This is a genomic window from Gammaproteobacteria bacterium (assembly GCA_041395725.1).
Taxonomy (GTDB): domain Bacteria; phylum Pseudomonadota; class Gammaproteobacteria; order Pseudomonadales; family Pseudohongiellaceae; genus NORP240.
The window spans coordinates 2,995,907-3,111,249 of the sequence record JAWKZW010000001.1 but is presented as its reverse complement, the minus strand read 5'-3'; the positions used below and the strand labels follow the sequence as shown (position 1 = coordinate 3,111,249).

The following is a 115,343-nucleotide window of genomic DNA, read 5'->3' as shown; positions in this document are numbered from 1 at the left end:
CCGTTTCACATCCGGGTGGTCGCTTGGGACGGCGCCTGCTACTCAAAGTGGTCGACATCATGCATGCGGGTGAAAACATTCCCAAGGTCTACATTCATACTGTATTAAGCGATGCCCTGTTAGAAATAACTCGCAAGGGTTTTGGCATGACTACCGTAGTTGATGATGACGGCAGTATTTGTGGCGTCTTTACAGACGGCGACCTGCGCCGGGCAATTGATTCCGGCAAGGATATAAAGCTGACTAAAATCGAATCCGTCATGTCAAAGAATTACAAGCACATTGGAGAAAACTCCCTCGCCGCAGAGGCCGCCAAACTTATGCAGGACAACCGTGTCTATGCACTGGTAGTCAAGAACGACGAGCAAGAACTCAGCGGCATCCTCAAGATGCATGATCTGTTGCAGGCTAACGTTGTATAGACAATTACCTGCGGAGAGAGTCCCATGATTTATCAGAGTGAGCAACAGCAACTAGACTCAAGAGCCCGGGAAATCAGGCTGCTGCTGCTGGATGTTGACGGCGTAATGACAGACGGAAGCCTCTATGTCGGCGACTCGGGTGAAGAGCTCAAGGTATTCAACAGCCTTGATGGCCACGGCATTAAACTCCTGCAACGGGCCGGTGTGAATGTGGGGATAATTTCCGGGCGGAACTCTCTGCCACTGTCCTGGCGGGCCAATGAACTTGGCATCCACCTGCTGTTCAAAGGGCGAGAAGACAAGCTTTGCGTCCTCGAGCAGATTGCAGAGGAACAATGCCTGCCGTACGAAGAAATTGCGTATGCCGGGGATGATCTGCCGGACCTGGCTGTCATTGATCGAGTCGGGCTGGGGATATCCGTTCCCAACGGTCACGCTGAAGTAAAGAAAAGAGCCGACCTGCTGACGGAGAAAGAAGGAGGCCGAGGCGCTGTGCGTGAAATCTGTGACTTCCTCCTGCAGGCACGAGGAGCCTACGATCGGTTAATCAAAGACAGCCTTGGTCGCTAGCGCTCTATTTTTGGCAGCATTAGGACCTCTGACGTCCTACTATCGAAAACCGCGCAGGTAAACTCTTACGTATGCAACGAATAAAGTTCATCCTGATCCCCGGTATTCTGGCGACTCTGATGTTTCTCGGAATCGACTTTTTCACGCAGAACCGAGAAGCCTCCAACACACCGGCCCCGACATCGACCATTAATTACGATGGCTATTCCGAGGGTATCAGCTCTGTCCACTTCGATGAACATGGCAGGATACGTTACACACTTCAGGCCAGCCGGCAGATCAGCTACGTGGAGGCGGAAACCGCGCTTGAAGAACCGTTTATTCAGCTCTACCGGGAAAATGATTCCCGCTGGAATATCGTTGCCAGATCGGGGAAAATCTTCACGGGGAATCAGGAAGGCGACGCCATCGAGCAAATCATACTCGATGGTGATGTAGAAGTTTACCAGCTGGACGATTCCGGCAATCGGACCGTACTGCTGACGCAAACACTCAGCGTGGATCCGACCCGGGACGTGCTGACGACTGAAGCCGATGTGAGCATGGTTGGTGAGGACTTCGAGCAATCCGCGACAGGCATGCGCGTAAATCTCGATACAGAGGAATACATTTTTCATCGCGACGTAAGAGGCAGGTATGCAGCTTCGCAACATTAAATTTACCCTCGCAGCGCTGTTCTGCTTCACGAGCGGATTCGGCGCCTCGAGCCTTGAATCTGACAAAGACCAGGACATCCTCTACAGTTCACTGGGAAGCTCGACCAGCCGTATGGAAGGTGGCGTTCGGATCATCACCCTCGAGCAGGATGTAAAAGTTACTCAGGGTACTATGGAAATCGGCGGAGACAGCGCAGTTTTCGAAAGCGAAGCAGGCTCCAGCGCCATAAATCGCGTTACTATGAACGGTGCCCCGGCCAGCTACCGACAGCAGTTGGACGATAACGGTACGTTCGTGGAAGGTCAAAGTGACTCCATCTATTATTACGTGGATGGTGAACCGATAGTGGAACTCGTCGGGTCTGCAATTCTGCGAAGTGCAAATGATGTGCTCAGCTGCGCGGCAATCAAGTACTACACGGACAGTCGCTTCACGGAGACTACCGGCCCTTGTGAGGGCATTTCTGGCCGCGCAACGCTTTCCGACTCCCCTTCCAACTGAAGCCGACCCATGGATAATCTGCACGCATCCCACCTGGCGAAAAGTTACAAGGGACGCAAAGTCGTCAGGGATGTTTCGCTTCAGGTTAAGCGTGGGGAAATAGTGGGTCTACTTGGCCCTAACGGAGCGGGCAAGACTACCTGTTTCTATATGATCGTGGGCCTGATTGGAGCCGACAGCGGCCACATTAAGATTAACGCTTCTGACCTTACATCCCTTCCGATGCATGAGCGGGCACGCCAAGGTCTGTCTTATCTGCCTCAGGACTCGTCGATTTTCCGCACACTTTCAGTTGAAGATAATATTCTGGCAATTCTTGAAACCCGGCCTGATCTTGACGCGAAAAGTCGTCATCAGAAGCTGGAAGCTCTGCTGCAGGAATTCCATATCACTCATATCCGCAAGAATCGGGGCCTCAGTCTGTCGGGCGGAGAGCGGCGCCGAACGGAAATAGCACGCACTCTCGCAACGGAGCCAAAATTCATCCTTCTGGATGAACCCTTTGCCGGGGTAGACCCCATCTCGGTCAACGACATCAAACAGATAATTCTGCATTTACGAGAACGCGGCATCGGCATTCTGCTCACTGACCACAACGTCCGGGAAACACTCGACATTTGCGAACGCGCCTATATCGTCAGCGAAGGCAGAATCATTGCCGAGGGAGACGAACAGGCAATCGTCAACAATCAGCAGGTAAGAGAAGTCTATCTCGGTGAGCAATTCCACATCTGACCTACCCCCCCCTGCCTTTCCGCCACTACCCTCGTGTCACGTCACAGGGCCTTAGCAGGCCTGTGATTCCGTAGACATTTAACTTATATAATGGCATGTATGGCAGGCACGAAACTTGCTATACTGGCCTCTCGTGAGTCCTGACAGTAAGCCGGTGCGAGGAAAATGGAAAGCTGTCTTACCGGAGGCATTACGACGAGAAACCTGTTAAGCCACTTTCAGAATATTTATTTTCAGCCACGTTCTGTAGATTATTGAAACATGAAACTATCGCTTCAGCTTAAGCTAGGTCAGCAATTGACCATGACCCCGCAGCTACAGCAGGCGATAAAACTTCTGCAGCTTTCCACCCTTGATTTGCAGCAGGAAATCCACCAGGTGCTGGAATCCAACCCCATGTTGGAAATGGTGGAAGACAGCGAAGACAGTAGCGCTGACGAGCGGGGAGCTAATGCGCAGCAGGAAGAGCCCGGGGTCCGCAGGGAAACCGACAACAGCGCATCCGAAACTGGTGAGGGCACAGACTCAGAATGGGCCGAAACTATCCCTGGCGACCTTTCTGTAGACACCAACTGGGACGACGTTTACCAGACCACTTATACCACTGGGGGTGGTTCTCAGGAATCCGAAGCGCCGGATTTTGACTCCCGCAACGCCGAGTCAGAGACTCTGCAGGATCATCTCCTCTGGCAGCTTAACCTGACCCCCATGTCTGACAAAGACAAGGAAATCGGTTACAGCATCATCGAGGCCATAGACGCCAATGGCATGTTGTCCTCGGATATCGAGTCCATCCACGCTGGCCTTCCTCCCGAACTGGAAGTGGACGAAGACGAAGTACTGGCTGTCCTGCACCGGATTCAGCAGTTTGATCCGGTAGGGGTCGGATACCGTGATTTGAGGGAATGTCTGCTTATACAGCTAAACCAGTTAGAAGATCGGCTGCTGAGTAGCGATATAAAAAATGCGAAGGTAATAGTTGCCAATCATCTCAGCCTGTTAGGCAATAGAGATTACGCTCAAATTATGCGACGTGCAAAGCTCAAAGAACCTGAGCTCAAGCGCGCCATAGCAATCATTGAAGGTCTCGATCCGCGCCCCGGCTCCGACATCGCTCCTCCTTCCACGTCATACGTGGTACCAGACGTGATCGTTACCAAGCAGCCGGAGTCCGGTAAATGGAGAGTCGAACTCAACCCTGATATCGCGCCAAGGCTGCGAATCAATGCAAATTACGCAGCATTGGTCAAGCGCGCTGACAGTAGCGATGTCAACAATTATTTACGGGACAACCTGCAGGAAGCGAGATGGTTTCTTAAAAGTCTGCAAAGCCGAAATGAAACACTCATGAAAGTGGCGACCCGAATCGTTGAGCATCAAAAAGATTTTCTGGAATACGGTGAAGAGGCAATGAAACCCCTGGTGCTGCACGATATCGCTGAGATGGTCGAAATGCATGAATCGACAATTTCCAGGGTCACCACCCAGAAATACATGCATACGCCGCGGGGTATTTTTGAGCTCAAGTACTTTTTTTCCAGCCATGTATCCACGGCAGGCGGTGGTGAGTGCTCGTCGACTGCCATACGCGCAATAATCAAAAAGCTGATAGCGGCGGAAAATGCAAGAAAACCATTAAGTGACAGCAAAATCACCAAGCTACTCGAAGAGCAAGGGATTAATGTTGCCAGACGCACAATCGCCAAATACCGTGAGTCACTGTCAATTCCGCCATCCAATGAGCGCAAGCGGCTGGTTGACTGACCGTCCAACAGGATCAGAAAGAGGAAAAGATAACTTAGAATGCAATTGGAAGATATTCTCACTCCTGAACGCTGTTATTGTGATCTACAAGGTGTCAGCAAGAAGCGCCTGCTGAAGACTGTCAGCGAAAAGATAGAAAAGAATGTCGATCACCTCGACGCCAACACCATCTTCGACGCACTTATGGCAAGAGAGAGATTGGGCAGTACAGGGCTGGGCAACGGAATTGCGATACCGCACTGCAAGATTCCGGAAAGCGAGGAAATTGTTGGAAGTATTGTTACCCTGGAAGAGCCGATCGACTTCGATTCCGTTGACTCCAAACCGGTCGACCTTCTTTTTATATTAATTGTTCCTGATGAGGAATCCGACACGCACGTTAAGCTGTTGGGACAGGTTGCCGAAATGTTCAGCGATGAAAACTTCTGCTTTATCTTGCGCAATACTCACGACGGCGACGACCTGTATAACGTCGCCATAACTTACTAACAGCCGGTAAAGAACTGTTAGCGGGTGTGTGATTCCAAACCAGTGAGCCTTGGATCACGTACCACAGCGCTCTGCGGACATCTGTTGGACGCTACTGCCAGGCGTCGTGCGCAGGGAATGGCCACTCCGTTGCCAGACACGACAACGACGCAGTGGCTCTCTGGAATCGTGTGATCGAGCGGTTTTACAGACAATCACTTTAACGCCACGTTGGCTGCGCAGGCCTTAGAGCTGATTTTACCCGACAGGAAGTCGTTCCGTATTATTATCAAGCAGGCATTATGAAATTACTAATCGTCAGCGGCAGGTCAGGGTCGGGCAAGAGCACCGTCCTCCATATTCTGGAGGACAGAGGCTACTACTGTATCGACAATCTGCCGGCCAGCCTGCTGCCCTCTCTGGCTGACCGGTTGACCACTGACACATCCGTAACGGCCAAAATAGCCGTCAGTATTGACGCCAGGAACATTTACACGGATCTGCAGAATGTGCCCGGTATTATCGAAGAGCTGAAGCAGAAAAATCTTACCATCGATGTGATATTTCTGGACGCAAACAGCCAGACCCTTCTGAGACGCTTCAGTGAAAGCCGACGCAAACACCCCCTTTCAAATGACAAAGTCGGTCTGCGTGAAGCAATCGATAAAGAAACCGAGCTGCTGGAAGCAATTTCCCTGATGGCAAGTCTGAGCATAGACACCAGCGCCATGTCACTGCATGAATTACGCGACGCGATCAAGAGTCGAATTGTCGAAGAGTCCGATGTGGGGCTCGCTTTGCTGTTTCAATCGTTCGGATTCAAGAACGGCATACCGGTAGACGCCGATATAGTTTATGACGTGAGGTGTTTGCCCAACCCGTATTGGGAAACCCCGCTACGCGCGCTGACCGGCCTCGATACAAAGGTCAAGGACTACCTGGACTCACAGCAGGAAGTTCAGTACATGCTGGACGATATAAAAGAGTTCCTGCAAAAATGGCTACCGCGATTTGAGGAAAACAACAGGTCTTATATCACCGTAGCAGTCGGTTGCACCGGCGGCCAGCATAGATCTGTCTACCTGTGCGAAAAGCTCGGGCAATACTTCAAGGATCACATCAGAAACGTACAGGTACGACATCGAGAATTACCCGGATAGTTGAACAATGATCAAGCAGACAGTTGAAATCACTAACAAGGCCGGGCTCCATGCTCGCGCCGCATCCAAGCTGGTTGCGCTGACTTCCGGCTTCAGCAGCAAGATTCAGATTGGCAGTGAAAAGATGGTAGACGGCAAGAGTATTCTTTCACTGATGATGCTGGCCGCCATAAAAGGCACCACTTTGCAGGTGATTGCCGATGGTGAGGACGAAGAGCAGGCGATGACTGCTATCCTTGACCTGATCAACGACAAATTCGGAGAAGGCCAATGATGGGCCCGGGAATCCAGTCGCCCTGCCTGGCTCTATGCCGCGCTTTCTCGTTTCTAAACCTGCCGATTTTAGAGTAGAATCTAACCCTGCCTGTTTCGGGGATTCACGCTCCGCGGCCTCCCCGAAAAACGATTCTTTATTCCCGAATACCTGCCAGCACTGAATGCGGGTTTCACCTATTCATAAGGTACCAGTACGGTGTCTGACAGCATTGAAAGCGTAGTGCACAAAGACCATGTCCTGGAGCTTACGAAAGCTCTAGACAGCGGCTCTGTGTTTCAGGTACGCCACATGCTGAACACACTGCCGCCAGCTGGTATTGCACACCTTCTGGAATCCACGCCACCCAAGGTACGGAATGTACTTTGGCAACTGGTGGACCCCCAGTCGGACGGCGAGGTACTGCAATACCTCAACGAAGACATTCAGAGTGAAATCCTCAAGGAACTGAATGCTGAGGAGGTTGCTGCCCTCACAGTAGGCCTGGAAACCGACGATCAGGTAGACATCCTGCAGCAGCTTCCTCAACAGATTACTGCAGAAGTCCTGCAATCCATGGACCAGCAGGACCGTCAGCGGCTTGAGCAGGTGCTCTCCTATCCGGAAGACACTGCTGGCGGATTGATGAACACGGACACCATAACCGTGCGGCCTCGACACACTATTGACGTGGTGCTTCGTTACCTGCGCAGACACGCACGGCTTCCGGAGATGACTGATAATTTACTGGTCGTTAATCGCGACGATGTGTTTGTGGGTATCCTTCCTCTGCGTAAGCTGCTGGTCTCCGGACCCGGCACGACCGTAAGGGAAGTGATGGATACCGATATTGAAGCCATCCCGGTCGACATGGAAGCCCCTCAGATTGCCGTACTGTTCGAACAGCACGACTGGGTTTCGGCCCCCGTTATAGATCACGAGGGAAAGCTTGTTGGAAGGATTACGATTGACGACATCGTCGATGTTATCAGAGACAGCGCTGAACACTCGCTGATGAGCATGGCAGGACTGGACGAGGAGGATGATACCTTTGCGCCCGTATTCAAGACTGCCCGGCGCAGAGCAGTCTGGCTGGGAGTAAATCTGATGACGGCGATTTACGCCTCGATAGTCATCTTCCTGTTTCAGGACACTCTCGATGCTGTGGTATATCTGGCGGTGCTGATGCCCATAGTCGCCAGCATGGGAGGCGTGGCCGGCAGCCAGACACTTACCCTGGTGGTAAGAAGCCTGGCTCTTGGGCATATCACCCAGGCTAATACCCGCTGGTTGTTAGGTAGGGAACTCGGGGTGGCCGCGCTGAATGGCGCACTGTGGGCAGTGGTGATTTCCACCGTCGTTTATATCTGGTATGGCGAAACGCTGCTCAGTCTCATCATCGCAGTGGCTCTGCTGCTAAACCTGCTGACAGCGGCACTGGCCGGCGCCTATCTGCCTTTGTTCATGAAGCGCATTAATATTGATCCAGCGCTGGCTGGATCGGTAGCATTGACAACAGTTACCGATTCGGTAGGTTTTTTTGCTTTCCTCGGTCTGGCTAACATTTTTTACATGTGACATGACGCTTTTCTGTCACGGGGTATTTGCCTCCTCCACCAGGCAGGTTTGAAGAATAATGGAATTTGATGACGACGGCTCGGAACTGACGAGCAAGACCAGACGCAAAAAGGAAATGCACGCGCTTCAGGCCGTGGGGACCCGTTTGGTGGAATTTCCGGAATCCCGTCTTGCGCAGCTTCCCCTCTCAGAAAAACTTCGTACGGCGATCAGGGAATACAAGCGGCTGCCCAACAGCCATGAAGCGCGACGCCGCCAGATACAATACATCGGCCGTCTGATGAGAGACCATGAGCTCGATCAGATCGAGCAGCAGATTGATCAGGCTCTGGCCCCTCCCAGAGAGACAGCCCGTCAGAAAAAACTGATTCAAAGCAGCTGCGATCAGGTGCTGATGGGCGGTGATCCGGCCATAACCCGGCTGATCGAACAGTACAATGATCTGGACCGGCAGACGCTGCGACGCTTTTACCTGGATTACCAGAAAGCAGAACGCTTAGCCGCCGAGCAGGAATCAGAGATACTGAGAAAAAAACTGGCCAACTACCTGAAAGACCGGTTGCTGTAAGCAACAGACACCCTCTTCTTTTACTGCCGATCCGCAGGGTTCACGTTACTGTACCTGCTGAATAGCAAGGGAATTCTGCTTAATGTACCAGAGTGCCTGGCCAGCGACCTCAACTGACGACTGAGTATTGCGGTATTTAATCAGAGGCTCCTTCAGTGGTACCATCGGTGGCCTGTACCGGAGGCGAGGTCTTACAAGGCGGAGTCAAGGTACCTACTACAAAAAATAATAACGAGGTTTACGATGTCTGACGATAGCGCCCACTCTTATTGGAGAGGAAATCTCAAGATCGTCCTTTCTCTCCTGGCGGTCTGGTTCTTTATCTCATTTGTGTGTGGAATCCTGTTAGTCGATGTACTCGACCAGTTTCGTATTGGTGGATTTAAACTTGGGTTCTGGATTGCCCAGCAGGGTTCGATTTACGTATTTGTCATTTTAATCTTCGTCTACATCCGACTGATGGATAAGCTGGACGCTAACTATAAAGACGCAAATACCCCCTCCTCGAGTGATGCAAAGGAGGAATCGGAATGAGCGTACAAATATGGACTTTTGTTTTCGTTATTCTCTCTTTCAGCCTCTATATAGGTATCGCTATAAGGTCCAGGGCATCATCCACCCATGATTTTTATGTGGCCGGCGGCGGCGTTCCTCCGCTTGCTAATGGCATGGCGACTGCCGCGGACTGGATGTCTGCCGCCTCGTTCATTTCAATGGCGGGCCTGATTTCATTCCTGGGGCGCGACGGCACTTTTTACCTTATGGGATGGACCGGCGGCTATGTACTGCTGGCCCTGCTGCTCGCTCCTTACCTGCGTAAATTTGGCAAGTTCACGGTTCCTGACTTTATCGGCGACCGCTATTATTCGCAGTCCGCCAGGTTGATCGCTGTATTCTGCGCAATTGTAATCTCGTTCGTCTATGTCTGTGGTCAGATGCAGGGTGCCGGTATTGTTTTTTCTCGATTTCTCGAAGTAGACCTGACGGTCGGCGTGATTATAGGCATGACAATAGTCTTTTTCTACGCAGTGCTGGGCGGCATGAAAGGCATCACCTATACTCAGGTGGCACAGTACTGCGTCCTCATCTTTGCGTTCATGGTTCCGGCCATTTTTATTTCGCTGTTGATGACCGACAATCCCATACCTCAACTCGGATTCGGGTCCCAGCTTACCGAAGCGTACGGCGGTGGTTATCTGCTTGACCGACTTGACGGCCTGAGCAGCGATCTCGGCTTTGCCGTCTACACCGAGGGTCAGAAATCCACTCAGGACGTTTTCTTTATTACCGCCGCCCTGATGTTTGGCACTGCCGGCCTTCCGCACGTAATCATTCGATTCTTTACCGTACCCAATGTGAGAGATGCGCGACGGTCCGCGGGTTACGCCCTGGTGTTTATTGCAATTCTCTACACAACAGCACCTGCTGTCGCCGCCTTCGCGCGAACCAACCTGATCGATACAGTCAACAACGTTGAGTACTCGGAAGTTCCGGAGTGGTTTTCCACCTGGGAGACGACTAACCTGATCTCCTTTACCGACAAGAACAATGACGGACGAATTCAGTATGTCGGTGACCCTGAGCGCAATGAACTGGAGGTCAATCGCGACATCATGGTACTGGCCAATCCTGAAATTGCCGGGCTGCCAAACTGGGTCGTCGCTCTGGTCGCAGCAGGCGGCCTCGCTGCCGCCCTGTCTACGGCAGCGGGTCTGCTGCTGGTGATTTCGACGGCAGTTTCTCACGACCTGCTCAAGTGCAGCCTGATGCCTGGCATCAGCGAAAAACAGGAATTGCTTTACGCCAGGATAGCGATTTTTGTCGCCGTGCTGATAGCTGGCTACTATGGCATTAATCCACCAGGCTACGTGGCTCAGGTAGTCGCCTTCGCGTTCGGTCTGGCCGCCGCCTCTTTCTTTCCCGCTATTGTATTGGGAATATTCCAAAAACGCATGAACAAGGAAGGCGCCATCTCTGGAATGATTTGCGGATTCGCATTCACTGCGGGATACATCATTTATTTCAAATTCATCAATCCCGGCATGGACAATGCCGACGGCTGGCTGTTCGGTCTGTCACCGGAAGGTATCGGGACATTAGGAACGATCATTAACCTGGTGGTAGCCCTGGCAGTTGCCAGAGTTACGGCTGAGCCGCCCGAAGACGTGCAAAGAATCGTCGAGACAATCCGTTTACCCGGTGAAGCAATGGAGCATTAAGGACCGGCTTTTAACTGCTCAGCCGTGGAAACGCTTCCAATAATCACTGGTGGTTTGTTTCATTTCCCGGCTGAGCAACAAAATGCCGATCAGGTTAGGCAATGTCATCAGCACGATTGTGATCAATGAAACATTCCAGACGATAGTAGTATCGGCAAACGCCGCATAGAAAAACCCCACCACATAGACTACTCGGTAGGGCAATACCGCCGATGGACCCAACAGATAGGTGATGGCCCGGTCGCCGTAATACGACCAGGCGATGGCGGTCGAAAAGGCAAATAGCAACAGACCGATTGAAACCACGTACTTGCCGTATTCGCCCAGTAGCCCTCGGGTAAAGGCTTCAGTGGTCAGCGGTACTGAATGCAGCAATGAGCGCCCCGTTACCTGAACCGCGACATCTTCCAGCTGACCGTCAATTACCGAGAGGCTGCCGGTCACCGGGGTTTCATCCCGCAGATAGACCACATCTTCGGCAATTGAGCGTGAGTTGATTAAGGTGAAGGATTGTGTATTTGTCGCGACGCCACCCTGTACCTGAATATCGCCATTGTAAATCCCTATCCCGGAATCATCGCCTCTCAGGTAGGAAAACAACCGCTCCACCTGCTGTGGGTCCGAATCTGTGTAGGCATCCGCAAGGAACATCATATCCGCCCGCTGAAATTCGTTCTGGTGCTTCTCCATCCAGACGCCGGAGGACAGGATAACCAGACCGGTGATAGTACAGATAATTATCGTATCGATAAAAGGTTCCAGTATTGAAACCATACCCTCATCCACAGATTCCTCTGTTCTGGCAGCCGCGTGGGCGATAGGCGCAGAGCCCTGACCTGCTTCATTTGAGAAGAGCCCGCGATTGACGCCACGGTTCAGCGCGAAGGCAAATGTCGCCCCAAGAAAGCCGCCTGTCGCAGCAGACCCTGTGAATGCATCAGAAAATATACTGATGAAAGAAGGGATGACATTGCCCATGTTTGGAATAATTACCGCTACAGCGCCAATCAGGTAGATAAAGGCCATGCTCGGTACCAGTGTAGAGGCTACCAGGGCGATGCGCCGGATTCCTCCGATAATCACAAGGCCCAGCAGCACTGAAAGAACAGCGCCGGTAACCACCGGATTGATGGAAAACGTACTCTCCAGACCGGCCGCAATACTGTTAATCTGCGGCAAACTGCCAGTGCCAAACGCACTGAGAACAGTAGCCAGTGCGAACAGCATGGCCAGCCACTTGGCATTAAGCCCCTTTTCCATGTAGTACATCGGACCACCCGCAATCGTGCCGTCCTCTGTGGTCTCCCGGTATTTGTGCGACAGGGTTACCTCGACAAACTTGGTGGTCATGCCAAAGAAGGCTGTCATCCACATCCAGAACAGCGCGGCCGGCCCCCCCAGGTGCAGGGCCAGGGCGACGCCGCCTATGTTGCCGGTGCCGACGGTGCCGGACAATGCCGTTGACAGTGCCTGAAAGTGTGTCGTATCACCGACAGCCTCATCCGTGTCGTATTTACCCCGTGTGACCCTGATTGCATGTTTGAAGTAACGGATCTGGGGGAAATTCAAGTAGAGTGTAAGAAAAATTCCCACCGCTAACAGAAAAAAAGGAAACCAGGTCGCACTGCCGAGGAAACCATCCAGAAACAGCAGAAATTCATTTATGGTATCCAAAACATTGCTCCTCGCCGCTTTATATGGGATGTGCTAAAAAAAGCCGTCAGTCATCAGTTACCGATATCCTGGGCTCCTGCTTCAGTTCAGAAATCTGTGCCAGGTGTTGCACCAGGCTATCGGCCAAAGCCAGATAGGCCGCTGCGACAGGACTGTCCGGCGCGGCAACTACGCTGGGTTTGCCGGCATCGGTATCCTGCCGGATCTGAATATCCAGCGGCAGCGAACCAATTACGTCCACGCCGTAATCTGCCGCCAGCCGTGCCCCGCCACCGGTACCGAAAATCGCCTCCTCGTGCCCACAGTTAGAGCAGACATGCATACTCATATTCTCGACAACCCCTAACACTGGTACTCCCACTTTACGAAACATTTCTATGCCCTTGCGTGCATCCAGCAAAGCAACGTCCTGAGGAGTTGTAACAATGAGAGCACCGGAAACCTTTACGCTTTGGGCCAGGCTGAGCTGGATATCCCCGGTCCCTGGTGGCATATCGACGATGAGATAATCAAGATCTGACCAGAGCGTGTCGCTCATAATCTGGTTGAAGGCAGAAATTATCATGGGAGCGCGCCACACCATGGGTGTCTTTTCATCCACCAGAAACCCCATGGAATTACATTCTATTCCGTGGGCCATGACCGGCTCCATGAATTTCCTGTCGCGGATCACTGGCTTTACATCACGGGAGACTCCCAACATCAGTGGCTGACTCGGGCCGTAAATATCAGCATCAAGAAGTCCGGTTTTAAATCCCCGTTGCTGTAATGCCAGAGCAAGATTGGCTGACGTCGTGGATTTACCGACGCCACCCTTACCGGAGGCAATGCAGACTATGTTTCTTACCTTGCTTAATCCAGACAATGTCAACCTTTAGCCTGTACTCAGATATCATGAATGGAAATTAACGCGTGCGGGGATTATCATTGATTACGGATTAAAAACCAAGCCAGCTCCCGTCCGTAAATTCCGGCGCCAGCCCTGTAACTCAGACAAGTACCCCGATGACGTCATCAGGACTTGAAAAGCTGATGAGGTTGATGTTCCATTATTACCACCCCATCCCGAGGTGATTCCGATTGAACCATAGGAACCTGGCTTTTCTCTTATTAGTGGCTCCACTGATCAGTATCGGTCAGACCGCAGAAGAAAGCCCTCTCAAGTTTGCCTTCTATTCTCCGTCCTGGGGCGGTCGTTCAGGCCTGAATCTGCTTGCCGGGCTTCGTTTGGTCGTGGACAATCAGACCTCCACACAGATCCGACTGGAATCCATCGAGTTCCAGGCTGATGTTGAAAACACTACACCTCGGCGAGTGGCGATCAATCTGGATGTCGAGGCCAGGAATCTGGCTGAGAAAGAGCTGACCTACACCGATCTGCTCTCTTTGAATCAATGCGTCACTCGAACCCTCGAGGGAAGCTGGCGTCTCGTGGAGATTTCCAACTACACGCTCAATCCTTCGGTCAGGCGCCTGATTATCGAGGACACCAGCGCATTCCGGATTTACCAGTGTGTATCAAGCGTCAGGACCAGTTGGGTCGATACGAGGACCGGACAAAGGACTGTCAGGGACGAATGGGTTCTTTATCACTTTGAAAGCAAACCCGACGGCTGATGACAGTTAGATACTGTTTACAAACTGTCCCTCAGTCAAAATATTCAGTGCCCTTACAACATACTCCTGATGCCGGGAGCCAAGCTAAAATTTACTGATCGCTCGCGGCCACGCCGCTGTCGAAATCCTGTCTGATGATTTTTAACCACATAAAAAAAGGGGGCTAATGCCCCCTTTTTGTTAAGCGCCAATGTATCTGCGCCTTGTATCAGCCAGACTAGCCCAGCAGTACGCCACCATACTGAACAAAGAACGGGGCGAAAACCAGGCTCAGAATTGCTGAGAGCTTGATAAGAATGTTCAACGATGGACCGGAAGTATCCTTGAGTGGGTCACCCACTGTATCGCCGACTACAGCCGCCTTGTGGACTTCCGAACCTTTGCCGCCAAGATTGCCGGCTTCGATGTATTTCTTGGCGTTGTCCCAGGCACCGCCGCTGTTGGAAGAGGCAATGGCAAGTACACCACCGGCCACCAATGAACCGGCCAGCACACCACCTACAGCCTCTACACCGAACAGGAAACCGACTACCAGGGGCGTACCCATAATCAGCACTCCGGGTGCGATCATCTCCCGCAGTGCCGCGCGAGTAGAGATAGCCACGCACTCGGCATAATCTGGCCGTCCCGTGCCCTCCATGATGCCCGGAATTGTCCGGAATTGACGGCGGACCTCTTCGATCATGTCAAACGCGGCTTTACCCACTGACTTCATGGTCATGGCAGTGAACAGAAACGGCAACACGGCTCCCACGAACACGCTGACGTAGACTACCGGATCCAGCAGGCTCATACCCAACGGCGCAGTCGCTCCGTTTTCTTCCAGCAGGTTTGAGGCAGTGGTAATGAAGGCAGCAAACAGCGCCAGTGAAGTCAGTATGGCCGCACCAATGGCAAAGCCTTTACCAATGGCTGCCGTAGTATTGCCGGCAGAGTCCAGGATGTCCGTGCGACGTCGCACTTCCTTTTCCAGGCCCACCATTTCAGCGATGCCGCCAGCGTTATCCGCCACTGGCCCGTAGGCATCGATAGTCAGCGCGATTACCAGCGTCCCAAGCATTCCCAGAGATGCAATGGCTACACCATACATGCCGGCCAGTTCCCAGGAGACAAAAATACTCACAGCGATACACAGATAAGGAAGTACGGTGCTCTTGTAGCCAAGCGCAAGACCGTAAATGATGTTGGTGGCAACTCCAGTCTCGCAAGACTTGGCCACTTCCTGTACCGGCGCGTAATTCTCTGACGTGTAATAACCGGTCAATAAACCAACTGCCAGACCGGCAACAAGCCCGGACAGAAAGCACCAGTAGACACCCATGGAGGAATACTGTTCACCATTGAGCTCGAATGCCTCGGGAATCAGCATAGTCGTGAAGAAAAACATCACCACAGCCATCAGGGCGCTGGAGATCACCAGCAGCTTCATCAGGGCCGGCGCTACGTCGTCTTCCGTTTTAACGGATACCAGCATCTTGGTAACCAGGCTGACCGGTATTCCGACCGCCGAAATGAGAATCGGGTAAAGCAGTGCATCGGGGTTGCCGGCAAACGCAACGGCACTGATAACCATGGCAGCACAGGTACTCTCGGCGCAGGATCCAAACAGATCGGCGCCCATACCGGCTACGTCACCCACGTTATCACCAACATTATCGGCGATAACCGCCGGGTTGCGCGGATCATCTTCCGGGATGCCCTGCTCAACCTTGCCCACCAGATCGGCACCAACGTCGGCAGCTTTGGTAAAGATTCCGCCACCTACGCGGGCAAACAGGGCGATAGTAGAACCGCCAAGCCCGAATCCGGCAATAACCTCCATGAGGACAATGCTGGGCAGGTCCGCTGGTAACAAAAATTTCATTACCACATAGATTACAACCAGCCCCAGAGTCGCTAGCCCAACAAGGGCGAAGCCCATCACTGCACCGGAATTGATTGCCACCTCGAAGGCACTGGAAATGTCTTTTTTAGCAGATACCGTAGTGCGGGCATTGCCCTGGGTAGCTACTTTCATTCCAATGTAACCTGAGGCTATGGAGATAGCTCCGCCGAATAGAAAAGCGAAGGCTGTATAGATTCCTTCTCTGACACCCGGTGTGTGCTGGTCGTCGATAAGAATCGCAATGACCAGCGCAAAGCACACCATGAAAACCGTCAGGAACTTGTATTCCTGTTTTAGAAATGCCATGGCGCCATCGGCGATTGCACCATGAATGTACTTCAGTCGTATGCTCTGCTCTTCCTCAAGACCCAGGTCAAGAGGTACCGCTTTAACCTTGTTCATATAGAAGAACGCGATACCCAAGCCGAGAAGCGACAGGATAGTTGTTAAGGTGATTGTTATGCCCGTCATCTACCTTTATCCCCCAGTGGATTGATTAAAATTAAAGGCGCGCACTTTACCACAACAAACAGGACAAACAAAGCACGTTGAGGAGGCCTGATGCATTGAATTTCAGTGAGTTAGGTGATCCCGGGGCGGACAGGCAGGCGGGCTGACAGGTTCTGATGGCGGGCCTTGGCCAGGCGGGCAGGCCTGACCGGCCAGGATTCGGATTCAGGGCGGGTTTTTCTGCCCGCCCCAGTGAACTCAGGGTCGATGATGACAGGTTACGGACCGTTGTGAGCCCACATATGGCGGGCTGGCCTGTCTGAGAATCAAGCAGCTCATTACTTTGCTTAAGAATGGAAAAATTACTGGGCCGCTTGCGCCTCTTCGACGAGGCTGGTCCTGCGTGCTTCCAGGTCAGCAATCAGACCCTGTGCCAGTGGCTCCAACAGGTTGCCTGCCGCGTCCACGTTTTCATATTTCGCCTGCTCTTCCGCCAGCACCTCTACCAGCTCTTCGGCCACCAGGATAGCCTCCCGGTATCTTTCATTGGCCGCCTCAGTGGTCGCAACTGCCTCCCGCATCTCGGCGATCTGTGCCTCCAACTCGGCGATTCGGGCAAGTTTCTCCTCACGCTCAGCTTCGGCACGGGCCACAGCTTCTATCTCTCGCTGTCGCTGTTGCTCGCGTCGATGGACTGCTTCGCGCTCCTGGCGTTCCTGCGCGGCACGGGCCTCTGCTTCCTCGCGGGCTATCTCAGCCTGCTGTCGTCGCTCCGCTTCGAGACGCTGCTGCTCCCTGACGCGCGCCTGCCGCTCCCGTTCCTCTGCCTCGGCCCGCTGCCGGGCTTCCTCGGCCGCAACTCGCGCGACCTCCTGCTCCACGGCAACCCGTTCCTGTTCGGCGGCGGCCCGCTCGGCTTCCAAGGCGGCTTGCGACGAACAGGCGCCCAAAACCAGCGCAGTGAACAATACCAGCCCTGTCCGAAATTGCTCGCGACTGATGCGCCTTAATAAGTCCATTGATCCGGTAACTATACTCATGTTGCTGTTCCTGCCCGATCGGCTTGACTTGGCCCTGCCCTCGCTGCCACCCTGGTCAGCAGGCTGTATCTGCTACAGCTGCCGTATCCAGAGGGCCAGACAAGAGCCCGGGTCATCTATGCTGATGTTAACTTCAGCCTTTTGATTAATAAACAGTTAGGTGCGATTTTGTGGTGCTTGTCATACTTTCTCGCGATAAATTTGCCAGGAACCAGTAAAATACGCACCCAACTTTGTTGACAGTTCAGATTGTAACCCCGCCAGCGTAATTTTTCCCGCACTGAACTGATCACCAATGCAATTTTATCGGCAGGGCAACCGGTTTAGCCTATGAGTATTCTAGCATTGCGATCAGCCAGAGTGGCGGGGTTTACACTGCTTGTCGTCCTGATTGTGGCCTTTTTGCTGTCGGCTGGAACGTTGCAACGCTCGGCCCTGATTTATTCAGAATCCTCAGTCAGCGATGCTGAAGTCTCCTCAGTCGAGCGTTTGCTGGTGGATTCAGCTCTTGGTGATATCCGCGACGCGGAGCAGCGCCGCCTGTCACTCTCTGATGACGAAATAAATCTGCTCCTGCGCTATGCGACGGAACTGGTCGGTGTAGAAGATGAAATCAGCAGCCGGGTTTACCTGCCGGGCGACACTCTGCTTGCGGAGGTGTCAGTCCGCCTGCTGGCCTCCCTCCCCCTGTTTCTGAACCTCCGGGCTGGTTTTACCAGCGACAATGCCCGCCTGCGGCTTAGTTCCTTGCAGATAGGACATCTTCGAATCCCATCCGGCCTGGTCAGCAGCCTGAGCGCTCAGGTACAACAGCGCTATCTGGAAAAGCAGGCAGCCTTCAGGGGGATCATGGACCTCATGCAGGGTGTTGAGCAGATCACCCTTGCACCGGACCGGCTGGAACTGGATTTCACGTGGGAACCGGGCCTCCTTAGCCTGGTGAGAACGCAGGCGCAAGCACTGTTTCTTACTGCATCCGACCAGCCCCTGATCGCCGCCCAGTACAGGCAGCTGGCCGAGACTGTCAGTGATGTTCCAGCTACTGTCCGCGCTATCCCTCTCAGCGCATTGCTGAAACCCCTGTTCGCCCAGGCATTGCGGCAATCGCAGTCGGGGGCTGACCCGGTGGCAGTAAACCGCGCACTGCTGGTAACCGTCGCCGCCTATGTTAACCAGGAAAGTATCGAGCAGTGGCTGGCTCCGGAGCTGGCCACAGCAGTGTCGCGCCCTCCTTTCATTGAGGTGAGAATTCAGCAACGCCAGGACCTGGCGCAGCACGTCGCCTCCAGCGCAGCAATTGCAGCGACCGCGGGTATAGACGTGGCCCGGATACTGTCCAGCGTGAAAGAGAACTACGATGCCCGCTACCGCTCCGGCTTCAGTTTTTCAGACCTGACCGCCAATCGGGCGGGCATGCTGCTCGGCGCCTTGGCCACCAGCTCCCCTGAAAACGCGCTGGTGCTCCAGCAACGCCTGGCCAGACTGACCGGCGATGGAGACTATCTACCTTTCTTAACCAACAATCGTGACGGCCTAACCGAGTCGGACTTCAGCGCACGTTACCGGCACGAAAACAGTGCCGATTATCAGGCGCGCCTGCAGGAAATTGACGCGCTTCTCTACCAGCTTCCCCTGTTCGACAATCTGTCCGTAAATTGACCACTGAGACTGACGCTGGCACGGCGGCCGACTTCCATTATCGCAACGCCTGTTGTATAAATCGCCCCTCGCGCAACCCCGTCCCAGGTTTTCCTCGCCATGAATAAAAAAGGCTTTACGACAACCAATCTCCACTCTGACCGCCGCGACAATCCGGAGCACGGCGTTTTACACAAGCCGATACATCCATCTGTGGCCTACGGCTACGAAGATGCACGACAACTGGCTGAAGTATTTCAAGGGAAGCGCGCCGGCTACAACTACGGCCGACAGCTGAACCCCACGGTCACCGCGCTTCAGGAGCGCGTGACCAAAATGGAAAATGGGCTCGCCAGCGTGGCCTTTGCGACCGGGATGGCAGCGATTGGTTCCACCTTGTTGAGCCTCCTGAAAGCGGGCGATCACATAGTGGCCAGCGCCTTTCTCTTTGGCAATACCAACAGCCTGTTCCTCACCCTGCAACGGCTGGGTATCGAAATCAGTTTTGTGGATGCCACTGATGCCGGAAACGTGGCGGATGCCCTGCAAGACACCACGCGGCTTGTATTCGTCGAGACTATTGCCAATCCCGTCACCCAGATAGCTGACCTGTCAGCCATCGGTGAGCTATGCCAGGAGCGCGGCCTGCTCTATGTTGTCGACAACACCATGACATCCCCGTACCTGTTCCGACCTCGAACCGTCAAAGCAGGCCTGGTGGTGAACGCTCTGACAAAATATATCGGCGGACACGGAAATGCTCTGGGCGGCTGTGTGACAGATACAGGGTTGTATGACTGGAAAGACTTTCCAAACCTGTATGACACCTACAAGACTGGAGATCCAGCGCTCTGGGGCATCACCCAGATCAAGAAAAAGGGCCTGCGCGATTTTGGTGCCAGCCTGGGGCCGGAAGCGGCCCATCACCTGGCAGTCGGCTCTGAAACGCTTGCCTTGCGCATGCAGAAGTCCTGCGATAACGCCCTAAAACTGGCGCAATATTGTAACGATCACCCAAATATCAAGAATGTCTATTATCCGGGCCTGCCTCATCACCCCCAGCATGGACGGGCGAAGGAATTATTCGCACATTTTGGTGCCATCTTCAGCCTCGACCTTGACACCCATGTAGATTGTTTTGATTTCCTGAACCGCCTCGACTGCGTCATAAGCTCCAGCAATCTCGGTGACGTAAGAACCCTGGCAATTCCAGTCGCCCATACCATTTACCATGAAATGGGCCCCGAACGCAGAGCGTCCATGGGCATCGCCGACTCGATGGTGCGGTTCTCCATAGGCATTGAGGACGTCGAGGACCTGCTGGAGGACTTCCGACAAGCACTCGAGGGTTTCTAGCGTCCTGTCCGGTTAATTCGTTGCATTTCAGCGAATTAACCGGACAGGACAATAGGAAAGTATTGATCATGGAAAACTAACAGGAAAACAGCATCATGGTTTGTGTAGGAAACAGTGCGGATATAGAAGAGGGACAGTCCAAGGGCCTCGAAACTGCAGGCGCCTACCTGTTTGCGGTCAAAAAAGACGATCAGATCTATCTGTACCGCAACAGTTGTCCCCACCTGGGTACCCCCCTGGAATGGGAAGAAGACACCTTCCTGGATCCGGACGGCGCGTTAATACAGTGTGCGACCCACGGCGCATTATTCGAAATTGAAACCGGACGCTGTATTTCCGGGCCTTGCCTGGGCCAGCACCTGCAGCGGATTCCACATTTCGTGGACAACGGCCTGATCATGGTGGACGAAGCCAATCTGGGCAAACGCAACACCTGAGCAACTGGGGAGTCGGACCAAGACCCGGTAACCGGGGGTGGTGGGTCAACGGCTCCTTAATTCAACAGGCAGGGGGCGCGACAGCGTGATTTCCCTGGCGGACAGGCTGGCACCATATGCCAGCAGCTCGACACCCGCCGCTGCGGCCTCACGCAGCAGAACACCATAGCCCGGGTCAATGCTGTCGGCTGGGGCCACCCGCTCAATCCCCGAGTGCTGCACACAGAAAAGCAGCACCGCGCGCTGCCCCGAACTCTTGACAGCAACCAGCTCCCTCAAGTGCTTCTGGCCTCTCACCGTGACAGCATCGGGAAATAACCCCAATCCCCCACCAACCCCGAGGCTGACATTTTTGACTTCCACGTAGCAGTCCGGGAGCCCCCGTCCAGCGTCGCCATTCAGCAGAAAATCGATGCGACTGCGCTCCTCACCAAACTTAACCTCTTTGCGGTACCCGGAGTAACCCTTCAATTCCGTCAACATTCCCGCCTCCAACGCCTCGTCAACCAGCTGATTGGCGCGACCCGTGTTGATTCCCACCAGGTCTCCCTTGGCGGTTTCGACAATTTCCCAGGTATGGGGATACTTGCGCCGGGGATTGTCCGAGGTCGAATACCAGAGCCTGCTGCCCGGATCCTGGCAATTGAGCATGGAACCGGTGTTAGGACAATGCATTGTAATCAGCGCGCCGCTTGAGGTTCTGACATCGGCCAGAAAGCGTTTGTAGCGCTTGACCAATTCACCCTGCTGCAATTCCGGTGCGAATTTCACGGCTCTATTTGATCAGCGCTGACGCTAATCGCTCCACTCCCAGTTTCAGGTTGCCCATGTCTGTTGTGAAGGCAAAGCGGACATAGCCTCGCGCCTGATAGTCGCCAAAATCTGTTCCGGGCGTAATGGCTACACCGTGCTCCTCTAGCATCTGCTGACAGAACGCCTCACTGTCCTCGGAAAATTTTTCAATACCGGCGTACAGGTAAAAAGCCCCTTCGCAGGGCTGGGAAATAGAGAATCCAATTTCTCTCAACGCCTGATAAAGAAAATCCCGCCGCTCCCTGAATGCGCGCCGCCGCGCTTCGAAAATATCTATAGCTGCAGGAGTGAAAGCTGCCAGCGCTGCATGCTGGGATATGGTGGAGGCGGCAATAAACAGGTTCTGAGCAAGAGTGTTGGCAACCTGAATACAGCCCTCCGGCACCACCACCCAGCCAATGCGCCAACCGGTCATCCCGAAGTATTTAGAGAAACTGTTCACTACGAAACCTTCATCTGTCATTTCCAGCAGACTGGGTAAATCATCCACGTACTGCAGGCCGTGATAAATTTCATCCATGACCACGTGCAGGCCTTGATCAGTCGCCCAATCAAGCAGGCTCCGCATCCGGCTACGCCCTACCACGGTGCCGCTGGGGTTGGCCGGTGAGGCCAGCCAAAGACCTGTGCTGCTGGCGTCGCGAGCCCGTTCCAGAAGCTCCACGGTGGGCTGAAATCCGCAATTGGCATCCACGGGAACCAATTGAGGCAGCCCGCCCATCAGGCGAACAAAATTTCGGTTGCAAGGGTACGTGGGATCAGCCAGCAGGATTCCGTCCCCGGCATTTATCAGCAGGTTTGCCAGCAGGTTTAGGCCACCGCTCGCGCCTGGAGTCACAAAGATTCGCTCGTAACCGACATCGAGACCATAACGATCCTTGTAGTAACCGGCAATCGCCTCGCGCAACGGGGTAATTCCCGCCGCATTCGAATACTGCGTATACCCACGGGCAAGCGCATCCGTCGCCGCCTCTATGATAGGTGTTGCTGTGCTGAAGTCCGGCTCGCCAACTTCCATGTGCACAATCTTTCTGCCCGCCGCCTCCAGTTCTCCGGCACGCTGCAGCACTTTCATGACCCTGAACGGACTGATCGTTGTGGTTTTGTCTGCGAAATTCACAAAGTTGACCCTACTATGCTGGCATTACTTTTGCTCTACAATTGCCCTTGCGGAAGCCGATTTTTTGCCCGGCAAGGCGCTCGTACCCGGTGATTGCGCCAACTATGCGGGTACAGCATCCTGTGGCATAACAATCCAGTCATGGTATTACAGGTTGCGTTTGACTGACCCGGGATATCCTGCAGCAGGGGCATCACAAGTTTCCCGAAGCAAGTCTACCAGCCACCGCTGAAGATCTTTATCCTGTTGATATCTATAACTATTCGATCCCACCCCGCGGCACAGCAGAGACTGAATATTTTTATGGAATCCGGGATGAGAATCTGGTAGTTTACGCAGCTTTCAAAAATTCGCCTGGTTTAACGGTGATTACGAGCAGGTACCAGCACCGTCATGCAGCAGATTTTTCTATTCTTGCCCGGATATAACGGCGACCAGGGTCGTCAAATGGGTGAATCAATGACCCCTGTGGTTTATGAGGCATCGTGAATTATGTCTAAAGCTCAAACTGGTGACACGAGTCCAGTATTAAAAAATTTCGTCCCGTACAAACCGAAGCGGGGCGAAGCCTACATGAATGAAAAACAGCGGGAACATTTCAAAAAAATCCTTCTTAACTGGCGTGAGCAGTTGATGCAGGAAGTTGACCGCACGGTACATCACCTGCAGGATGAGGCGGCGAATTACCCCGATCCGGCAGACCGCGCCACACAGGAAGAAGAGTTCAGCCTGGAACTTCGAACCCGCGACCGTGAACGCAAGTTGATCAAGAAAATTGACAATACTATCGAGGCGATTGCTCAGGATGATTACGGCTACTGCGAATCCTGTGGAATTGAAATCGGTATCCAAAGGCTTGAAGCCAGACCCACAGCAGACAAATGCATAGACTGCAAGACTCTGGACGAAATCAAGGAAAGGCAACTACGTACCTGATCCTGAGGCCGGCCGCCGGATCCGGGGCAGGGAAACCTGCCCGCCATGGGTTACACCGGGTTAAAATTCCTGCCCCGCTACTCTGAACAGGAGCGCGGATTCCCATGACAGACCCCGCCAGGCTTAGCGGATACACAGGGCGATTTGCCCCCTCACCCAGCGGCCCCCTGCACTTTGGTTCTCTGGTCGCAGCCGTTGCCAGCTACCTGGATGCACGGGCCAATCACGGCAACTGGCTGGTTCGCATGGAAGATCTCGATCCAGCCCGCGAGCCTCCAGACGCCGCCGACACCATCCTTCAGCAACTGGATGATTATGGTTTACAACCGGATCAGCCAGTGCTTTTTCAGAGTCATCGGCTAGCTGCCTACCAGGAGGCACTGGACGCTCTGCTGGAACAGGGGCTATGTTATCCCTGTACCTGCTCTCGCCAGAAAGTCAGACTTATGGGAGACCGCTACGACGGCAGCTGCCTTAGAAATCCACCCCCGGCAGGCTCCCGGCATGCTATACGCGTAAATGTGAGCGACCAGGCTATCGAATTTGAAGACCTGGTGCAGGGGCATCAATCACACAACCTTGCCAGGGAATCGGGCGACTTCATCATCAAGCGCAAAGACGGCCTGTTCGCCTACCAGCTGGCGGTCGCGGTCGATGATGCCCACCAGAAAATCTCTCATGTTATCCGCGGCCATGATCTGCTGGAGTCAACCCCAAGACAGATATTTCTGCAACAGAAACTGCGCTACCCGACACCCCGTTACGGACACGTTCCGGTCGCCACCAACGAGCTGGGCCAGAAGCTGAGCAAGCAGCATTTCGCCGAACCGCTCAGCAACACCGAAAGAAATTCCATTCTGCATGCGGCGATACGATTTCTTGGCTTGAGCCCCCCTCCGAAGCATCATCAGCTTAGCATAAGCGAGCAGCTCGACTGGGCGATCAGCAACTGGCATATACAGAACGTGCCCAAGTTGGCTACTATTCCCCAACATACTCCTTCCAGCTAGGATTCTGGTTTGTTTTTACCTCGCCCACTAATCATTTCTATCGCGCTGATTGCTGCTCTGGTATTGATGCTATCCTTCGTTCCCAGTGTGCCTGACGGCCCCCTGCTGGAAATTTTTACCCTGGGCATTCTGGTCGTAATCATTGTGTCCTGGGTATATCAGCGTCGTGATCCAGGCGCGGGCTCATCAAAACCAATCGCCCTCGGGACCAGGAGTACCGACAAGCTTCAGGAAATGGTTACGGAAATAAAGGCACTGAAACAGCATCAGAAAGAGATACTGTTAAACCTGCCCCTTGGGGTCTGCGAACTGGACTCCAAAGAGAGAATTATTCTCTGGAATCGGGCTATTGAAAAAATGACCTCTATCAACGGAGAACGAATCCGGAATACATGCCTTACCGACCTGGAAGAACCATGGCTCTCACTCCTGCATAACTTCGTGCAAAGCAACTACACGCACCTTTACAAGCAAGGTTTTGAACTCAATGATAAAAAAAGAACCGTGAACCTGCACAAATCCCTGATTGACCAGGGCCAGGCCGAAAAAACAGGAGATAAAGGAATTCTGCTCCTGATCGAAGATGTAACCGAAACCGAAATCCTCGAAGCCAGCCTGACTCACAGCGAAAGACTGGCCTCCATCGGAAGATTGGCCGCCGGTGTGGCACACGAGATCGGAAACCCGATCACGGGTATCGCCTGTCTGGCACAGAATATCCGAGATGAGTACGAGGACGAAGAGCTGCGCCACATGGCGCGGCAGATTATTGAACAGACTGAACGCACATCTAAAATCGTTCAATCTCTGGTTAACTTTGCTCATGCCGGGCGGCCCGCGGACAACTCTACCGCGGAACTTTTCCGGGTTCGCGATTGCATTGATGAGGCGATAACCCTGATCTCTCTCGACAAGCAGGCCAAAGCTGTAAATTACAAAATTGACTGCCCGTCAGATATCCAGATTCGAGGCGATTTTCAACGCCTTCTGCAGGTGTTGCTTAACCTCATTAACAACAGTCGTGATGCCAGCCACCCGCAGACGACAGTATGGGTCTGCAGTACCGAGATCGGCAATAAAGTGAAAATCGTTGTTGAAGATGAAGGTGTCGGTATCCCCTCCGCGGTGCGGGACCGTGTTTTCGATCCATTTTTTACTACTAAAGAGCCCGGCAAAGGCACCGGCCTCGGACTTTCCCTTGTCTACAGTATTGTGGAAGATTTAGCTGGCAATATTGATATAATCAGTCCTGCCCAGCGAGAGACCGGCAGGGGTACACGGGTAGAGATAACCCTTCCAGCCCAGAATTATTCAGCTCCGGATACAGTTTCTTCAACTGACCGGATTACCAGCACCGACCTCGGATAGTGACCAGGAACTGAGAAGTTTTCCAGCATGGCCAGCGGATATCAGATATTAGTAGTAGAGGACGAACCAGTGATCAGGACTGCCCTGCGGCGGCTACTGGAGCGCCATGATTACGAAGTCTCCGAGGCTGAATCCGTCAAGGATTCCGTGGAGCGGTTCGACATGGATAATTTTGACGTCATCATCAGTGATTTACGCTTGCCTGGCGCCCCAGGTACCGACCTCATTAAGGCAACCCGCACACCAGTGCTGATCATGACCAGTTACTCGAGCCTGCGTTCCGCTGTTGACTCAATGAAAATGGGCGCAGTGGACTATATCGCCAAACCGTTCGAGCACAGTGAAATCATCGAAACAGTCGCGCGCATCATTCGCGAGCGCAAGCAAGTAGAACCGAAACCCGGACCCGGCACTCCGCAGCTGACTGAGGTGGGCACTGACGAGCCAATAATTCCCGGCATGATCGGCAATTGCCCCCCAATGCAGGAGCTTTTCAGGCGTATCCGCAAGGTCGCCATGACAGACTCCACCGTACTTATCAACGGTGAATCCGGCACCGGCAAGGAGCTGGTGGCCCAGGCGATCCATAAGCTTAGCGGGCGTCGCCAGGAAGACATGATTTCGGTCAACTGTGCAGCAATCCCGGAAAACCTCATCGAATCTGAGCTGTTCGGACATGAGAAAGGCGCCTTTACCGGTGCGACATCCACCCGAACCGGCCTGGTCGAAGCAGCCAATGGCAGCACCCTGTTTTTAGATGAGATTGGTGAGCTGCCGCTTGAAGCGCAGGCGCGCCTGCTCCGGGTTCTGCAGGAAAACGAGATCCGTAAGGTCGGCTCTGTTCAATCCAGAAAAGTGGACGTGCGACTGGTTGCGGCTACTCATCGGGATTTAAAACAACTGGTCAACGAAGGGGACTTTCGCGAAGATCTGTATTATCGAATTAACGTGATGGCACTGTTGATCCCGCCCTTACGGGACCGCGAAGAGGATATCCAGAAACTTGCCGAAGCCATCCTGCAACGAACCTGTACACGCCTCAAGACCCCCCGTCTTCAATTCAACCAGGAAGCACGCGAGGCAATACAGAAGTATCCCTGGCCAGGAAACGTGCGGGAACTGGAGAATGCCATAGAAAGAGCGGTGGTGCTGGCCGAGACTGATCAAATCACCACCGACCTGCTGGCGATAGACACGGATACTGCGGGCCGGCATAGCGCAGCCGCCGGACCCGATAACGATCCGGAAGCAGCGATTACCGGTAGCGAAGCCAGCGAAGAGCTGTCCCTGGAAGACTACTTCCAGCGCTTTGTACTGGAACACCAGGACAGCATGACCGAGACTCAGTTAGCCAAGAAGCTGGGAATAAGTCGAAAATGCCTGTGGGAACGGCGCCAGAGATTTGGCCTCCCCCGAAAGAAAAAGCAGGCTGGCTAGGGCCTGTTGACACTAACTCAGGGAGCCACCATATAGCTCGCCGGATTACCTGGGTGCCGATGTTGATTGGCATAGATCTCGCGAAAACACTGTAACTCAAAGTGTTACCGCTACCTTTCTACACACACTTTCCGGCCGAATTGGTAACAAACAGTTACAAACAGAGTTTGCGCTGTTAGGGAGATCACACTTATGTTGTTGTAAAGCCTTGAATTTTGAAAACTGGCACGGTTTCTGCTTTTATACACGGTGACAATAATAAGAAACAATAATAATAACCACTGAATAAGAACAAAAATCGCATTACTGAGTTGTTTAACTAAGGTTAGTGCATCAATAAAAACAAGGTTCGGGTTTTTAGTAGTTTAGGAAGTAATCATTTTCTTGCTTCTCTAGAAATACCGTCTTAAACGCTTGGGTAAAGCCGGATATAGGCTCCCCCGAAACAACAATAAAAATAAGTTGATAACAATAACAATAATATAACGTTACCTTCCTTGGGGGGTGTAGATCACCCCCTCGGTATTTCTTCCTTTCCTCGCTATGCCTCCTTGAATACGCTGCTATTTTGGCGCTGGTCGGTGTATCATGCCGTTCCTTGTCCGTGTAGAGAGTTTTTCTGTCCGCGCCAGACAAGAGTCTCACTCAGCCTGTAATTACTCAGATTTCGCCAAGGATGCTAAGTAAATTTTTTAAATCACTCACCATGAAATCCGGTAGCGACAGCTCAGCCGACGGAAGTGGTTATCCGGCATCGCCCACTCACCTCTTAACCGAAGATCCCCTGCTGGCTGACCTGGATGCAGACAATGTCACCCTCATTCCCCGGGACAGACACTCGGTTTCTCGCAAGAATATCTCGCCGAACGCGCTGAAGGTCCTGTACAAACTGGATTCCGAAGGGTTCCAGGCGTTTCTCGTGGGTGGCGGCGTCAGAGATATATTGCTTGGTAATAAGCCAAAGGATTTTGACGTTGCCACCAATGCAACGCCGGAGGAACTCAAAGATCTGTTCCGTAATGCCCGCATAATTGGTCGACGATTCAAGATTGTACACATCCGCTTTGGTCGCGAAATCATAGAGGTCACGACCTTCAGGGCACATCATCAGCCTGACCGGATTGAGCGGGGAAAGAGTCGACAGGCGCTTAAAAATCTCGATTCAGCCCATTCCAGCTCCGGGATGATTCTCAGAGATAATGTCTACGGGGATATCAACGAAGATGCAGTAAGACGCGATTTCACCGTCAACGCACTGTACTACACCATTCGCGACTTCCTCATTCTTGATTTCAGCACTGGCCTGGAAGACATTGAAAACCGTCTGATCCGTATTATTGGCAACCCGGCCACACGCTACAAAGAAGACCCTGTGAGAATGCTCAGGGCCATTCGGTTCGCTGCCAAACTGGATTTTGCGATCGAAGAAAAAACCCGCGAACCCATCGATGAACTCGCCGACATGCTGGAATCCGTGGCACCGGCACGCTTATTCGATGAAACTCTGAAGTTATTGAGCGCCGGTTATGGAGAAAAGACTTTTGCCCTGTTACAGCAGTTCCGGTTTGGCCATTATCTTTTTCCCGCGACTCTGAAATGCCTTGATCAATCCGACCGGCCGGAGAACGAGTTAGTCAGGCTGGCTCTCAGAAACACGGATCAGAGATTGGCAGAAGACAAGTCCGTAACCCCGGCGTTCCTGTTTGCGGCCCTGCTCTGGCCTGTGCTACGGGATCGGCTTGGCCAATCCTTGGCCGCCAGCACCCCTGGCATCCAGGAATTTCAGCAGCTTTCAAATCAGGTGATTGGTGAGCAACTGAAGCACACCGCCATTCCAAAACGCTTTACTATCGCCATGCGGGAAATCTGGGAATTGCAATTGCGCTTCCAGCGCCGTAACAAGCGCAGTGTTCTTGGCGCCTATGAACATCCCCGGTTCCGGGCAGCCTACGACTTCCTGTTGCTGCGGGAAGAGTCCGGGGAGGATCTAGGGGGCCTGGGACAGTGGTGGACTGAATTTCAATTGCTCGACTCTGCACAACAGTCGGCCATGATCAACACCCTGGGTGGAGGCCGAAGCACTCGCCGACGTCCCCGCCGCAAACGCCCGGGAACAGAACAGTGACACCGGATATCAGGGCCGGCAAAAAGGTACCAGGATACATTGCCGTGGAAGGCCCCATTGGAGTTGGCAAAACAAGCCTCTGCAAGCGACTGGCCTCGTCCTTCAACTACGAAGTACTGCTTGAGAAAAGCGAGGAAAACCCCTTCCTCGACCGGTTCTACCAGGATCGACGCCAGCATGCACTGGCTACTCAACTGTTTTTCCTGTTCCAGCGCGCCCAGCAGATTCAAGAGCTGCGCCAGGATGATCTGTTCAGCGCTGTACGGGTCGCCGATTTTCTGATTGAAAAGGATCGCCTGTTCGCCCGCCAGACCCTTGATGCTGATGAATACCGGATTTATGAAAACGTCTACCAGCACCTGACTCTCGACGCTCCCGTACCGGAGCTGGTTATTTACCTGCAGGCACCAACGGAAATCCTTCTGCAACGCATCCAGCGTCGCGGCATTCCGTCAGAGCAGTACATCGAACGCAGTTACCTCGAACAATTGAATGATGCCTACACAGAATTTTTCCACTACTTTGACACCTCTCCTCTGTTAATCGTCAACAGCGCCCAGATCGATCTGGTAGGAAATGACAGCGACTATCAACAATTGGTAGATTACATTCTGACGTTGCCCAGCGGTACTCATTACTACAACCCGAAGCCGACCCTGCTGTAGCCATCCACTAGCCAGGGTCGGTCAGCCTGTAACAGGACAAGCCAGTGAGCCAACATACCTCGACCAAGGCCGTAACCCTCAAAACCCTGATTGATCTTCGGGACCGGGGTGAAAAATTCGCCTGCCTGACCGCTTACGACGCTAATTTTGCCGGCATTGTCAGTGCAGCCGGCGTCGAAGTGATCCTGGTGGGCGACTCGCTCGGAATGGTATTACAGGGCCATGACAGTACTCTGCCGGTTACCATGACAGACATGATCTACCACATGGAATGCGTGAAACGGGGTAATCGCGGCGCTCTATTGATGGGTGATCTACCGTTCATGAGCTACGCCTCGGAGTCGCAGACACTTGAAAACGCGGCGGCCCTCATGCGTGCGGGAGCCCAGATAGTCAAGCTGGAAGGTGGAGGCTGGATAGGCAACACAACCAGACTGCTGGCCCAGCGCGGTATTCCAGTCTGCGCACACATGGGACTGACGCCCCAGTCAATCAACCGCATCGGCGGCTACCACGTGCAGGGTCGTGATACAGAGCAGGCCCAGCTGATTATTGATGAAGCCCGCGTGCTGCAGGACGCAGGTGCCAGTGTGCTGTTGCTGGAGTGCGTGCCCAGATCCCTGGCGGCGACCATCACCGGGTCACTGGAAATTCCCGTTATCGGTATCGGCGCCGGGCCTGACACCACCGGTCAGGTGATGGTGCTCCACGACGTGCTGGGCATTTCTCCCATCACCCCCAAATTCGTCAAAAATTTCCTGCCCGAATCTGTCAACGGAATTCCAGGTGCCATTGAGGCCTATGTGGCGGCAGTCAAACAAGGAGAATTTCCGGCCAGGCAACACTGGTTCGAATAACCCCGGCGACCAGAAACCACTATGCGCTGTATCTCATCCATCGCCGAATTGAAGGCAACGATTCGGGACCTGCGAAGCCAGGGAAAAGTGCTTGGCCTGGTTCCCACCATGGGCAATCTGCACGCTGGCCATCTGCAGCTTGTCACGGCAGCACGGCAGGAAGTCGACTGGGTAGTCTGCAGTATCTTTGTCAATCCGATGCAGTTTGGCCCTGCTGAGGATCTGGACGCCTATCCACGAACCCTGGAGGAAGACAGGACAAAACTTGAGGAGTATCAGTGCGACTGCCTGTTCCATCCTGCTGCGCGGGAAGTGTATCCCCAGGGTTTACAGGCTCAGACCCTGGTAAGCGTGCCGGAGCTTGGCCGGGACCATTGTGGCAAAAGTCGCCCCGGGCATTTTGATGGCGTAACCACGGTGGTAAGCAAACTGTTTAACCTGTGCCAGCCTGACCGGGCGTATTTTGGGCTTAAGGATTATCAGCAATTCCTGATTATTCAGAAAATGGTTGAAGACCTGCTGTTTCCGGTGGAACTCGTGGGTGTGGAGACCGTGCGAGAAACGGATGGGCTGGCCATGAGCTCTCGGAACAACTACCTGATCCTTGAAGAGCGCCAGAAAGCCCCGGCGCTTTATCGCACATTAGTAGCCACCGGCGACGCTATCAAGGCCGGAGAGCTTGATTTCCGCAAACTCGAAAGTGCTGCCCGTCAGCAGCTTCAGGAAGCTGGACTGCAACCCGATTACTTCTCCATCTGCCACGGCGAAACACTGCGCCCGGCTTCCGCCTCGGACTCGAAACTGGCTATTCTGGCGGCTGCGTACCTGGGGAAGTCTCGACTTATTGACAATGTACGTCTGACACTGCTGAGATAGAAAACAGTCAGGGCCTGTTTTGGCCCCACCAGCCAGTTACCGTTATCATTCAACACCAACAAGGATCACGCCACAGGAATTAACACCATGTCGGAACATAAAGTCTATCCGGTCAGTAAACAGGCCGCTTCCAGAAGCCTGCTTTCCCAAGCCGAGTACCAGGAGATGTACCAGCGTTCCCTGGAAAACCCCGAGGAATTCTGGGCCGAGCAGGCGGGCAACTTTCTGCACTGGCACCAGCCCTGGAAAGACGTCTACGTGGGAGATTTTGGCGCGGCAGAAACCAGCTGGTTCGCTGGCGGAAAGCTCAACGTCTGCTATAACTGCGTGGACCGGCACCTGGAAAAACGAGCCAAGCAGACCGCCATTATCTGGGAGGGCGACGAACCCGACCAGGACAGGAAAATAAGCTACGAAGAGCTTCATCAGCAGGTGTGTAAATTTGCGAATGCAATGAAGGCACGCGGTGTCAAAAAAGGCGACCGCGTCTGTATTTACATGCCTATGATTCCTGAAGCGGCCTATGCAATGCTTGCCTGTGCCCGCATCGGGGCCATTCATTCGGTGGTTTTCGGTGGCTTTTCACCGGAGTCGCTCAAGGATCGCATTCTCGATTCCGATTGCCAGACAGTCATCACTGCTGATCAGGGCGTACGGGGCGGACGGATAATCCCGCTGAAGGAAAACGTGGATGCAGCGTTGCAGAACTGCCCTGACGTCCACACTGTGTTCGTCGTGCGCCGCACCAATGCACAGGTCCCCTGGCATGACGTACGGGATGTCTGCTACTACAACGCCATCGATCACGCCGATCCCGATTGCCCGGCTGAGATCATGGATGCAGAGGATCCTTTGTTTATTCTCTATACTTCCGGCTCTACCGGCAAACCTAAAGGCGTGCTGCATACCACGGCTGGCTACCTGCTGGGCGCTGCAATCACTCACAAGTATGTTTTTGACTATCACGACGGGGATATCTACTGGTGCACTGCCGACGTTGGCTGGGTAACCGGCCACTCGTACATCATTTATGGCCCGCTGGCCAACGGTGCCATCACCCTGATGTTCGAAGGCGTCCCAACCTACCCGACCGTCTCCCGTTTCTGGGAGATCATTGACAAACATGAAGTGAACATCTTCTATACTGCCCCGACGGCTATCAGGGCACTGATGGCCTCAGGCAACGACCCGGTGACCCGAACTTCCCGCGCCTCTTTACGCCTGCTGGGGACTGTAGGTGAGCCGATCAATCCCGAAGCCTGGGAGTGGTATTACCATGTGGTTGGCAACGAAGCCTGCCCTATCGTAGACACCTGGTGGCAGACGGAAACCGGCGTCATCATGATTACGCCAATTCCAGGCGTAACCGCTTTAAAGCCCGGCTCCGCGAGCCTGCCGTTTTTCGGTGTTCGTCCTGCCCTGCTGGATGCTGAGGGCAATGAACTGCAAGGCAAGGCGGAGGGCAACCTGGTGTTATGCCAGAGCTGGCCGAGCCAGATTCGCTCGGTTTATGGTGACCACCAGCGTTGTGTGGACACCTATTTTTCAGCCTTCAAAGGCTATTACTTCACTGGGGACAGTGCCCTGCGCGACGAGGACGGTTATTACTGGGTAACGGGCCGGGTCGATGATGTGATCAACGTTTCCGGTCACCGCCTGGGCACGGCCGAAATTGAAAGCGCCCTGGTACTGCACCCCAAAGTGGCAGAAGCCGCCGTGGTGGGATTTCCTCATGCCATCAAGGGTCAGGCTATCTACGCCTATGTCACTCCTATGGCGGGAGTGCAGGATTCAGACGATCTGCACACCGAACTGGTACAGTACGTGGCAACAGAAATCGGTGCATTTGCCAAACCGGAACATATACAGTTTGCTCCGGGCCTCCCCAAAACCCGGTCTGGAAAAATCATGCGCCGGATACTGCGGAAAATCGCTGCCAACGAGCTGGACAATCTCGGAGATACAAGCACTCTGGCTGATCCGGCCGTTGTTCAGGAACTGATCGACAATCGGGCCAACCGCTGATGGAAGAGGTAGTCATAGTTGCCGCAGGGCGCAGTGCAATTGGAACTTTTAATGGCTCGCTCGCCAGCCTCAGCGCTACCGACATCGCCAGTCAGCTGATCCCGCAGATCCTTGCCGCATACGGCGTGGAACCCACGATGATTGAAGAAGTCATCCTGGGTCAGGTACTGACCGCCGGCTGCGGGCAGAACACAGCCCGACAGGCAGCCATTCGCTCCGGGCTTGGCGAATCAATACCGGCTCTGACCATCAACAAGGTCTGCGGTTCTGGCCTCAAGGCAGTGCACCTGGCGGCCAATGCCATCCGGGTCGGCGACGCGGCTATGATCCTGGCCGGTGGCATGGAAAGCATGAGCCAATCGGCGCATCTCCTGCCCAACTCCCGTAATGGCCAGAAAATGGGTCATTGGCAGGCAATCGACACGATGCTGACAGATGGACTCTGGGATGCCTTTCACGACATACACATGGGCATCACTGCTGAAAACCTGGCAGAGAAATACAGCATATCAAGGGCTGAACAGGACAGCTTCGCAGCAGCCTCCCAGCAGAAAGCGGCGGCCGCCCAGAGCAATCAGAAATTTGCCGACGAGATTTTCCCCATAGCTGTACCCCAGCGTCGCGGTGATGAGCTGATTTTCAAAGTCGATGAAGGACCCAGGCCGGACACGACAGCTGACGGGTTGAGCAGCCTTCGACCGGTGTTCAAAAAAGACGGCAGCGTCACGGCTGGAAACGCCTCCGGCATCAATGACGGTGCCGCTGCCGTCATACTTTGCAGCGCTTCCAGAGCTAACGCGCTGGGTCTGAAGCCTCTGGCAAAAATAAAAGCCGCCACCAGCGCGGGCGTAGACCCCAGGATCATGGGCATAGGGCCGGTGTCTGCCACCCGTAATTGCCTTGCTGCAGCCGGCTGGACACTGGATGATCTGGAACTGATCGAGGCAAACGAGGCTTTTGCTGCTCAGGCTATTGCTGTCAACCGTGAGCTGGGCTGGAACACGGACAGGGTTAATGTCAACGGCGGCGCTATCGCACTGGGTCACCCGATCGGCGCCTCCGGCTGCCGGGTGCTGGTAACCCTGCTGCACGAGATGATCAAACGGGACGCGGCCAGGGGACTGGCAACTCTTTGCATCGGTGGCGGGCAAGGCGTGGCGATGGCAATAGAACGCGATTGAAAACCTGCCCGGCTTGCAATCACCGGCCGTTGTTCAATAAATCGTGAAATGAGACGCGTCGGGCGTCGCTGGAAACTGCTAGGGATTGCAGCACTCAATCCTCGGATATTTGGAAAAACTAAGCAAGGACACAGGTGACCTGCCATGACAGATGCTCCGACTTATTTCGTGGCCAACCTCGTTATAGAGAACAGTCAGGAATACAGACACTATGAGAAGGGCTTTTTCCCATTGCTCAAAAAACACGCTGGCGAACTGATCACCTTCGATGACAGCATCGAGACAATGGAAGGCTCCGCGCCACTCGAGGGCCGAGTGATCATCCTGAAGTTTCCCTCCGAAGCGGCAGCCAGAGCCTGGTGGCAGGACCCGGACTACCAGGCTCTGTCAGAACATCGCCGGTCTGGTACCGATACCCGGTTTCTGACTATGGTGCATGGCCTGCCGCCAAGGAGTTGAAACCATGTCCCTCTACCGAGCGCGGGTAAGCTGGGTCAACGCCGGACCTGATTTTCTTACCAACCAATATTCCCGGGTTCACCAGTGGCAATTCGAGGGAGGGCAGACGATTGATGCCACGGCGGCACCCGCCATCGTCCCCGCACCCTGGTCTGAGGCGGCAAATGTCGATCCCGAGCAGGCCTTTGTGGCGTCCCTTTCATCCTGCCACATGCTGTTTTTTCTGCACTTTGCTGCCAGACAGGGTTACCGGATCGAGAGTTACGAGGACGAAGCGGAAGGCTTGATGGAAAAAAATGCAGGCGGACGCATGGCTATTACCCGGGTAGTGCTGCGTCCCAGGGTAACCTTTACAGGCCATAAGAAACTCGACACGGGTGCCGCCGAAGCTCTGCACGAGGCCGCCCATAAGCACTGCTTCATCGCCAATTCCGTCACTACCGTAATCAGCATCGAATCCCGAGGCTACATCGAAACCTGATTTCGACCCAGGGAACCTTTACCTGATCAGCCGCAACTGCCTTCCAGAGCCTCGATCCAGGCCCGGATCAGGTCAAGACCTTCTTCGTGAACCAGTGACCTTCCCAGTTCGGGCATCATTTCATCGGGTTCAACGGATTGCATCCGGTACAGAAGAATAGACTGTTCAGGTTCGCCTGGCACTATACCGAACAGCCGATCCCCGGCGCCGCCGCCAGCGGCGACCGGCGGTTTGCATAATCCCATCTGTCTGGGGGTCCTGGTGTAACCATCCAGTAACAATGCCGACGTATCGGCGGCCCCATAGGGGTTATGACAGTGCCCACAATTCATATCCAGATATGCCGCGGCCCGCTCAGCCAGTGACACCGACTCATCTCGCCAGGCCGGAATGGGTTCTGGCACAAAACTGGCTCGCAACCAGCCTCGCTCCCGCATCGCGGCCAGAACAGTACCCCTTTCCTGCTCGCTGTCTGTGCCCGTGAGCGCTGGCCCCAGAGGATAATTGAGCTGGTGAGCCACAGCACCCAGCGGCTCCAGCCCCCGTCGGGATGCACCCGGGTATGACAGCCAGAGCACTGATTTTCATTTGGTACAAAATAGGTGAAGTGCTGCGTTCCGGACTCTCCCCGCAACGAGACCGGGAGACTGGCACCCGCTACCCGCAGGAACGCTTCCGTCTGCTCGTCATTCCAGACATAGGGGAAGGCCTCCCAACCCGCCTCACGACGCACCAGAAGGCGCGTCTCCAGCAGCCTGTGCTGATCAGCCTCCAACTCAATCCGCTCGCCGGAATCCTGACTAAGGAGAAGGTCGTCACTTGCGTGCAATGGATAGTAGAACGTCTTGCTTAAAACAGTCCCCACCGGGTACTCGAAACGGCCGTTGACGAGCTCGACCTCGGCGCCGGCCGGTATCCACATGGTACGCAGCTTGTGAGCATAGTCGGTAAACAGCGTATTGAGGGGTTTGAATACCAGTGTTTCAGCCGCAGGTGCGATCCGATTGTCAGCAACCGTGAGCAGCTTCCATTCCGACAATCGCAAAGGATTTTCAGTGGCATGAAAAACCGGGCCATCTTTACTGCAGGCTTGCAGAAACAGCAGGACAATGACCATCGCCAGGTTCCGAAACATAGGACAAACCACCTGCTTCGTTAAAGCCTAAAACTCAATTCTGGACAAGCTCGGCATTGAGCATTCATGGGCAGCCGGATCAAAAGACGGCGCTGCAAACCCATTGGCTGCATCCAGGTTGACGAATCCGACCTCGCCGTTGTCCTGCAGGCACAGAATGTCCTGCGCAGAACGTCCCTCGACAACTGTCCCGTCCCAGACCACATCCGGTACCGGCTGCCCGGTGGCGGCCTGCAGAGCCTTCAATGGTTCGGAGTCAGGACTCATCCCGCCGCCTGCGAAGCTGTTGCCATGCAGATAAATCTGCTCCGGATAAGGGTCATAATCGGGGTCTTCAATGCCCAGGCCGGTGATGTGATAGCTGACTATCATGACATTGGCGCTGTTATTACCCTCGAACTGGTTGTCGAATATCTCTATATTGTCATTAGCCAGCACCATCAGGCCGGTTCCTGCCGGCACCGTACCGACGATATTACCTGCAGGCGCAAAATTGCCTGTATTGTTGGTGCTTATCCGATTATTGAAAACGCGCGTATTGCGCCCGCCTTGAACTGGCAGATCCGGCAGATCGAACACCAGTATCCCACCGGTGTTGTTCGTGGCCACGTTATCGTGTACATCAGCAAAGGTGGAATTTTCTATTTCGATTCCCGCCACGTTATTCTCGGCTCGGGAATTACGGACTATGATGTTGGTTGACTGGCCCACGTAGATACCGGCATCTGAAGCACCAATGGCCACAGCCCCGTCAATCAGCACATTGCTGCTCTGGACCGGGTAGATGCCATAAGCACCGTTGGATTCAGAAGGTCCGCCTGTCCACTCGGTCCTCACCCTGCTTACCGTCACTTTGTTACTTTCATTGATCTTCAGTGCGTCGCCGATCGTGTCCTCAATCGCCAGGTCAGCTATGACAAAATCATCGCCACTGACCAGCAGTCCCTCGGCTCCCTGCAACTGGTTCTTGAAGGACAGGACTGACTGATCCATGCCCTGGCCACGGATTGTGACGCCGGGAACCGTCAGAGAAAGACTGCGGCTCATCTGATGAATGCCGGCAGGAATCTCGATCACATCGCCAGACCGTGCTTCGATCAATTGCTGCTGCAGGCGTTCCTCAAAACTGAGAGGAGGTGCCTGGGGGGCGGGCTCACCACATGCGACCAGCCCCAGCATGACAGCCAGGATACCTGTGCAACGTGTTGCTTTGAAATTCCAGCAAGGAGGCATTCTGCTCTTCATTTTCACCTATCTCCAACTGCGGCTAGAAGTTGCCGGTACGCTCCTGAGCAGACACCGGTGGTGCCCGACTGATCCAGGCGACGGCGCCCGCTGCCAAAATCCTCAGGACTGACTCTGTAATTCAGCCTCCGCTCCCGCACCCTCACTGGTCACACTGCTTCCCAGCAGCCTGGAAGTAATCATGCCGGTAGTAATCGCCCCATTTACGTTCAAGGCGGTTCTTGCCATGTCGATCAATGGTTCAATCGAAATCAACAAGGCCACAATCTCTACGGGGAAACCCATCGCCGGCAGCACTACCAGGGCGGCATTTGTCGCGCCGCCACCAACGCCGGCAATGCCAAACGATCCGATGGCAATGATCACCACCAGGCTGGCGATAAAGCTTAAGTCGATGGCCACGCCCATGGTGGGTGCCACCATGACCGCCAGCATGGCCGGATAAATGCCGGCACAGCCATTCTGTCCGATGGTGGCACCGAATGAGGCGGCAATATTGGCAATGGGGGCCGGGACTTTCAGCTCTTCGATCTGAGCCCGGATGGTGAGCGGAATCGTGGCTGCCGAGCTGCGGGTGACAAAAGCGAAGGTCAAGACCGGCCAGACCTTCTGGAAATAGCTGCGAGGGTTGACGCCCAGTAGAATGACAAACAGGGCATGCACCAGAAACATGATGAAAATCGCCAGGTAGGACGCCACCACAAATCCAATCAGATTGAGGATGGCCTGGCCATCAGAAGTGGCAATTACCCGGGTCATCAACGCGGCTACTCCATAGGGAGTCAATGCCATGACGATCTTCACCAGCCGCATGATCACTGCCTGGGTGGTATCGACAAAGCCCTTGATTGGGTCTGCCCGTTCCGGAGTTTCTTCACACACCAGCAGCGCAGCAATACCAAAGATCAGCCCGAAAACAACCACACTGATTATTGAGGTTGAGCGGGCGTCAGTCAGATCAGCAAAAATATTGGTGGAAATGAAACTCACCAGCAATTCCGCAATGCTCATGTCGGCGACACTGCCTTGCCGCGCCTGCAACACTTCCGCCCGCGCCAGTTCCCGCGCGCCAGCGACAAGTTCGCCGGCGTTCAGTCCAAACAGCAGTGCCATGGCGATACCGACCAGAGCCGCGATCATGGTCGTGAGAATCAGCAGGCCAACTACCGAGCCTCCTATCTTACCCAGTGATTTGATCTCCTCGACCCTGAGCACGGCCGCGATCATGGTAATGAGAATCAGCGGCATAATAATCATGCGCAGCAGATTCACGTAGCCATTGGCAACAACATTGGTCCATTCGAGGGTGCCCTGCATGACTTCGGTACTGCCGCCGTAAGCCACCTGCAGAAACAGACCAAGAACGGCACCGGCAATCAGGCCGGCCAGTACTCTGCGGGATAAACCAATTTTCTGGCGCCCCAGTTGAAACAGAAAACCAAGAACAGCAATAAATATCAGCAGGTTAGCAATGGTAGCTAAAGTCATGGCAAGCCCCTGTCGGGATAATGATCCGTGTGTGTTGTTGTTTTATAAAAACGCCCTGCTTTGGGTTCGCAGACGCAATGACGTAACTTAACATATTTCGGGCTGCCTGATACTCCGGCAGAGATATCCCGCCGACTCGCCCACTGCCCGCCGCTGTAACTGACCAGCCTATTCTGTTACCTTTGTCGGCCCGTGTCACTGCAATCGATTGGATCTGGAGGATTTCGATGCCCGCGCTGACCAGCCCACCCCCGATGACTATCCGACCCGCCACGCCTGAAGACTGCGAGTTACTGATTGAATTGATCCGGGAGCTTGCGGACTACGAACGGCTGGGGGATGAGGTCACTGCCACCGGACCGATTCTTCGACAGAGCCTGTTCGGTTCCAATCCGGCAGCCATGGCTATAATCGCTGAAGTCGATACCGCCGTGGTGGGATATGCGCTGTTCTATCCTACCTTCTCAACATTTACCGGGCAGGCGGGGCTCTATCTGGAAGATATTTACATACGTGCCAGTTGGCGCAACCTGGGCCTGGGCAGACAGCTGTTTCGACATGTGGCACGCATCGCTGTGGACCGCGGCTGTCCGCGACTCGAGTGGTCAGTTCTGGACTGGAATCAGCCCGCCATCGATTTTTACCAACGACTGGGAGCCGAGCCGTTATCCGATTGGCTGGGCCGACGCCTTACTGGCGTGGCCCTAAAAAGTGCTGCCGGGCTGACAGACGACTGCTGAGGCGCCACGGGCGCGACACGGTCGACACCGGTCTCTGCTGGATGCTCACCACCAGGGATAAAAAGCCGGCATATCCTTCGTGGCTCGATCGGAAAACACCGGCGCTCTCTTTTCCAGGAACGCTGCCACACCCTCCTTGCCGCTGACCTGGCTACAGTAGAACATAGCCAGCGAGTCCACCCGGTGCGCTTCGAGTGGATGGGCCGCGGACGAATTCCGGTACATCATCTGTCGGGTCAAAGCCAGGGCAACTTGACTGTGGCGGGCAATCTGCCTCGCCATTTGATAGGCCTGATCCAGCAATTGCTCCTTGGGGTAGACCGCAGTAACGAATCCTTTGCGACAGACTTCATCGGCAGACAGGATCGCACCGGTCAGATTCCATTCCAGCGCTGTTGCCATGCCCACGATCCGGGGCAGAAACCAGGTCGAACAAGCCTCCGGAGTGATCCCGATTTTATTGAATACAAAGCCGATCCTGGCTGTTTCGGAAGCTATCCGGATATCCATGGCACAGGTCATGGTCGCCCCAATACCAACCGCTGCACCATTGATAGCGGCAATTACCGGCTTTTTGCATTCGAAGATCGCCAGGGTCAACTGGCCACCGGTGTCTCTCACCCCCGACTCAATCTCAGGATCATTAAGGCGATCCTGCAGGGTACCCAGATCGGGCTCCAGACTCTCATCGAGACCAAAAACATTACCCTCTGCTGACAGGTCCATCCCCGCACAGAACGCTTTGCCCGCGCCCGTAACTACGATAACGCGTACCTCGTCATCGTCGCTCGCCCGATTGAAAGCAGCCCTCAACTCAGCCGCCATTTCCACGGTGAAGGCATTCATTTGTTCCGGTCTGTTCAGTGACAGGGTGAGGATGCGGTCTGAAATCTCATACTTGATCGTATTAAAGGTCATGAATGCTGCCCATTGCAAAGTTTGTGGTGACGTTAGTGACGTGTAAGAATAACCCGATTGAACGTGTCTGGTTATACCGACAGAACGTGAACACTAATCAGGCGCCAGTTTCAGGTAACCATTGGCAATCAATGCTCACTACAAAAGGCACCAGCCGCTGACCGCGCATTTATGCAGTTGACCCCCGCTTTCCACGCCCTACGCCCGGTGGCTGCCTTGTTGCAGCGACTCCGGGAACATTTCCCCCTGACCACCCAGGGTGTGATTGCCCTGACTCTGACCCTGCTGGCGCTGCAGGTATTCGGTTATGGAGCCATGGACCTGGTAGTTTTCGCACTGAGCATCTGCGCTGTCGCCATTCTGCTGTTCAGCCTCTTCTGTGTAATTTTTGGCGGGCTGCTTCAGCAATTGCGGATTCGCAAGCAAATCAACGCTACCGGCCATGCTCGCAAACCTGTCATGCTCGAAGCTGGCTTCCCTAACGAAACCGGGTTCAGCCTGCCAGACCTGAAGTACTTCCCGCTCATCAAACTGTCCTGGGAGGTCGTCTACCCGGACCAACTGCTAACCCGATTGCGCACTGAATCTGACAGCAACCGCTTGCTGGAAGAAATAATTCCGCAACAGCGGTGCAAGACATCAAAGCTGACCCGGTTGTTCACCGTCAGCGATGTACTCGGGTTCTGTCGCTACTCCTGGCGTCAGAGCCAATCTGTAGAGCTGATCGCGCTGCCACGCAGCAACACCATAAAGGCGCTGCCGATACTCCGGTCGCTGACCTCAGAAGATGGGATACCAAGCTCGCGAGGCAACCCGGAGGGGGACCGGATGGAAATCAGACCCTACGTTCCCGGTGATTCCGTCCGTAATATCATGTGGAAAACCTACGCCCGCAGTCGGCAGCTCAATGTGCGACTGGCGGAAAAGAGCGTCTTCCAGAGCAATCGCACAGTCGCCTACCTGCTATCCAGCCAAAATGATGAAGCCGCGGCCGCTGTAGCCCGGGTAGCGATCGAGTCCGGGGCACTGGGCGATGACTGGGTGTTCGGCGCAGATGGCTCCGAGACTGTTTGTGAAGACCGGGAATCAGCCCTGGTTGCCATTGCGGCATCACGGGCGCTGGACGAACCGTTCAGTTACGGGCTGGACAATTTTCTGCGCCACAGCAGCAATCAGGCAGGATCCCACTGCATCGTTTTTGCCGCCGCCGAGTCTGGACCATGGACCGATTCCCTGAATCAGACGATCAGTCGCTTCCGCGGACAATTCTCACTGGTATTGGCCACCGATGGTTTTCATGAACCGGAGAAAGTCAGCCTCTGGAAGCGACTGTTGTTCACGGAGCCTTCCACCGCATCAAACCCTGACAGCCCTGCTGTAAAGAGACCAGCGACTGGCAAAATCGAGCTGGGCCAGTTGTTGACCCGCCTCAGCCAGTCAGTAGAATCAACCCTGGTAGTCGACCGGGCAACTGGTCTGAGTTTTGACCAGACCCTACGGAAAATCTAGCCATGTCTGACAGATTCTTCATCACAGAACCAAGGCATACAGGCCAATCTCTGTTGCCGACCAGTTTCCGAGCACTGATTATTGCCACCGCCTACTGGGTCCTCAGCCTGTCCCTCACCAATGAGAGCGGTTCCATCGCTGCTGCGCTCGGCTGCATCACTGCCTGTTTTGCCATCGATTATCTGCTCGTTAAGTCCCACCTCAGACAGTCGAGAACACCGGTGGTTCTTGCGGTGTGTGGACTGGCTATAGTGGCTGGACTCTCGATCAGCAGTTCGCTGACCGGCAGTTCGCTGGTGGCAGGCATTCTCTCACCGCTGGTGAGCTATCAGGCAGGGGAGTTCGCCAAGTGGTTGTTTATCAGCGCGGCAATCACTGCTGCCCTGAGAACCTTCGCGCTGCGATACAGCTGGGGAACCGTGCTGGAGATCCTGTTTGTTGCCACCGCGTTTACTGTTACGCTTTCCGCCCATCGCAACGGCATGATTCACCGACCCTATTTCATCGGCGACTTCGCCCTGATGCGCGGCATGGATCCCTCAGCCATACTCATGGCGATGGGATGTGGAGCGGTCCTGTGTCTGGCTGCCCTGCTGATGATGGAGAATAACCACCGTCGCCTGCCCTGGCATTTCAGCATACTGGGCCTGTTATGTTTCTCATTGCTCGCTTATGTGCAATTTTTCGGCCTGCCTACGCCGAGTTATACCGATGACCTGGGGCTGACCGGTACGGAGTCACCCGGCAGTTCTGCACAGGACGACAATCCGTTCCGGGACGGGGAAAACAACCCCGACAACCTGCAGGCACCGGTAGCTATTGTGCTGTTCAGGGACGACTATGATCCGGCCAATGGTTCCTATTACTTCAGGGAAACTGCCTATTCCCAGTGGAATGGTTCCCTGCTGGATGTAACCGGACGCGACGATATGGACCGGGACCTGGTGGAAAATTTCACCAATTCATCAATTCAAGTGGCAGAAGGGTTGCTGAGCGAAAGGTCCCGCGATCTGGTGCGGACCAGCGTAGGCATGCTCACCCCCCACCGCAGGCCCTTTGGCCTGGAAACACCCAGCGAGTATACCGCCACGCCTAACCCCAATAACCTGCGCTTCAAACGCACCTATGATGTGGTGTCGCTGGCGCCAGACTTTCCCTACGACGATCTGATCGGGCAGAAAACCGGCGCCCCGGACTGGTCCCCTGAAGTATGGAATGAATACCTGCAGATGCCGGATGACCCCCGTTATGGCGAGCTGGCGTCCCGACTGATCAGCAGCCTGCGCCCCGAGTACGCTGACGACGCCTTTGCCAAGGCGTTCACTATAAAGACCTACCTTGATGAGAACGGCATTTACAGCCTGAAGAACGCCCACGCCTACGAAGACGATCCGGCGGCTTCTTTTCTGTTTGGGGATCTGACCGGCTATTGCATGCATTTTGCCTTTGCTGCGACCTACATGTACCGCAGCCTGGGGATACCGGCCCGGGTCGGTATCGGATATTCAGTTCCTGCCAGCAACCGCGCCGGCGGATCTGCCCTGCTGGTACAGGCAATCCATGGCCATGCCTGGCCGGAGATCTATTTCGAGGATTATGGGTGGGTGATTCTCGATCCGGCGCCGCAGCAGACCCTGGTGGACATGACCACCGACCCCCAGAATAATCTGCAGCAGCTTCTGGGTGACATGCTCCGTAACGAGGCTTCTTTTGGTGATTTTCTTGCTGCCGAACAGGGCTCAGGATTCCCCTGGCAGGCAGCACTCAACTCTCTGTATCTGCTTCTGGCCGCTGTAATCCTCGGGGGCTATGGGGTTAAACTCTTTCGGCTGAGGGTTTTTGGCGGGCACCACCGACAGGATCTCTACAAACTGGGATACCGGGCCATTCTGGACCGGCTGTCCGCACTGGGATATCGCCGACGCCCCGGGGAGAGCCGTGAGTCCTTTGCTGCACGAATGAGTGACCTGGCACCAACCTTTGTGACAGCGACCCGCCAGCATCTTGCCATGGCATTGGGCGAAGCACCCTCTTCAGAGACAGATAGTCGCTATGACTGGCGCGCTGCGAACAATGAGATCCTTAGCCAGCTGGATAAAAAAGTAACTCGCTGGAAAAAGATACTTGGCACCATCAATCCTTATTCATGGGTTGCCACACGCTAGACAACCGAGAACCAGGCTACGCAGTCTGTCTGACCAATGGAGAAAGAGATGACACTCGAATCAGCCACTGAGAACCTGGACCTGGAACCTGACCAGGGTGGCCAAGGTGATACCGCCACCGACACAAAGGTGGACGATGATGCCATTAACCAGCCAGTGACATCTGCTGCAGACGCCGAGCTAAGCGCCTCAGTCGAGGTGCTCAGGAAGCTGCTGAACAATGTCCGTCTTCAGGTACTAGGACGGGATGACGTCATTGAACTGGCAATCATCGCTCTGGTTGCAGACGGTCATGTTTTACTGGAAGACTTCCCCGGCTCCGGCAAAACGACCCTCGCAAAGGCTCTGGGTGAAACCATAGTCTCACCCGATGCATCGGGCAGTGATGGAATCCTGCCCTTTCGCCGCATTCAGTTCACCCCCGACCTGTTGCCCTCAGACGTTACCGGCGTACCGGTATTCGATGCCAACAGCAACGCTTTTCATTTCCGCCATGGCCCGATCTTTGCCCACGTTGTGCTGGCAGACGAAATAAACCGTACCTCCCCTAAGGTGCAGTCGGCGATGCTGGAAGCCATGGGTGAGAAACAAGTGACTGTCGACAACGTCACCTACCCTCTGGATGAGCTGTTTTTCGTTATCGCCACGCAGAACCCGCTCGACCTGGTGGGCACCTACCCATTACCCACGCCTCAACTTGATCGCTTTCTCTTCAAGATAGCCATGCAACATATTGATCGGGACGCCGAGCTTGAAGTATTGCAGACCTGGCGCAGTCGGCGGGATAAGAGCTCACAGAGCAATTCAGTGACCAGAGACGAAGTATTGAAGGCCAGGCATACTATTGATGAAAACGTCCATATCAGCCAGGCCGTCAAGACTGCTCTGGTGGATCTCTCCATCAGCCTCAGGGAGGACGATCGTGTCATGCAGGGCAATTCCACCCGCAGCCTGGTACTCATGCTGCCGGCGCTACAGGTCCGGGCGGCTTTACATGGAAGAAATTATGTCAGCGCCGAAGACATTGAAGTGCTGGCACCCTACATTCTGCAGCACAGGGTCGAACTGGCGCCCGGTGTCGGGGATTTTCGTAAGGTGCTGGCGGATTGCATGCGGGCTCCAATGGAGAACCTCGCTCGCAGCACCCTGAGATAGACATGCCAAGGGATTGTGCGACTGGCAAGGCCAGATTATCTGCAACTCGTTTCTGCCAATGGCTGGCGGGAATGACTTTACTTGCCAGCTCACCTTTTCTGCTGGGGCAGGCTCAAACCGGTGGCAACGTGCAGAATGGCCAGACCGGGATCGATGCGCAACTGGAGGCCCTGCAGATTACTCCGGCGCAGCTGCCTCTTTGCTTCGGCATGCGCGACATCTCCGATCTTCAGGCGCTGGCTATCTGCGATGCCCTGCGCTTGAATGAAAACGTCCGGGCTCGTGAGCTCAGCGAAAACTGGGCAAGAGCCGAGCCCGACAATCCTGCCGCCCAGTTTGCTTTGGCTGAAGTGCTCTACACAGTCGAAGCGAATCTTCCCAGGGCCCTGTTCCACCTCAAGCGGGCTGAGGAGCTTACCAACTACCAGTCACTGGGGCGCGCGCTGGCATCGGGAAATATTCAGTGGCATTACCTGACGTTATCGCAACTTTCCTTTATCCACCAGATCATGGGTGACCAGGAAAATGCCCTGGCCTATCTGGACAAGATAGAGGAGATCTACGGTCAGGACGTCGAGTCATTGCGGGGTTGGCCTCTCGTTAAAATGCGGCAGTTTGAGGCCGCCCGCGCCAGCGCTAACAAAGTGCTGTCTACGAGTGACGACAAGAGGGAAAGAGCCAGGGCCTGGAACACACTGTGTGCTGTTGAATTGGCCAGCTTACAACCAAACGAAAATATAGTTGCCTGCGACCGCGCTATCGATGAGGACGAAAATATCGCCAACTCCGATAATGATGGTGACACGGTCTACCTGACCAATGCCTCGGAAGTTGCGCTGAGTCTGCTGCAAATGGAAGAAGCAGAAAGTTTCCTGGATCGCGCGACCCGCTTCCTTAATCCCGATAGCGTAGCCGATCCGTGGATTTACAAACTCTATCTGACCATGAACCAGGGTCGCTTCGAAGAAGCCATGGAGGCCATGGATGCGATGCTGCTCTGGCGGGAAAATCAGGTGCCGGTTGTGACCGTGATGAACCGTGCCGAACACCTGATGGTCAGCGCCAGTTTCCTTATCCTTGCCGGGCAGGGTGAGCAGGCCGCAACACTGACCTCTACAGCACTGGCAGAACCGGATCGGAACGGATCGTTCAGCGCCGACGATGCACAGAAAGACTCAGTGGCCGCTTTATTACACATGCTGGCCAATGAGACCCTGTATCAGGTTCAACTGGAAGACGCCGCCATGCTGGACTTTGCCGACCGCACGCGCCGCAGAATAGCTGCCAATAGACAACGCCTCACCGCCTGGCTGGCAGCCCGGCGGGCCGCCTCCCTGTTTGCTGACGAAACTGTGCTTCTTAATCGACTGCGTCCTTACGCTCCGCTTGATGTGCATATTCCTGAGTGGATCGAACCTGACATTGTTCGCCTGATGGGCACCGGTGTCATGACCCACCTGTTGGAAAAAGCCCGGTTAAGTGGCGCCTTCCTGTTGAATGAAGGCTACTATTTCAGTTACGCAACAGAGATTGCCGCTTTGGAAGGCCGCCATGCCGATGTCGTAAGGTTGGGCCAGCAGGCCCTGAATCTGCTGCCTCGTCAGGAAGTATTGCTGCAGGCCAGGCTCAATGCCCGCATAGCGTCGTCTGCCTGGGTCACGGAACAACAGGAATTTGCAATAGGGTCTTTTCGTGAGGCGCTGCGACTCGATCCGGGAATCTTTCGACGGTTGGACATCGCGTTACCAATCAATCCTGGCAACACCGAAACGGTCTTATCCCGCGACACCGCTGAATTAATAAATCGCTCCCCTCGCTTTCGCGAAGCCGCCGGTGGGTTCAGGCTCGAAGTCACCACGTCAGAGACGCCCTCCGCCTGCCTTTTCAGTCCGGGAGGCGAAATCATTGCCTGCTTCTCGCATACTCCGACCCCGGACCAGTCCACGGAGGACCAGGCCCGCTCACTGGCCCGCGGACTCCATTCCGAACTGTTCGACCTGGGCTACAAGATGAGTTCGGCTCAAATGGCGCTGCTGCGTGGCTCCAGTGTTATCATGCAGTCTCAATCAAGGTCCGGATCCCAGACCAGCCTGGAAAGGTTTACCGGTCAGTAGCCGTCACTAACTTTCTTGGCCGGACGCTGATAGAATAGCGCCCGCGCAGCCAGAGACTCCTATGCAAACTACTGTCACCCGGTTATCCCTGTGGATGATAGCCCTGTTATCGGGCGCGTCGGCACTGGGGCCGGCGTCCATGCAGATTCTGCTACCAGCCCTTCCAGTGATACGGGAAGACTTTGACGTATCCACCGGCATCGCGCAGCTCACCTTGAGCCTCTCCATGCTATCCATCGCTATCGCGACCCTGGTCTACGGTCCAATTTCCGATAGATTCGGCCGCAAACCGACTCTGATTATTGGCACCTTTATTACCCTGCTGGGATCTCTGTTCTGCCTTATCGCCCCGACCGTCCAGTTACTTATTTTCGGAAGAATCGTGCAGGCATTCGGAGGGGCAGTTGGCCTGGTGGTCGCCAGAGCCATTGTCCGGGATGTTTACGGCCCCCAGGAATCGGCAAAGATTATCTCTACTCTCGTCATGGTTATGGTGGTCATCCCTATGCTGTCTCCTGCTTTGGGTGGAGAGCTAATGACTCTTTTCGGCTGGCGCTCGGTTTTCGTGATTATCGCCGTATTCAGCGCCCTGATGTTGGTGATCATGCACCTGAGATTGCCGGAAACTTTAGCGGAGCCAGCACCTTTTGAAGGCGTTAGCGGCATGTTCGGTACTTTCCGGACATTACTGCAGTCAGGAGTTTTCCGCGGCTATGCATTCAGTGTGGCATTTGTTTCAGTGGTTTTCTTCAGTTTTATTTCGGCAGCACCGGAAATCATGGTCTCGGTGCTAAACCGCCCGGCAACCGAGTATGGTTATTACTTTGTCATGATTCCAGCCGGCTTTATGGCCGGCAATTATTTGTCCAGACGTTACGGCGGACACCTGGGCATCTACCGTATCATTGATCTGGGTTCGAAAATCTCCCTGCTTGGCATTGGCCTGACACTGCTCCTGCAGATTAGCGGGCTAAGCCACCCGATCTTCCTGTTCTTTCCCATTGCGATTGCTATATTCGGTAACGGCCTGACCTTGCCAAACGCTCAGGCTGGCGCGATCAATGAGTTTCCGCGGCACGCAGGAAGTGCATCAGGATTGACAGGTTTTTTACAGATGGGGCTCTCTTCGGTAGCAGCCCAGCTGGTAGCAATCATCTACAACGGCACTGTCTACCCTCTGCTGCTGCTCATGCTTGTCGCTTCGACTCTGTCACTATTGAGTTTCAGGCTTGGTATAGGGGATCCACAAAATAAGGTTTAGCAGGCGTTTCCGCTAAGTCGGGGTTCCAGACATCAATAACCTTTGAGTAAGCTATTGATTACGAACGCGCCGGGGAATAATTTTCGTCGATGAAATGAAATCAAAGGGGCCAGCTATAAAAATACTTTCTCTATCCGCCTAGCCCGCGAGCAGTTGTCTACAAAACCCTTCAGTGTCCTGCAGGCAACGCAGATCGAATATAAGAAGCCCGTCGTGAATCCTCCCAACCACGGGCACGGGAAGGGAGCGAAATTTTACAGCCAGCTTCTGCAGCTGCTCGTCGGCCCCACTGACCGCTACCGGCCTGATTTCAATCGCGACACTTGGCAGAAGATCCACAGGCAAAGCGCCGCTGCCTATTTGGCTCTTACAGCTGGCAATACTGGCTGTCGCATCGCTACCCAGATACCTGGCAACCGCCGGCAGGACCTCTTCCGCTGCTGCCTGAATGGCTTCGACTGGCCGGGTCAGATCTCGCAGTATGGGCAATTTCTGAGCTAATGTGGACGGGTTATTATATAAATGCAAGACAGCACCAAGTGCCGCCAGTGTGAGCTTGTCCACCCTGAGAGCACGTTTCAGGGGACATTTTTTAAGGCGCTCAATCAACTCTTTCCTACCAGCCACAATGCCGGCCTGCGGACCGCCGAGCAGTTTGTCACCGGAAAAAGTTACCAGGTCCGCCCCTTGCACCAAAGAATCTGCCACGGTCGGCTCCCTGGGAAGACCGTACCGGCTGAGGTCAATCAATGTACCACTACCCAGATCCACTACGAAGGGCAGCTTGTGCTGGTGGGCAAGCGTGGCAATCTCAGTCTCGGGAACCGCTTTTGCGAATCCCTGAATTTCGTAGTTGCTGGTATGCACCTTCATCAGCAGTGCTGTTTCTTCATCAATCGCCCGGGCATAGTCAGACAGATGAGTCCTGTTAGTTGCTCCCAGCTCCTTGAGCCGACAACCGGCGCTCCCCATTACCTCCGGGATTCGGAATGCTCCCCCGATTTCCACCAGTTCGCCTCTTGAAATCAACACATTCCGCCCGACTGCCAATGCAGTCAAGACCAGCACGACAGCAGCCGCATTGTTGTTTACCACGGTCGCCGCTTCAGCACCTGTAAGCTGACAGATCAGCTTTTCCACATGAGATTCCCGATCTCCCCGGCCTCCTGCCATGAGATCATACTCGAGGTTTACCGGTCGACCAGCCACGGCGGTAACGGCATCGATCGCCGCATCAGGTAAGGCTGCACGGCCGAGATTCGTGTGAATTACTGTACCGGTAAGATTAAAGACAGGGATCAGGGAGGCCCGGCTGCTGGCCTCCGCCCGCTTCAAGACTTCCTTGATTATCCATCCGGTGTAATCGCTCGGTGGATTAGCAACAGCAGTCAATCTGTTTTTATTCTGCCCCTCCCTCATGCTTGACCGCAAATCAGCCAGGACTCCCCTGGCTGACTCGCGCAAGACTTCGTGACCATATCTGCCCACCTCGCTCGACAATTCCCGCGCCCGCAAAATGCGATCGATAGAAGGCAGGTTTCTTAGCTGCATTTCAATAGAATTAGCCATATCAAATTTTCTGGAGCTGAAAGATTCTGCCAACAGCTGACTCTAAACCTTGAGGCACAGGGACATTCAATCTACGTAAATTACGAGGGGCATGCAACAGGATATGGATATCAGATCGGTAATTTGGTAGCGTTGCCGAATCTCGAGAGACGTTCATACCAGGCGTACCCAGAAACACAGCGACAATCCCGATAAAATTTATGAAAAGAACCTCGCCCAGAACCCCCCTTTTAATTGCCAATGAATTCCACAGCGAGACTGTCGCCAAGCTCGACAACCTGTTTGAGACTTACAAACTTTGGCAGTTGACAGAGGCAGATCAGCACGAACTGATCAAGCAGATCAAGAATCACTGCAAGGCAGTGGCTACCGCCTCCTGGCAGACTAGCCCGCTGATCTACCAATTGCCCAACCTGGAGATCATTTCCTGTTTTGGCGTAGGTGTTGACGGCATTGATTTTAGTACCACGAGGCCACGGCAGATTTCTGTAACCAATACACCAACTGTACTGAATGATGCCGTGGCAGATATTGCCATGGCATTAATACTGGCCACTCAGCGAGACCTGGTAAAGGCCGATCATTACGTGCGCTCTGGCTCATGGATTGAGGGAGCATTCCCACTGGGCCGGAGCCTGGCGGGCCAAACACTGGGCATAGTCGGTCTGGGCAGCATTGGCGAAGACATCGCCTTGCGCGCACAAACATTCAAGCTTCAGATTGCTTACCACAACCGCCACAGAAAGAATGTTCCATACCAGTATTACCCGGATCTCGAGAGCCTGTGTGAAAACGTCGACATTCTGCTGTGTATGCTACCGGGCGGAGCAGAAACTGAAAACGTCATCGATATTAAAATACTCACCGCACTGGGACCGAATGGAACTTTTATCAATGTAGGAAGAGGGACAAGCGTTAATGAAGACGATTTGATTAAGGCACTGCAGTCCGGTGTCATTTCCCGAGCAGGCCTGGACGTTTATCGCAACGAGCCGCGGATCCGGGACGAACTGCTGTCCTTGAATAACGTAGTACTCCTCCCACATATTGGTAGTGCCACTGTCGAGACACGCACAGCCATGGGGAATCTTGTGGTAGAAAATTTACTGGCCTGGGAAAGCGGAGAGCCTTTAAAGACTGCAGTGGAGTGATGCGCTGCCGGGCACCCCACATAGTCTGAAAGATCGCGGCTTCCCGCAACGCGTTAGAGTTCTTTTCCGCCGATGGAGGGGAATTGCACTACTCAAGCACGTGGAAGTAAACGTATCGAGCATCATTGTCATGTAGAGACTGAAAGCTGTGGCCGGCGAAATAATCCCCCCACAAGTCGACTTCCTGAAACAACTCTCGAAACGACTGACTGAGCGAGTTGAATATGACCTCCTGAATTATGAGAATATGAAAATGCTCTAGATTTAGGCTCTTGGCCCTCTCCGCGATCAATTTCATCAACAGCGGGTGCTTGCGCAACTCTTCATATCTGGCTGCCTGGATAAGCGCATCCCCAAACAAATCATAGGCACGAATACCCCCGGATTGGAAGGTTCCCTGAACCGAATTGTACGCCAGCCCCATCGCTGCTTTGATCGGCCTGGAGTAGTTGAACTTCTCCACCTCCTCATTAAAAGCCTGAAACATATCCAGCGCAGTGGAGACAGCACTATCTGCCAAAGAGCGGGATTCAATCGGTAAGAAGGGGTAACCGACGGCACTGATAAAGCCGTCCCCCGTCTCCTTCAACCGGAAAGCACGCGAACGCAAAGGATTATGCCCGTAGCCTTGCATACATATCTGTAGAAAAGACTGGAACACTCCCATAAAGAATTCCCGGGTTCTCTCATGCCGAATCTCACTGGATTTCTGAACGTCGAAAACATTTACGATCGCCTTCCCTTCTTTAAGCGGCATCGTACTTTCAAGCTCGTCCCCCAGCTTTATGCGCTCTAGCTGATGAGGATAAACAACCTTGGAAAGCTGGTTATAAAGGTGCTGGCGTATATCTGCATCTGTTGATTTTAGGTAGAAGCGTGTTCGGATACCATCATGAAAAACCCAACTGGCAATCGTGCCTAAAAAGTAACCTTCTAGTATCAAAAGTCTATTTAGCACCAAGAATTCGAGATTTAACCAATATAGCATTAATACCGTAGCGAGCATGAAAACTGTATTACGATAAAACGTCTTCGAATAGCTAGTGTGGTACCCAAAGGCAGAACTTATCGCTAACACAAAAGCAGTTTGGCCTTGCAAGTTTAAATAAAGATCATTCAGGTCACTCTCAGATGCCGCTCCGCGCAGCAATACGAAGAGGGTAAAGCAGAATCCAACCAACCCAGAAACACACAACAAATCCATTACCAATGGACCAGCTTTGTTTAAATTAGTAATTAATAGGTTCAATAGCGGATAAAAAACTATTATCCCTATCGGAAGCGCGTAAGCAAATAGGGTTAGTGTCGCAAACGGATTAACGCGACCTATTGCATCAACATAAGTGACCACCGTAGATATAAACATCAACACAGCAGCTGTTCTAGCGGGCCAACTCGTTAGAGCACGAGAAGCCTCACTTCGCAATGCCACACGGAATTCTTCCATGTGATCCCTGCAATAATCTGTATAGGTATCTTTACTCAACTCTTTTAATAACCAAGGAATCTGTCAATATAGCTAAAGGTCTCGTGCTCTTTTAGTGAAAATTAGCACTTCATTAATTTGATCATTGCTCATTACATTTATCGTACTGGACACCCAAGCACTAAACGGCACCAATCTATTTCTCTTTAGCAAAAGGATTTATTTTGCAATGATACTAGCCACTATAACCTACACAATCATTATTTTTTCACTAATCTGGGCTAGGTACTTTTTCTTTGTTATTCGGTCAAATACCAGTAAGTGGCTAAGCTTCCTTTACGATTTTCTCGTATCTTTACAGGTTCTGAGCACTTATTTCATGTTATTGAATCATAAGAAACCGCTGTGGGCAGAAAGCCTTGCTATAGGAGCATATCTTCTTGCGCTTTTTATTTTCTTTTGGGCAATCGAAACTGCCAAAGAGCTAGAGTTTGCATTTAGCGATAACGTAGGAAGGCTTATTACAAATGGCCCCTTTAAACTTGTAAGACATCCTTTCTATACTTCGTATATCGCTGTGTGGGTCACGAGCACTCTACTATTTAGCTCTTCCATTCAGTGGATTACTCTAATTGGGCTAATTCTTTTTTACGCTACTTCTGCAAGGAAAGAAGAAAAGCTTATTTTGAATTCTAGACACGCCAATCAATACAGTCGAATGAAAAAAGAGATTGGCATGTTTTTCCCGAAGGCTACACAATGGAAAAGTTGGATTTCAGAGAAATCTTGGAAAAGTCAGAGTTAGAATATTTTTTATTAAGATTCAATGATTACGTTGGCGTAAAACTTCCCGCTGAGTATGTTAAAAGGTGCAGGACAGTGGGAGTATTCCTACAAAATCGCCTGGTTGGTGGATATATGCTAGTGTCGGAACCGCCGTTTAGAAGCTTGTTATTTGTTCCGGACACAGTTAGGGAGAAAAACTCTACTTTAAACAGTGATCCCAATGACTTGCTTGAAATCAATGGGTTATGGTTAAGTTCGAGCCTTAAGAGCCCAGAACTTCAGCTTGCTGTCTGGTTCCATTTGGTCGCCAACATATTTTTGTGTAAGAAAAAATCCGTATTGCTCTTACGAAATTCTCAGAACCAAGCAATGAAGCGGTTAATGAGTCTCGCTAAGCCTGAATTGCTTTATGACGGCGCACCACAAATTATGGCGGGGGAGTCGACTCACGAGAGAATCCAAGTAAGTGTAACTAGCCGCTGGAGAATATTAATGCTTTCTTACAAGTACTGGTTTGAACTTAAAGAACGTCAGCGACGAGCAGAAAGCTTCCAATTACGCATTAGTAAATTTACAAAATTGCACTCATCCAACAACGCGAACACCGTCCTAGTAAAATAGTTTAGAGTGATCTCTCCCCTCCCAATCAGGTTTCGAATCCACTTATCTGCTTGGAAAACCAAACAGCCTGTAGCCCCATAATCCCCGCTCTAAGCTCCTGCTCGTGGCATCAGGACACGAATAGCATAGAGAGAGCGAAAACCTAACTGACTTACCCTAACAGGTGAATGGGGCTGCGTGGGGCAATGCCTCTCAAAGCTGGATTTTGCTTGGCAGGTGCTTTATCCTCCTGTTCCCCATCCGAGGTCATTTAGTTGACTTCAGTTGGCGTTGCAGCACCGGCGACGGGGTATGGCTGCAACTTCGTCGACATACGGCTTCCGGGCGAATCGCCGTACGAAAACTGGTTAGATAGGGACGAATTACGCGCATGAATAAGACTACTCGCAAAACTGCCGCAAAAGCCAAGCCGCGAAAGGCAGAAAATAAGTATGTATACGCGTTCGGTCAGAAAACTGAAGGGAACGCCAGCATGCGAGAACTACTGGGCGGTAAGGGTGCAAATCTGGCGGAAATGGCCTCTATCGGTTTGCCGGTTCCACCAGGGTTTACCATCAGCACGGAAGTCTGCAACTACTTCTATGCTCACAAGGAACACTACCCACCTTCCCTGACCGAGAGCGTAGAGGGAGCAATAAAAGAGGTAGAGAAGCAACTGGGCAAGAAGTTTGGGGCCGGCGGTAATCCACTCCTTGTCTCGGTCAGGTCCGGCGCCAGAGATTCAATGCCCGGTATGATGGACACCATTCTCAACCTGGGACTGAATGACGAAACTGTTGAAGCACTGGCGGCCGCCTCAGGCAATAGCCGGTTTGCCTGGGATTGTTACAGAAGGTTCATACAGATGTACGGTGATGTAGTGCTGGGCATCCAACCAGAGACCGAAGAGGAAGAAGACCCCTTCCACAAAGTGCTTGACAAAATGAAAACCAGCCTAGGGGTGCAGTCGGACAGCACTCTGAGCGCGGAAAACCTGAAGGAGCTGGTCAAACAGTACAAGGCGCTGATCAAGAAGAAAACGGGCAAGCCCTTCCCGCAGGATGTGATGGAGCAGCTCTGGGGCGCAATAGGCGCGGTGTTTAAGTCCTGGAAGAATTCCCGGGCAATCCTTTACCGCCAACAATACGGTATTCCCGCGGAATGGGGCACTGCCGTCAATGTTCAGGCCATGGTATTTGGTAACTTAGGTAATACCAGCGCCACTGGAGTCGCCTTTACCCGTGACCCCGCGAACGGTGAGAAGGCTTTCTATGGAGAGTATCTGGTCAATGCTCAGGGAGAAGATGTCGTGGCCGGCGTCAGGACGCCGCATGCTATCGCCTTCATGGAAAAAGAGTTACCACAAAACTACCGGGATCTTGAGAAGGTTCGCAACAAGCTGGAACGGCACTTCAAGGACATGCAGGATTTCGAGTTCACCATCGAAGAAGGCCGATTATTCATCCTGCAAACCAGAAACGGCAAACGCACCGGTCTGGCAGCAGTCCGAATCGCTGTAGAGATGCAGCGCGAACGCCTGATGAGCCAGCAGACTGCGTTACTTAAGATTCCAGCCGAATCCATTGATTCACTACTGGTGCCAGTGTTTGATACCAAGGCCTTGAAAGCCGCTGCATTGATAGCCCGAGGACTGCCAGCAGGCCCGGGCGCAGCGACGGGACGCATCGCGTTTACCGCTGCCGCCGCAGAACAGGAGATCAAGCGAGGCAACAAAGTAGTCTTGTGTCGAACAGAAACCTCACCAGACGACCTCAAGGGTATGCTGCACTCACAGGGAATATTGACATCAAGAGGCGGCGTGTCCTCCCATGCCGCCCTGGTTGCCCGCCAGCTTGGCAAGGTATGCGTGTGCGGCGCCGGGGATATTGTGATCAATTATGAGCGTAAAACCCTTACCGCAGGCAAAGTAGTTCTTAATGAAGGTGATTACATCTCCATCGACGGCACGACCGGCGCCATTTACAAGGGCATGATCGAGAGCGCTGACTCGGAAGTCAAACGTGTGCTGGAAGGCAGCTTAAAGCCCGAAAAGAGCTACACGTTCGAGCTTTTCCAGACTGTGATGAAATGGTCTGACAAACAACGTCGATTGAAAATTCGCACCAATGCTGACACACCATCGATGGCCCGCCAGGCGGTTGCTTTCGGAGCAGAAGGCATCGGCCTCTGTCGAACCGAGCACATGTTCTTCGAAGGGGACCGGATCGACCTCATGCGGCAGATGATCCTCGCAGTGGACGAGGTGGAGCGTCGTGCTGCACTGAAAAAACTCCTGCCATATCAAAAGAAAGACTTTGTGGGTTTATTCAAAGCGATGCATGGCCGGCCGGTAACGATCCGGTTACTTGATCCGCCACTGCATGAATTCCTCCCCCATGACGATGTAGTGCGAAGACAACTGGCTGAAAAACTCGGCGTGCCTCTTGAATTCATAATCGAGCGCATCAAGGCACTGCATGAAGAAAACCCCATGCTGGGTTGTCGCGGTTGCCGGCTGGGCATTCTGCACCCGGAAATTACGGAAATGCAGTCGCGAGCAATTTTCGAAGCAGCCGCCCAGGTTATTAAAGCCAAGAAGCCAATTAAGGTTATTCCTGAAATCATGATTCCCCTGGTGGGATTCAAAGCTGAGTTACAGGATCAGCTTGATGTCGTGCATCGGGTAGCCGAAGAAGTCATGCAGAAGCGAGGCGTAAGGATCAGCTATCAGGTAGGCACCATGATCGAAGTTCCTCGCGCCGCAATTACAGCGAACGAAATAGCCGAAATCGCTGACTTTTTCAGCTTCGGCACCAACGATCTGACGCAAACCACCCTTGGTCTGAGCCGCGACGACATGGGTCTGTTCTATGACCAATATCAGAAAAAAGAGATTTACAATCAGAACCCGTTTGCCAGCATCGATCAGAGCGGCGTTGGCAAGCTAATGGATTTTGCGGCCAATAATGGCAGGCAGGTGAAAAAGGATCTGAAGCTGGGTATCTGTGGTGAACACGCTGGCGATCCAGCATCGATCGATTTCTGCCATAAACTCGGACTTGATTACGTCAGTTGCTCCCCGCCAAGAGTACCAATCGCCAGACTGGCTGCGGCACAAGCAGCATTGCGTAATAACTAACCCCTAAGACGCAAATGCAACCCTGAAACAGGCAGTCTTTGACGAACCGGCTGGTGGTCGGAGCGTTAAAGACTACCTGACACTCAGGGGTGGTATCGGGCAATCCAGAGAAACACCAATCGCGCGCAGCAATTCCACCTCGATCGCTGCTGCTTTCTCATCGGCCATGATACAGGCTACACAGGCTTTCAACAGAGCCGGTTTTTGCAAAGGCTTAAGCTCAGTGAGTTTGTCGAGAGCTCCATCCAGCACGGAGAAGTTCAACACCTTCCGGGCTCGCAGCTTGATTTGAACATTTCCAAGCCTCTCTCGAGCTCTTTCGAATGCCTGTTCTGGTTCCGCCTCACTCTCGCGGTCGGAGTAAGCCAACAGCGACAACAGGGATTCCAGCTCTGGCAGGCAATCGTTTATATCTTTCCGTCCCAGGGGCCGCGGCCCACGCTTCTTGAAAATCGGATCAAGCGTGCTGGTTACAATTTTGAGCAATGCCCACTCAAACAAACTGACGCGGTCATCAATCTTTATCAGCGCAGCAAGATTTGTTGAAAACAAATTGTATTGCCTGAATGACAACTGGCGCAGGCTGTGCAGGCTGATAGACAATAAAGGCAAACGGTAATAAGCCGGCACTTCTTTGTTGTTTCGCAGCAATTCGTGAAGCTCGGCGGTAATGCCCAGATCGGCTGATCGCTCCAGGAATTCCAGCTGAGATTGACGAATCTTCTGATCTCCGTCGATCAGCATCATGTAGACGAGCGCCCTGGCTGATGAGGGTGAGTGAGCAGCTTCCAGCAACGAATCCGGTATCACCTTAAGCAGATGGCGTGCTTCTGCCAACTGCTGCACCCCAGGCTGCCCAATCTGTTCAACTATGGAATCTGCCAGGGCCAGCCCCGCAAGACTGGCAAGTGTGGCGACACCAGGTTCCCGGCCAACCCTGTTGTCGGTGACAGAATTTTGAGCATCAACTTTTTCCTCTTCTGCTACACGCTCCAGATCGAAGACGCCATCCCAGTCAGGCAGAATAGCACCAATTCGGGCCTCGATTGACGGGTGTGTCGCATAGAGAGAGCGCAACGGGCTGAGAGCGCGCTCTTCAAACAATGCGTGGCTGATTTCCACGCTGCTGGCATTCCGCAGATAGGAACGCTGAGGATGCATCGCGATGCGCATCAGAGCACCGGCAATGCCATGTGGATTTCTGGTAAACTGTACAGCCGAGGCATCTGCCAGGTACTCTCGCTGTCGACTGACCGCCGCCTTGATCAAGTTTCCAAAGAACGTCCCTACGTAGCCAAGAACCAACAAACCTAAGCCGAGCAGTACAGCACCACTGCCACCTTTGGATCGACGGCTGTAAGTGCCACCACGCATCAGATGATATCCGATCAAACTCAGCACCAGGATACCGTGGAGAACCGCGATCAACCGGATGTTGATACGCATATCGCCATGCAGAATATGGCTGAACTCATGAGCAATCACCCCTTGCAGCTCATCCCGGTTGAGAGTTTCGATAGCCCCTCGGGTTATGCCGATAACCGCATCACCGGGAGAATACCCGGCCGCGAAGGCATTGATACCTGATTCGTCCAGCAAATACACCGGAGGCACGGGAGTGCCTGATGCCAGCGCCATTTCTTCCACTATATTAAGTAGCTGTCGCTCATTGAAACTGACGGTATCGGGCAGTAACAAGCGCCCATTCAGCATTTCTGCAATTCTGGCCCCGCCGCCGGACAATGCCGCCAATTTGTAAAGGCTGCCAAGCACGATGACAGCCAATACGGCGAAGCTGACCAATACAAAAAAGCGCCAATCATAGCCAGAGGCCGGGTTTGTAATCGACACGTTGTTGAGCGATACACTGTCGACTGGTATCAGCCGAAACAGCGCTATGACCAGCAGGTTGGTAACCGCGATCAGAGATACAACAGCCAGCCCGAACAGCAGAATGAGTCGCCCGGTCTTTCGTTTAGCTCTATCCTGAGATTCGAAAAAATTCATGCTGTCAATCAATTACCGGTAATTGCGCGACCCGGCAGCAAAACAGTATACCCTGCGACCGGGCGGACAAAACCGCTCCTGCCATGGCAATACCATCGCCTTTCGAAAGGAAAAGATGCCCGGTTGTCAGAAAGAGACTTTAGGCGCTTCCTGTATCGCTTCGCTGTCTTCAAATTCCAGCAAGCCGGCATCCGGGCCGTGACCAAACATGCCGGCCACTACCAGGGCAGGAAAACTCTGCTTGAACGTGTTGTACGCCATAACCTGATCGTTGAATGCCTGTCGGGAAAAAGCCACCTTGTTTTCAGTGCTGGTCAACTCCTCCGAGAGCTGCATCATGTTCTGATTGGCCTTCAGATCCGGATAAGCTTCCATCACCACGCTCAATCGACCGAGCGCACCTGCCAGCGCGCCTTCCTTGCTCACCAGCTCACTCATCGCGGCCGCATTGCCCGGATTCGCAGCGGCTGCCTGCAAACCTGCCATCGCGGCGTTCCTGGCGCTGGTGACTGCCTCGAGGGTTTCCCGCTCGTGGCTTAGATAAGCCTTGGCCGTTTCAACCAGGTTAGGAATGAGGTCATAGCGCCTTTTGAGTTGCACTTCGATCTGAGCAAAAGCATTCTGGTAACGGTTTTTAAGACTGACAAGCCTGTTGAATACTCCGATAACATAGAGTATCAATACAGCGAGCAGTGCCAGAATCACTATCGCGGCTATTCCCATGAATTACTCTCCCTGCTGATTAAGTCGACCCATTAAACCCCGGAAACTAAACTCTGTCTAGGGAACCCAGGGAATTCAATCACAACATCCAGAGGGAGTCGCAAAATTACAGTTTTACGGGTTTCAGTATTCTGCTAAGCTGCTGAAAAACAACTTAAGAAGAACAAGACCATGACTACTGGCCTGCTCGCCCTGCTGTCTCTTTTGCCCATTATTTCAGTCGCCTTCTTTCTGGTTCTGCTCCGTTGGCCAGCCAGCCGCGCAATGCCCATCGCTTACATTGTAGCTGCGCTTCTTGCCCTGCTGGTATGGCAGGTTTCCTTCGCCCAGGTACTGGCGGCAACAATCAATGGCCTGATCGTCGCCGGTTCGCTGATATTCATTATCTTCGGCGCGATTCTGCTGCTGAACACTCTCAAACAAAGCGGTGCGATCTACGCGATTCGCAAGGGCTTTTCAGACATCACACCGGACCGTCGGGTGCAGGTGATTATCATCGCGTGGCTGTTTGGCTCGTTTATCGAGGGTTCGGCTGGATTCGGGACGCCCGCCGCCGTGGCTGTACCACTAATGGTTGGTCTCGGCTTTCCGGCCATGGCCGCCGTGGTGGCTGGCATGATTATCCAGAGTACACCGGTTTCTTTCGGAGCTTTGGGCACTCCGATCCTGGTGGGGGTGAGCACTGGATTATCGGCAGATCCCGACATGGCACAGTATGCGATGGACCTGGGCTTCGAAGAGTGGCGACAGTTCCTGTCGTTTATTGCAGCGAAAGTCGCACTTATTCACGCAATAGCAGGCACTTTCATCCCCCTGATAGTCGCTGCCGTAATGACTCGCTTCTTCGGCAAAAACCGCTCATTCGCCGAAGGGTTACAGATCTGGCGCTTCGCAATTTTTGCCGCCTTTTCCATGACGATTCCGTATCTCATTGTCGCCAACCTGCTGGGCCCCGAATTTCCCTCCATGTTCGGCGGCCTGATTGGCCTGGCTATTGTTATCAGCGCGGCCAGGAAAGGCTTCCTGGTGCCCGAGCGGGAGTCAGCCTGGGATTTCGACAGTAAGGAAAACTGGGATGAGGAATGGACCGGGCTGCAGCGGGACGCAGAGGATATAGAACCCGAGACTCTGATGCCTCTGGTGCGTGCCTGGGCGCCCTATTTGCTCGTGGCACTGCTGTTGGTTATTACAAGGCTGCCCTGGCTGGACCTGGCACGATTCCTCCAGCACCAGGCTGTCACCCTCAGCTGGCAAGACATTTTTGGCAGTGGTATCAACGCTTCTTTTCCGCCGTTGTGGTCGCCGGCGGCAATCTTCATCGCAGTTTCCCTGGCCACTTATTACCTGCACAAGATGAGCGCCCCTGCCTACCGCAGAGCCTGGCGCGACTCCGGGGCCACCCTGCTGCCAGCCTCCACAGCGTTGATCTTCACTGTCCCCATGGTACAGGTTTTTATCAATACCGGCGGTGGGGCCGCAGGCTTTCAACAGATGCCCCTGGAACTGGCAGAAGGCGTGGCAGCCCTCACCGGAAACGCCTGGCCCTTCTTCTCCACCTTCATTGGTGGGCTCGGTGCTTTCGTCGCAGGCAGCAACACAGTCAGCAACATGATGTTCTCTCTGTTTCAGTTCGGAGTTGGGGAAAGAATTGCCGTCGATCCCACCTGGATTGTCGCGCTGCAGGCAGTTGGAGGCGCTTCCGGCAATATCATCTGTGTGCACAACGTCGTAGCTGCCTCTGCCGTGGTTGGCCTGATTGGCAAAGAAGGGGCGGTGATTCGCAAAACCCTTTTACCTTTCTTCTACTATGCCCTGACCACCGGCGCCATAGGTTATGGCATTGTCAATCTTGGCAGCGGCCCATTCAATGCCGGTTTTCTGCTCGCGGGTCTGATCGGGCTGTTTATGGTGTATCTGATCTTCCGATACGGTCGCAAGCCCGTCAACCCGTAAACGGCGTGAAACTGTTTTGTCATTTCTTCCACTCGGCCGTGGTTCGTGGTTGAATTCCGCTTTTATCCTGACTGAAAGGGTGTGATCGGAATGGCGGCTTTACGACCCCTGCTTCTTTCGTGGCTGGCCTTGCTGGTGTGCCACACAAGCTACGCAGCCGACCTCGGAGAACTGGGCAGAATTCATTTCCCTACCACCGGCAGCGATGCCGCCCAGGAACATTTCCTTACCGGAATAGCCTACCTGCACAGCTTTGGCTGGAAGCAGGCGAGAGCCGAGTTCCGGCGCGCCCAGGAGCTTGACCCGGTCTTCGCCCTTGCCTACTGGGGCGAGTCCATGACCTACAATCACCCTTTTTACCCGGTGACAAACACAGCGGATCCCGCCCGGGTACTGGAAAAACTTGGCCCCACCCGGGAGCAACGCCTGTCCAAAGCGAGATCATCGCTGGAAAGAAATTTATTGGCCGCTGCGGAGATACCTGTCTTCAATCGGGACAATTCACCACAATGGCGTCAGGATTACCGTCTAGCCCTGGAAAATCTATCCAAAACTTACCCGACGCACGAAGAAGTCCAGGCATTTTACATACTCGCGCTTCTGGGCGAGGCGGCTTTCAGCGAACCCCAACCGCGACAGGAGTTACGACAACGAGCGGGCAGGCTTGCCAGCCGCCTGCTGGCGCAAAACGATCGTCACCCCGGCGCGGCGCATTACCTGATACACAGCTATAACGATCCGCGCAATGCCACCCTGGCCCTTGCCGCCGCCGACCGTTATGCGGAAATTGCGCCGGTTGTGTCCCACGCACGCCACATGCCATCCACTATCTACCTTCATCTTGGGCGCTGGTATGATGTGGCAGACCTTAACGAGACAGCGTTTTACACTGCACGGGCGCTCTGGCGTCCAGGTGACGACCCGTTCGACCAGTCTCGCGCATTGGATTTCGGTCAATACGGCGACCTGCAGCTGGCTGATTATGAAGCAGCCGCAATGTGGATCGAACGGGCTGAGGACACCTTGCTCCAGAACCCTGGCAACGAGCAGATTTCCAGCCTGCTGACACGCTTACGTGCTCGGTTGACTGTTGAAAGTAAAGACTGGAAATTCCGGCCGATCTCGCCGGACATGTCCGCTGATGAACTGCTCGCATCAGGCTTGAGCGCTATCAACATGCGAGATCTCGTAGTGGCCAGAAATGCCAGTCTTATGCTGAAGGACCGCGCTGATAAAAATCACAGTGAATTGGCCCTTCGCATCGCCCACTTGGAGCTGGAAGCCAGTATTCTCTTTGCCACCAATCGTATCGAGGCTGGCAAAAAAACCATCGAGGAAGCTGTCCAGCTCACGATAGCCAATGTTGCCGACAGCACGCTGCCAGACCCGATCAAGCCCGCCCCGGAACTGAAAGCAGAACTGCTGCTCCAGGCTGGCCTGGAACGCGAGGCGATCGATGCATTCCATGAAGCGCTGACGCTGGCACCTTTTCGCCCCTGGTCAATACTCGGGCTGGCCAGGAGCTATGCCACTGCAGGGCAGCACCAGCAGGCCAGCGTTTACTATCGCCAGCTTCTGGGCGTCTGGAAGAGCAATGATCTGTTGGGGGTTGGGGAAGCCAGAACTCACTTGCGGATTTACAACTAGAGAGCCTCTTCCACCAGTGAAACTGCCACCATTCAAACTCTGATGAGCTCACAGCGACATTCAATTACCATAGCTACTGCAGGGCATGTGGATCACGGGAAGACGTCCCTGGTGCGCCGCATTACTGGCACAGAAACTGACACTCTGGCTGATGAGAAGTCCCGTGGCTTAAGTATTAACCTGGGCTTTGCCTACTACCATATACCCAATATGGCAGACGGTGCAGAGGCAGACTTGACGGTTGGCTTCGTTGACGTCCCGGGCCACACTGATTTCATCAACAACGCCCTGGCCGGCATAGGCGTGGCTGATTTTGCGGTGTTGGTTGTGGCAGCAGATGACGGCGTCATGCCACAGACTCGCGAACACCTGGCCATTATGAACCTGCTCGGCATACAAGGCGGCGCGATTGTCATTACCAAGATCGACATGGCCAGCCCGCAACGACTTAACGAGGTCGAAGATCAGATCAAAGCTCAGACTAATGACACCGTCTTCGCTGCCAGCCCGCTGTTTGCGGTTTCCTCGCAGTCCGGTCAAGGCATGGCTGCCCTGGTCACTCACCTTGAAAAACTGGCGCGGAGTTCCCGCAATCAAAGCCCAAATCTATCCCAGCGGGCCCGTTTCACAATCGACCGCTCTTTCACCATCAAGGGCCTTGGTACTGTAGTAACCGGCACGGTCCTGTCGGGCCAGGTCTCTCTCTTGACCACGCTGGTCCATTCGGGCTCGGGAGAAGGGGTAAGAATTAAGGGTATGCGCCATGATCGGGAAACAATTACAGAGGCCCTGGCCGGGGAACGAATCGCCCTCAACATAAACCTCCCCCACCACCAGGTGAGTCGGGGGGACTGGCTTCTGGATAGTCAGCTTTACCGACCGGTAAACCGAATCGATACCCGACTCATCCTGCTGGAACCAACTGCCTTGAAATCCGGGGTTGATTATCATTTCTACCACGGTACGACTCATCAACTCGCGCAGATCAGAAGGCTGGGCGATGAGGTGAGTCCCTATTATCAACTCACCAGCGAAGCCCCCTTTCTGACCTGTTACGGCGATCGCTTTGTTCTTCGTGACCCTGCCTGCAGCCAGACCATCGGAGGCGGCATTGTCGTAGACAACGAAGTACCCCGCCGCGGCAGAAACAGCGAGTCACGACTGAGAACCCTGGCCGCCATGGATCAGGATGACTATCATGCGCTGCAATCCCTGGTCGAAAACCAAGCCGGTGGGGTGTTGCTGGAACGGTTCGCCCGCGGCAGAAACTGCACAGCAGCCCGTCTCAACGAACTGATCGGACAACTGGAAAAAAACGAAGTTCCCTGTTCCCGGCTGGTAATAGAAAAAAATACCACGACGGTACTCTTACATCAGCGTTATCTGGACCAGGTAGAACAGCGGGTGCTTGCCACACTGGCCAGCTACCATCAAGACAACCCGGGCCAAGCTGGGGTTTCCGAACCCAACCTGACCCGACTGATAAAATTTACAGAATCGCACCTGCTATTCCACGCCCTGATTGAAGACCTGATTACCCAGGGCCAAGTAAAGCGCACTGGCACCCTGCTCCATCTGCCAGGCCACCAGGCCAGGCTTTCCCAGGAAGAGCAGGACTTTCTGGACCGCATAAGACCACTGCTGCAGGATGCTGATTTCCTTCCACCGCGAACCCGGGAACTGGCCGAAATGACCGGCATCAAACTTGGGGCCCTGGAGCGAATTCTCGCCTCTGCCAGAAAGGCGGGCAGCCTGGTACAGGTAGCCAATAATCGACACTACCTTCCGGAAACAATGGTGAAACTGGCAGAATTCACCGAATTGCTTGCCCGCGACGAGGAGCAGGGTTTTACCGTGATCCAGTTTCGGGACAGGCTCCGGATCGGCAGAAATCTCTGTATAGAAATACTGGAATATTTCGATCGCGTTGGATTTACTGTCCGCAAGGGAAACAGTCGCCACCTGCGTACGGCCAGGGAAAATATTTTTGGTACGGGAAGCGGCACTCCCGCCAGTGAAGCCGCCACCCCGCGCTCAAATAGACTTACCTAACGACCATGGCGCCGGTGTATTCGTCCCGATGCCCGTAGTATCATCCCTGTTAAATCAACCAACCTCTGATTTTCCACCGCCAACCATACAGCTAATGTGGAGCAACTGAAACATGCCAGAGGCGTTTCCCGCAGTTCCCAATGCCCATGCGTTGTTCTCGATGCTGATTACCGCATTCGCACTGTTTTTATTCACCCGCAAGAAGCTGCCACTGGAAATTTCAAGCCTTGGCCTGCTCGGGGCTCTCGCTGTTGTCTTTTCACTGTTCCCGTTTATTGGCAGCAACGGCGAGCCGTTCGAAGCCATACAATTCTTCCAAGGCTTTGGTCACGAAGCCCTGGTTGCGGTCTGCTCGCTGATGGTAATCGGACAAGGGCTGGTCGTCACCGGGGCACTGGAGCCAGTCGGCCGACTGCTGACTCGCGCCTGGGCTATCTCGCCATTCTTTTCCCTGCTGGCGACCCTGATTGTCAGTGCAATTCTTAGCGCGTTTATAAACAACACACCAATTGTAGTACTCCTGTTACCGATTCTGATCAGCGTCTGCCTGCGCACGAAGACTTCCGCATCCAAAATATTGATGCCGATGGGATTCGCCACACTGGTGGGAGGGATGAGTACGACGATCGGCACATCCACCAACCTGCTGGTAGTCAGTGTCGCCAGCGACATGGGACAACCTCGCCTGGAGATGTTTGATTTCTTCGTACCCGCAGCAATTGCCAGCAGCGTGGCCATCGCCTACCTGTGGCTGTTGGCACCCAAAATGCTGCCCCACCGAGAAATTGATCTGTCTGACAGCTCACCCAGGCTGTTCCAGGCCAGGTTGCACCTGAACGAGAACAGCCCCTGCGTAGGTAAAACAGTCGCCGAAACAAAAAAAATGGCAGGTAACAACATCAACCTGATACGGATTAATAGAGATGACCATCAAATTTATCCGCTACCGGATGCAATCATGCAATCAGGCGATCGGCTTCGGGTAATGGATACCGCCAAGAACATTCGTGAGGCTGCCAGCGCGCTCAAAGCCACTCTTTACTCCGGTGACACCCCGGTCGACGAGGAACATCCGCTGCGGGCTGAAAATCAGACCGTAGCAGAAATCGCTGTTGTGGCAGGCTCCTCACTGGATCGGGCCAACCTGCGGTATTCAGGTTTTATCCAGCGGCATCAGCTTTTTGTGCTGGCACTGCATCGGGCTGGTAAGGACATCTGGAAGACCGGCGAGGAGATCATGGACGTAATCCTCGAACAGGGTGACGTGCTGTTAGTCCAGGGCAGCAAAGAAGAAATAATGAAACTCAAACGCAGCACCGAATTTCTCGTGCTGGACGCTTCTGAAGAAGTGCCGCGCACCAAGCAGGCTCCCCTGGCACTGGCTATTCTGCTGACCGTCGTAGTCACTGCCGCTTTCGGCCTGCTGCCAATCGCCATCAGCAGCCTGGCGGGAGCCATTGTCATGGTGGCCACGCGAAGCCTCAATCTGGGCACCGCGATTCGGGCCATCAGCTCTTCAGTGTTTTTCGTGGTGGTGGCGAGTCTGGCGCTCGGCGAGGCTTTGCTGCTCACCGGCGCATCCGACTTCATGACCGAGGTATTTCTCTATTTTACCCGCGATGCCTCACCAGCCGTTGTCCTGAGCGCTCTCATTTTATTGATCGCAATCTTCACAAACATTGTGTCCAACAATGCCGCCGCCGTAATTGGCACGCCCATAGGTATCGGTATCGCAGAACAACTTGGCGTTGCACCGGAGCCTTTTATTCTGGCGGTTCTCTTTGGCGCCAATCTCAGCTATGCCACACCCATGTCCTATAAAACCAATCTACTGGTCATGAGTGCTGGCAACTACACCTTTAATGATTTTCTGAGAGTCGGGTTACCACTGACTGTCATCATGTGGCTTACCTATTCCTGGATTTTGAGCAGCCTTTATCTTTAGGCAAGTGATTTATCAAGGCGAGTGCTCCACCACCCATGAGTTCGCCCAGGAAATCAGCCCGACTTGATAAACAGTTTGAAATTAAACTGGCTATATTCCAACGGCAATTAAAAAAATATATCAAAGATCCCAATCCCGAAGTAATCCACGATATCAGAACCATGTATCGCCGCCTGGAAGCTTGCTACAGCCTTTTCCCAAGGTTCTGGCGAAATGCAAAATCGGAAAAATACCTGAAGCTCGGCAAGAAATTTTTTAGTGCCAACAGCCAGATCCGGGACACCGACATCATCGCAAACAAGCTTGAGCGCCTGATAACTGAACAAACTACGCACCAGGATGATGCAATGCGGCTACTTCAGGACCTGAAGCTTCAACGCACCACCCGGCTGGCGAGCGCCATGAGACTGGCTCGGCACCTTGACAGGTTACCGCAACCGCGTCTTAAAGCCAGCCACCGGCTTCTGATGCAGCGCCTACGCAAGAAGGCTCAGAGACGCTCAAACACTGTCTCACAATGGGTGCCCCTCATCCTCACCGCGCAATGCAAGGGTGAGGACATACATGCAATCCGCAAACAGATTAAAAAGCTGTGCTACCTCCTTGAGCTCATCACCCCCTCGAACAAGCACCAGGAGCTGTACAAACTGAAACAGATTCAGCATCTGGCGGGAGCAATCAACGACTGCGATGTGACCATTGAATATCTGAATGACTGTTCAAACCGGGTACCAGGCAGCGCCGAACTGGCAAGAATGGAGAGGACTCAACGCCATAGGCAGTATGTGAGACTTACCGAGGAGCTGAAGGAAACTACCTGGCCAATGGCCTCGATAGAGACCTGAGACTGGATCTTTCATTTGATAGTTTCCCCCTCATGCAGTATTGTAAACAAGGCCGTTCATCAGGGGGATCTTGTTACTACATGCGAGTCGATTGGAAATCTTATAACCCAGGAAAGTTTTTCGACGAAACCATCAGTTCGCCCGGATACGCCCGTAAGCACGCACGTGGCCTGGTCAGCTATCTTCGTTCGCTCAAGCCCGACGAGGTAAGTAACCGAAAACAGGCTGCAAGCCTGGCTATAAAAGCCATGGGGATTTCTTTCACAGTGTACAGCGATGCTGGCAACATTGACCGGGAGTGGCCGTTCGACATTATTCCCCGCATCATTCCCAGCAGGGAATGGGAAGTAACCAGCAAGGGACTGGAACAACGAGTAAGGGCCCTTAATTGCTTCATCAATGATGTCTATAACGCCCAGAAGGTCTTCAAGGATAAGGTCATCCCAAAAGAGCTCATCCTTGAGTCCGGTAATTTCCGCAAGGAATGCATGGGTATCAAACCGGCCTTTGGAACCTGGGCACACATCTGCGGCACGGATCTGATCCGCGACAAAGACGGCCTTTTCTACGTCCTGGAAGACAATCTGAGGGTCCCATCCGGCGTCTCTTACATGCTGGAAAATCGCACCGTGACAAAGCGGGTGTTTCCAGAGTTGTTTGAGAACTACGATATTCTGCCAGTTACCGACTATCCGACCAAACTGTTCGATACCCTGGCAGCTATTTCCCCGCGACGTATAAAGAATCCGGAAGTCGTAGTCCTCACCCCGGGCATTTTCAACTCCGCCTACTTCGAGCACTCCTTCCTTGCTCAGCGCATGGGTGCCGAGCTGGTAGAGGGCGGCGACCTGGTAGTCCAGGACGACTGCGTTTATATGCGTACGATCGACGGTCTAGCCCGAGTCGATGTCATTTATCGCCGTATTGATGATTTATTTCTTGACCCTTCAGTCTTTAACAAGGATTCTGTACTGGGAGTCAAAGGTCTGATGCAGGCCTGGATAAAGGGAAATGTGGGTCTCGCCAACGCCCCGGGCGCGGGAGTCGCCGACGACAAAATCATCTACACCTATGTCCCGAAGCTCATCAAATACTACCTCGACGAAGAGCCGATTCTGCCGAACGTACCGAGCTATATCTGCTCTGACAAAAAGCAGTGCCAGCATGTACTGGAGAATCTGGACAAGCTGGTGGTGAAGCCGGCCAATGAATCAGGCGGTTATGGTATGTTGATGGGACCCCAGGCTTCCCAGGCAGAGCGCGAGGAATTCGCCCGCAGAATAAAAGCCAACCCTCGTAACTATATGGCACAGCCACTTATATCCCTCTCAACAGCGCCTATCCTCGGCGACCGCAACGTGGAACCACGTCACATCGACCTGCGCCCGTTCATCCTGCAGGCGAGAGATTCTTATGTGACACCTGGAGGTCTGACACGAGTTGCCATGATAAAGGGCTCTTACGTAGTCAATTCTTCTCAGGGGGGCGGTAGTAAAGACACCTGGATAGTGAATGACTAAGGACGACCATGTTATCTAGAGTTGCAGAGCGAGTTTACTGGATGGCACGCTATCTCGAGCGGGCCGAAAACACCGCGCGCCTGATGAATGTGTATTCCAACCTGCTGTTGGATCTGCCCCGTGGCACCAAAGTGGGCTGGCCCACCCTGATCGAGATTTCCGGCGTGAGTGCGGAGTATGCCGCTACCGGACGTTCGGACGACGAGCGGTCCATCGTGCGCTTCCTGTTGTCCGAGCAGAACGGAGTCTCCCTGCTCAGCGTCCTATCATTGGTTCGCGAGAACGCCCGCACTACCCGTGAGATCATCCCCGCCGAAGCTTTCGAACAGATTAACGACATCTACCTCTACACCAAGGAAAATGGCACGGGACAAATCTCCCGCAGCGCACGCAATCAGCTCCTTGAAGAGATTATCGTCTACTGCCAGCAACTGACCGGGCTGCTGGAAGGCTGCCTGAGCCATAACCACGTACACCGCTTTATAGAAATGGGACGCTACCTGGAACGGGCAGACATGACGACCCGAATCGTTGATGTTGGATCCAGCAGTCTGTTGCCGGATCTGAACACGGACGGGAAAGCAGACGGCGACCCCAGTGAACCTTACCAGGACATGTTATGGATGAGCGTGTTGCGCTCGTTAAGTGCGTATCAAATGTACCGCCAGAACGTCAAAGACAGAGTTAACGCCGAAGACGTGGTCAAGTTTCTGCTACAGGACAAGGAGTTCCCCCGAGCGGTGGCTTTCTGCCTTGAAAGGCTTAAGGGCTGCATCAACGAGTTGACTGATAAAGACAAGGCATTGCGGCAGGTCAGGAAAGTTGTGAGAAAAACCAACCAGGCCGACATTCCGGCTTTGCTGTCCAATGGGTTGTTCCAATACATTGACGATCTACAAGTGGAAATAGCCGGGATTCACGACCGGATTGCCAAAACCTGGTTCCTGCCCCACGCCTAGCGCACGACAGCGGCGGCGTTCGATAAACGGTATCCCTGAGCGACCCCGCCCAGACCACTCCGACCTGTCTAAGAAAACTGTGAACTTAAGCCTGAGGTTACAGTAACTGGCGGAAATGCATCCGGGAGTCACTCAACGGCATTGAGGTTCTTGTCATGACATGAGCCCCCAATTCGGTTACGTGTCACAGCTTACAATGCGCTGTAAATTTTGCAGGATTTTGCTGGACAGCCAAAGGCTGTAAATAAAGGGTTTTTCCTTGATTTACCGAGAGATACAGTCTTTATGGGATGAGGTTGGACGGTGATATGGCGGAAGAGGCAGGAGTCGAACCCACCAGACCCGTCTAGGCCGGATCTCACCGGGTTTGAAGTCCGGGCACCCCACCGGGGATGACGCTCTTCCGCCAGCGAGTCTAGCACAGAGAGATAGCCGGCAAAACTGCCAGCTGCCTATCGGCGCCGATCATTGAGACTCCAATCGTAGTTCAGATAGCGAATACGCACGCTGTCCCGCGCCAGGGCCTGTGTCACTTCAGCGGGCAATCCCAGGGCATCACTGTAGCGCACCAGAAATTGCGCCACAGACCAGGTATCGCGCCACCCCTGCTCGAAATCCTCCTTATACCAGTCGAAAATTTCCGAGACTCGCAGCGTATTGCCGTCCAGTCGATTTCGTGTCCTGTCGGCCAGAAACAGCTGCGTTGCTGCTTCCAATTGCTGCTCCAGTCGTTCTCCCACATAGGCGGATGGCCGCAGCGCTGGACACCCGATACTGGCGCAATTGACTGCAAAGTGTATGCGGGGCTCGGCGAAACCATCCGCCCCCCTGATCAGCTCGTGCTCAATGTAATCGAGAGAAACCTGCGTACCGAACAGAGGCACGATTTTTCGCGACCAGGGTGAACGGAACAGCGAGCCCAGATCACGAATAGAATCCAGTTGCGGGTACTCGCCAAGGATAAGCTCCACTGTCCATGCATTGTAGGCATTGATGAGAAAAGCCAGCTGGTCAGTTGCTGCCCAGCCCTCAAACTGCTCGCGTTCGACTGCTGCCAGAGTATCCAGGTAGCTGCGCAGATCCTCCCTGTCGGCCAGCATCCCGCGGTAGTCGACCTGGCTGGCCACGCCACCAGAAATCTCAACGACATGGCGCTGTAACAGCGCATCCCAGTTATTGTGGGCATGGTCGAACCGGCTTTGCGCCTCAGCCGGCCGCAATGCTCCAACCCCGATAACGAGCAGAATCAAACTCTGTAAGAGCAGGTGTGAAAACAGTGATTTCATGGCAAAGTTTCTTGTACTTTGGGCCTGGTCAGGGCCTGGGCAAACCCTTCCTCTAACCTACCCAGACCGGCTATGCGACTACCGTATTCCCTGAAAATACAGTATGCTCGACGGCTTAGCCGCTGAAGGCCTGTGTAACCCCTGACAGATGATCGAGAAGCGTTGCGGTCACCGGCCGGAGGTTTCAAATGACCAGTGCCTGATAGTAAAGAAAACCGAGGGTGATGGGGAGAATTTCTATGCAGTTTGCGCAGATCACCGGTTGGGGTAAATGTGTACCTCCAGCCGTGCTGAGCAATAAAGACCTGGAAACATTCATGGAAACCTCGGATGAATGGATTACCACTCGCACCGGCATCAGGGAACGGCGTATCTGCCACAGCAATTTTTCCGATATGGCGCTGGTGGCTGCTCGCCATGCCCTGGCAGCGGCTGACCTGGACCCCAGCGAACTCGACCTGATCCTGCTGGGCAGTCTGACAGTGGATTCCCTGTGTCCGAATACCGCTTCGATCATCCAGGATGCACTTGGCGCCAGGAACGCGGCTGCAATAGACATCAATTCCGCCTGTACTGGTTTTTTGTACGGGCTGCATATCGGCACCAACCTGATCAAAGCCGGAGCCCATAAAAAGGTTCTGGTCATCGGCGGCGAATTTATCAGTCACTACATGGACTGGTCCCGTCGTGATGTTGCCGTTCTCTTTGGCGACGCCTGCGGGGCGGTGGTCTTAGAGGCCTGCGATGAAGAGACAGGTCTGCTGGCCGCTAAAATAGGTTGTGAAGCCGATGCCAAGTACGCAATACAGATCACCAATCTCGGCAGTTGCTACAGCCGCCTTGACGATGAATTTTTGTTCGTGGGCTGGAATTTCGATGGCCAGGAGGTCTTCAAGCGGGCGGTCAAAAGCATGGCACAGGCCTGCCAGTCCGTACTCGAGCAGACCGGCCTGACTATTGAGGATGTTAACGTCGTTGTTCCGCATCAGGCCAACAAGCGAATTCTGGATGCGCTGGCCAAACGTCTCGATATCCCCACTGAAAAAGTCATGGTCAATGTGCACAAATACGGTAACACCTCGGCTGGCACCATACCCGTGGCGCTGACTGAAGCCCTGGAGGAAAAGCGCATAAAGCCGGGTGACTATGTGCTGATGGCATCGTTCGGCGCCGGCCTGACCTGGGGCGCCGGACTGGTGAAATGGGGGGAGCGCGTTGAACCATTGAAAACAAGCGCCGCCTCTTTACCACCCTGTGACAAGACCGCTCTGGAGATCCTGGAGCCACAGATCAAGCGCTATCTTGCCCATCGGGCCGGCTGAGCCGGGGCCCCACCAGGCATAGACACTCCGCTTCGATACTTTCTGTAACTGAACAGCTGGCTGATCCAGGGAGCACCAACACTTCATGCTGAGTCTTTCGGTATTGGTCTGGCTGACCCTGATTGCCGCTCTGGCGGCCTTCTGGTGGCATAGCGACCTGGTAAAGAATGAAGCGCTCAAGCTTGCGAACAGCCATTGCCGGAAACTGGGCTTGCAACTGCTGGATCACTCCATGGTGATAAAGAGTATTGTCCCTGCCAGAGATGCAAAAGGGTCGGCCTGCTTCAGAAGAAGATACCGATTTGAGTTCACCTCAACCGGCGAAGAACGTTATCAGGGTGAAGTCATGATGCTCGGTCGCAAGGCAGAGAAGATGTACCTGGAACCTCACATCCTGCCACCGGAGCGACAACCCGACAGCCACCAGCAATCAGCTGATTGATTTTCGCAACCCCGGGTAATAGACAAGTAGCGTCAAGGCCCGGGCACAAACATACAGAATGAAAGACACCCACAAGCCCGCTATTCCGTAACGATTGGTTAATACCCACCAGGCAACCAGAAATACACCAGTGGCTGTGATAGAGGCATTACGCATCTGCGCCGTGCAAGTGGCACCGATAAAAATACCGTCCAGCTGAAACGCCGCAACCGAAAGCAGTATATAGATCGCGGCAAAAGTCAGCAGCCCTGCTGCCACACTCTGAACCTGTTCAATGTCTGTCAACTGCGCAATAAGGTGTTGCCCACCAGCCAGTATAGACACGGCCAGCAGCAATGCGGTAACACAAGCCAGCACGGTGGTCCGGTAAACTGCCTGATCGAACAACGGCCGGCTTCCGCTTCCCACGGCTTTGCCTACCAGGGACTCACCGACAAAGGCAAAACCATCGAGAAAAAATGCCGAGAACGAAACCAGTTGCAACAGAACATGATTCGCTGCCAGGGCAATATCGCCAAAACGCGCGCTTTGATTGGTAAACCAGGCAAACGAAAACACCAGCATCACTGTCCGCAGCATAATATCGCTATTGGCGGACAGAATGGCCAGCGCCCGCTTTCTGTCCTTTAAACGGGCCCTGACCAGAAAGTCTTCTCCATCGTGATGGCGCCTTTCCAGTAAGCGGATTACCAGCAGCAAGGCAAAGCCGAAGGCGATCCACTCTGCCAGCAGCGTGCCAGTTGCGATCCCCAGGGCTCCCCGCCCCAGATAACCGGCAAAAAGAACATCCAGCAGAATATTCAACAGGTTCAGTACCAGCTGGACCAGTAACAACTTTTTGCTTTCGCCCAGGCCCACTAAAACACCGACCAGGACGAATGTACCCAGAGTAGCCGGAGCTCCCCAGATTCTTATCATAAAGTAGCTTCGGGCTGTCGCCTCCACCTGCTCTCCTCCACCAAGCAGATAGAAGGAAATCGCCGCCAGAGGGACTTGCAGACCAGTAAGAATAACCCCCAGCAGCAAGGCCATGATCAGTGACCGCAGCATGACAGCCCTGACTTCCGGCCCATCGCCGCTGCCTTCGGCCTGGGCGACGAAACCCGTGGTGCCCATACGGAAGAAGCCAAACCCCCAGTACACGAAACTGAAGATCAATGCACCGAGGGCAATAGCACCAAGGTCATAGAGCGTGCCCAGATTACCCAGCACGGCCGTGTCGACGAGTCCGAGCAGCGGCACAGAACAATTAGCCAGGATCAATGGCCACGCTTTGCGCACTAACTGGCTGTAAGAAACAGAATCACGGTGGGTCATTGAATTTTTCGCTTGGTGCCACCATAAAATGGCTATTGCTAGCCTGTCTGTTTCCTGACATAACTGTCCTGGCATAGTTACTCTGACAGAGCTATGCGGCAGGCGACGAAAACTGGCAGCGGGAAGCTGGAATGGAATTTAAAGATTATTACGACATTCTCGGCGTAAAGCCCGATGATGACAAGCCAACGATAAAAAAGGCTTATCGTCGCCTGGCGCGCAAATACCATCCCGATGTCAGCTCAGAACACGACACCGAGAAAAAATTCAAAGAAGTTTCAGAAGCCTACGAGGTTCTGGGCGATGACACCAAGCGTGCCGAATACGACAAGTTGCGCCGCTACGGCAGCAAGGGCGAGCAGTTTACTCCACCGCCCGACTGGGAGGGCTTCGGCGGCGGGGCGTCCGCCTCCCATGGCGATTTCTCCGAGTTTTTCGACAACATATTTGGCGGTGGGTTCAGCGGCACCCGCCGCAGCAGTCGCGGCTTTACCGGATCGGAAGACTATCATTCCACTCGCGGGCAGGATGTGGAGGTCGACATGCCGGTTTTCCTTGAGGACACCCTCAAGGAAGAAACCAAGACCATTGAATACCGCCTGCCGCACTATAGCGATGCCGGTCGCCTGGAGGATGTGACGAAGACCCTGCGGGTAAAAATACCCAAAGGAGTTTCCGATGGCGAACGGATCCGTCTGCGCGGTCAGGGTGGCCCTGGATTTGGCAGCGGTCCGGCGGGCGATCTGTACCTGCGCATCAGATTGGTGCCCCACCCGCTGTTCGATGTGGTGGGGAAAGACCTCAGCCTCACCCTGCCAGTAACGCCCTGGGAGGCCGCGCTGGGCGCTACTGTCACGGTGCCGACCCTCAGCGGTAAGATCAACCTCACCATCAAGCCTGACAGCCAGACGGGAACCCGCCTGCGGGTCAAAGGAAAAGGCCTGCCTGCCAAAGAATCCCCTGGCGATCTGTATGTTATCCTCAAGGTCGTGATGCCGGAGCAATCTGACCAGCGCGCACGGGAGCTCTGGGCTCAGCTGGCCGACCGGGCTGACTTCGATCCACGCGAAAATCTGGGGAGCGGGTCATGACTGAATATTCCATTTCTTTGACACTGAAAGACGTCTGTCAGCAGCTGGAGGTGAGCGAAACCCTTTGCATTGACATAGTTGAGTACGGGATAGTCAATCCCGGGGGCCAGCACCCCGCTGACTGGTTGTTCGACCTGGAAATGGTTTGCACAATACAACGGGCCCTGCGCCTGCATAGCGATCTGGAGCTTGACTGGTCCAGCGTTGCCATCGTCGCCCAGTTACTGGACGAGCGAGATCAATTGCAGGCGGAAATCCGCCTGCTTCGACAGCAACTGGCACGCTTTCTGATTGATCAGTAGGCAGGTCGAATACCCTCGCCCCCTGGCGATCACCCTGTCACAGTGAAAGATTCCGGCAAGCAAACCCGCCCGGAAGCAACTGCAGGACAGGCGAATCCTGTATACTTTCCAACTCGATCATCACCGGGAGCCGAAAATGCCCGAGCTGGATCCTCAGGAGAATGACAGCGACGTAGGTGGCAGTAACCCGCTGACTACCGCGGTCAATATTATTACCGCGCCGACCCAGGCCTTCAGCGCCATCCGCCTGCACCCCAGCAGCCTTCTACCCCTTAGCACGGTGTTAGTCAGCGTTATGCTGGTCACTGGGTGGTATTTCGCCATTCTGGACTTTGACTGGTATATCGACGATACCCTGAGTCGCATACCCGACCTGCAAGGTGCGGAACTGGAAGAAGCCCGAGAAGGCATGGCGGCGCTGTCAAAACGGGGCATGTTACTGATTGGCGTGCTGGGCAGCGCTCTCAGCCTGTTGGCAATCTATCTCCTGCAGACTGCGTACCTCAGTCTGGTGGCCGCACTGCGGGGCGATGAATTGCGCTTTCGGCAGTGGTTTTCCCTGGTTTGCTGGACCAACCTTCCCAGCCTGTTTGTTTCAATGTCGATGGCAGTGACCATCCTACTGAACCCCAGCGGACAACTCAGCAATTATGATCTGAATGCTCTGAGTCTCTATAACCTGGGCATGCAATCGGACAACCAGTCACTTAATCAGGTGTTTGCAGCTCTCAGCCTGGTGCAATTCTGGAGCCTGGCGCTACTGGTAGCCGGCTATCGACAATGGGCTGGAACAAGCGTTCAACGGGCATCAGCCACTGTATTGACACCCTACCTGCTGATTTTCGGCATTTGGACGAATTTCGCTCTCACCTGAATCACATTGTGGTACTTTACTGTGACGATTCACAATAATATGTTGTCTTCCTGTACTGGCAATTCAAATCGAATAGCGGAGCCTCCTGGATGAGCTTGAAGAAACTCGCTCTGGTCATCGCCATAGCCCTGTCAGTGATCGCCCTGCCCTTCATTAACCGCGCTATTTTCGGTACCGACGCCAAGGAAGTGGAGGTGGCGACCATAGCCACGCGGGTGATAAGTCCCTCTATCCTGGCTTCAGGCTTCCTTGCTCACGAAGAAGAAGTCTTGCTGAGCTCCGAGATTATCGGCAAGGTTTCCGAGCTGTATGTGGAAGAAGGTCAGCAAGTTGCCAGGGGCCAGCTGGTTCTGCAGGTAGACGATAAGAACCTGCTGGCCAGCCTGGAGCAAAGCGAAGCTGCTGTGCGGCTGAATACCATCGATATTGAACGCCAGGAAGTCAGGATTGATAACCTGCGACGCCAGCATGAACGCACTCGCAGCCTGCATGAGCGTAAGATGGTTGGCGACGAGGAATACGACACCATCACCAATCAGCTGGCTCTGGCGGAGATCGACCTGAAATCCTCCCGGGAGAGGCTGCGGCAGGCCGAGGCCCAGCTCGAACAGGTCACGGACCAGTTAAGCAAGACTCAGATCGTGTCTCCGCTGGACGGTGTAGTAACCAGCCTGGACATTAAAGTCGGCGAGACAGCCATTGCCAGCTCAACCAACATCCCCGGTTCATCTCTGATGACTATCGCCAATCCGGACAGTATTTATGTCGAGGTGCTGGTGGACGAGGCAGATGTGGCAAACATCACCATCGGTCAACGGGCAGAAATTTTCGCTATCGCCTATCCGGATCAACCCATGGAGGGCATCGTCCGTTACATAGCCAACACGGCCAAAGTTGAAGCCGGCCGCCAGGGCCTCACCTTTACGGTGAAAATAGATATTTCCGACCCCGGAGACGTGGTGTTGCGGCCCGGCATGTCCTGTCGCGCAGAAATATTCACACGCCAGGATCGGGAGGTGGCGGCGGTACCCATTGAAGCCATCCTGTTTGAAGAAGACCGCTCGGCGCTTCGCAGCGAACACTACCTGTTTATCAACGACAATGGCGTAGCCCGGAAAACACAGGTGAGTGTCGGTCTCTCTGACGACGAGTATCAGGAACTCACGACAGATATTGATGGAGACATCGAGATAGTAGTGGGTCCTAACCGGGAGCTCAGACATCTCCTGGATGGAGACCGCCTCGATGTTACCCGAGTCGAGTAGCAGATATTCCAGCCTTAAGGGAATGCACCTGCACTCGAGTGACTTAGCCAGATAGCCCTCGCATCAGAGTTCCTATGGCACTGATTGAATTCAACAACATTACCAAGCATTACGCGATGGGAACCCAGCTGGTGCGGGCCCTGGATGGCATCACCATGGCTATTGAGCGTAACGAATATGTGGCGTTCATCGGGTCTTCAGGGTCCGGCAAGTCCACCATGTTGAACATACTGGGCTGCCTTGATCGCCCGACCAGCGGTCAATATCACCTGAACGATCACAACGTCGCGAACCTGAATCAGAACCAACTGTCAGAAATTCGTAATCAGGAAATAGGCTTCATTTTTCAGAGTTTTAACCTGTTGCCGAGGGCCACAGCCCTGGGCAATGTCATGCAGCCACTGGTCTATCGCAATATTCCGTTCCGGCAACGTCGTGAGCAGGCCCGTCAGGCATTGCAGCGCGTCAACCTGGCAGACCGGACAGATCACCTGCCCAATCAGCTGTCCGGGGGGCAGCGCCAGCGGGTCGCCATCGCGCGAGCGCTGGTCACTCACCCGTCCATTCTGCTGGCCGACGAACCAACCGGCAACCTGGATTCGAAAACTACAGTGGAAATCATGCAGTTATTCGACGAACTCCATGACGAAGGGCACACGGTCATCATGGTAACCCATGAAGATGAGATCGCCGCGCACTGCAAACGGCTAATAGAGATGAAAGACGGCAAAATCTACCGCGACAGCAGCCAGACTGCGGAACAGTTCTAGTATGTTATTCGCACTACTCGAGAGCAGCCGTTCCGCACTGGCGTCAATTTATGCCCACGGCTTTCGGAGTTTTCTCACCACACTGGGCATCGTCATCGGCGTTGCCAGTGTCATTGCCGTAGTATCCATCACCCAGGGGCTGCGGGTTTTTGTCAGTCAACAATTTGCCTCGTTGGGCACCAACAGTCTCACGGTAAGGTCCTACACACCACTGGAGGACCGGATGCAGGGCATCAGCGCCAGACTGACTCCTGACGATCTGAATCTGATTGAACGGCGCGTGGATGGTATCGCCTCGATCACCCCCATCCTCTTCGCCTCCCGTGCGTCACAGGTCAAATATGGCTCACAGACCGCCTTCAGTCAGATCATGGGCACTACCTATGCTTATCAGGACGTGGCCCAGTTTTTTACCTCGGAAGGTCGCTTTCTCGCCAACAGCGACAATCTGACCAGGCGCCGGGTTGCCGTGATTGGCGACAAGGTACGGGACAATCTCAACCTGCCGGACGATCCAGTTAATGAGTTTGTGGAACTGGGTGGGGAATGGTTCAAAATCGTCGGCCTGCTGGAACCAAAGGGCGACATCATGGGGTTCAGCCAGGATGATCTGGTGCTGGTCCCCTATTCAACCATGCAGAGCCTGCAGGGAAATCAGGCCCGCACTGACATCCAGATACAGTTAAGCCTCAGCGAAAGTGTCGAGGTGGATGACGTCACCAGCCAACTTTCCCTGCTGTTGAGAAGTGCCCACGACCTGGATAGCAGCGATGAGGACGATTTTGTCATCGAAACCGCCGAGCAGATGATGGCAACATTCGATTCCATTCTGGCCGTGGTAACCATTGTCATCGGCGGTATCGTCGGCATTTCGCTGCTGGTTGGCGGTATCGGCATCATGAATATCATGCTGGTCTCGGTGACCGAGCGGACTCGTGAAATTGGCATCTGCAAGGCGATAGGTGCCAAGCGCCATCACATCCTGCTGCAGTTTCTCATAGAGGCCCTGCTGCTCTCGTTGCTTGGTGGACTGGTCGGACTTGCCATAGGCTTTGGCCTGGGTTCATTGATCGCAACCAACATCCCCTCTTTCCCACCGGCTGCAATCCCTTTCTGGGCAGCCGCCCTGGCACTGGGATTCAGTGCGTTTGTGGGCATACTGTTCGGAATCCTGCCGGCGGCCAAAGCTGCCAATCTGGACCCGATCGACGCCTTGCGTTACGAGTAAACGAGTTTCCTGTCACCGGCATACAGCGGCCGGTAGTTAATGAGCAGATCAAAAATGGCCGATAAATAGCAGAACCCTGAAAATTTACGACAGGGTCTTGTTTCATTGGCCAATGACAATGGTAAAAACGACAAAGACTATCCTGGCACCTGCCAACGAGCCGAACAGACATAGTATTGAAGAGTTGGAAGAGCAGTTTCACGCCCTGCAGAAACGCATGGCCAAAGCCAGAAAATCCTACCTGACAGCTCATAAACAGGCAGTCGAACTGGCCCGCAGGGAACTGAAGTCAGTGCAGGCTCGATTGGCTGAAGCCCGTACCAGCGCTGCCAAAGCCGCGGTAGCGGCCAGGGTCAAGGGCACCGCATCAGCAAACAACCAGCTGAAGAAAGCCCGTGCAGCCAGCCTGCTGCTGGCACAGTCTCTCGGCGATGCCAGGGATACACTGATCACCGCTCAGAGTAAACTGTATGCAGCCAAACCCTTTGATCGCAAGCTGGCAGCGCGGGCCCGGGTGCTGGAAAAATTCGAACGGGACTGGGAAAAGAAAATTCGCGAGGAGGCGATTGCCCAAGCCCTGCGCGCCAGGAAAGCAGCCGCCAGGCGGCGCGTCATCGCCAAGGCCCGCGCCGTAAAGAAATCGGTCAAGGCTGCCGCTCCCCGAAAAGCTGCGCTGAAGGCTGCAGGAAAGCGCCACCCTGCCAAAAAATCCAGTAAGAAAAAACGTACTCCCTGACCCGGTCAATCCATCGGCTTGATGAATTTGAGCGTCATACGATCGCTCTCACCCACCGCCAGGTATTTACCTTTCTCCTGCTCACCCATCTGCAGAGTTGGCGGCAGTGTCCAGACACCTTCCGGATAATCTTTGGAATCCCGAGGATTGGCATTGATTTCAGAAGACGCCACAAATTCAAACCCTGCCTGCTCGGCCAGCCTGATCACATGATTCTGATCCACATACCCGGTGGCTATCATAAATTCCACACTACTGCCCTGCGGAGCCCGATGTTCTACCACACCGAGCGTTCCACCCGGCTTCAGCGCCCGATAAAACGCGGCAAAATGTTCCTTCTCGGTACCTACCGTCATCCAGTTGTGGACGTTGCGAAAAGTCAGTGCCATATCAGCCGACCCGGGCGGGGCGATATCGATTTCTGTCGGCGGATAGAGGTGGGTAATCACGGTGCCGCTATAGTTCTCCGGGTCACTTGCCACGCGTTCCTGGAAGGCACGTAGCATACGAGGCTGATAGTCGAGATGCGAATTGGGAGAAAAGTGCGCGGCGTAGTAGGTGCCGGAGTCTTTCATGAATGGCGCAAGAATTTCCGCATACCAGCCGCCACCGGGTAATATTTCAATCAGCGCCATGTCTGATCGCAAGCCGAAGAACTCCAACGTTTCCATCGGGTGCCGGTACGCATCCCTGGCCTTATTGGCGGATGAACGGTGCTCACCGGCCAGAATCTGCTGTAATCGCTCAGCGTCCCCTGCAAACAGGGAGCTTGAGAGAAGCGTCATTAAGAAGGGTGCCACGAGGGTGGCAATTTTTCCTGGCACATTGGTCAGCACGATCGATCTCCTGGTAGTTTACTGCCATCGGGCCCGGTATTTTACATGGAAAAGCACTCTCGTACGTATCGAGTTGCCTGGAAACTGCGAATGATTCTGACCGACTGCGGCAATGGGCTGGCAATAGACAACTGGTCTGTTCGCAGATCTGCGCTTGACGCACTTCATCGTTTGGTGTGAAGCCCCTAAGGACTCTGACAAGGTTATTGAATTTGCCGCGCTGACCACCGCCAGAGACTGTTTCACCCGGCTCAACTTCGTGGTCCGCGTAGCCATTACTATTCAGCTGGCATTGGAAATCTGTTCGATCAGAACAACATTGATCACCTGGCGACTGCCGCGGACATCCAACTCTCCGGAGGTTCCTCGCATCACTTCAATGCACTTTACCTGATCGGCATTGATTCGCTGCAACATGCTGCGGGTTTTGTTGATCTTCCCGGCAGCTATTTCGCCATTCAGCAGCACCTGATCACCGCTTCAAGTGCCGAGCCCACGCCCCCCTGTACTGGCCAGTGTGGAAGCGAATTGACAGAGTCAGCAGTGCGGTAAGCCTGACAGCAGACCTGGAACTCAAGGGGTTACCCTCAAAGGCCCCGGGCTTCTTTAACTGCCCTGAATTTATTATTTTTAACAAAGAGTTAAGGAGCCTCTGGCGGCGCGTCGAAGCTGTTGTTCGCGGAATTGGTGACCGCGCTTCGTTGCAAAATCCAAAGCTGCCATGCTTACTGGAAAGTCGATCCCGCAGATGTTACAAATTGTGCTGCCTGGACCCGCCACACGCGCTGATTTCCAGTCACGCTGACATGATTTATTGCTTTTTCCCGACTCAATAGATCGGTTACACTTAAGGCACTCGGAGTACTCGGGAACAGGAGAACAGTTTTGGAACAAATCGACGACAGATCCTTTCTTGCCAGGCTTCTCGCCGGCGATTATGGTCTGGCCATCACCTACTGGATTTTTTATTTTATCGGCGCCGGCGTTTTCTTCGTTACGGGAGGTCAGGCTGTTGATAGTGAAAACTGGTTTCGATTCCTGTTCATCGTCGCCTTGATGCTGGCGTATACAGCCTTGTTGCTGGCAGGTATCCGGGCGGCCTACAAAGGTCCACAACTCTGGAAAGTAATGTCGAGGACTTCTTCTGTCTTCATGATTATCAATATCCTCATTGGAATCTCCGCGCTCGGTTTTATTTATTAAGGAGCCACTGATTAGTCAGCGGCTCCTCCAGAGAGCCATGCGGCAGGATCAACCTGGTAGAAACCGGCCAATTCCACGTACAACTCCCGATGCTCGGCCCTCATTTGTTCCGGCCGTTCAAAAAATGTTTCAGTAGCCACCGCAAAAAACTCGGCCGGGTTCGTGGCTCCGTAGTGATCAAGCAGGCTGACTCTGCCTGACTTCGCGTCCCGCTGCAGCTCTTCAAATTCTCGCGACAGCACAAGCGCCCAACTTTTGTAAGCGCCCCGCGTATTCAACAGCGGAGCTCCGTTGCTGGCCCCGGAAGCATGATCAAGCTGATGGGCGAATTCATGCAGAACAACGTTGTGACCATCATGGAGATTCCGCACGCCTTTTTCCACACTATCCCAGGCCAGCACAACCTTGCCCTGATTCCAGGACTCGCCCAGCAGAGCAGAATGGCCTGTGGAAACCAGGCCCAGTTCGTCTCGCACCTCCCGGGTTACCACAAAGGTCGATGGATAGACCAACACTGAGTCAAGTATCTGGTAATAATCAGTTTCACGATTCAGCAGCAGCAAACAGGCCTGCGCCGCCACGGTAAGGCGGATCTCGTCATCAATCTGCTGGCCCGCGCAACCCACAAAGCGCTTGTCATGCAGAAAAATCTTGATTAAATCAAGCAATTGCTTCCGCATGGGCTGAGGCATATTACGAAAGAACGGCAGTCGCCGATTGACAATCTCGAGCCATGACGGGGGAAACGCCTCAGCACGAATGCGCTGCAGCCGAATGCGAGGCCAGAAGCCAACCCGAAAGACAACCGCCACCAGTATGGCCAGCAGGGTCAGTAATGAGATCAGGGCGCTCGCGCTCACTGTAAGAGAATCCTTCTTTGCCACGGTTCCGGACAGTAAGTTACACTAGCGGCACACTAAAGAACACGCACTATTCCAAGGCGGGGGGCCTTACCAGTGAACAGCGCGACAGACTGCCAGTATGCCCTGGTACTAAAAAAAGAGTGCGCGACCTGTCAGCTGATCGAGCCGATTACCCGCACGCTCAGCGAGCGACTCGGTTCGGCCCTGCAAGTCTATGTTCAGGACGATCCCGATTTCCCCACCAGTCTGGCGAATCGAATCGACGACACGGATCTTGAATTTTCCTTCCACCACGAAATTGAAATCGTTCCCACGCTGATCAGGTTTGCCTCAAATCGGGAGCAGGAAAGAATTTTCGGCTGGGACAGAAAGCAGTGGCAGGATTTTCTGTCCATGCCGGAACTGGGGGTGGATCTCCCGAATTTCAAGCCCGGATGCGGGTCGAAAACCCGGGAGCCGGGCGCGCATGAAGCCCTGACGGTCAAGTTTGGCAAATCCAGGCTCGCATCCAGAGCTGTCACCATAGACGATAGCGAGGACATCATTGAGGCCTGCTACGAACGAGGCTGGACAGATGGTCTGCCGGTTGTTCCCCCCACGCCCCTGCGCGTAACACGCATGCTGGCGGCCACAAATCGGAACGGGGATGATCTGCTCGGCAGGATCCCGCCGGATTATGCTCCCTGCAGCGTGGAAAAAGCCGCAGTTAATGCGGTGATGGCCGGCTGCAAGCCTGATTATTTCCCAGTGGTACTGACCAGCATCGAAGCCGCGCTGCAGGAGCCGTTCTGCATGCATGGCCTGCTTTGTACGACCTATTTTTCATCACCGGTCATCATCGTTAATGGGCCGGTTGCTAAACGTATCGGCATGAATTCCGGCATCAATGCCCTGGGCCAGGGCAACCGGGCCAACGCCACCATCGGCCGCAGCCTGCAGTTGCTGATTCAGAACGTTGGCGGCGGGCGCCCTGGAGGCATAGACCGGGCCACACTGGGCACTCCGGGCAAGTATACATTCTGTTTCGCCGAAGACGAGAGCGACACTGACTGGCCCAGTCTTGCCATGGACCGCGGCTATGATCGGGATGAATCCGTCGTCAGCCTGTTCGCCGGATCCGGTGTACAACCCGTCATGGATCAACAATCCCGTACCCCGGAGTCCCTGGCACGAAGCCTGGCGGCCAGTCTGCGGACCGTATCCCATGCAAAAGTTTTCATGCAGACCGATGCCCTGCTGGTATTATCACCGGAACACCGGCGGGTTTTTCGTGAAGGCGGGTGGACCAAGTCTCAGGTCAAGGAAGCTATCTATGAAGCCCTGCTGACTCCTGGCGCAGACATAGTCAGGGGTGCCCATGGAATTGCGGAGGGCATTCCCGCTCAGTTCAGGGACAAGCCGGTAGCCAAATTCCGGGAAGACGGCCTGCACATACTGACTGCCGGCGGAACTGCTGGTTTCTTTTCTGCCATCATTGCCGGCTGGGTAGCGTCAGGCGAACGAGGCAGTCAGCTGGTTTCACAACCACTTCCGACTTTCCGGCCAGACCGATAACGAATACTCTGCGCGTGTTACTCATCGAATAAGAAACCCTCAGGAGGTTTAAATTATGTCTACCATGCTGCTGGATCCCACTTCGGAACTACAGCCCGCTGCGCGTCAGCTCAATGCGAGGCTGACATCCCTGGCCGGCAAGACGATAGGTCTGCTGGATATTTCCAAGCCTCGCGGCAAGGAGTTCCTCGACGAGGTTGAAACCCAGCTATCTCAGCTGGGAGCCACCGTCAAACGCTACAGCAAGCCCACTTTCACGCGCGTCGCACCCACTGAACTCAGCCAGCAGATCAGCGTCGAGTGTGATGCGGTCATTGAAGGGCTGGCTGATTGAGGTTCATGTACCTCGTGCAGTTTGCATGACATCATGACCCTCGAAAGCCGTGGCGTACCGGCAGGTTTCGTGGCCTCCACCGAGTTTATTGACGCCGCCAATGCCCAGGCAAAGTCCCTGGGTATAAATCCAGCCAGCGTCTATGTACCCCACCCCATCCAGGATCGAACCGATGAGGAAATGGTACAACTGGCCCGCAATGCGATAGAGAGCATCGTCGCAATGATTTACTCGAAGTAACGACATCAATCAGGAAAATGCCATGACCAGAGAAGCCGTAATCGTGTCCACCGCAAGAACTCCAATTGGCAAGGCCTATCGGGGAGCCTTCAATAATACTGAGGCGCCCACGCTGGGCGGACATGCCATTCGCGAAGCCGTCCAGCGGGCCGGAATCGAGCCGGGAGAGGTCGACGACGTAATCCTTGGCTGTGCGATGCAACAGGGCTCCTCCGGTTACAATATCGGCAGGACCGCCTCGGTTGCTGCCGGGTTACCCAATACAGTTTCCGGCATGAGCATTGATCGCCAATGTTCCTCCGGCATGATGGCTATCGCCACTGCAGCGAAACAGATCATCACCGACAATATGCCCATCGTCGTAGGCGGCGGCCTGGAATCCATCAGCCTGGTACAGAACGAGCACCGTAACAACTACCGCACCCAGGATCCCAACGTCATCGCCCAGTCGGAACATGCCTACATGTCCATGCTGGAAACCGCCGAAGTGGTTGCCGCGCGTTACAAAGTTTCCCGTGACGCGCAGGACGAGTATGCCCTGCAGAGTCAGCAACGAACTGCCGCAGCCCAGCAAGCGGGCAAGTTTGCGGATGAAATAGTACCTCTGACGTCCCAGATGATTCTCGTCAACAAGGAAACCAGGGAGCAGAGCATTCATGACGTGACTCTGGACAAAGACGAAGGCAATCGTCCGACAACCACGCTTGATGGCCTGAATGGCCTGAAGCCGGTAATCGAGGGCGGCAGCATCACTGCCGGTAACGCCAGCCAATTGTCTGATGGTGCCTCTGCTTCCGTGCTCATGGACAGCAAACTGGCCGAACAAAAAGGTCTCGAACCACTGGGCGCCTACCGCGGCATCGCGGTCGCCGGGCTGGATCCGGATGAGATGGGTATTGGACCGGTTTACGCAATCCCCAAGCTGTTACAACGTTTCAACCTGGGTATCGACGATATCGGCCTGTGGGAGCTTAATGAAGCCTTCGCTGTGCAGGTAATCTACTGCAGGGACAAACTGGGCATTCCCGACGATCTGCTGAACGTCAACGGGGGCGCCATTTCAATAGGGCATCCTTATGGCATGAGTGGTGCGCGCATGGTGGGCCATGCGCTACTGGAGGGTAAGCGTCGGGGGGCAAAATTCGTAGTCTGTACGATGTGCATTGGCGGCGGTATGGGTGCAGCCGGTCTGTTCGAAGTTTACTGAGCGCCGGAACCCTGTCCAGGGGGCCAGACAGACTCACTCGCCCCCCGGACTGATCCGCACTGACCCGCTCGGAGATATTTCCCATACCAGGGGTCAGACTTCAACGTTTCCGTCGGCCAACGATGTTATGCTTCAGCGATACAGGGACCTGATACCACAGAAAACCTCACTGCAATGCATCATCGGGTGAAGTAAAAGTTTTGCCCAGCGCATCTGCCACGAATTTATGGGTGACCTGTCCCCTCAAAATATTCAAACCATGGCGAAGATGCTCATTGGTCTTCATGCTTGCGCTGGGGCCCTGCTCGGCCAGATCAATGATGAAAGGCAGGGTCGCGCTGGTCAAGGCGAACGTCGAAGTCCTGGGTACCGCGCCCGGCATATTGGCCACACAATAATGAAGTACGCCTTCCACCTCGTAAACAGGATCTTTGTGAGTGGTCGCCCGACTGGTTTCAAAGCAGCCCCCCTGGTCAATGGCAACATCTACGATAACCGAGCCCGGTCGCATTAACTTAAGCATTTCCCGGCTCACCAGTCGTGGAGCGGCGGCTCCTGCAACCAGCACGGCACCGACCACTACATCAGAGCTGGCCAGTTGCCGCTCTATCTCCTCCTCCGACGAATACAGGGTTCTGACGCGATTGCCGAACAAAGTTTCAAGCTCGCGCATCTTCTCCGCGGTTCTATCCAGAACAGTCACTTCCGCGCCCAATCCCACGGCCATCTGCGCCGCATTTCTCCCGACCACACCACCACCCAGAATCAGCACTTTACCAGCGGCTACGCCAGGGACGCCGGCCAGCAAAACGCCACTGCCACCCTGGGGTTTTTCCAGGAAGCGGGCCGCTGCCTGGATAGACATCCTGCCGGCAACCTCACTCATGGGGGTGAGCAGCGGCAACCCGCCCCGGGGGTCTGTCACTGTTTCGTAAGCTATCGCACAGGCGCCGCTATCCAGTAACGCCCCGGTGATGACAGGAAAGGCGGCCAGGTGCAGATAAGTAAAAATCGTCTGCCCGCTCTGCAGAAGTGCGCATTCCTCCAGCTGCGGTTCTTTCACCTTGACGATCAGGTCCGAGTCCGCAAAGATTTCGTCGCGACCCTCGGTCAGTCTGGCACCGGCGCGCTGATAGGCCTCATTCGTCAACCCGACGCCCTCTCCGGCGCTCTGCTGCACTAATACAGTATGACCGCGGGCGACCAACTCTCTGACTCCCGCCGGTGTCATTCCAACCCGATACTCTTCCGTTTTAATTTCCTTGGGAACCCCGATAATCATTTTCACACTCCCGTCTTGTGAGACTCTGATTAATTACCACAACGCTCTGCGGGAGTCTGCCGGACACTACTGCCAGGCGTCATGCGCAGGGAAGTGTCACTCCCCTGCCAGGCGCGACAACGACGCAGTGGCGCCCGGCGAGGCCAGCGGACTCGGCTGAAGGCCAGGGCATTGTGGTAATTAATCAGAGGCTCCTTAGTCTATTTGGCTGACATATCCTGGCACATTACTCATCAACTCTACCGGAACCACGCATCTTTTTAATCTTCCCACGCGCTTTTTTTTCCTCAATCCGTCTACGCTTTGACGCGGCCGTTGGACGTGTCGGCCTTCTGGGAGCAGAACTTCGGCTGGCGCGTTCAAGCAGGCCTTCGAGTCGCTGCAGGGCATCTCTTCGATTCGATTCCTGTGAACGGTAACGCTGAGCCTTGATAACAATAACGCCCGACGATGAAATACGATGGTCACGCAATGAGAGGAGTCTTTGTTTGTATTCTTCGGGCAGCCGGGAGGCGCCGACATCAAATCGCAGATGAATTGCGGTGGCAACCTTATTGACATTCTGCCCGCCCGGACCCCCGGAGTGAATCGCGGTTATTTCCAGCTCATCCTCTGGTATATCGAACCCAGCCAGCTTCATGTCAGCAGCACCCCGGTAAGAAGCGGCACGGTGAATATTGCCGCAACGATAATCAATCATCAGCAGGCGATAGTTTACGCCAAAATCACCAATATTTCCGGGTCTGGGCCAACTGGTGCCGGTATTTGTCGCGTTTGCCCCATCCGCTTATGCAGTTCTTGATTTAAATCTCGACTCTGGGTTAATGTCGGGCCACTATTAAAAGAAACAGCGCTCCGAGAGTCTTCTAATCCAATTGCCCAGCCGCCAGCCCTGGCGGGCAGTCGCCCTGAAAACAACATGGATTAACAGCGATGAATACTACCCTGAAAAAAGTCCTGCTCAACGCCCTGGTATTGTTTTCACTGGCGCTAACGGCGCTGGCGGGCCAGGCCCAGGAGCCGGTCCGCATTGCATTTATTGACCCTCTATCAGGCTCCTTCGCATCCATCGGGAACAATGGTCTTAAACAGCTTCAGTTCGCTGCAGACTATTTTTACAATGCCAGAAACGGCATCCTTAATGGTCGCAAGATCGAAATTGTTCCCCTGGATAATAAACAAAGCCCAACCGAAACCCAGTTACAGTTCCGGCGCGCCATTGGCGAGGGAATACAGATAATTTTTCAGGGCAACAGTTCTGCCGTCGCCAATACCCTGAGCTCTGCTGTTGACCGACACAACCGGCGCAACCCGGACCAGGAGGTGTTACAGATCAATTATTCGGCGGTGGACCCTATCCTCACCGAAGAGAATTGCAGTTTCTGGCATTTCCGTTTCGATGCCCATGCCATTATGAAGCTCGAAGTACTCACCGATTACATCGCCATGAATGATGCCATCAAGAGTGTGTACATCATCGGTCAGGACTATTCCTTCGGCCAGGTTGTAGCCGAGACCTCGATTGCCATGCTGAAAGAAAAACGCCCGGACATCCAGATCGTCGGGGACGAACTTCATCCTATCGGGCAGGTAAAAGACTTTACCCCCTATGTCACCAAGATAGTCGCCTCCGGAGCGGACGCCGTGATTACCGGCAATTTCGGCGCAGACATGGTATCGCTGGCGCGGTCAATAATCGACTCGGGACTGCGTATACCGATATACACATTCTATGCGGCTTACGACGGCATCACCGCAACACTGGGAGAGGATGCCAAGGGCCTGGTCTATCTGGTTCACAACGAGACCTCCAATCCTATTCCCACCGAGGAACGCAAGGACTTCATCCGGGCTTTTAAGGCCGCCAACCCGGGCAACGATGTGACGCAGCCGCGCATTGTCAATGCCCTGCGCATGGTCGTAGAAGCAATCGAAAAAAGTGGCAGCACTGCCCCCTACGATATCGCCCTGGCCCTCGAGGATATGCGCCACACCACGTTAAGCGGTGAGGAAGTCTGGATGCGCGGCGAAGATCATCAGATTTTTCAATCGCTGCACATTTCGGTGCATACCGACGAGAACATTGAATTCGATGCGGATAACTCAGGCTTCGGCCTGTTCAGCGAATACCATGTACCTGCAGAGGAAACCTTTAACGAAACCAGCTGCCGTATGAGACGACCCCGCCGTTAAGGTACCGGCACCCGCTGAAACGCAGCGCGCAGAGAGAACAACGAACAGATGCTGGACGTATTCGTTTTTGCAACCCTCAATGGACTGGTCACCGGGCTGCTGCTGTTCATGCTGGCGAGCGGCCTGACACTCATCTTCAGCATGATGGGCGTACTGAATTTTGCCCATGCCAGTTTTTACATGTTAGGCGCCTATTTCGCCTACTCAATCAGCACCTACCTGGGTTTCTGGGTCGGGTTGTTAGTGGCCCCCGTCATCGTCGGCATCCTCGGGGCTCTGGTTGAACGCTACGGACTGCGTCACGTACACAGACACGGTCATGTTGCAGAGCTGGTGTTCACCTTCGGCCTGGCATTTCTGATTGAAGAACTGGTGCAGTTCTTCTGGGGGCGGGATACCAAAGACTACCAACAGCCCGACTTACTGGATTTCCCGCTGTTCACTCTCTTTGGCCAGGAATTCTCCGCCTATCGGGGGTTCATGATTTTTATCTCGGTAGCCATCTTTATCGGCCTGTACCACACCCTCACCCGCAGCCGCGTTGGCATCATCATTCAAGCCGCCATTTCGCACCCACATACGGTCGCCAGTCTGGGTCACAACGTACCGCTGATCTTCATGGGCGTTTTCGGCGTGGGGTCTGCGCTGGCTGGTGTCGCGGGAGTCATCGCCGGGCCGGTCCTTACCACGTTTCCCGGTATGGCGCTGGTGCTTGGCAGCATCGTGTTTGTCATTGTCGTCATCGGTGGTCTTGGCTCTCTTGCCGGAGCTTTTCTTGCCTCGCTGTTGATCGGACTGCTGCAATCCTACGCCATCGCATCGGATGTCGGCATGCCGGACTTGCTGGCACTGCTGGGCCTGTCATTCGAGCGCAGCCACCCATTGAACGATCTGTGGACACTGACGTTGCCCCAGATTGCTCCGATCCTGCCATTTCTGCTGCTGGTACTGGTGTTGATATTCCGGCCCACCGGCCTGCTTGGCAAGCGGGAAGAATGAATCAATGCTAAAGAAACTGACAATCTGGCTTGTCTTTCTCGCCATCCTGCTGATACTGCCCCGGATATTCGATTCCATACTTGGAATCTCTATTCTGAACCAGATGGCCATAGCCATCGTTTTTGCTCTCAGCTATAACATGCTGCTGGGCCAGGGGGGCATGCTGTCATTCGGCCATGCGGTGTATTTCGGGCTTGGCGGATTCATGGCCGTGCATGCCCTGATCATGATTGAATTCGAAACTGTCTACTTTTCCGTGGTCCTGATCCCACTTGTCGGCGGTCTGTTCGGGTTAATGGCGGCAATTCTTATCGGCAGCTTTTCGACCCGTAAAGCCGGCACCGTGTTTGCCATGATATCCCTGGGTATTGGCGAACTGATTGCTGCATCTTCGCTGATTTTTGCGGATTTCTTCGGGGGCGAAGCCGGCGTAATTGGCGACCGAACCTTTGGCCCGCCATTGTTCGGTGTCGACTTTGCCCAGGACCTGGAAGTCTATTACCTTGCATCTTTCTGGGTCTTCATCGCCACGCTTTTCATGTACCTGTTCACCCAGACACCCGCCGGCCGGATGGCCAACGCCGTCAGAGATAACCCCGAGCGCGCCGAATTTATCGGGTACAGTGCCCGGCGGGTACGCTTCATTTCCTTTTGTGCCTCGGGGCTGTTTGCCGGCATCGCCGGTGGCCTGTTCGCCATGAATTATGAATTCATGACCGAGGAAAACCTCAACGCGGCGACATCGGGCCGGGTGTTGCTGATGGCTTATATCGGCGGCCTGGGCTATTTCATCGGCCCTATAATCGGCGCTGTGATTCTGACCTTGATGAACTCCTTACTCAGCAGCTATACAGAGTTGTGGATGCTGTACCTGGGGATTATGTTTCTGCTCACTGTGATGTTTCTGCCGCGAGGATTCGCCGGTTTCATTATGATGCACCAGACTGCCTGGGTTCACGGCAGATTGAAGAACCTGCTTGCCCCCTACCTCATAACCGGCACGCCTGGCCTGGCCTGCTTAGCTGGCGCCATCGCACTGATCGAAATGAGCCATACGCAGCAGGAAGTGTTCCATTACCTGGGCCTGACACTCAACCCGGCGAGCATTTTCAGCTGGGCTATACTGATCGGTCTGACTGGCGCCTCCGCCTACCTGACCTGGCTTTCCCTGGGACAGTTGCGGGACGCCTGGGATACCGCCAACTCTGCTTTGGCGGAAAAGGAGTGAGCAGCATGGCAATACTCTCACTGCAGAATGTCAGCAAACATTTCGGTCCCACTCCGATTATCCGTGATGTCACGCTGGAAATTCAGGAAGGCGAGAAGCACGCCATTATCGGCCCCAATGGCGCAGGGAAATCCACCCTCTTCCACCTGATCAGCGGTCGCTACAAGTTGACTTCCGGCTCTATCAACTTCAAGGGTAAAGCCATTCATGACAACACACCCTATCAGATAGCGAGGCTCGGCCTGGCAAGAAGTTTTCAGGTCACCAACATTTTTCCGCGTATGAACGTATTTGAGAATATTCGCTGTGCATTGTTATGGAACGCCGGTTACCGCTATTCGTTCTGGCACCTGCTGGGGCGGGAATTCGGTCTGAATGATAAAGCACACTCAATCCTTGCGGAAATCGGGCTCAGCGACAAGGCACACTTCCCTGCCGCCGAACTCGCGTATGCCCAGCAACGGGCTCTGGAACTGGGGATTGCCATCGCCGGAGGAGCTGACGTCATCCTGCTGGACGAACCGGTGGCAGGCATGAGCCACAGCGAGGCGGAAAACGCTGTACAACTGATTCGAAAGGTTACCGAGGGGAAAACCCTGGTCATGGTCGAGCACGACATGAACATTGTGTTTGACGTAGCAGATCGCATCAGCGTGCTGGTCTACGGCGAGATTATCGCTACCGATACACCACAGAATATCCGCAACAACCCTAAGGTTCAGGAAGCTTACCTGGGAGAGGTGGCCACCGGTGCTTGAAGTACGCAACCTGCATGCCTATTACGGTAAAAGTCACATCCTGCAGGGAGTGAATTTCACCGTCAAGGAAGGCGAAATCGTCAGCCTGCTGGGGCGTAACGGCGTAGGCAGATCCACGACGGTTAAAACCATTATGGGCGAAGTAAAACCCCAGGGCTCGATTCACTTCAAAGGGCAGGAAATAGCGGGCAAACAATCCTTTGAGATCGCCAAACTTGGTATCGGTTACGTTCCGGAAAATCGGGATATCTTCCCCACGCTGACCGTTCGCCAGAACCTTGCCCTTGGCCAGAAATCTGCCCGTACCAGTGGCCGCTGGACCATCGAGGAAATTTTCTCCATGTTTCCTAACCTGAAGGCAAGAGCCGACGTCCCTGGCGGAGTTCTCAGCGGCGGCGAACAGCAAATGCTGTGCATGTGCCGTACCCTGATGGGGGACCCGGCCCTGGTCATGATCGACGAACCGACCGAAGGCCTGGCGCCCAAACTGGTTGAACAGGTTGGCAATCTGCTACGGGAAATTGCCGATCGGGGTGTGTCCATCCTGCTGGTGGAACAGAAGCTGAATATCGCCCTGAGAATTTCGAGCCGACTTTATGTCATGGGCCATGGCAAGGTGGTCTACGAAGGCACACCAGAAACCCTTATGCAGGCGGATGACGTCAGAGCAGAATGGCTTGAAGTCTGAGAATAGGCAGTTTCACTGCTGATAAGAAACAACCATGCCCTGCAGGATTATAAGTAGAACTTCAGGGGTATGCATAATGGCAGGTCGTCCGGCTTGCTGAATTGGCGAACCCTTGTTCAACTATTCATTTTGAATCCGCCTGAGTCACCGCGTAAACGCGCGCTAATAAAGTATTCAGCGCTTCCATGTCTTCTTCACCTATCAACTTTCTCAACCTGGATTGAGAGGCTTCCCATCGTGGTATAGCTTCAAGCAGGACCTTATTGCCTTTCTCTGTCAGTTCTACTTGTCGAGTACGTCCATGCCCTGAATCCCCTATTTTGATTAATTGTTGTTTGCTTAGAGACTTAAGGTTTCGACTCATTGTGGTTCTTTCCAGACCCATTCGATTGGCGACATCGCTGATAGACAATGGGCCAAGCCTGGAAATTATCATCAGCGCACTGAAATGGCCCGAATCCAAACCAATGTCGTCCAAAATACCTGAATACAGTCTACTTACCGCACGTGACGAGCGCCGCAGGTGAAACATACTGCACCGAGAATTCAGTCCCGCCTTAAGCAAAGTTTCATAATCGTTTAGCTGTGTTATCAACTCCTCGTCCTCAGGCAATGCAGTAATCTCCTCTTGTATTGGTCAGGTAGTGGTACCGCTTTCGCGCCTCTATTCTAAATTCGACGCCCACCAGCGTCCAACATTACGTCAGACTGCCAAGCCGAATGTAACCCACGATGTCACACATTGGCACACATAGTGTATATACACTATGTGCAATAAAATGTAGATTTCACAAAAAACAATTAATCCAAAGAAGAGGATCACATGGATAACAAGAATAGTAAAAACGACCAGGCCGTCCTCGCTGTTTCGGCTTTTGCTCTGCTGAAAAGCTCTCCATTGAAAGCATCTTTGGCTGTGTTTGTGGTGTGCAGTATTGGATTCTCCAATGCCAGGGCACAGGAGGTTGTAGTAAGTCATGATGCCGAAGGCAGAACAACTATAAAGGCGGTCCGATATGACGGCGATATAAGCGTGGACGGAAATCTGGATGAAGATGTTTATACACAGCTTTCCCCAATTGACAGTTTTATTCAGCAGATTCCAGATGAGGGGGGCCCGGCCAGTGAGAGAACTGAAGCATGGGTCTACTACGATGACGATAATATATATATTGCTGCACGCAACTACGAATCAGTACCTGAAGAAGATTGGGTTGCCAATGAAATGCGCAGGGACACCATTCAACTCCGATCCAATGATTCGTTCTCAGTCATGCTGGATACTTACCTCGACCGACGCAATGGCGTCGCGTTTCTGGTGACTCCGATCGGAGGCTTCTCTGACTTTGCTATAGCCAACGAAGGTGACAGAGGTCGAGGCGTGAACTTTGACTGGAATGTCGTTTGGGACTCCCGGGTCGGCCGTTTCGACGGAGGCTGGACCGTTGAGATGCGCATACCATTCAGATCGCTTCGCTACGAACCCGGAGCGGACCAGACCTGGGGAGTTCAATTTCGCCGCATCATAAGACGACTGAATGAAGCTTCCTATCTCACTGAGTTGCCGATCTCGGCAGCTTTTGGTAACAGCCTGGTCGCCGGCATGTGGCGAATTTCACAAGCCGGTACGCTTACTGAGATAGAGGTCCCCCCACGCAACTTCAACCTTGAAATTAAGCCTTACGGCCTTAGCAACTTATCAACAAATCGCCTGGTGACGCCACAGATCAACGACGAGCTGGATGGCGAAGTGGGAGTTGATGTTAAATTTGGAATTACCAACAACCTGACGGCTGACTTTACCTATAACACCGATTTCGCCCAGGTGGAAGTGGACGAAAGGCAGGTAAACCTGACTCGATTCGACCTGTTTTTTCCTGAGAAACGAGAGTTTTTCCTGGAAGGCAGGGGGAATTTTGATTTTACACAGCCTGGTAATCTGGACATACCAACCATGTTTTTCAGCCGCCGAATCGGCCTGGAACAGGGACAGATTGTACCCATAGATGTCGGTGGCAGGCTAACCGGAAAGATCGGGGACTTCGATGTCGGTGCCCTGACAATCGGTACTGATGGCGCAGGACTGGAGGGTTTTGAATCCACTGACTTTTCTGTTTTGCGAGTCAAGAGAGACATTCTCAGCCGCAGTCGCGTAGGACTTATTCTGACCGACCGATCAAATTCAGCCATTAGCGAGGGTTCCAATCAACTATACGGTATTGATGGGCAGTTCAACTTCCTCACAGATTTTGAGCTCAGCGGGTTTGCAGCTAAAACAGAAACGTCAGGCCTCCAGGACGATGATCTGAGCTATATGGGAAACTTTGAATACAATGGAGACCGCTATGGATTCCGGTCAGGTTATCTTGTAGTTGAAAACAATTTCAATCCAGAGATCGGATTCAAGAGACGCAACAATTTCAAGCAGTATGAAGGTGGGGGTCGCTTCAGCCCCCGCATCGCCTCCAGCGAATCTATTCGGCGGTTTGTACTCCAGGCTAATACAGAGTCTTACTGGTCTGCCACTACAGATAATCTGGAGACTCGCCGCCATGAGCTAAGCTTTACTGCCGAATTCGAAGAAGGCGACTCGGTGGATATCTCAGTGATTGATGAATTTGAGATGATAACCCGACCATTTCGCATCGCACCGAAGGTAACACTGCAACCGGGTGAGTATGATTTTACCAGCTACGAGCTTTCGTACAGTCTTGGAACCCAGCGGCAATTCAGCGGCCAATTATCATTGCGGGTTGGCGACTTCTGGAGTGGCACCAACACAGCTATCGGACTCAGCTCCGGCCGCCTCGAACTTTCGCCGCAGTTATCAATCGAACCAAGTTATTCATTTAATAAGGTTGAGTTACCCGAAGGTGATTTTCGTACCGAGCTTGGTCGGTTTCGCGTAACTTACACCATTACTCCACGCATGTATTTCAGTGGCTTAATCCAGTACGACTCCAGAGCCAGCTCTTTCAGCAGTAATTTTCGCTTCAGATGGGAATGGGCACCCGGCAGCGAACTATTTATTGTGTACAGCGATGACAGGAATACCGATCCTTTCGGTAATCCCGATTCGCTTGAATTAAGAAATCGTGGCCTGGCAATCAAATTCAATCGATTATTTCAGATATAAGGAACCTCTGACTAATATTGTGAAACCTGAGGAGTCAAAATGCCCAGAAAAAAGAACAAAAGCCAAGCCAATAGGATAGGAAGACCACCCCTTGGCGCAGATGAGTTGATGAATGCTATGACCATTCGCCTTCCACGCGAGATCGACCAGCGCATCGAGGAAATCAGAGCGTCTCGCATAGACGGGCCGACCAAATCCACCATCATTCGAGAACTGCCTGCCAGGGCGCTGCAAGAGTACCCGACATAGAATGAACTTATGGAAGCGTGAGTTGGCTGGTTCCGACCAGCGCTCTTCAGCTTATTGGCCAAACACTATGGGACCTCTGCCTGAGGGTCAATAGACTCCTTCTTTTTCAGATGTTCCAGAATCTGCCAGATGTTCATCGAGGATCCATTGTGGACTATAATCCGCACCGATTCCTGACATTTCCAGGAAGTTACAATACTGAATGCGATAGGACTCATCATAGAGTTCATGCATTTTTGCCACTAAGAACGGCTACATTCTGTTGTCGTTCAGTCAACCCTAATAGGCCATTCGTAGATGATGACATGAGCGGTGATTCTGCTTGGAGTAACCTCACTCACTGGCGAACTGGCAGCAGATGCTCATCCCTCCCTGCGAAACAGCAGGATTGGTTCGAACCCGCCAAGAATCATGCGCTTGCCATCAAATGGCATCTCGCCAATCTCTGCCATGCGGGGATCGGCGAACATGCCTTTGTGTGCTTTGTCAGCAGTCGCACGATCCGGCCATATCACCCAGGACACGACGATTTTCTCGCCTGGCAGGGCTTTTACTGCCTTGCGATAATCAGTCTGCTCACCGTCAGGCACGTCAGATTCCCAATTTTCAGCTATTTCCAGCGCCCCGTACTCCTTGGCAATCTCAGCATACTGCTGCGCCAGAGCGACGTATTGATTCTTTTTATGTTCTGGCACCCCCAGCACATAGGTATTGATATACATTGTTGGTCCCCTGTTGCCCTGCCAAATCGAAAATTGTGTTGCTGCGCCATGTGACAGTGTATCGCACTCCTAATCCTGGCGGCGAAAGCACACGCTCAGCCATCCAGGGGAGCCGCTGATAATTCTACCGCACGTATTTACCAGCTCTCTACACCCATGAGTTTTGGCGCAGCGGCCAGCCACCAGGGTGAACTCCAAAGCAGATTAATGATAACTGACGTCGGCAGCAGACCCGCAAACCAGCACATACAGGCCCTGGGCATGGTTTTCTGTCGTACCAGATCGGAAGCAAGCAACGGGAGAATCTGCAAAATTATATACAGATCAGGTGCAACAGGGCTCAAGGGTATGCTTTTCGGCAACCAGGCGATACGATCAATCGCCGCCGGCAAAGGCAAAGCGGTTGCCAGAATCATCAGGCGCTTACTGCGGGGGAGTCCGGGCCGGGCAGCTTCCTGGCTGTCTGCCGGGCGGGCGGTACGGTACGATTCAGGAACTGTTGTGGAATGAATGAAGGAATCCAAGGGTGGGGACTTGCCGCGCCTCCAACTCAGCGCATCTTCCGCCCCGGGCATCGAATTTCAGGCAGATTCCAGTATCTTAGTCTTTATAATACGAGCTATCTGTAAGGGGGTTCACCGTGCCCTGCTTATCCCTGCATCCGGAGGAACAAACGTTGAAATCCAAGCCACTGGCAGCACTCGGCGCAACCCTGGCTGCCGCATCACTGCTTTCTGCATTTGCGGCACAGGCACAGGATGACTATCTGGTGCCACGTACCAGTTTTGGCGCACCTGACCTGCAGGGCACCTACAATATTGCCACCGTAACCATGCTGGAGCGAGGCGCACAGTTTGGTGGCAAGCCGGTCATAAGCGCTGAGGAGGCAGCCCGTATTGGAACTACCGGGGAAAGTTACCTGGAAGATCTTACCTCCCGCGATGCGGACTCAGAGCCGGACGTTGGCGGTTACAACACGTTCTGGATGGACCCCGGTGAACGCATGGCAGTCATCAATGGGGAAATAAGAACCTCAATCATAGTGGAACCGGAGAACGGTCGACTACCCTGGGCCGAAGGTGCCCAACGGGCCATTTTCGCCGGCAGAGCTTCGGGCCGGGGCCAGTTTGATGGGCCTGAAGCGCGCCCCCTGGGGGAACGCTGCCTGGTGGGATTTGGCTCCTCAGGAGGCCCTCCCATGCTGCCCGTGCTTTATAACAACCATAGTCAAATCGTGCAGACTGAGGACTACGTGTTGATTCTCGCGGAGATGAATCACGATGCGCGCATTATCCGTATGGGGGACACACAGCACACGGACCAGCCCAAATGGCTGGGCGACTCAATAGGTTATTACGACGGTGACACTCTCGTCGTAGAGACGACCAACTTCCATCCTCAGCAGAGCTTTCGGGCCTCATTGCGGCATTTTATTTACCTGTCCCCGGAAGCGGTGGTTACCGAGCGCTTCACGCGTCTTGACGACAAGACACTGCTCTACAGCTTTACCGTTGACGACCCCAGGATCTACAGTCAGCCCTGGACCGGTGAACTGCCCATGAACGCCGTTGAAGACCGGATTTACGAATACGCCTGCCACGAAGGGAATTATGCGCTCCCCGGTATTCTTGCCGGCGCTCGTCAGGAAGAGTTACAGAACGAATTGGGGAAGCAGGACTGACCCCGGATATCTGTCGCGGGGAGGAAGCTCTCCATGGTCCGACCCGCACAGACTTGATCGAAAGTGTTTTGGATTAATGGGGATTTGCTTCGAAAGGGTGTGAATCTCAGAAGCCTGCTAGTGTGCCTTCCCGTCAACAGGACTTTCAAACAACAGCCCCAGTTCGCCCTCCAGGAAACGATACTGCTTACCACAAAATTCGCAGGTTATTTCGACAGCACCCTGTTCGGCGATTATGCTCATCACCTCCTCCTCGCCTATAGCGTGCAGTGCCCGTGCAGTGCGTTCCCTGGAACAGCTGCATTGGTAAACCACCGGCTTCTGGTCAAAGAGTTTTATCCTGTGCTGGTGAAACAAGCGATACAACGTTTCTTCGTTTGTCAGGGACAACAGTTCATTGGAAGTCAACGTAGCAGCGAGCTGCGACACTGTACTCCACTCCTCGTGCCGTAACTCTTCGTCTTTCAGTAATTGAGCGGGCAGTTGCTGCAGCAGCAGACCGGCACATGTAACACCGTCCGAAGCGAGGAAAAACCGGCTTTCCAACTGCTCAGAGCGGAGAAAATATTCTTCCAGGCAGGCTGCAAGCGTGTGTTGTGCAAGCGGGACGATACCCTGATAGGACTCTCCCTGATGGGGCTCGATAGTAATCGCCAGGGTCCCGGCACGGAGCAGGTCAGCAAACTCATCCGAGACAGGGTCGTCACTGTAGCGGGCGATCCCCCGCAACTGCTGCTCACTGGTGCATTCCGCCATGATCAATGGAATTTCGCCCTGACTGCGAGCCTGCAAAACCAGTCTGCCGTCGAACTTCACCGTAGTACTGAGCAACACAGAAGCCGTCAGGAACTCCCCCAACAGATTGCGAACCGGCCCCGGGTAATCCTTGTTGGCCAGTACTTCAGTGTAACTTTCGCCCAGCCTGACCACCTCGCCACGGATATCCAACCCGGAAAAAAGGAATCGCTGACAACTGTCTGCCTGTTTCATGTGCTATCCGGCTATACAAATTAGCGAACCACTGATCTAACAGCGCGCTGCCTGACGGCATCCCGACGGGAGTCAGGGTAATCTGCCAGGGGTTCCTTGAGTGCTACGGCGTATTGTACAACATTCCCTATCAGCCTGAGTCCGGCACTATCTCCCAGCGTAAGAATCGATTCGGGATGAAACTGTACCGCCAGCAATGGATGCAGACGATGCTCCACAGCCATGGGGATACCGTCGTCCGTTTCCGCAACGATTTTAAGACACGCAGGCAGGCGACTGGCATACAGGGAGTGATAACGACCGGCCGTGAACTGCTGCGTCAACCCCTCCAACTGGATTCCGCCAAGGTTTTTTATTGTCGAAGGCTTGCCATGCATGGGATAGTCCAGAAGCCCCAGCTCGCCGCCGAAATATTGCACCAGACCCTGCAATCCTAGACAGACGCCGAATACCGGCGTCTTCGTTTTTAAACACAGTGCCAGTGACTCATCCATCCGGTAATCTTCCGGTCGGCCAGGGCCCGGAGACAACACCACCAGATCGTAATGCGTCTGCCGTAATTCCTGCCTGGCCATTTCAGGCCGCAGGGTACGAAGGTGAACACCAAACTGCCGGAAGTAACCAGCCAGATTGTGCACAAACGAATCCTGGTGATCAATCATCAATACCCTGAGCCCGCCCCGGCGATCCAGCTCGGCACGCAAAATTCCGGTCAACTGTTCCGGCTGACTGTCGGACAGCCCTGAAGTTCGACCTCGCACGGCATCCAACAGCGCCGATGCCTTCAACCGGGTCTCTGCTTCTTCGCTCTCCGGGTCAGAATCAATCAGCAAGGTCGCCCCGGCCCGCACTTCTGCGATTCCGTCCTTGATGCGCAGGGTACGCAGCGTCAGGCCGGTATTCAGATTACCATCAAAGCCGATGAAACCCATGGCGCCGCCGTACCAGCGACGGGGTGATTTTTCATGTTGTTCGATAAACTGCATGGCCGCGTGTTTGGGGGCACCGGTTACCGTTACTGCCCAGGTATGGGCAAGGAAACCATCCAGCGCGTCGAACTGAGGCGCCAGGCTGCCCACCACGTGATCTACGGTATGGATCAGGCGCGAGTACAGTTCAATCTGCCTGCGACCAACCACCTTGACACTGCCCGGCTCACAAACCCGCGCTTTATCATTGCGATCCACGTCGGTGCACATGGAAAGCTCCGACTCGTCCTTACTGGAATTCAGCAGCTTTCTGATCTGCGCTGCATCGCCAATGGCATCTTCACCACGCTTGATAGTTCCTGATATCGGGCAGGTTTCAATACGCCCCCCGTCTACTCGAACGAACATTTCAGGTGACGCGGCGATCAGGTACTCCTGTTCACCCAGATTGATCAGGGCCCCGTAAGGAGCCGGGTTGCTTTCTTTAAGACGGGCAAAAACTGTAGATGGCAGATCCGTGCAGGCCTCAAAAAAAACCTGTCCCGGAACAACTTCAAACAGATTGCCCTGACGAAACTGCTCGATAGCCTTTCTGACACTCAGCGCGTACTCGCCAGCACTGTGGTCGCCCGCTCTGTTGCACTTTGCCGCAGGTAAGTAGGCGCGTGACGCACCGCTGCGCTTCAAACCTCCAGTGGTCTCTGTAAGCGCCGGCGACTCCCAGCTCCGGCAGACAAATTCATAGTTATGGCATACGGTTTCACCCAGCCGGTGGTCGGAAACCAGAATCTGATCCGGCAGATAAAGCACCAGATCCCGGTGTTCGCCACCACGGGCCTGACTGCGGTGGATGTCCTCAAACTGGAAGCCCAGGTCGTAGCCAAAGGCGCCGTAGAGGCCCAGATAGGGATCGGTGTCAGAACCGAAAAGCTCGATCAGAAGCCTCAACACCGAAAAGACGGAGGGCTGGCGGCTGCGCAGTTCCTCAGAAAATACCTCGCTACCCGGCGGGACCTGCAAAGTTATCTTCAGAGGGTCATGCTTTAAATCCGCGAGCGACGGTTCATCGCGCATGGCATGCCAGAGCGCCGGCAGCAACAATTCACCCCGCCGGTTCAGCGCTTCGATACTGACCTGTCTGCCACGGGCGACCACCTGGATTGGCGGATTTACAAAGCCTACATCCCAGCGCGTGTAGCGCCCAGGGTACTCATAAGACGAGGACAGCAACAGTCCGCGCTGATCATCTAACCGTCGGGCGAGACGTAACATCGCATCCGGGTAATCATCGACAAAACTGGACCGCCGTACTGCGATATCGCCACGGGTCTGGTAACTTAACTGCTTGATAGCCTGCATTTTCGGACTCTCCACACCGGTCTTCGAGACCTGGGAGCCCATTGAACTGCTGACGTACGTGGGATTTCTGAACAAACGGCCGCCGCAGACAACGGGCGGCCAGGAAAGGGGTTAACGAATTTTCGTCTGGCGACCCGGGTTGGAGGGCCACCAAAAATAGGATTGCATAGTCATAGTGGCGCGATAATGCGGCAATCTGGTGGACGAGTCAAGGCGTGCCACCAGCCTGGCTGGATATCAATCGCATTCGGACCTTTCCACTCAGTGCCATCAATCGGCCAGGCTTACCGCAATTTCTGCAATACGACGCCCCAGTCTGCGGGCATCTTCATTCTCAGTCTCCGAAAATTCGTCGGGCGAACCCGGGTCAATAGCGGCCGCGCCAGGCAGGGCGTAACCGTTCTGACCATCGCCGTAAGTGGGCCCTGCCACCATCATTCCGGTATTGATCATTGCCAGTAACAGAGAGATGATGACGTGCTCTTTTCCGCCTGCCGAGCCACCTCCGGTAGCAAAAGCGCCACCGATCTTGCCTGCCAGGAAGGGACTTCCGTGCTCCAGGCCTATGCTATCGATGAAATTTTTCATCGGCCCCGCCATGTTTCCGTAGTAGGTGGGAGAGCCGAGAATAATTCCCTCGGCGTTACGCAAATCATCTATTGTGACTGACTCGATTGGTTTCAGTGAAACATTAACGCCATCGACGGCATCCGCTCCTTCGGCAACGATTCGCGCCAGACTCTGGGTTGTACCGGTCAGGGTGTAGTAGGCAATCAGGACATCGGCTGGTGCTGTCTGGGCAGCGACCCGTGGCACGGAGAAAAATGATCCTCCCAGAATCAACGCACAGACAAAACAAAGCGTTCTACATTTCATCTTCTTGATTAAATCCCCACGTCGCTTGAATCCCCCTGGTTTCTCGACCGCAAAAAACCGGGTGGAATGCTATTCTGTCCAGAGCCTTTACGGGCCCCTGAAACCCCAGTAAAACGCCGAAGCGGGTTGAGAGTCAAGGACATTAAACGCCCCTATTGCCAGGTTGAACCTGTGCCCTGCTTACTCTATGCTCAACCCTGGAATCGATTCTCAGCCAGGCAACAACAATTATGATAAAGCCCGACTTGTGGACAATACCTGCTCAGCAGGACTGCGACAGCAGTCGTTGAGAAATCGGGAGGGTTTCATCATGGACACCAACCCGCCGCTCTCAGGCATTCAGGTCGTTTCCCTGGAGCATGCCATTGCCGCACCGCTATGTACCCGTCAACTGGCTGAACTGGGCGCCAGAGTCATCAAGGTTGAACGACGGTTGAACGGTGACTTCGCCAGGCAGTATGACGACCGTGCCCGGGGTCTTTCGTCGCATTTCGTGTGGACCAATCGCGGCAAGCAGAGCATGACCCTGGATCTCAAGCACGATCGTGCCGAATCGATTCTGCACCGGCTACTGCCTGGTACCGATATCCTGGTCCAGAACCTGGCTCCCTCGGCGGCGGAGCGGATAGGGCTGACCTACGAACTGCTTAGTGACAGGTATCCGCAGCTGATCGTCTGTAATATTTCCGGCTATGGCGGCTCCGGCCCCTATGCCGGCAAGAAAGCCTACGATCTGCTGGTGCAGGCGGAAGCAGGCTTTCTGACCGTGACCGGCACACCTGACGAGATGGTCAAAAGCGGTATCTCAATTGCCGATATCGCCGCAGGCATGCAGGCCCACTCTGCCATTCTGGCGGCTCTGATCAAGCGTGCCAGGACCAATGAGGGCAGCAGAATCGACATTTCCATGCTGGAATCCATGGTGGAATGGATGGGGTTCCCGCTGTATTACGCCTACGAGGGGGCGCCACCACCGAATCGATCTGGTGCCGATCATGCCAGCATTTATCCCTATGGTGCTTTCCGCACCGGCGACCAACAGACCCTCATGCTCGGCGTACAGAACGACAGGGAGTGGCTGGCATTCTGCGACCTGGTGCTAGCGCTTCCGGAACTGGCGTACGATGCCCGATTCGCCGACAATACCGGGCGATCAAGCAACAGGGAAGAACTCAGGGCCCTGATCCTAAAGCAGTTTGCCAATTTCACGGCCAGGGAACTTGAAGAGCGCCTGGATCGATCGAAGATTGCGTGGGCCAGGGTGAACGAAATGGCTTCCGTCTGGGAGCATCCACAACTGACAGCATTGCAGCGCATTGTGGAAATAGACACACCCAACGGACCGATCAGAAGTTTCCGTTCCCCGGGCAACAATAACAGTTACGAGCCGCAAGCCGGCGCCGTTCCCAGCCTGGGCGAACACACGGACTCCATTCTGACGGAACTGGGATTCAATAAGACCGACATCGACCAGTTCAGGTCTGAGGAAGTTATATGAGGAGCCTCTAATTAATTACCACAACGCCCGGCGGGAGCCTGTCGGGTGCTACTGCCAGGCGTCGTGCGCAGGGAAGGGTCACTCCCTTGCCAAGCGCGACAACCACGCAGTGGCGCCCGGCGGGGCCTTCAGACAAGCCCGCTGGCTTCGTTGCACTGACTTGGCAGGCCGACGCATACCGGCGGTAATGCGCCTTGCCAGCGAACTCGTCTGAAGCCCAGAGCATTGTGGTAATTGATCAGAGGCTCCTTAAACGGAACAAATGGAGAAAGACGTGGCAGACCTCAAAGAGAAAGCACCAACAGCGGATGCACCCCAGAAGAGAAACTTTACGATCAGCACCATTGGCCTGTTTCTGGGACCGGCGGTGTTCCTCTCCGTATTGTTTTTCGTCGATCTCGATCCGGGAAATCCCCTGGTAACCCGGATGGCTGCGGTCGTATTACTGATGGCTATCTGGTGGATGACAGAGGCCATTCCATTGCCGGCTACGGCACTGCTGCCCATCGTGCTGTTTCCGCTGCTTGGCATTATGCGAGCCGGCGAAGTGCCGGCCGGCAGCCAGCTCAGCATTGACCCGGCAGCCTCGTCAATCCCTCCGAGCAGCGTGGACATTGTCTTTCCCAATGTGGCCGCTCAGTACATGGACTGGATCATCCTGCTGTTCATGGGTGGTTTTATCATCGCGCTGGCAGTGGAGAAGTGGAATCTGCACAAGCGCATTGCGCTCAATATTCTCAAAGTGATTGGCGGCCAGCCTCACCGGCTGGTGCTGGGATTCATGATTGCAACGGGCTTTCTCTCCATGTGGCTGTCCAACACAGCCACGGCCCTGATGATGTTACCCATGGGCATGTCGCTCGTGCTTCTCTATGAAGAGCTGAATGCCGGCATCGAAGCCAAAGGCGGAACTGTGGACGCAAGGGCCAGTAACTTTTCCCTCAATCTACTCCTGGGAATCGCTTACTCCGCCTCCATAGGAGGCTTTGCCACGCTGATAGGTACGCCGCCCAACGGCGTGCTGGTAACCCAGATGGGTCAGCTTTTTCCGGAAGCGCCGGAAATCACCTTCTCTACCTGGTTCCTGTTTGCCCTGCCCCTCAGTTGCGTCTTTATGCTGGCTGCCTGGCTGCTGTTGACCCGCTTTGTCTTTCCGTTGCCGCCGACAACGCCATTCAGCGGCCGCGATTTTATAAATGGCGAGATAGCCAAGCTGGGGCCCATGGGGAATGAAGAAAAGAAGGTCGCCCTGGTGTTCGGTTCGGCGGCATTCCTGTGGATTACGCGCAAAGAGAGACTGTTCGGTGCCGATGTGGATATTTTTGGCTGGAGCCATTATCTGGATCGACTGCTGACCGCAGTGGGCAGTCCTGAGGTCGGTTACATGATCGACGACAGCACGGTCTCGATCACCATGGCCTTGACCCTGTTTCTGATTCCAGCCAGCAAGGCGGTCGGCGGCAGGCTGCTGGACTGGGAAGACATGAAAAAACTGCCCTGGGGAATATTACTGATCTTCGGCGGTGGCCTGGCAATTGCCAAGGGCTTCGGGACATCCGGCCTGTCGGACTATATCGCCGGACAGCTGCAGGCTCTGCTTGGCGACGCCAACCCGCTGGTGATCGTTATCAGCACGGTGGGTTTTATTACCGGCCTGACGGAAGTCTCCTCAAACACTGCGACGATTTCCCTGGCGGTACCGATCATGGCGAGTCTTGCCCAGGCGATAGAGGTGCATCCCCTGTTGTTGCTGATACCTACCACACTGGCCGCTTCCTGCGCATTCATGCTGCCGGTTTCCACCCCACCCAATGCCATCGTGTTTGGTTCCGGCCGGGTACCGATACGAAAAATGGTCATCGCCGGGCTATGGCTGGATATGCTGTCGGTTGTGCTGCTGACAGCCTTTGTCTACACTCTGGGGCACTTCACCTTCGGGGTGCTGGGAGAGTTTCCGGCCTGGGCCATACCGGTCAGATAGCGGAGTGTCGGCAGCGATTGCTGCATCACTAAGGCTGACGGCTCAGCTTCTCATGCACCTGAGCCGTATCCGCGATTTTATCAAAATCGTAGCCAAACAGCTGCAGATCCTTCTGATAGCGAAGCGCCACTTTCTGCTCCAGCGCAGCCGAATAGAATTCCCTATAATCGTACCTGCCCTGGGTATTGAGATGGCTGACACCGTCATCGACTGAAGGTGCTATTCGATTCACCACCTGGCGAAAATCTGATTCCAGATTCTCCAGCCTCCCTATAAAGTCAATATTTTCCAGATCGATCGAGGTAAACATGGAGCGGTAATGGCGATCGCACTGCTCTTCAGGCAGATCACAGATCTGCAACGCAAACTCCTCGAAGCTCATGCCCTCGTGAAAAGTCAGATGACGGATATAGCTGGGTCTGATGTCCTCCAGCCGCTTATCTTTAATCTTGTGCAGATAATTGGATACCAGCCTGCCGAAAGGATTCCTGACAAAGGCGAAGCGGAAATAATCACCGAAGTATTCCGCTTCAAACTGCCGTGGATTGCGGTTGTTGTTTACCGAGATCCAGTCATCTCCTGGCAGGCTGTTGGTAATACTGATCGAGGCACATTTTCTCACCTTGTACCAGACGGCCTTCTGATCGTGAGACACCAGGGCCGAATACTTCTCAGTATTAGTAGATAAAAGGTTTCTTAAGGACATAGGCATGTCAGCTGTCACTTGCCAAAAGCGGGTTCATGACGCGCTTCCATAGGCATCAGCGCCGCTTTGATTGCCGCGCCCCAGATAGCATTACCCAGATCGTTCAGATGCAGATTGTCGGCCACGAATATATCAGTCATTACCGAACCGTCCACGTTCAGAAACGGTGTTTCAACATCCACGTAGAAAACCAGCGGGTCCTGCTCGGCTATAGCCCGGTAACCCTTACTGACTGCCTGGGCCTGAGGCCAGACATTCTGGCGCAGTACGCTGGGTTTGACCGACAGCACATAGATTCGGGTTTCCGGCGAAGCCTCATGCACGCGGGCAATAATGTGCCGCAAGTCATCCAGAATCATTTCCCGCGTAATACCATAGCCTGCAACCCCGGTGTCATTGTCCCCTTCGTAGATGAGAATCGCCCTTGGCCTGTACTTGAGAGCCACGCGATCAAGATAATGAACCACATCATGCATTATGGAACCACCAAACCCTCGGGGTATTACGGTCAACGGTGCCAGGGCCCCGGCGGCCTCATCATTCCAGCGGGCAATACTGGAACTACCGGTCAGAACTATGGCCCCCTCCGGCGGTGGACTGAGCCTGTCCTGCTGTTCGAACCGCTGTATTGTCTCTTCGAAACGCGTGGGATCCGGGTACTCCTGCGCGCCGAGACTTAGCGGGAAAGTTACCAGAATCAGTGCAGATATCAGGGATATTGTCTTCCAGGTATTCATAGTGTTTTCCTGCTGTGTTTTTTCTAATTTGAGGTTTCAGTCTGTCGTGCTGACATGTCCGCCGTACTCCAGCCAATGGGCGTACTCACCCCCCAGTTCCCGCAGGGCCAGGTTCTGATAGCGCTGCACCTGCTCATCGCTAAGCACACCCTCCCAGCGCCTGTTGGTACCTTTGTGGAAAAAATTACTGGTATCCTTCCAGGACCCCTGCGTGGCACCGGGCGCCATCCTGGCCGCATTGGCCTTCATGGAGTCAAACTTCACACCCTCCACCAGAGAAGGCCAGATGGATTGATCTATGGGGATATCCAGGAAAGCTGATATGCGCCGCATTTCACCATCCAGGTCTTTCAGAAGATCCTGAAAATGCACACACAGGATATTCGGCAGGTGACGATAATCCAACCAGGTCTTCGCGTGGTGTAAATGGGACCAAAATGGATAACCGGTTTTCTCCCACGCGAAGCTTCCGCGACTTAACCACTCGTCAAACGCTGCCACGATATCATCCGGTGCCTGGGGCAGGCTCGGGCCTTTTCTGTCCGGTGCTTTATTCAGGTCATCGATACGCTCCGGCAGCATGTTATGCCAATGATTCCACATTGACATAAAGACGTCCCTGCCATCACGACCCACAAATATATACCTGGCTTCATCGAGAAACCGCAGCCCATCCAATGGCAGATGAGTCTTGATGTAGCGACGATTCTTCAACCCTTCCAGCATTTCAAGGACAGCATCAACCGGTGCAAAATTCGCATCAAGCCATGGGGTAAGCTGATCCTGGGGCACCGGCGGTTCCGCCTGCTGGAATACCAGCGCAGCACAGATTCCCTGCATCCAGGTGGTACCGGCCTTATAGGAGGTGGCAATGATGATATCGTCACTGCGCGGTTCAAACTCATCCCAGCGGGCAGAATTGAAAAGCGCATTCTGGTAATGATGGGTTTTCTCCGGGCGGGTTGTTATTGGCGTCATTGTCAGTTCCCGATACTGAGAGGATCAATTGAGATCGGCAGCATACTCCTTCAGTTTTTCCAGCGGGACAATCTCCAGGGCTTTTTTATGGGTTCGCATAAGAAAAACCTTGGGTGCCATTCTGTTTTCGTAGGCTTCAAGCCAACGGGCTGCACACAGACACCAGGCGTCTCCAGGTTTGAGGCCAGGAAAGCCAAACTGGGGAGCAGGAGTGGAAAGGTCATTGCCACGAAACCGGGAAAATTCGAGAAATTCCCGGGTGACCTTTACGCAAACAGTATGGGAGCCCAGGTCGTCTTCGTTGGTGTTACAGCAGCCATCCCGGAAAAACCCTGTCAGCGGATCAGTCCCGCAAGGTTCCAGTGGTTCGTCAAATACATTCAGAGATTCATCCATACCTGTCTTTGTACACTACTTGAGGTCGATGTTAAATACCCGGCATAGGCCACGATCCAGAATGCCCGCGCCAATGAACAAGGCTGCGAGACGCAAATCGAATCAAAGCAACTGGTACTGTTCAGTTTTTATCCGGCTGACTTCCAGCTCGCGACGCAATTCATCAAGAAAGAATTGCAAGGCGTCACGACGACGCTGCGCCTCGAGGCGGGCACTGGGGGTATGCAGCCCGGCAGGAAGATGCAGTAATTTATTGTAGAAATGGTCCAGCACATAGTGCCGGTCAGCGGGCTGACGGTGCTCACAAAAGGCATCATCCTGATGATAAAGCGGCGTATGCAGGGCACCTCCCACCAGCATACAGCGCGCAACACCGATCGCACCCAGCGCATCAAGTCGATCTGCGTCCTGAACCACGCAAGCTTCAAGCGTCAGAGGTTTGATATTGGCACTGTAGCTGTGCGCCTGAATTGCATGATAGACAGGATCCAGATACCTGGCAGGATAACCAACATCACTGAGGAAGCGAACCGCCTCCTCAGCCGCCAGAGTTGATGCCTTATGCTTTTCCGGCGAGTCCTTTGGCAGCGTAATGCAATCGTGCAGCCAGGCGGCTGGCACGACCACTTGCCGATCAGCCTTTTCGCTGTCAGCCAGGGCTTTGGCAAGCGTTACCACACGACGAACATGGAGGATGTCATGCGCCGGATCGGTACTTACCCGGTCAGCCATGAACCCCGCCATGGCTGATTCAAACTCGGATTCTGTCATCGAGGTTCTACTTCCTTTCCTTCCCTAACGTCGCAGTATCAGCAGCCAGCGGGCAATGTTAAGCACATTCGCCAGAGCCGCGGCGAAATACGTCAACGCAGCAGCCCGCAGCACCCGTTTAACCTGGGGAAGCTGCCGGTGTTCGATATATTCACCCTGCTTGAGTATCGGCAGGGCCTTGTTAAAACTCGCGTCCCATTCTTCCGGTAGCACGATGAGGTACACAAATGCTCCGGCCAACTGCAAGAGCAGGCTGATGGTAATCAGGGCGCCGATGGCAAAAGGTGACCGCAGCACCAGCCCCACCAGCGGCAGGCACCACATGATGGCGATACCCGCGCGATTGAGTGCCATAGCCTGGGGAATATAGCGCTTGCGCAGCTCGAAGATTTTTTCCTGCCGATGAAACTGGATGGCATGCCCCACCTCATGGGCCGCCACTGCCACTGCGGTGATGGATTTACCATGGAAATTGTCGGGCCCCAGGCGCACCATTCTGGCCTGCGGATCGAAATGATCCCGCATGGGGTCGGTCTCTTCCACACCGATATCTGTCAACTCGAAACGATCGATCAGGTGCCTGGCCAGTTCGCCTCCGGTACCCGGCAACCCGGGAACTTCCTTCCCATAACGCATCATGATGTGCCGCACCCATAGTGACGGCACATAGATCAGCACGGCAAGCAGGGCACCAAGGATCAGCAGAGGCATGCAAAGAGATCCCTCTGATCAAACAGTACCAGCACTCGGCGAAATCTTTTACCGGAAACCATTGGACTGCCGCTGACCCGGCTTCCGAACAAGGAAGAACACAGCCTGAATACGTTGACTGTCTTTGATTTCTGCTATTTTTGCCCGCAACTCTGCCGCATCTTTTATCATCAGAACCTGTAACTCAATGGACCCACAAGGGGCAGGTATCAGAACCCCCTCAGACTGGCATAGCGATCCCGGTGAAACACCTGGTCGCCAAGAAACTGCTGGGCAACCCGTGCCCGCTTGAGAAAAAAGCCGATGTCGAATTCATCCGTCATGCCGATTCCACCATGCATCTGAACTCCTTCATTGCTGACAGTGAAGAATACTTCGGAACATTTGGCTTTCGCCAGGCTTGCCAGCTCTGGCACCGCTGACGGATCGTTATCAAGCGCGTCCAGCGCAGCCAGCACTGCAGACTTGCAGAGTTCTATCTCACAGTACATGACTGCGGCCCGATGCTGTAATGCCTGAAAGGCGCCAATCGGCACACCAAACTGTTCCCGCTGCTTGAGGTAATCAACGATCCGTTCAAACACCTCCTGTATGGACCCCAACATCTCCGCCGCCAGACCGATGCGACCCACATCAAAAACCTGCTCGAGCACAGAATAGCCCTGCCCCAGCCGGCCAATCAAGGCGTTGCTTGTCACCTGTACGTTATCCAGCACAATCGTCGCGGCGTTGCGGCAATCTACCATACTGGTCTGCCGGACAATCACCCCGGGAGAACCGGCATTGACCAGAAACAGGCTGATTCCATCCTGGTCCGCCCGGGAACCGGCACTGCGTGCACTGACGATAAACCTGTCTGCAATATGACCGTCCAGCACCATGACCTTCTTACCATTCAATACAAAACCGTCGCCGTTCGATACCGCAGCCGTCTGGATGTTCGTGGGAGCGTGATGAGGAAGCTCCTCTGTTGCCAGAGCCAGGATCAATTCACCGTTGACAACAGCTGGCAGAAACTCCTGCTTCTGCGACTCACTGCCACCCAGATTAAGCGCTGTCGAAGACAGCAGCACGGTGGATATCAAGGGCGAATTCAGCAGGCTTCGACCGGTGGCCTCCAGCACTATACCAAGACCGGTATAGCCGAATTCAAAACCGCCATAGGCTTCCGGGATCGTCATTCCTGTCCAGCCCAGCTCGACAATCTG

The 115,343-nt window shown here is 54.0% G+C and carries 103 protein-coding genes, 1 tRNA gene and 1 pseudogene (2 of these 105 running past the window's edge); 69 read left to right on the top strand and 36 right to left on the bottom strand.

Annotation, left to right across the window (positions count from 1 at the left end; all coding sequences use genetic code 11):
* The 13 genes from R3F50_13680 to R3F50_13620 all read left to right on the top strand — a co-directional run.
* On the top strand, positions 1-422 hold the final stretch of the coding sequence (locus tag R3F50_13680; GenBank protein ID MEZ5491354.1) for a KpsF/GutQ family sugar-phosphate isomerase. 553 nt of this gene lie to the left of the window's left edge; only the last 422 of its 975 coding nucleotides appear in the window; its start codon lies off the left edge, out of view; its stop codon occupies positions 420-422.
* 24 nt (positions 423-446) lie between these two features.
* On the top strand, positions 447-992 hold the full coding sequence (locus R3F50_13675; protein MEZ5491353.1) for an HAD hydrolase family protein: 546 nt from the start codon (positions 447-449) through the stop codon (positions 990-992).
* A 71-nt stretch (positions 993-1,063) separates the two neighbouring features.
* Entirely contained in the window at positions 1,064-1,648 is a 585-nt protein-coding gene (lptC, locus tag R3F50_13670) for an LPS export ABC transporter periplasmic protein LptC (GenBank protein ID MEZ5491352.1), read from the top strand.
* Positions 1,629-2,150, top strand: a complete 522-nt coding sequence (locus R3F50_13665; GenBank protein MEZ5491351.1) for an LptA/OstA family protein — start codon at positions 1,629-1,631, stop codon at positions 2,148-2,150. Before lptC ends, R3F50_13665 begins: the two co-directional genes overlap by 20 nt.
* A gap of 9 nt (positions 2,151-2,159) precedes the next feature.
* Positions 2,160-2,885 carry an LPS export ABC transporter ATP-binding protein gene (gene lptB, locus R3F50_13660; protein ID MEZ5491350.1) on the top strand — a complete coding sequence of 242 codons (726 nt, stop codon included), beginning with the start codon at positions 2,160-2,162 and terminating at the stop codon, positions 2,883-2,885.
* A 261-nt stretch (positions 2,886-3,146) separates the two neighbouring features.
* Complete coding sequence (locus R3F50_13655; protein ID MEZ5491349.1) at positions 3,147-4,649, top strand: RNA polymerase factor sigma-54; 1,503 nt, start codon at positions 3,147-3,149, stop codon at positions 4,647-4,649.
* A 39-nt stretch (positions 4,650-4,688) separates the two neighbouring features.
* Positions 4,689-5,138 carry a PTS IIA-like nitrogen regulatory protein PtsN gene (gene ptsN / locus R3F50_13650; protein ID MEZ5491348.1) on the top strand — a complete coding sequence of 150 codons (450 nt, stop codon included), beginning with the start codon at positions 4,689-4,691 and terminating at the stop codon, positions 5,136-5,138.
* Between the two features lie 281 nt (positions 5,139-5,419).
* Positions 5,420-6,277: an RNase adapter RapZ gene (gene rapZ / locus R3F50_13645; protein ID MEZ5491347.1), complete on the top strand. Its 858-nt coding sequence runs from the start codon at positions 5,420-5,422 to the stop codon at positions 6,275-6,277.
* Between the two features lie 7 nt (positions 6,278-6,284).
* Positions 6,285-6,551, top strand: a complete 267-nt coding sequence (locus R3F50_13640; GenBank protein MEZ5491346.1) for an HPr family phosphocarrier protein — start codon at positions 6,285-6,287, stop codon at positions 6,549-6,551.
* A 198-nt stretch (positions 6,552-6,749) separates the two neighbouring features.
* Complete coding sequence (gene mgtE, locus R3F50_13635; protein MEZ5491345.1) at positions 6,750-8,108, top strand: magnesium transporter; 1,359 nt, start codon at positions 6,750-6,752, stop codon at positions 8,106-8,108.
* A 58-nt stretch (positions 8,109-8,166) separates the two neighbouring features.
* Complete coding sequence (yjgA, locus tag R3F50_13630) at positions 8,167-8,676, top strand: ribosome biogenesis factor YjgA (protein ID MEZ5491344.1); 510 nt, start codon at positions 8,167-8,169, stop codon at positions 8,674-8,676.
* 243 nt (positions 8,677-8,919) lie between these two features.
* Positions 8,920-9,210, top strand: a complete 291-nt coding sequence (locus R3F50_13625; GenBank protein ID MEZ5491343.1) for a DUF4212 domain-containing protein — start codon at positions 8,920-8,922, stop codon at positions 9,208-9,210.
* The gene (locus tag R3F50_13620) at positions 9,207-10,895 is read left to right on the top strand and encodes a sodium:solute symporter family protein (protein MEZ5491342.1); all 1,689 of its coding nucleotides are present in this window, start codon (positions 9,207-9,209) and stop codon (positions 10,893-10,895) included. The genes R3F50_13625 and R3F50_13620 overlap by 4 nt, the downstream gene beginning before the upstream one ends.
* An 18-nt stretch (positions 10,896-10,913) precedes the next feature.
* On the opposite strand, the gene R3F50_13615 is transcribed toward R3F50_13620, so the two are convergent.
* Positions 10,914-12,569 (bottom strand): amino acid carrier protein, encoded by a 1,656-nt coding sequence (locus R3F50_13615; GenBank protein MEZ5491341.1) that lies wholly within the window; start codon positions 12,567-12,569, stop codon positions 10,914-10,916.
* A 46-nt stretch (positions 12,570-12,615) separates the two neighbouring features.
* Positions 12,616-13,434, bottom strand: a pseudogene (gene apbC, locus R3F50_13610) (iron-sulfur cluster carrier protein ApbC).
* A gap of 215 nt (positions 13,435-13,649) precedes the next feature.
* On the opposite strand from apbC, the gene R3F50_13605 reads away from it, so the two are divergent.
* The gene (locus R3F50_13605) at positions 13,650-14,186 is read left to right on the top strand and encodes a hypothetical protein (protein ID MEZ5491340.1); all 537 of its coding nucleotides are present in this window, start codon (positions 13,650-13,652) and stop codon (positions 14,184-14,186) included.
* Between the two features lie 217 nt (positions 14,187-14,403).
* Here R3F50_13605 and R3F50_13600 read toward each other — a convergent pair whose 3' ends face one another.
* Complete coding sequence (locus R3F50_13600) at positions 14,404-16,542, bottom strand: V-type H(+)-translocating pyrophosphatase (GenBank protein MEZ5491339.1); 2,139 nt, start codon at positions 16,540-16,542, stop codon at positions 14,404-14,406.
* A 341-nt stretch (positions 16,543-16,883) separates the two neighbouring features.
* Entirely contained in the window at positions 16,884-17,561 is a 678-nt protein-coding gene (locus R3F50_13595; GenBank protein ID MEZ5491338.1) for a hypothetical protein, read from the bottom strand.
* Positions 17,562-17,891: 330 nt separating this feature from the next.
* Between R3F50_13595 and R3F50_13590 the strand changes: the two genes are divergently transcribed.
* The 3 genes from R3F50_13590 (at position 17,892) to R3F50_13580 (ending at position 20,992) form a co-directional block, all read left to right on the top strand.
* Entirely contained in the window at positions 17,892-19,220 is a 1,329-nt protein-coding gene (locus R3F50_13590; protein MEZ5491337.1) for a hypothetical protein, read from the top strand.
* 99 nt (positions 19,221-19,319) lie between these two features.
* Positions 19,320-20,555, top strand: coding sequence for a cystathionine gamma-synthase family protein (locus R3F50_13585; GenBank protein MEZ5491336.1), 1,236 nt, complete (start codon positions 19,320-19,322; stop codon positions 20,553-20,555).
* Between the two features lie 95 nt (positions 20,556-20,650).
* Complete coding sequence (locus R3F50_13580; protein ID MEZ5491335.1) at positions 20,651-20,992, top strand: Rieske 2Fe-2S domain-containing protein; 342 nt, start codon at positions 20,651-20,653, stop codon at positions 20,990-20,992.
* A gap of 45 nt (positions 20,993-21,037) precedes the next feature.
* On the opposite strand, the gene sfsA is transcribed toward R3F50_13580, so the two are convergent.
* Positions 21,038-21,763 (bottom strand): DNA/RNA nuclease SfsA, encoded by a 726-nt coding sequence (gene sfsA, locus R3F50_13575; protein MEZ5491334.1) that lies wholly within the window; start codon positions 21,761-21,763, stop codon positions 21,038-21,040.
* Between the two features lie 4 nt (positions 21,764-21,767).
* The gene (locus R3F50_13570; protein MEZ5491333.1) at positions 21,768-22,880 is read right to left on the bottom strand and encodes an aminotransferase class I/II-fold pyridoxal phosphate-dependent enzyme; all 1,113 of its coding nucleotides are present in this window, start codon (positions 22,878-22,880) and stop codon (positions 21,768-21,770) included.
* A gap of 537 nt (positions 22,881-23,417) precedes the next feature.
* Here R3F50_13570 and dksA point away from each other — a divergent pair.
* From dksA to R3F50_13510, 12 genes are all read left to right on the top strand, one after another.
* Positions 23,418-23,861, top strand: coding sequence for an RNA polymerase-binding protein DksA (dksA, locus tag R3F50_13565; protein MEZ5491332.1), 444 nt, complete (start codon positions 23,418-23,420; stop codon positions 23,859-23,861).
* A 104-nt stretch (positions 23,862-23,965) separates the two neighbouring features.
* Positions 23,966-24,871, top strand: a complete 906-nt coding sequence (gene gluQRS, locus R3F50_13560; GenBank protein MEZ5491331.1) for a tRNA glutamyl-Q(34) synthetase GluQRS — start codon at positions 23,966-23,968, stop codon at positions 24,869-24,871.
* Between the two features lie 9 nt (positions 24,872-24,880).
* On the top strand, positions 24,881-26,239 hold the full coding sequence (locus tag R3F50_13555) for an ATP-binding protein (protein ID MEZ5491330.1): 1,359 nt from the start codon (positions 24,881-24,883) through the stop codon (positions 26,237-26,239).
* A gap of 27 nt (positions 26,240-26,266) precedes the next feature.
* Positions 26,267-27,676: a sigma-54 dependent transcriptional regulator gene (locus R3F50_13550; protein MEZ5491329.1), complete on the top strand. Its 1,410-nt coding sequence runs from the start codon at positions 26,267-26,269 to the stop codon at positions 27,674-27,676.
* A 676-nt stretch (positions 27,677-28,352) separates the two neighbouring features.
* The gene (gene pcnB, locus R3F50_13545) at positions 28,353-29,801 is read left to right on the top strand and encodes a polynucleotide adenylyltransferase PcnB (protein ID MEZ5491328.1); all 1,449 of its coding nucleotides are present in this window, start codon (positions 28,353-28,355) and stop codon (positions 29,799-29,801) included.
* Positions 29,798-30,466, top strand: coding sequence for a deoxynucleoside kinase (locus tag R3F50_13540; protein MEZ5491327.1), 669 nt, complete (start codon positions 29,798-29,800; stop codon positions 30,464-30,466). The genes pcnB and R3F50_13540 overlap by 4 nt, the downstream gene beginning before the upstream one ends.
* Before the next feature lie 44 nt (positions 30,467-30,510).
* Entirely contained in the window at positions 30,511-31,323 is an 813-nt protein-coding gene (panB, locus tag R3F50_13535; protein ID MEZ5491326.1) for a 3-methyl-2-oxobutanoate hydroxymethyltransferase, read from the top strand.
* Positions 31,324-31,344: 21 nt separating this feature from the next.
* Entirely contained in the window at positions 31,345-32,199 is an 855-nt protein-coding gene (gene panC / locus R3F50_13530) for a pantoate--beta-alanine ligase (protein MEZ5491325.1), read from the top strand.
* A gap of 87 nt (positions 32,200-32,286) precedes the next feature.
* Positions 32,287-34,224, top strand: coding sequence for an acetate--CoA ligase (gene acs / locus R3F50_13525; protein MEZ5491324.1), 1,938 nt, complete (start codon positions 32,287-32,289; stop codon positions 34,222-34,224).
* Positions 34,224-35,405, top strand: a complete 1,182-nt coding sequence (locus tag R3F50_13520) for an acetyl-CoA C-acetyltransferase (protein ID MEZ5491323.1) — start codon at positions 34,224-34,226, stop codon at positions 35,403-35,405. Before acs ends, R3F50_13520 begins: the two co-directional genes overlap by 1 nt.
* 144 nt (positions 35,406-35,549) lie before the next feature.
* Positions 35,550-35,864 (top strand): DUF1330 domain-containing protein, encoded by a 315-nt coding sequence (locus tag R3F50_13515; GenBank protein MEZ5491322.1) that lies wholly within the window; start codon positions 35,550-35,552, stop codon positions 35,862-35,864.
* Between the two features lie 4 nt (positions 35,865-35,868).
* Positions 35,869-36,345, top strand: coding sequence for an OsmC family protein (locus R3F50_13510; protein ID MEZ5491321.1), 477 nt, complete (start codon positions 35,869-35,871; stop codon positions 36,343-36,345).
* A gap of 26 nt (positions 36,346-36,371) precedes the next feature.
* Here the strand turns inward: R3F50_13510 and R3F50_13505 are convergent, their stop codons facing one another.
* The 4 genes from R3F50_13505 to R3F50_13490 all read right to left on the bottom strand — a co-directional run bounded on the left by R3F50_13505 (position 36,372) and on the right by R3F50_13490 (position 40,213).
* Positions 36,372-36,677, bottom strand: a complete 306-nt coding sequence (locus R3F50_13505) for a hypothetical protein (protein MEZ5491320.1) — start codon at positions 36,675-36,677, stop codon at positions 36,372-36,374.
* On the bottom strand, positions 36,674-37,480 hold the full coding sequence (locus R3F50_13500; GenBank protein ID MEZ5491319.1) for a hypothetical protein: 807 nt from the start codon (positions 37,478-37,480) through the stop codon (positions 36,674-36,676). The genes R3F50_13505 and R3F50_13500 overlap by 4 nt, the downstream gene beginning before the upstream one ends.
* Positions 37,481-37,507: 27 nt before the next feature.
* The gene (locus tag R3F50_13495; GenBank protein MEZ5491318.1) at positions 37,508-38,725 is read right to left on the bottom strand and encodes a parallel beta-helix domain-containing protein; all 1,218 of its coding nucleotides are present in this window, start codon (positions 38,723-38,725) and stop codon (positions 37,508-37,510) included.
* 102 nt (positions 38,726-38,827) lie between these two features.
* Positions 38,828-40,213: a cation:dicarboxylase symporter family transporter gene (locus tag R3F50_13490; protein ID MEZ5491317.1), complete on the bottom strand. Its 1,386-nt coding sequence runs from the start codon at positions 40,211-40,213 to the stop codon at positions 38,828-38,830.
* Between the two features lie 227 nt (positions 40,214-40,440).
* On the opposite strand from R3F50_13490, the gene R3F50_13485 reads away from it, so the two are divergent.
* Positions 40,441-40,953: a GNAT family N-acetyltransferase gene (locus R3F50_13485; protein ID MEZ5491316.1), complete on the top strand. Its 513-nt coding sequence runs from the start codon at positions 40,441-40,443 to the stop codon at positions 40,951-40,953.
* A gap of 45 nt (positions 40,954-40,998) precedes the next feature.
* Here R3F50_13485 and R3F50_13480 read toward each other — a convergent pair whose 3' ends face one another.
* Positions 40,999-41,871, bottom strand: coding sequence for a crotonase/enoyl-CoA hydratase family protein (locus R3F50_13480; protein ID MEZ5491315.1), 873 nt, complete (start codon positions 41,869-41,871; stop codon positions 40,999-41,001).
* Positions 41,872-42,087: 216 nt separating this feature from the next.
* Between R3F50_13480 and R3F50_13475 the strand changes: the two genes are divergently transcribed.
* The 5 genes from R3F50_13475 (at position 42,088) to R3F50_13455 (ending at position 50,075) form a co-directional block, all read left to right on the top strand.
* Positions 42,088-43,380 carry a DUF58 domain-containing protein gene (locus tag R3F50_13475; GenBank protein ID MEZ5491314.1) on the top strand — a complete coding sequence of 431 codons (1,293 nt, stop codon included), beginning with the start codon at positions 42,088-42,090 and terminating at the stop codon, positions 43,378-43,380.
* Between the two features lie 2 nt (positions 43,381-43,382).
* Positions 43,383-45,545, top strand: coding sequence for a transglutaminase domain-containing protein (locus tag R3F50_13470; GenBank protein MEZ5491313.1), 2,163 nt, complete (start codon positions 43,383-43,385; stop codon positions 45,543-45,545).
* Between the two features lie 48 nt (positions 45,546-45,593).
* Positions 45,594-46,700 carry an AAA family ATPase gene (locus R3F50_13465; GenBank protein MEZ5491312.1) on the top strand — a complete coding sequence of 369 codons (1,107 nt, stop codon included), beginning with the start codon at positions 45,594-45,596 and terminating at the stop codon, positions 46,698-46,700.
* 71 nt (positions 46,701-46,771) lie between these two features.
* Positions 46,772-48,814 carry a hypothetical protein gene (locus R3F50_13460; protein ID MEZ5491311.1) on the top strand — a complete coding sequence of 681 codons (2,043 nt, stop codon included), beginning with the start codon at positions 46,772-46,774 and terminating at the stop codon, positions 48,812-48,814.
* 61 nt (positions 48,815-48,875) lie between these two features.
* Positions 48,876-50,075: a multidrug effflux MFS transporter gene (locus R3F50_13455; GenBank protein MEZ5491310.1), complete on the top strand. Its 1,200-nt coding sequence runs from the start codon at positions 48,876-48,878 to the stop codon at positions 50,073-50,075.
* A 138-nt stretch (positions 50,076-50,213) separates the two neighbouring features.
* Here R3F50_13455 and selA read toward each other — a convergent pair whose 3' ends face one another.
* Complete coding sequence (gene selA / locus R3F50_13450; GenBank protein ID MEZ5491309.1) at positions 50,214-51,644, bottom strand: L-seryl-tRNA(Sec) selenium transferase; 1,431 nt, start codon at positions 51,642-51,644, stop codon at positions 50,214-50,216.
* A 200-nt stretch (positions 51,645-51,844) separates the two neighbouring features.
* Here selA and R3F50_13445 point away from each other — a divergent pair, with 200 nt between their 5' ends.
* On the top strand, positions 51,845-52,795 hold the full coding sequence (locus R3F50_13445; protein ID MEZ5491308.1) for a 2-hydroxyacid dehydrogenase: 951 nt from the start codon (positions 51,845-51,847) through the stop codon (positions 52,793-52,795).
* Positions 52,796-52,883: 88 nt separating this feature from the next.
* Here the strand turns inward: R3F50_13445 and R3F50_13440 are convergent, their stop codons facing one another.
* Positions 52,884-54,242, bottom strand: a complete 1,359-nt coding sequence (locus R3F50_13440; GenBank protein ID MEZ5491307.1) for a hypothetical protein — start codon at positions 54,240-54,242, stop codon at positions 52,884-52,886.
* A gap of 358 nt (positions 54,243-54,600) precedes the next feature.
* Between R3F50_13440 and R3F50_13435 the strand changes: the two genes are divergently transcribed.
* From R3F50_13435 to ppdK, 3 genes are all read left to right on the top strand, one after another.
* Positions 54,601-55,026: an isoprenylcysteine carboxylmethyltransferase family protein gene (locus R3F50_13435; GenBank protein MEZ5491306.1), complete on the top strand. Its 426-nt coding sequence runs from the start codon at positions 54,601-54,603 to the stop codon at positions 55,024-55,026.
* Entirely contained in the window at positions 54,981-55,628 is a 648-nt protein-coding gene (locus R3F50_13430; protein ID MEZ5491305.1) for a hypothetical protein, read from the top strand. Before R3F50_13435 ends, R3F50_13430 begins: the two co-directional genes overlap by 46 nt.
* A gap of 370 nt (positions 55,629-55,998) precedes the next feature.
* Positions 55,999-58,746, top strand: coding sequence for a pyruvate, phosphate dikinase (ppdK, locus tag R3F50_13425; GenBank protein MEZ5491304.1), 2,748 nt, complete (start codon positions 55,999-56,001; stop codon positions 58,744-58,746).
* A gap of 72 nt (positions 58,747-58,818) precedes the next feature.
* Here the strand turns inward: ppdK and R3F50_13420 are convergent, their stop codons facing one another.
* A complete protein-coding gene (locus tag R3F50_13420; protein MEZ5491303.1) occupies positions 58,819-60,753 on the bottom strand; it encodes a M48 family metallopeptidase in 1,935 nt (644 codons plus the stop codon).
* Positions 60,754-60,879: 126 nt separating this feature from the next.
* The gene (locus R3F50_13415) at positions 60,880-61,476 is read right to left on the bottom strand and encodes a LemA family protein (GenBank protein ID MEZ5491302.1); all 597 of its coding nucleotides are present in this window, start codon (positions 61,474-61,476) and stop codon (positions 60,880-60,882) included.
* 171 nt (positions 61,477-61,647) lie between these two features.
* Between R3F50_13415 and R3F50_13410 the strand changes: the two genes are divergently transcribed.
* From R3F50_13410 to R3F50_13380, 7 genes are all read left to right on the top strand, one after another.
* On the top strand, positions 61,648-63,429 hold the full coding sequence (locus R3F50_13410; GenBank protein ID MEZ5491301.1) for an L-lactate permease: 1,782 nt from the start codon (positions 61,648-61,650) through the stop codon (positions 63,427-63,429).
* A 90-nt stretch (positions 63,430-63,519) separates the two neighbouring features.
* Positions 63,520-65,076, top strand: a complete 1,557-nt coding sequence (locus R3F50_13405) for a hypothetical protein (protein MEZ5491300.1) — start codon at positions 63,520-63,522, stop codon at positions 65,074-65,076.
* 42 nt (positions 65,077-65,118) lie between these two features.
* Positions 65,119-67,128: a selenocysteine-specific translation elongation factor gene (gene selB / locus R3F50_13400; protein ID MEZ5491299.1), complete on the top strand. Its 2,010-nt coding sequence runs from the start codon at positions 65,119-65,121 to the stop codon at positions 67,126-67,128.
* A 112-nt stretch (positions 67,129-67,240) separates the two neighbouring features.
* The gene (locus R3F50_13395; GenBank protein ID MEZ5491298.1) at positions 67,241-69,073 is read left to right on the top strand and encodes an SLC13 family permease; all 1,833 of its coding nucleotides are present in this window, start codon (positions 67,241-67,243) and stop codon (positions 69,071-69,073) included.
* Positions 69,074-69,108: 35 nt separating this feature from the next.
* Positions 69,109-69,918, top strand: coding sequence for a CHAD domain-containing protein (locus R3F50_13390; GenBank protein MEZ5491297.1), 810 nt, complete (start codon positions 69,109-69,111; stop codon positions 69,916-69,918).
* Positions 69,919-69,998: 80 nt separating this feature from the next.
* Positions 69,999-71,438: a circularly permuted type 2 ATP-grasp protein gene (locus tag R3F50_13385; GenBank protein MEZ5491296.1), complete on the top strand. Its 1,440-nt coding sequence runs from the start codon at positions 69,999-70,001 to the stop codon at positions 71,436-71,438.
* Between the two features lie 8 nt (positions 71,439-71,446).
* Entirely contained in the window at positions 71,447-72,397 is a 951-nt protein-coding gene (locus tag R3F50_13380) for an alpha-E domain-containing protein (protein ID MEZ5491295.1), read from the top strand.
* A gap of 309 nt (positions 72,398-72,706) precedes the next feature.
* Here R3F50_13380 and R3F50_13375 read toward each other — a convergent pair.
* A tRNA-Sec gene (locus R3F50_13375) sits at positions 72,707-72,802 on the bottom strand.
* Positions 72,803-72,849: 47 nt separating this feature from the next.
* On the bottom strand, positions 72,850-73,683 hold the full coding sequence (locus R3F50_13370; protein MEZ5491294.1) for a DUF547 domain-containing protein: 834 nt from the start codon (positions 73,681-73,683) through the stop codon (positions 72,850-72,852).
* A gap of 233 nt (positions 73,684-73,916) precedes the next feature.
* On the opposite strand from R3F50_13370, the gene R3F50_13365 reads away from it, so the two are divergent.
* Both R3F50_13365 and R3F50_13360 read left to right on the top strand, forming a co-directional pair.
* Positions 73,917-75,005 (top strand): ketoacyl-ACP synthase III, encoded by a 1,089-nt coding sequence (locus tag R3F50_13365; GenBank protein MEZ5491293.1) that lies wholly within the window; start codon positions 73,917-73,919, stop codon positions 75,003-75,005.
* Between the two features lie 85 nt (positions 75,006-75,090).
* Positions 75,091-75,447 carry a DUF3301 domain-containing protein gene (locus R3F50_13360; protein MEZ5491292.1) on the top strand — a complete coding sequence of 119 codons (357 nt, stop codon included), beginning with the start codon at positions 75,091-75,093 and terminating at the stop codon, positions 75,445-75,447.
* Here the strand turns inward: R3F50_13360 and R3F50_13355 are convergent.
* The gene (locus tag R3F50_13355) at positions 75,436-76,764 is read right to left on the bottom strand and encodes an MATE family efflux transporter (GenBank protein ID MEZ5491291.1); all 1,329 of its coding nucleotides are present in this window, start codon (positions 76,762-76,764) and stop codon (positions 75,436-75,438) included. The genes R3F50_13360 and R3F50_13355 overlap by 12 nt on opposite strands.
* A 131-nt stretch (positions 76,765-76,895) precedes the next feature.
* Between R3F50_13355 and R3F50_13350 the strand changes: the two genes are divergently transcribed.
* The 7 genes from R3F50_13350 to R3F50_13320 all read left to right on the top strand — a co-directional run bounded on the left by R3F50_13350 (position 76,896) and on the right by R3F50_13320 (position 83,030).
* On the top strand, positions 76,896-77,855 hold the full coding sequence (locus R3F50_13350) for a DnaJ C-terminal domain-containing protein (GenBank protein MEZ5491290.1): 960 nt from the start codon (positions 76,896-76,898) through the stop codon (positions 77,853-77,855).
* Positions 77,852-78,157 carry a chaperone modulator CbpM gene (locus tag R3F50_13345; protein ID MEZ5491289.1) on the top strand — a complete coding sequence of 102 codons (306 nt, stop codon included), beginning with the start codon at positions 77,852-77,854 and terminating at the stop codon, positions 78,155-78,157. The genes R3F50_13350 and R3F50_13345 overlap by 4 nt, the downstream gene beginning before the upstream one ends.
* Before the next feature lie 136 nt (positions 78,158-78,293).
* Positions 78,294-79,031, top strand: coding sequence for a YIP1 family protein (locus tag R3F50_13340; protein MEZ5491288.1), 738 nt, complete (start codon positions 78,294-78,296; stop codon positions 79,029-79,031).
* An 89-nt stretch (positions 79,032-79,120) separates the two neighbouring features.
* Positions 79,121-80,296, top strand: a complete 1,176-nt coding sequence (locus tag R3F50_13335) for an efflux RND transporter periplasmic adaptor subunit (GenBank protein ID MEZ5491287.1) — start codon at positions 79,121-79,123, stop codon at positions 80,294-80,296.
* Between the two features lie 74 nt (positions 80,297-80,370).
* Positions 80,371-81,066 carry an ABC transporter ATP-binding protein gene (locus tag R3F50_13330; protein ID MEZ5491286.1) on the top strand — a complete coding sequence of 232 codons (696 nt, stop codon included), beginning with the start codon at positions 80,371-80,373 and terminating at the stop codon, positions 81,064-81,066.
* 1 nt (position 81,067) lies between these two features.
* On the top strand, positions 81,068-82,294 hold the full coding sequence (locus R3F50_13325) for an ABC transporter permease (GenBank protein ID MEZ5491285.1): 1,227 nt from the start codon (positions 81,068-81,070) through the stop codon (positions 82,292-82,294).
* A 118-nt stretch (positions 82,295-82,412) separates the two neighbouring features.
* The gene (locus R3F50_13320) at positions 82,413-83,030 is read left to right on the top strand and encodes a hypothetical protein (GenBank protein ID MEZ5491284.1); all 618 of its coding nucleotides are present in this window, start codon (positions 82,413-82,415) and stop codon (positions 83,028-83,030) included.
* A gap of 5 nt (positions 83,031-83,035) precedes the next feature.
* Here R3F50_13320 and R3F50_13315 read toward each other — a convergent pair whose 3' ends face one another.
* Positions 83,036-83,866, bottom strand: coding sequence for a methyltransferase (locus tag R3F50_13315; GenBank protein ID MEZ5491283.1), 831 nt, complete (start codon positions 83,864-83,866; stop codon positions 83,036-83,038).
* A gap of 282 nt (positions 83,867-84,148) precedes the next feature.
* Positions 84,149-84,334, bottom strand: coding sequence for a hypothetical protein (locus tag R3F50_13310; protein ID MEZ5491282.1), 186 nt, complete (start codon positions 84,332-84,334; stop codon positions 84,149-84,151).
* A 417-nt stretch (positions 84,335-84,751) separates the two neighbouring features.
* Here R3F50_13310 and R3F50_13305 point away from each other — a divergent pair, with 417 nt between their 5' ends.
* Positions 84,752-85,069, top strand: a complete 318-nt coding sequence (locus R3F50_13305; GenBank protein ID MEZ5491281.1) for a hypothetical protein — start codon at positions 84,752-84,754, stop codon at positions 85,067-85,069.
* A gap of 11 nt (positions 85,070-85,080) precedes the next feature.
* Here R3F50_13305 and R3F50_13300 read toward each other — a convergent pair whose 3' ends face one another.
* Positions 85,081-85,929, bottom strand: coding sequence for a zinc-dependent peptidase (locus tag R3F50_13300; protein MEZ5491280.1), 849 nt, complete (start codon positions 85,927-85,929; stop codon positions 85,081-85,083).
* Positions 85,930-86,025: 96 nt separating this feature from the next.
* Between R3F50_13300 and R3F50_13295 the strand changes: the two genes are divergently transcribed.
* From R3F50_13295 to R3F50_13285, 3 genes are read left to right on the top strand one after another with little or no spacing between them, the layout of a single operon-like run.
* Complete coding sequence (locus tag R3F50_13295; protein ID MEZ5491279.1) at positions 86,026-87,486, top strand: thioredoxin; 1,461 nt, start codon at positions 86,026-86,028, stop codon at positions 87,484-87,486.
* A gap of 55 nt (positions 87,487-87,541) precedes the next feature.
* Positions 87,542-88,060, top strand: coding sequence for a UGSC family (seleno)protein (locus tag R3F50_13290; protein MEZ5491278.1), 519 nt, complete (start codon positions 87,542-87,544; stop codon positions 88,058-88,060).
* A 22-nt stretch (positions 88,061-88,082) separates the two neighbouring features.
* Positions 88,083-89,267 carry an acetyl-CoA C-acyltransferase gene (locus R3F50_13285; GenBank protein MEZ5491277.1) on the top strand — a complete coding sequence of 395 codons (1,185 nt, stop codon included), beginning with the start codon at positions 88,083-88,085 and terminating at the stop codon, positions 89,265-89,267.
* A gap of 166 nt (positions 89,268-89,433) precedes the next feature.
* Here R3F50_13285 and ald read toward each other — a convergent pair whose 3' ends face one another.
* On the bottom strand, positions 89,434-90,549 hold the full coding sequence (ald, locus tag R3F50_13280) for an alanine dehydrogenase (GenBank protein ID MEZ5491276.1): 1,116 nt from the start codon (positions 90,547-90,549) through the stop codon (positions 89,434-89,436).
* Positions 90,550-90,775: 226 nt separating this feature from the next.
* A complete protein-coding gene (gene arfB, locus R3F50_13275) occupies positions 90,776-91,189 on the bottom strand; it encodes an alternative ribosome rescue aminoacyl-tRNA hydrolase ArfB (GenBank protein MEZ5491275.1) in 414 nt (137 codons plus the stop codon).
* Between the two features lie 293 nt (positions 91,190-91,482).
* Here arfB and R3F50_13270 point away from each other — a divergent pair, with 293 nt between their 5' ends.
* The 5 genes from R3F50_13270 to R3F50_13250 are packed head-to-tail and all read left to right on the top strand — an operon-like array spanning position 91,483 to position 96,415.
* Positions 91,483-92,742: a branched-chain amino acid ABC transporter substrate-binding protein gene (locus R3F50_13270; GenBank protein MEZ5491274.1), complete on the top strand. Its 1,260-nt coding sequence runs from the start codon at positions 91,483-91,485 to the stop codon at positions 92,740-92,742.
* Positions 92,743-92,790: 48 nt separating this feature from the next.
* Positions 92,791-93,741, top strand: a complete 951-nt coding sequence (locus R3F50_13265; GenBank protein ID MEZ5491273.1) for a branched-chain amino acid ABC transporter permease — start codon at positions 92,791-92,793, stop codon at positions 93,739-93,741.
* 4 nt (positions 93,742-93,745) lie between these two features.
* Complete coding sequence (locus R3F50_13260) at positions 93,746-94,969, top strand: branched-chain amino acid ABC transporter permease (GenBank protein ID MEZ5491272.1); 1,224 nt, start codon at positions 93,746-93,748, stop codon at positions 94,967-94,969.
* A gap of 5 nt (positions 94,970-94,974) precedes the next feature.
* A complete protein-coding gene (locus R3F50_13255) occupies positions 94,975-95,727 on the top strand; it encodes an ABC transporter ATP-binding protein (GenBank protein ID MEZ5491271.1) in 753 nt (250 codons plus the stop codon).
* On the top strand, positions 95,720-96,415 hold the full coding sequence (locus R3F50_13250; protein ID MEZ5491270.1) for an ABC transporter ATP-binding protein: 696 nt from the start codon (positions 95,720-95,722) through the stop codon (positions 96,413-96,415). Before R3F50_13255 ends, R3F50_13250 begins: the two co-directional genes overlap by 8 nt.
* 124 nt (positions 96,416-96,539) lie before the next feature.
* Here the strand turns inward: R3F50_13250 and R3F50_13245 are convergent, their stop codons facing one another.
* Positions 96,540-97,028, bottom strand: a complete 489-nt coding sequence (locus R3F50_13245) for a MarR family winged helix-turn-helix transcriptional regulator (GenBank protein MEZ5491269.1) — start codon at positions 97,026-97,028, stop codon at positions 96,540-96,542.
* A gap of 210 nt (positions 97,029-97,238) precedes the next feature.
* Between R3F50_13245 and R3F50_13240 the strand changes: the two genes are divergently transcribed.
* Together R3F50_13240 and R3F50_13235 are read left to right on the top strand one after the other, a co-directional pair.
* The gene (locus R3F50_13240) at positions 97,239-99,551 is read left to right on the top strand and encodes a DUF5916 domain-containing protein (protein ID MEZ5491268.1); all 2,313 of its coding nucleotides are present in this window, start codon (positions 97,239-97,241) and stop codon (positions 99,549-99,551) included.
* Positions 99,552-99,590: 39 nt separating this feature from the next.
* A complete protein-coding gene (locus tag R3F50_13235) occupies positions 99,591-99,800 on the top strand; it encodes a hypothetical protein (GenBank protein ID MEZ5491267.1) in 210 nt (69 codons plus the stop codon).
* 362 nt (positions 99,801-100,162) lie between these two features.
* Here the strand turns inward: R3F50_13235 and R3F50_13230 are convergent, their stop codons facing one another.
* Positions 100,163-100,522 (bottom strand): DUF1428 domain-containing protein, encoded by a 360-nt coding sequence (locus R3F50_13230; GenBank protein ID MEZ5491266.1) that lies wholly within the window; start codon positions 100,520-100,522, stop codon positions 100,163-100,165.
* Positions 100,523-100,659: 137 nt separating this feature from the next.
* Positions 100,660-101,046 carry a hypothetical protein gene (locus tag R3F50_13225; GenBank protein ID MEZ5491265.1) on the bottom strand — a complete coding sequence of 129 codons (387 nt, stop codon included), beginning with the start codon at positions 101,044-101,046 and terminating at the stop codon, positions 100,660-100,662.
* Between the two features lie 152 nt (positions 101,047-101,198).
* On the opposite strand from R3F50_13225, the gene R3F50_13220 reads away from it, so the two are divergent.
* Positions 101,199-102,203 (top strand): hypothetical protein, encoded by a 1,005-nt coding sequence (locus R3F50_13220; protein MEZ5491264.1) that lies wholly within the window; start codon positions 101,199-101,201, stop codon positions 102,201-102,203.
* Between the two features lie 117 nt (positions 102,204-102,320).
* Here the strand turns inward: R3F50_13220 and hslO are convergent, their stop codons facing one another.
* The 3 genes from hslO to R3F50_13205 all read right to left on the bottom strand — a co-directional run bounded on the left by hslO (position 102,321) and on the right by R3F50_13205 (position 106,357).
* A complete protein-coding gene (gene hslO / locus R3F50_13215) occupies positions 102,321-103,193 on the bottom strand; it encodes an Hsp33 family molecular chaperone HslO (GenBank protein MEZ5491263.1) in 873 nt (290 codons plus the stop codon).
* A gap of 20 nt (positions 103,194-103,213) precedes the next feature.
* Complete coding sequence (locus R3F50_13210) at positions 103,214-105,481, bottom strand: anthranilate synthase component I (GenBank protein ID MEZ5491262.1); 2,268 nt, start codon at positions 105,479-105,481, stop codon at positions 103,214-103,216.
* 270 nt (positions 105,482-105,751) lie between these two features.
* Positions 105,752-106,357 (bottom strand): NAD(P)H-dependent oxidoreductase, encoded by a 606-nt coding sequence (locus R3F50_13205; GenBank protein MEZ5491261.1) that lies wholly within the window; start codon positions 106,355-106,357, stop codon positions 105,752-105,754.
* Between the two features lie 310 nt (positions 106,358-106,667).
* Here R3F50_13205 and R3F50_13200 point away from each other — a divergent pair, with 310 nt between their 5' ends.
* Entirely contained in the window at positions 106,668-107,855 is a 1,188-nt protein-coding gene (locus R3F50_13200) for a CaiB/BaiF CoA-transferase family protein (GenBank protein MEZ5491260.1), read from the top strand.
* A gap of 274 nt (positions 107,856-108,129) precedes the next feature.
* Positions 108,130-109,836: an SLC13 family permease gene (locus tag R3F50_13195; protein ID MEZ5491259.1), complete on the top strand. Its 1,707-nt coding sequence runs from the start codon at positions 108,130-108,132 to the stop codon at positions 109,834-109,836.
* Between the two features lie 28 nt (positions 109,837-109,864).
* On the opposite strand, the gene R3F50_13190 is transcribed toward R3F50_13195, so the two are convergent.
* The 7 genes from R3F50_13190 to R3F50_13160 form a co-directional block, all read right to left on the bottom strand.
* Positions 109,865-110,542, bottom strand: coding sequence for a sulfotransferase family 2 domain-containing protein (locus R3F50_13190; GenBank protein MEZ5491258.1), 678 nt, complete (start codon positions 110,540-110,542; stop codon positions 109,865-109,867).
* 14 nt (positions 110,543-110,556) lie between these two features.
* A complete protein-coding gene (locus tag R3F50_13185) occupies positions 110,557-111,279 on the bottom strand; it encodes a GDSL-type esterase/lipase family protein (protein ID MEZ5491257.1) in 723 nt (240 codons plus the stop codon).
* 36 nt (positions 111,280-111,315) lie between these two features.
* A complete protein-coding gene (locus R3F50_13180; protein ID MEZ5491256.1) occupies positions 111,316-112,257 on the bottom strand; it encodes a sulfotransferase domain-containing protein in 942 nt (313 codons plus the stop codon).
* 24 nt (positions 112,258-112,281) lie between these two features.
* Positions 112,282-112,653: a DUF2237 domain-containing protein gene (locus R3F50_13175; GenBank protein MEZ5491255.1), complete on the bottom strand. Its 372-nt coding sequence runs from the start codon at positions 112,651-112,653 to the stop codon at positions 112,282-112,284.
* Positions 112,654-112,755: 102 nt separating this feature from the next.
* Entirely contained in the window at positions 112,756-113,424 is a 669-nt protein-coding gene (locus R3F50_13170) for an HD domain-containing protein (protein ID MEZ5491254.1), read from the bottom strand.
* A gap of 24 nt (positions 113,425-113,448) precedes the next feature.
* Positions 113,449-114,135 (bottom strand): zinc metallopeptidase, encoded by a 687-nt coding sequence (locus R3F50_13165; protein ID MEZ5491253.1) that lies wholly within the window; start codon positions 114,133-114,135, stop codon positions 113,449-113,451.
* Positions 114,136-114,344: 209 nt separating this feature from the next.
* On the bottom strand, positions 114,345-115,343 hold the 3' portion of the coding sequence (locus tag R3F50_13160) for an acyl-CoA dehydrogenase (GenBank protein MEZ5491252.1). Its footprint extends 141 nt past the window's final position; the window shows 999 of its 1,140 coding nt (coding positions 142-1,140); the start codon falls outside the window, past its right edge — the gene reads right to left on this strand; it ends in the stop codon at positions 114,345-114,347.

Bases quoted from the DNA above. Each gene is read 5' to 3' on its own strand.
- R3F50_13175 (MEZ5491255.1), bottom strand. From the start codon at position 112,653: ATGGATGAATCTCTGAATGTATTTGACGAACCACTGGAACCTTGCGGG.
- R3F50_13390 (MEZ5491297.1), top strand. From the start codon at position 69,109: ATGAGTTCGCCCAGGAAATCAGCCCGACTTGATAAACAGTTTGAAATT.
- R3F50_13165 (MEZ5491253.1), bottom strand. From the start codon at position 114,135: ATGCCTCTGCTGATCCTTGGTGCCCTGCTTGCCGTGCTGATCTATGTG.
- R3F50_13430 (MEZ5491305.1), top strand. From the start codon at position 54,981: ATGGAAAAGTTGGATTTCAGAGAAATCTTGGAAAAGTCAGAGTTAGAA.
- ppdK (MEZ5491304.1), top strand. From the start codon at position 55,999: ATGAATAAGACTACTCGCAAAACTGCCGCAAAAGCCAAGCCGCGAAAG.
- R3F50_13190 (MEZ5491258.1), bottom strand. From the start codon at position 110,542: ATGTCCTTAAGAAACCTTTTATCTACTAATACTGAGAAGTATTCGGCC.
- R3F50_13435 (MEZ5491306.1), top strand. From the start codon at position 54,601: ATGTTATTGAATCATAAGAAACCGCTGTGGGCAGAAAGCCTTGCTATA.
- R3F50_13515 (MEZ5491322.1), top strand. From the start codon at position 35,550: ATGACAGATGCTCCGACTTATTTCGTGGCCAACCTCGTTATAGAGAAC.
- R3F50_13380 (MEZ5491295.1), top strand. From the start codon at position 71,447: ATGTTATCTAGAGTTGCAGAGCGAGTTTACTGGATGGCACGCTATCTC.
- hslO (MEZ5491263.1), bottom strand. From the start codon at position 103,193: ATGAAACAGGCAGACAGTTGTCAGCGATTCCTTTTTTCCGGGTTGGAT.
- R3F50_13270 (MEZ5491274.1), top strand. From the start codon at position 91,483: ATGAATACTACCCTGAAAAAAGTCCTGCTCAACGCCCTGGTATTGTTT.
- R3F50_13620 (MEZ5491342.1), top strand. From the start codon at position 9,207: ATGAGCGTACAAATATGGACTTTTGTTTTCGTTATTCTCTCTTTCAGC.
- dksA (MEZ5491332.1), top strand. From the start codon at position 23,418: ATGTCTAAAGCTCAAACTGGTGACACGAGTCCAGTATTAAAAAATTTC.
- R3F50_13595 (MEZ5491338.1), bottom strand. From the start codon at position 17,561: ATGAGTATAGTTACCGGATCAATGGACTTATTAAGGCGCATCAGTCGC.
- R3F50_13495 (MEZ5491318.1), bottom strand. From the start codon at position 38,725: ATGAAGAGCAGAATGCCTCCTTGCTGGAATTTCAAAGCAACACGTTGC.
- lptC (MEZ5491352.1), top strand. From the start codon at position 1,064: ATGCAACGAATAAAGTTCATCCTGATCCCCGGTATTCTGGCGACTCTG.
- R3F50_13420 (MEZ5491303.1), bottom strand. From the start codon at position 60,753: ATGAATTTTTTCGAATCTCAGGATAGAGCTAAACGAAAGACCGGGCGA.
- ald (MEZ5491276.1), bottom strand. From the start codon at position 90,549: ATGATTATCGGGGTTCCCAAGGAAATTAAAACGGAAGAGTATCGGGTT.
- R3F50_13510 (MEZ5491321.1), top strand. From the start codon at position 35,869: ATGTCCCTCTACCGAGCGCGGGTAAGCTGGGTCAACGCCGGACCTGAT.
- R3F50_13665 (MEZ5491351.1), top strand. From the start codon at position 1,629: ATGCAGCTTCGCAACATTAAATTTACCCTCGCAGCGCTGTTCTGCTTC.
- R3F50_13205 (MEZ5491261.1), bottom strand. From the start codon at position 106,357: ATGAAATGTAGAACGCTTTGTTTTGTCTGTGCGTTGATTCTGGGAGGA.
- R3F50_13255 (MEZ5491271.1), top strand. From the start codon at position 94,975: ATGGCAATACTCTCACTGCAGAATGTCAGCAAACATTTCGGTCCCACT.
- R3F50_13240 (MEZ5491268.1), top strand. From the start codon at position 97,239: ATGGATAACAAGAATAGTAAAAACGACCAGGCCGTCCTCGCTGTTTCG.
- R3F50_13405 (MEZ5491300.1), top strand. From the start codon at position 63,520: ATGGCGGCTTTACGACCCCTGCTTCTTTCGTGGCTGGCCTTGCTGGTG.
- R3F50_13485 (MEZ5491316.1), top strand. From the start codon at position 40,441: ATGCCCGCGCTGACCAGCCCACCCCCGATGACTATCCGACCCGCCACG.
- R3F50_13490 (MEZ5491317.1), bottom strand. From the start codon at position 40,213: ATGACTTTAGCTACCATTGCTAACCTGCTGATATTTATTGCTGTTCTT.
- R3F50_13570 (MEZ5491333.1), bottom strand. From the start codon at position 22,880: ATGAAAGTGCTGCAGCGTGCCGGAGAACTGGAGGCGGCGGGCAGAAAG.
- R3F50_13230 (MEZ5491266.1), bottom strand. From the start codon at position 100,522: ATGTATATCAATACCTATGTGCTGGGGGTGCCAGAACATAAAAAGAAT.
- R3F50_13455 (MEZ5491310.1), top strand. From the start codon at position 48,876: ATGCAAACTACTGTCACCCGGTTATCCCTGTGGATGATAGCCCTGTTA.
- R3F50_13340 (MEZ5491288.1), top strand. From the start codon at position 78,294: ATGCCCGAGCTGGATCCTCAGGAGAATGACAGCGACGTAGGTGGCAGT.
- R3F50_13580 (MEZ5491335.1), top strand. From the start codon at position 20,651: ATGGTTTGTGTAGGAAACAGTGCGGATATAGAAGAGGGACAGTCCAAG.
- R3F50_13350 (MEZ5491290.1), top strand. From the start codon at position 76,896: ATGGAATTTAAAGATTATTACGACATTCTCGGCGTAAAGCCCGATGAT.
- acs (MEZ5491324.1), top strand. From the start codon at position 32,287: ATGTCGGAACATAAAGTCTATCCGGTCAGTAAACAGGCCGCTTCCAGA.
- R3F50_13185 (MEZ5491257.1), bottom strand. From the start codon at position 111,279: ATGAATACCTGGAAGACAATATCCCTGATATCTGCACTGATTCTGGTA.
- selA (MEZ5491309.1), bottom strand. From the start codon at position 51,644: ATGGCTAATTCTATTGAAATGCAGCTAAGAAACCTGCCTTCTATCGAT.
- gluQRS (MEZ5491331.1), top strand. From the start codon at position 23,966: ATGACAGACCCCGCCAGGCTTAGCGGATACACAGGGCGATTTGCCCCC.
- R3F50_13410 (MEZ5491301.1), top strand. From the start codon at position 61,648: ATGACTACTGGCCTGCTCGCCCTGCTGTCTCTTTTGCCCATTATTTCA.
- R3F50_13360 (MEZ5491292.1), top strand. From the start codon at position 75,091: ATGCTGAGTCTTTCGGTATTGGTCTGGCTGACCCTGATTGCCGCTCTG.
- R3F50_13265 (MEZ5491273.1), top strand. From the start codon at position 92,791: ATGCTGGACGTATTCGTTTTTGCAACCCTCAATGGACTGGTCACCGGG.
- R3F50_13335 (MEZ5491287.1), top strand. From the start codon at position 79,121: ATGAGCTTGAAGAAACTCGCTCTGGTCATCGCCATAGCCCTGTCAGTG.
- R3F50_13590 (MEZ5491337.1), top strand. From the start codon at position 17,892: ATGAGTATTCTAGCATTGCGATCAGCCAGAGTGGCGGGGTTTACACTG.
- R3F50_13460 (MEZ5491311.1), top strand. From the start codon at position 46,772: ATGACTTTACTTGCCAGCTCACCTTTTCTGCTGGGGCAGGCTCAAACC.
- R3F50_13550 (MEZ5491329.1), top strand. From the start codon at position 26,267: ATGGCCAGCGGATATCAGATATTAGTAGTAGAGGACGAACCAGTGATC.
- R3F50_13470 (MEZ5491313.1), top strand. From the start codon at position 43,383: ATGTCTGACAGATTCTTCATCACAGAACCAAGGCATACAGGCCAATCT.
- R3F50_13640 (MEZ5491346.1), top strand. From the start codon at position 6,285: ATGATCAAGCAGACAGTTGAAATCACTAACAAGGCCGGGCTCCATGCT.
- R3F50_13415 (MEZ5491302.1), bottom strand. From the start codon at position 61,476: ATGGGAATAGCCGCGATAGTGATTCTGGCACTGCTCGCTGTATTGATA.
- R3F50_13325 (MEZ5491285.1), top strand. From the start codon at position 81,068: ATGTTATTCGCACTACTCGAGAGCAGCCGTTCCGCACTGGCGTCAATT.
- panC (MEZ5491325.1), top strand. From the start codon at position 31,345: ATGCGCTGTATCTCATCCATCGCCGAATTGAAGGCAACGATTCGGGAC.
- R3F50_13625 (MEZ5491343.1), top strand. From the start codon at position 8,920: ATGTCTGACGATAGCGCCCACTCTTATTGGAGAGGAAATCTCAAGATC.
- pcnB (MEZ5491328.1), top strand. From the start codon at position 28,353: ATGCTAAGTAAATTTTTTAAATCACTCACCATGAAATCCGGTAGCGAC.
- R3F50_13345 (MEZ5491289.1), top strand. From the start codon at position 77,852: ATGACTGAATATTCCATTTCTTTGACACTGAAAGACGTCTGTCAGCAG.
- R3F50_13395 (MEZ5491298.1), top strand. From the start codon at position 67,241: ATGCCAGAGGCGTTTCCCGCAGTTCCCAATGCCCATGCGTTGTTCTCG.
- R3F50_13320 (MEZ5491284.1), top strand. From the start codon at position 82,413: ATGGTAAAAACGACAAAGACTATCCTGGCACCTGCCAACGAGCCGAAC.
- R3F50_13200 (MEZ5491260.1), top strand. From the start codon at position 106,668: ATGGACACCAACCCGCCGCTCTCAGGCATTCAGGTCGTTTCCCTGGAG.
- R3F50_13500 (MEZ5491319.1), bottom strand. From the start codon at position 37,480: ATGTTTCGGAACCTGGCGATGGTCATTGTCCTGCTGTTTCTGCAAGCC.
- R3F50_13330 (MEZ5491286.1), top strand. From the start codon at position 80,371: ATGGCACTGATTGAATTCAACAACATTACCAAGCATTACGCGATGGGA.
- R3F50_13505 (MEZ5491320.1), bottom strand. From the start codon at position 36,677: ATGAATTGTGGGCACTGTCATAACCCCTATGGGGCCGCCGATACGTCG.
- selB (MEZ5491299.1), top strand. From the start codon at position 65,119: ATGAGCTCACAGCGACATTCAATTACCATAGCTACTGCAGGGCATGTG.
- R3F50_13600 (MEZ5491339.1), bottom strand. From the start codon at position 16,542: ATGACGGGCATAACAATCACCTTAACAACTATCCTGTCGCTTCTCGGC.
- R3F50_13675 (MEZ5491353.1), top strand. From the start codon at position 447: ATGATTTATCAGAGTGAGCAACAGCAACTAGACTCAAGAGCCCGGGAA.
- R3F50_13355 (MEZ5491291.1), bottom strand. From the start codon at position 76,764: ATGACCCACCGTGATTCTGTTTCTTACAGCCAGTTAGTGCGCAAAGCG.
- R3F50_13385 (MEZ5491296.1), top strand. From the start codon at position 69,999: ATGCGAGTCGATTGGAAATCTTATAACCCAGGAAAGTTTTTCGACGAA.
- R3F50_13210 (MEZ5491262.1), bottom strand. From the start codon at position 105,481: ATGCAGGCTATCAAGCAGTTAAGTTACCAGACCCGTGGCGATATCGCA.
- R3F50_13440 (MEZ5491307.1), bottom strand. From the start codon at position 54,242: ATGGAAGAATTCCGTGTGGCATTGCGAAGTGAGGCTTCTCGTGCTCTA.
- R3F50_13520 (MEZ5491323.1), top strand. From the start codon at position 34,224: ATGGAAGAGGTAGTCATAGTTGCCGCAGGGCGCAGTGCAATTGGAACT.
- R3F50_13480 (MEZ5491315.1), bottom strand. From the start codon at position 41,871: ATGACCTTTAATACGATCAAGTATGAGATTTCAGACCGCATCCTCACC.
- yjgA (MEZ5491344.1), top strand. From the start codon at position 8,167: ATGGAATTTGATGACGACGGCTCGGAACTGACGAGCAAGACCAGACGC.
- ptsN (MEZ5491348.1), top strand. From the start codon at position 4,689: ATGCAATTGGAAGATATTCTCACTCCTGAACGCTGTTATTGTGATCTA.
- R3F50_13370 (MEZ5491294.1), bottom strand. From the start codon at position 73,683: ATGAAATCACTGTTTTCACACCTGCTCTTACAGAGTTTGATTCTGCTC.
- R3F50_13180 (MEZ5491256.1), bottom strand. From the start codon at position 112,257: ATGACGCCAATAACAACCCGCCCGGAGAAAACCCATCATTACCAGAAT.
- R3F50_13655 (MEZ5491349.1), top strand. From the start codon at position 3,147: ATGAAACTATCGCTTCAGCTTAAGCTAGGTCAGCAATTGACCATGACC.
- R3F50_13235 (MEZ5491267.1), top strand. From the start codon at position 99,591: ATGCCCAGAAAAAAGAACAAAAGCCAAGCCAATAGGATAGGAAGACCA.
- R3F50_13285 (MEZ5491277.1), top strand. From the start codon at position 88,083: ATGACCAGAGAAGCCGTAATCGTGTCCACCGCAAGAACTCCAATTGGC.
- lptB (MEZ5491350.1), top strand. From the start codon at position 2,160: ATGGATAATCTGCACGCATCCCACCTGGCGAAAAGTTACAAGGGACGC.
- rapZ (MEZ5491347.1), top strand. From the start codon at position 5,420: ATGAAATTACTAATCGTCAGCGGCAGGTCAGGGTCGGGCAAGAGCACC.
- R3F50_13170 (MEZ5491254.1), bottom strand. From the start codon at position 113,424: ATGACAGAATCCGAGTTTGAATCAGCCATGGCGGGGTTCATGGCTGAC.
- R3F50_13465 (MEZ5491312.1), top strand. From the start codon at position 45,594: ATGACACTCGAATCAGCCACTGAGAACCTGGACCTGGAACCTGACCAG.
- R3F50_13585 (MEZ5491336.1), top strand. From the start codon at position 19,320: ATGAATAAAAAAGGCTTTACGACAACCAATCTCCACTCTGACCGCCGC.
- R3F50_13260 (MEZ5491272.1), top strand. From the start codon at position 93,746: ATGCTAAAGAAACTGACAATCTGGCTTGTCTTTCTCGCCATCCTGCTG.
- R3F50_13445 (MEZ5491308.1), top strand. From the start codon at position 51,845: ATGAAAAGAACCTCGCCCAGAACCCCCCTTTTAATTGCCAATGAATTC.
- arfB (MEZ5491275.1), bottom strand. From the start codon at position 91,189: ATGAAGCTGGCTGGGTTCGATATACCAGAGGATGAGCTGGAAATAACC.